The sequence below is a fragment of the Sphingomonas sp. P4_G2 genome (genome assembly GCF_056401155.1).
In genome coordinates, this window is the sequence record NZ_JBFUJY010000002.1 from 393,506 (window position 1) to 505,804 (window position 112,299).

110 protein-coding genes and 1 tRNA gene (2 of these 111 only partly in view) are annotated in these 112,299 nt (G+C 64.7%); 55 read left to right on the forward strand and 56 right to left on the reverse strand.

Features of this window, described 5'->3' with window-relative positions; translation table 11 throughout:
• Together AC1DRD_RS07355 and AC1DRD_RS07360 are read left to right on the forward strand one after the other, a co-directional pair.
• On the forward strand, positions 1-112 hold the 3' portion of the coding sequence (locus tag AC1DRD_RS07355; protein ID WP_478030089.1) for an RNA degradosome polyphosphate kinase. It extends 2,060 nt beyond the left edge of the window; the window shows 112 of its 2,172 coding nt (coding positions 2,061-2,172); its start codon lies off the left edge, out of view; the stop codon is at positions 110-112.
• 1 nt (position 113) lies between these two features.
• Positions 114-1,610 carry a Ppx/GppA phosphatase family protein gene (locus AC1DRD_RS07360; RefSeq protein ID WP_478030090.1) on the forward strand — a complete coding sequence of 499 codons (1,497 nt, stop codon included), beginning with the start codon at positions 114-116 and terminating at the stop codon, positions 1,608-1,610.
• Here the strand turns inward: AC1DRD_RS07360 and AC1DRD_RS07365 are convergent.
• Entirely contained in the window at positions 1,607-3,283 is a 1,677-nt protein-coding gene (locus AC1DRD_RS07365; RefSeq protein ID WP_478040884.1) for a hypothetical protein, read from the reverse strand. The two genes, AC1DRD_RS07360 and AC1DRD_RS07365, sit on opposite strands and share 4 nt — an antisense overlap.
• A 99-nt stretch (positions 3,284-3,382) precedes the next feature.
• Between AC1DRD_RS07365 and alaS the strand changes: the two genes are divergently transcribed.
• The gene (alaS, locus tag AC1DRD_RS07370; protein WP_478030092.1) at positions 3,383-6,028 is read left to right on the forward strand and encodes an alanine--tRNA ligase; all 2,646 of its coding nucleotides are present in this window, start codon (positions 3,383-3,385) and stop codon (positions 6,026-6,028) included.
• Entirely contained in the window at positions 6,028-6,471 is a 444-nt protein-coding gene (gene aac(6'), locus AC1DRD_RS07375; RefSeq protein WP_478030093.1) for an aminoglycoside 6'-N-acetyltransferase, read from the forward strand. The genes alaS and aac(6') overlap by 1 nt, the downstream gene beginning before the upstream one ends.
• On the opposite strand, the gene AC1DRD_RS07380 is transcribed toward aac(6'), so the two are convergent.
• Positions 6,466-8,223, reverse strand: coding sequence for a cation:proton antiporter domain-containing protein (locus AC1DRD_RS07380; RefSeq protein WP_478030094.1), 1,758 nt, complete (start codon positions 8,221-8,223; stop codon positions 6,466-6,468). The two genes, aac(6') and AC1DRD_RS07380, sit on opposite strands and share 6 nt — an antisense overlap.
• Positions 8,224-8,261: 38 nt before the next feature.
• Between AC1DRD_RS07380 and AC1DRD_RS07385 the strand changes: the two genes are divergently transcribed.
• Positions 8,262-9,461 carry an FAD-dependent oxidoreductase gene (locus tag AC1DRD_RS07385; RefSeq protein ID WP_478040885.1) on the forward strand — a complete coding sequence of 400 codons (1,200 nt, stop codon included), beginning with the start codon at positions 8,262-8,264 and terminating at the stop codon, positions 9,459-9,461.
• A gap of 32 nt (positions 9,462-9,493) precedes the next feature.
• Here AC1DRD_RS07385 and AC1DRD_RS07390 read toward each other — a convergent pair whose 3' ends face one another.
• Together AC1DRD_RS07390 and AC1DRD_RS07395 are read right to left on the reverse strand one after the other, a co-directional pair.
• Complete coding sequence (locus AC1DRD_RS07390) at positions 9,494-10,537, reverse strand: substrate-binding domain-containing protein (RefSeq protein WP_478040886.1); 1,044 nt, start codon at positions 10,535-10,537, stop codon at positions 9,494-9,496.
• 385 nt (positions 10,538-10,922) lie between these two features.
• Positions 10,923-12,143: an NADP-dependent isocitrate dehydrogenase gene (locus AC1DRD_RS07395; protein WP_478030098.1), complete on the reverse strand. Its 1,221-nt coding sequence runs from the start codon at positions 12,141-12,143 to the stop codon at positions 10,923-10,925.
• Between the two features lie 142 nt (positions 12,144-12,285).
• Between AC1DRD_RS07395 and AC1DRD_RS07400 the strand changes: the two genes are divergently transcribed.
• Together AC1DRD_RS07400 and pssA are read left to right on the forward strand one after the other, a co-directional pair.
• Positions 12,286-13,005 (forward strand): phosphatidylserine decarboxylase, encoded by a 720-nt coding sequence (locus AC1DRD_RS07400; protein WP_478040887.1) that lies wholly within the window; start codon positions 12,286-12,288, stop codon positions 13,003-13,005.
• A complete protein-coding gene (pssA, locus tag AC1DRD_RS07405; RefSeq protein ID WP_478040888.1) occupies positions 13,002-13,808 on the forward strand; it encodes a CDP-diacylglycerol--serine O-phosphatidyltransferase in 807 nt (268 codons plus the stop codon). The genes AC1DRD_RS07400 and pssA overlap by 4 nt, the downstream gene beginning before the upstream one ends.
• On the opposite strand, the gene AC1DRD_RS07410 is transcribed toward pssA, so the two are convergent.
• Positions 13,750-13,977, reverse strand: coding sequence for a hypothetical protein (locus AC1DRD_RS07410; RefSeq protein WP_478040889.1), 228 nt, complete (start codon positions 13,975-13,977; stop codon positions 13,750-13,752). The two genes, pssA and AC1DRD_RS07410, sit on opposite strands and share 59 nt — an antisense overlap.
• Before the next feature lie 347 nt (positions 13,978-14,324).
• Here AC1DRD_RS07410 and rpsB point away from each other — a divergent pair, with 347 nt between their 5' ends.
• From rpsB to AC1DRD_RS07480, 14 genes are all read left to right on the forward strand, one after another.
• Positions 14,325-15,182 (forward strand): 30S ribosomal protein S2, encoded by an 858-nt coding sequence (gene rpsB / locus AC1DRD_RS07415; RefSeq protein ID WP_478040890.1) that lies wholly within the window; start codon positions 14,325-14,327, stop codon positions 15,180-15,182.
• 87 nt (positions 15,183-15,269) lie between these two features.
• On the forward strand, positions 15,270-16,202 hold the full coding sequence (tsf, locus tag AC1DRD_RS07420; RefSeq protein ID WP_066819764.1) for a translation elongation factor Ts: 933 nt from the start codon (positions 15,270-15,272) through the stop codon (positions 16,200-16,202).
• 126 nt (positions 16,203-16,328) lie between these two features.
• Entirely contained in the window at positions 16,329-17,051 is a 723-nt protein-coding gene (pyrH, locus tag AC1DRD_RS07425; RefSeq protein ID WP_478030104.1) for a UMP kinase, read from the forward strand.
• Positions 17,052-17,054: 3 nt separating this feature from the next.
• Positions 17,055-17,612 carry a ribosome recycling factor gene (gene frr / locus AC1DRD_RS07430; protein ID WP_478030105.1) on the forward strand — a complete coding sequence of 186 codons (558 nt, stop codon included), beginning with the start codon at positions 17,055-17,057 and terminating at the stop codon, positions 17,610-17,612.
• Between the two features lie 20 nt (positions 17,613-17,632).
• Complete coding sequence (locus AC1DRD_RS07435) at positions 17,633-18,352, forward strand: isoprenyl transferase (RefSeq protein WP_478041207.1); 720 nt, start codon at positions 17,633-17,635, stop codon at positions 18,350-18,352.
• Positions 18,349-19,164, forward strand: a complete 816-nt coding sequence (locus AC1DRD_RS07440) for a phosphatidate cytidylyltransferase (protein WP_478040891.1) — start codon at positions 18,349-18,351, stop codon at positions 19,162-19,164. Before AC1DRD_RS07435 ends, AC1DRD_RS07440 begins: the two co-directional genes overlap by 4 nt.
• On the forward strand, positions 19,161-20,318 hold the full coding sequence (locus AC1DRD_RS07445; protein WP_478040892.1) for a 1-deoxy-D-xylulose-5-phosphate reductoisomerase: 1,158 nt from the start codon (positions 19,161-19,163) through the stop codon (positions 20,316-20,318). The genes AC1DRD_RS07440 and AC1DRD_RS07445 overlap by 4 nt, the downstream gene beginning before the upstream one ends.
• Positions 20,315-21,448 (forward strand): M50 family metallopeptidase, encoded by a 1,134-nt coding sequence (locus AC1DRD_RS07450; protein ID WP_478041208.1) that lies wholly within the window; start codon positions 20,315-20,317, stop codon positions 21,446-21,448. The genes AC1DRD_RS07445 and AC1DRD_RS07450 overlap by 4 nt, the downstream gene beginning before the upstream one ends.
• Positions 21,449-21,513: 65 nt before the next feature.
• Positions 21,514-24,318 (forward strand): outer membrane protein assembly factor BamA, encoded by a 2,805-nt coding sequence (gene bamA / locus AC1DRD_RS07455; RefSeq protein WP_478040893.1) that lies wholly within the window; start codon positions 21,514-21,516, stop codon positions 24,316-24,318.
• Positions 24,318-25,004 carry an OmpH family outer membrane protein gene (locus AC1DRD_RS07460; protein ID WP_478030109.1) on the forward strand — a complete coding sequence of 229 codons (687 nt, stop codon included), beginning with the start codon at positions 24,318-24,320 and terminating at the stop codon, positions 25,002-25,004. Before bamA ends, AC1DRD_RS07460 begins: the two co-directional genes overlap by 1 nt.
• Complete coding sequence (fabZ, locus tag AC1DRD_RS07465; protein ID WP_478030110.1) at positions 25,001-25,483, forward strand: 3-hydroxyacyl-ACP dehydratase FabZ; 483 nt, start codon at positions 25,001-25,003, stop codon at positions 25,481-25,483. The genes AC1DRD_RS07460 and fabZ overlap by 4 nt, the downstream gene beginning before the upstream one ends.
• Before the next feature lie 131 nt (positions 25,484-25,614).
• Positions 25,615-25,845, forward strand: coding sequence for a 50S ribosomal protein L31 (gene rpmE, locus AC1DRD_RS07470; protein ID WP_066806082.1), 231 nt, complete (start codon positions 25,615-25,617; stop codon positions 25,843-25,845).
• Positions 25,846-25,971: 126 nt separating this feature from the next.
• A complete protein-coding gene (locus AC1DRD_RS07475) occupies positions 25,972-26,307 on the forward strand; it encodes a PilZ domain-containing protein (RefSeq protein ID WP_478040894.1) in 336 nt (111 codons plus the stop codon).
• 91 nt (positions 26,308-26,398) lie between these two features.
• Positions 26,399-26,710, forward strand: coding sequence for a hypothetical protein (locus AC1DRD_RS07480; protein ID WP_478040895.1), 312 nt, complete (start codon positions 26,399-26,401; stop codon positions 26,708-26,710).
• On the opposite strand, the gene AC1DRD_RS07485 is transcribed toward AC1DRD_RS07480, so the two are convergent.
• A complete protein-coding gene (locus tag AC1DRD_RS07485; RefSeq protein ID WP_478040896.1) occupies positions 26,700-27,590 on the reverse strand; it encodes a LysR family transcriptional regulator in 891 nt (296 codons plus the stop codon). The two genes, AC1DRD_RS07480 and AC1DRD_RS07485, sit on opposite strands and share 11 nt — an antisense overlap.
• Before the next feature lie 103 nt (positions 27,591-27,693).
• Between AC1DRD_RS07485 and AC1DRD_RS07490 the strand changes: the two genes are divergently transcribed.
• On the forward strand, positions 27,694-28,578 hold the full coding sequence (locus AC1DRD_RS07490; RefSeq protein ID WP_478040897.1) for an SDR family oxidoreductase: 885 nt from the start codon (positions 27,694-27,696) through the stop codon (positions 28,576-28,578).
• A gap of 248 nt (positions 28,579-28,826) precedes the next feature.
• Here AC1DRD_RS07490 and AC1DRD_RS07495 read toward each other — a convergent pair whose 3' ends face one another.
• Entirely contained in the window at positions 28,827-29,675 is an 849-nt protein-coding gene (locus AC1DRD_RS07495) for an SDR family NAD(P)-dependent oxidoreductase (RefSeq protein ID WP_478040898.1), read from the reverse strand.
• Positions 29,676-29,736: 61 nt separating this feature from the next.
• Positions 29,737-30,654 carry an oxidoreductase gene (locus AC1DRD_RS07500; protein WP_478040899.1) on the reverse strand — a complete coding sequence of 306 codons (918 nt, stop codon included), beginning with the start codon at positions 30,652-30,654 and terminating at the stop codon, positions 29,737-29,739.
• A gap of 272 nt (positions 30,655-30,926) precedes the next feature.
• On the opposite strand from AC1DRD_RS07500, the gene AC1DRD_RS07505 reads away from it, so the two are divergent.
• Positions 30,927-31,505 (forward strand): TetR/AcrR family transcriptional regulator, encoded by a 579-nt coding sequence (locus tag AC1DRD_RS07505; protein ID WP_478030117.1) that lies wholly within the window; start codon positions 30,927-30,929, stop codon positions 31,503-31,505.
• Between the two features lie 238 nt (positions 31,506-31,743).
• On the opposite strand, the gene AC1DRD_RS07510 is transcribed toward AC1DRD_RS07505, so the two are convergent.
• The 5 genes from AC1DRD_RS07510 to AC1DRD_RS07530 all read right to left on the reverse strand — a co-directional run bounded on the left by AC1DRD_RS07510 (position 31,744) and on the right by AC1DRD_RS07530 (position 35,329).
• Positions 31,744-32,214, reverse strand: a complete 471-nt coding sequence (locus AC1DRD_RS07510; protein ID WP_478040900.1) for a DoxX family protein — start codon at positions 32,212-32,214, stop codon at positions 31,744-31,746.
• 87 nt (positions 32,215-32,301) lie between these two features.
• The gene (locus AC1DRD_RS07515) at positions 32,302-33,843 is read right to left on the reverse strand and encodes an amidase (protein ID WP_478040901.1); all 1,542 of its coding nucleotides are present in this window, start codon (positions 33,841-33,843) and stop codon (positions 32,302-32,304) included.
• Positions 33,844-34,055: 212 nt separating this feature from the next.
• Entirely contained in the window at positions 34,056-34,535 is a 480-nt protein-coding gene (locus AC1DRD_RS07520) for a hypothetical protein (RefSeq protein ID WP_478040902.1), read from the reverse strand.
• 108 nt (positions 34,536-34,643) lie between these two features.
• Entirely contained in the window at positions 34,644-35,120 is a 477-nt protein-coding gene (locus tag AC1DRD_RS07525) for a nuclear transport factor 2 family protein (RefSeq protein ID WP_478040903.1), read from the reverse strand.
• A gap of 119 nt (positions 35,121-35,239) precedes the next feature.
• Positions 35,240-35,329, reverse strand: a tRNA-Ser gene (locus AC1DRD_RS07530).
• Positions 35,330-35,422: 93 nt separating this feature from the next.
• Between AC1DRD_RS07530 and AC1DRD_RS07535 the strand changes: the two genes are divergently transcribed.
• The 10 genes from AC1DRD_RS07535 to mazG all read left to right on the forward strand — a co-directional run bounded on the left by AC1DRD_RS07535 (position 35,423) and on the right by mazG (position 44,835).
• On the forward strand, positions 35,423-36,475 hold the full coding sequence (locus tag AC1DRD_RS07535; protein ID WP_478041209.1) for a lytic murein transglycosylase: 1,053 nt from the start codon (positions 35,423-35,425) through the stop codon (positions 36,473-36,475).
• The gene (locus AC1DRD_RS07540) at positions 36,462-37,445 is read left to right on the forward strand and encodes a septal ring lytic transglycosylase RlpA family protein (protein ID WP_478040904.1); all 984 of its coding nucleotides are present in this window, start codon (positions 36,462-36,464) and stop codon (positions 37,443-37,445) included. The genes AC1DRD_RS07535 and AC1DRD_RS07540 overlap by 14 nt, the downstream gene beginning before the upstream one ends.
• A 54-nt stretch (positions 37,446-37,499) precedes the next feature.
• On the forward strand, positions 37,500-38,657 hold the full coding sequence (locus tag AC1DRD_RS07545; RefSeq protein WP_478041210.1) for a D-alanyl-D-alanine carboxypeptidase family protein: 1,158 nt from the start codon (positions 37,500-37,502) through the stop codon (positions 38,655-38,657).
• A 7-nt stretch (positions 38,658-38,664) separates the two neighbouring features.
• Entirely contained in the window at positions 38,665-39,294 is a 630-nt protein-coding gene (gene tmk, locus AC1DRD_RS07550) for a dTMP kinase (protein WP_478040905.1), read from the forward strand.
• Positions 39,291-40,253, forward strand: a complete 963-nt coding sequence (locus tag AC1DRD_RS07555) for a DNA polymerase III subunit delta' (protein WP_478040906.1) — start codon at positions 39,291-39,293, stop codon at positions 40,251-40,253. The genes tmk and AC1DRD_RS07555 overlap by 4 nt, the downstream gene beginning before the upstream one ends.
• 82 nt (positions 40,254-40,335) lie before the next feature.
• Positions 40,336-41,877: a methionine--tRNA ligase gene (metG, locus tag AC1DRD_RS07560; protein WP_478040907.1), complete on the forward strand. Its 1,542-nt coding sequence runs from the start codon at positions 40,336-40,338 to the stop codon at positions 41,875-41,877.
• Complete coding sequence (locus AC1DRD_RS07565) at positions 41,874-42,653, forward strand: TatD family hydrolase (RefSeq protein ID WP_478040908.1); 780 nt, start codon at positions 41,874-41,876, stop codon at positions 42,651-42,653. Before metG ends, AC1DRD_RS07565 begins: the two co-directional genes overlap by 4 nt.
• Positions 42,650-43,420 (forward strand): MBL fold metallo-hydrolase, encoded by a 771-nt coding sequence (locus AC1DRD_RS07570; RefSeq protein ID WP_478040909.1) that lies wholly within the window; start codon positions 42,650-42,652, stop codon positions 43,418-43,420. Before AC1DRD_RS07565 ends, AC1DRD_RS07570 begins: the two co-directional genes overlap by 4 nt.
• Positions 43,417-44,019 (forward strand): retropepsin-like aspartic protease family protein, encoded by a 603-nt coding sequence (locus AC1DRD_RS07575; RefSeq protein ID WP_478040910.1) that lies wholly within the window; start codon positions 43,417-43,419, stop codon positions 44,017-44,019. The genes AC1DRD_RS07570 and AC1DRD_RS07575 overlap by 4 nt, the downstream gene beginning before the upstream one ends.
• Before the next feature lie 60 nt (positions 44,020-44,079).
• The gene (gene mazG, locus AC1DRD_RS07580) at positions 44,080-44,835 is read left to right on the forward strand and encodes a nucleoside triphosphate pyrophosphohydrolase (RefSeq protein WP_478040911.1); all 756 of its coding nucleotides are present in this window, start codon (positions 44,080-44,082) and stop codon (positions 44,833-44,835) included.
• Here mazG and AC1DRD_RS07585 read toward each other — a convergent pair.
• The 8 genes from AC1DRD_RS07585 to dusB form a co-directional block, all read right to left on the reverse strand.
• Positions 44,828-45,745: an HNH endonuclease gene (locus AC1DRD_RS07585; protein ID WP_478040912.1), complete on the reverse strand. Its 918-nt coding sequence runs from the start codon at positions 45,743-45,745 to the stop codon at positions 44,828-44,830. The two genes, mazG and AC1DRD_RS07585, sit on opposite strands and share 8 nt — an antisense overlap.
• 4 nt (positions 45,746-45,749) lie before the next feature.
• On the reverse strand, positions 45,750-47,036 hold the full coding sequence (gene hflX, locus AC1DRD_RS07590; protein WP_478030133.1) for a GTPase HflX: 1,287 nt from the start codon (positions 47,034-47,036) through the stop codon (positions 45,750-45,752).
• The gene (gene hfq / locus AC1DRD_RS07595) at positions 47,033-47,590 is read right to left on the reverse strand and encodes an RNA chaperone Hfq (protein ID WP_478030134.1); all 558 of its coding nucleotides are present in this window, start codon (positions 47,588-47,590) and stop codon (positions 47,033-47,035) included. The genes hflX and hfq overlap by 4 nt, the downstream gene beginning before the upstream one ends.
• A 99-nt stretch (positions 47,591-47,689) precedes the next feature.
• The gene (gene ntrX, locus AC1DRD_RS07600; RefSeq protein ID WP_478040913.1) at positions 47,690-49,060 is read right to left on the reverse strand and encodes a nitrogen assimilation response regulator NtrX; all 1,371 of its coding nucleotides are present in this window, start codon (positions 49,058-49,060) and stop codon (positions 47,690-47,692) included.
• Complete coding sequence (locus AC1DRD_RS07605; RefSeq protein WP_478040914.1) at positions 49,057-51,312, reverse strand: sensor histidine kinase NtrY-like; 2,256 nt, start codon at positions 51,310-51,312, stop codon at positions 49,057-49,059. The genes ntrX and AC1DRD_RS07605 overlap by 4 nt, the downstream gene beginning before the upstream one ends.
• A 79-nt stretch (positions 51,313-51,391) precedes the next feature.
• The gene (gene ntrC, locus AC1DRD_RS07610) at positions 51,392-52,840 is read right to left on the reverse strand and encodes a nitrogen regulation protein NR(I) (RefSeq protein ID WP_478040915.1); all 1,449 of its coding nucleotides are present in this window, start codon (positions 52,838-52,840) and stop codon (positions 51,392-51,394) included.
• Complete coding sequence (locus AC1DRD_RS07615) at positions 52,837-53,901, reverse strand: two-component system sensor histidine kinase NtrB (protein WP_478040916.1); 1,065 nt, start codon at positions 53,899-53,901, stop codon at positions 52,837-52,839. Before AC1DRD_RS07615 ends, ntrC begins: the two co-directional genes overlap by 4 nt.
• Positions 53,870-54,868 (reverse strand): tRNA dihydrouridine synthase DusB, encoded by a 999-nt coding sequence (gene dusB / locus AC1DRD_RS07620; RefSeq protein WP_478040917.1) that lies wholly within the window; start codon positions 54,866-54,868, stop codon positions 53,870-53,872. Before dusB ends, AC1DRD_RS07615 begins: the two co-directional genes overlap by 32 nt.
• 78 nt (positions 54,869-54,946) lie before the next feature.
• Here dusB and AC1DRD_RS07625 point away from each other — a divergent pair, with 78 nt between their 5' ends.
• Genes AC1DRD_RS07625 through AC1DRD_RS07635 form a run of 3 tightly spaced genes read left to right on the forward strand, consistent with a single transcriptional unit; the run spans position 54,947 to position 57,148 of the window.
• Entirely contained in the window at positions 54,947-56,065 is a 1,119-nt protein-coding gene (locus tag AC1DRD_RS07625; protein ID WP_478040918.1) for a bifunctional 2-C-methyl-D-erythritol 4-phosphate cytidylyltransferase/2-C-methyl-D-erythritol 2,4-cyclodiphosphate synthase, read from the forward strand.
• Between the two features lie 10 nt (positions 56,066-56,075).
• Complete coding sequence (locus AC1DRD_RS07630; protein ID WP_478030141.1) at positions 56,076-56,621, forward strand: hypothetical protein; 546 nt, start codon at positions 56,076-56,078, stop codon at positions 56,619-56,621.
• Positions 56,618-57,148, forward strand: coding sequence for a CinA family protein (locus AC1DRD_RS07635; RefSeq protein ID WP_478030142.1), 531 nt, complete (start codon positions 56,618-56,620; stop codon positions 57,146-57,148). The genes AC1DRD_RS07630 and AC1DRD_RS07635 overlap by 4 nt, the downstream gene beginning before the upstream one ends.
• On the opposite strand, the gene AC1DRD_RS07640 is transcribed toward AC1DRD_RS07635, so the two are convergent.
• Both AC1DRD_RS07640 and lipA read right to left on the reverse strand, forming a co-directional pair.
• Positions 57,085-57,567 carry a type II toxin-antitoxin system RatA family toxin gene (locus tag AC1DRD_RS07640; protein ID WP_478030143.1) on the reverse strand — a complete coding sequence of 161 codons (483 nt, stop codon included), beginning with the start codon at positions 57,565-57,567 and terminating at the stop codon, positions 57,085-57,087. The two genes, AC1DRD_RS07635 and AC1DRD_RS07640, sit on opposite strands and share 64 nt — an antisense overlap.
• Positions 57,568-57,618: 51 nt before the next feature.
• Positions 57,619-58,569, reverse strand: a complete 951-nt coding sequence (lipA, locus tag AC1DRD_RS07645; RefSeq protein WP_478040919.1) for a lipoyl synthase — start codon at positions 58,567-58,569, stop codon at positions 57,619-57,621.
• A gap of 65 nt (positions 58,570-58,634) precedes the next feature.
• On the opposite strand from lipA, the gene AC1DRD_RS07650 reads away from it, so the two are divergent.
• A complete protein-coding gene (locus tag AC1DRD_RS07650) occupies positions 58,635-59,264 on the forward strand; it encodes a carbonic anhydrase (RefSeq protein WP_478040920.1) in 630 nt (209 codons plus the stop codon).
• 9 nt (positions 59,265-59,273) lie between these two features.
• Here AC1DRD_RS07650 and AC1DRD_RS07655 read toward each other — a convergent pair whose 3' ends face one another.
• The 6 genes from AC1DRD_RS07655 to aspS form a co-directional block, all read right to left on the reverse strand.
• On the reverse strand, positions 59,274-59,651 hold the full coding sequence (locus tag AC1DRD_RS07655; RefSeq protein WP_478040921.1) for a hypothetical protein: 378 nt from the start codon (positions 59,649-59,651) through the stop codon (positions 59,274-59,276).
• A 58-nt stretch (positions 59,652-59,709) separates the two neighbouring features.
• Positions 59,710-61,065: an FAD/NAD(P)-binding protein gene (locus AC1DRD_RS07660; protein WP_478040922.1), complete on the reverse strand. Its 1,356-nt coding sequence runs from the start codon at positions 61,063-61,065 to the stop codon at positions 59,710-59,712.
• A gap of 1 nt (position 61,066) precedes the next feature.
• Positions 61,067-61,354, reverse strand: coding sequence for a DUF6356 family protein (locus tag AC1DRD_RS07665; protein ID WP_478040923.1), 288 nt, complete (start codon positions 61,352-61,354; stop codon positions 61,067-61,069).
• A 23-nt stretch (positions 61,355-61,377) separates the two neighbouring features.
• Positions 61,378-62,151: a polyphosphate kinase 2 family protein gene (locus AC1DRD_RS07670; protein ID WP_478030148.1), complete on the reverse strand. Its 774-nt coding sequence runs from the start codon at positions 62,149-62,151 to the stop codon at positions 61,378-61,380.
• 43 nt (positions 62,152-62,194) lie between these two features.
• Entirely contained in the window at positions 62,195-62,800 is a 606-nt protein-coding gene (locus AC1DRD_RS07675; RefSeq protein WP_478040924.1) for an NAD(P)-dependent oxidoreductase, read from the reverse strand.
• Positions 62,801-62,889: 89 nt separating this feature from the next.
• On the reverse strand, positions 62,890-64,725 hold the full coding sequence (gene aspS / locus AC1DRD_RS07680) for an aspartate--tRNA ligase (RefSeq protein WP_478040925.1): 1,836 nt from the start codon (positions 64,723-64,725) through the stop codon (positions 62,890-62,892).
• Positions 64,726-64,896: 171 nt separating this feature from the next.
• On the opposite strand from aspS, the gene rnd reads away from it, so the two are divergent.
• Positions 64,897-66,072, forward strand: a complete 1,176-nt coding sequence (gene rnd, locus AC1DRD_RS07685) for a ribonuclease D (protein ID WP_478040926.1) — start codon at positions 64,897-64,899, stop codon at positions 66,070-66,072.
• The gene (locus AC1DRD_RS07690; protein ID WP_478040927.1) at positions 66,069-66,362 is read left to right on the forward strand and encodes an I78 family peptidase inhibitor; all 294 of its coding nucleotides are present in this window, start codon (positions 66,069-66,071) and stop codon (positions 66,360-66,362) included. Before rnd ends, AC1DRD_RS07690 begins: the two co-directional genes overlap by 4 nt.
• A gap of 246 nt (positions 66,363-66,608) precedes the next feature.
• Here AC1DRD_RS07690 and AC1DRD_RS07695 read toward each other — a convergent pair whose 3' ends face one another.
• On the reverse strand, positions 66,609-67,874 hold the full coding sequence (locus AC1DRD_RS07695; RefSeq protein ID WP_478040928.1) for a M24 family metallopeptidase: 1,266 nt from the start codon (positions 67,872-67,874) through the stop codon (positions 66,609-66,611).
• 75 nt (positions 67,875-67,949) lie between these two features.
• Between AC1DRD_RS07695 and AC1DRD_RS07700 the strand changes: the two genes are divergently transcribed.
• Positions 67,950-69,257, forward strand: a complete 1,308-nt coding sequence (locus tag AC1DRD_RS07700) for a dicarboxylate/amino acid:cation symporter (RefSeq protein ID WP_478030154.1) — start codon at positions 67,950-67,952, stop codon at positions 69,255-69,257.
• A 4-nt stretch (positions 69,258-69,261) separates the two neighbouring features.
• Here AC1DRD_RS07700 and AC1DRD_RS07705 read toward each other — a convergent pair whose 3' ends face one another.
• From AC1DRD_RS07705 to recA, 3 genes are all read right to left on the reverse strand, one after another.
• Entirely contained in the window at positions 69,262-69,888 is a 627-nt protein-coding gene (locus AC1DRD_RS07705; RefSeq protein ID WP_478040929.1) for a glutathione S-transferase family protein, read from the reverse strand.
• 31 nt (positions 69,889-69,919) lie between these two features.
• A complete protein-coding gene (locus tag AC1DRD_RS07710; protein ID WP_478040930.1) occupies positions 69,920-70,738 on the reverse strand; it encodes a class I SAM-dependent methyltransferase in 819 nt (272 codons plus the stop codon).
• Between the two features lie 252 nt (positions 70,739-70,990).
• The gene (recA, locus tag AC1DRD_RS07715; RefSeq protein WP_478030157.1) at positions 70,991-72,073 is read right to left on the reverse strand and encodes a recombinase RecA; all 1,083 of its coding nucleotides are present in this window, start codon (positions 72,071-72,073) and stop codon (positions 70,991-70,993) included.
• A 170-nt stretch (positions 72,074-72,243) separates the two neighbouring features.
• Here recA and AC1DRD_RS07720 point away from each other — a divergent pair, with 170 nt between their 5' ends.
• A complete protein-coding gene (locus AC1DRD_RS07720; protein ID WP_478040931.1) occupies positions 72,244-73,263 on the forward strand; it encodes an adenosine deaminase in 1,020 nt (339 codons plus the stop codon).
• A complete protein-coding gene (locus tag AC1DRD_RS07725) occupies positions 73,263-73,778 on the forward strand; it encodes a phosphoribosyltransferase (RefSeq protein ID WP_478030159.1) in 516 nt (171 codons plus the stop codon). Before AC1DRD_RS07720 ends, AC1DRD_RS07725 begins: the two co-directional genes overlap by 1 nt.
• Before the next feature lie 31 nt (positions 73,779-73,809).
• Here the strand turns inward: AC1DRD_RS07725 and AC1DRD_RS07730 are convergent, their stop codons facing one another.
• From AC1DRD_RS07730 to AC1DRD_RS07760, 7 genes are all read right to left on the reverse strand, one after another.
• Positions 73,810-74,154: a response regulator gene (locus tag AC1DRD_RS07730; RefSeq protein ID WP_478030160.1), complete on the reverse strand. Its 345-nt coding sequence runs from the start codon at positions 74,152-74,154 to the stop codon at positions 73,810-73,812.
• 8 nt (positions 74,155-74,162) lie between these two features.
• Positions 74,163-74,900, reverse strand: a complete 738-nt coding sequence (locus AC1DRD_RS07735) for a polysaccharide deacetylase family protein (protein ID WP_478040932.1) — start codon at positions 74,898-74,900, stop codon at positions 74,163-74,165.
• A complete protein-coding gene (locus tag AC1DRD_RS07740; RefSeq protein ID WP_478040933.1) occupies positions 74,897-77,299 on the reverse strand; it encodes a hybrid sensor histidine kinase/response regulator in 2,403 nt (800 codons plus the stop codon). The genes AC1DRD_RS07735 and AC1DRD_RS07740 overlap by 4 nt, the downstream gene beginning before the upstream one ends.
• 89 nt (positions 77,300-77,388) lie before the next feature.
• Positions 77,389-77,970, reverse strand: a complete 582-nt coding sequence (locus AC1DRD_RS07745; RefSeq protein ID WP_478030163.1) for an LptA/OstA family protein — start codon at positions 77,968-77,970, stop codon at positions 77,389-77,391.
• Between the two features lie 150 nt (positions 77,971-78,120).
• Positions 78,121-80,136: a M13 family metallopeptidase gene (locus tag AC1DRD_RS07750; protein ID WP_478040934.1), complete on the reverse strand. Its 2,016-nt coding sequence runs from the start codon at positions 80,134-80,136 to the stop codon at positions 78,121-78,123.
• A 118-nt stretch (positions 80,137-80,254) separates the two neighbouring features.
• A complete protein-coding gene (smpB, locus tag AC1DRD_RS07755) occupies positions 80,255-80,740 on the reverse strand; it encodes an SsrA-binding protein SmpB (protein ID WP_066806604.1) in 486 nt (161 codons plus the stop codon).
• A 41-nt stretch (positions 80,741-80,781) separates the two neighbouring features.
• The gene (locus tag AC1DRD_RS07760; RefSeq protein WP_478030165.1) at positions 80,782-81,408 is read right to left on the reverse strand and encodes a DUF805 domain-containing protein; all 627 of its coding nucleotides are present in this window, start codon (positions 81,406-81,408) and stop codon (positions 80,782-80,784) included.
• A 515-nt stretch (positions 81,409-81,923) separates the two neighbouring features.
• Between AC1DRD_RS07760 and AC1DRD_RS07765 the strand changes: the two genes are divergently transcribed.
• From AC1DRD_RS07765 to AC1DRD_RS07775, 3 genes are read left to right on the forward strand one after another with little or no spacing between them, the layout of a single operon-like run.
• Positions 81,924-84,329, forward strand: a complete 2,406-nt coding sequence (locus AC1DRD_RS07765) for a TonB-dependent receptor (RefSeq protein ID WP_478040935.1) — start codon at positions 81,924-81,926, stop codon at positions 84,327-84,329.
• Between the two features lie 8 nt (positions 84,330-84,337).
• Positions 84,338-85,744: an MFS transporter gene (locus AC1DRD_RS07770; RefSeq protein ID WP_478040936.1), complete on the forward strand. Its 1,407-nt coding sequence runs from the start codon at positions 84,338-84,340 to the stop codon at positions 85,742-85,744.
• Positions 85,745-85,772: 28 nt separating this feature from the next.
• Positions 85,773-86,705, forward strand: a complete 933-nt coding sequence (locus AC1DRD_RS07775; RefSeq protein ID WP_478040937.1) for a TauD/TfdA dioxygenase family protein — start codon at positions 85,773-85,775, stop codon at positions 86,703-86,705.
• An 88-nt stretch (positions 86,706-86,793) separates the two neighbouring features.
• Here the strand turns inward: AC1DRD_RS07775 and dapA are convergent, their stop codons facing one another.
• Complete coding sequence (dapA, locus tag AC1DRD_RS07780) at positions 86,794-87,675, reverse strand: 4-hydroxy-tetrahydrodipicolinate synthase (protein ID WP_478040938.1); 882 nt, start codon at positions 87,673-87,675, stop codon at positions 86,794-86,796.
• Between the two features lie 154 nt (positions 87,676-87,829).
• On the opposite strand from dapA, the gene AC1DRD_RS07785 reads away from it, so the two are divergent.
• The 4 genes from AC1DRD_RS07785 to AC1DRD_RS07800 all read left to right on the forward strand — a co-directional run bounded on the left by AC1DRD_RS07785 (position 87,830) and on the right by AC1DRD_RS07800 (position 91,687).
• Positions 87,830-89,749 carry a lytic transglycosylase domain-containing protein gene (locus AC1DRD_RS07785; protein WP_478040939.1) on the forward strand — a complete coding sequence of 640 codons (1,920 nt, stop codon included), beginning with the start codon at positions 87,830-87,832 and terminating at the stop codon, positions 89,747-89,749.
• A gap of 168 nt (positions 89,750-89,917) precedes the next feature.
• Positions 89,918-90,418, forward strand: coding sequence for a GreA/GreB family elongation factor (locus tag AC1DRD_RS07790; RefSeq protein ID WP_478040940.1), 501 nt, complete (start codon positions 89,918-89,920; stop codon positions 90,416-90,418).
• Between the two features lie 91 nt (positions 90,419-90,509).
• The gene (locus AC1DRD_RS07795) at positions 90,510-90,896 is read left to right on the forward strand and encodes a DoxX family protein (RefSeq protein WP_478040941.1); all 387 of its coding nucleotides are present in this window, start codon (positions 90,510-90,512) and stop codon (positions 90,894-90,896) included.
• A 59-nt stretch (positions 90,897-90,955) separates the two neighbouring features.
• On the forward strand, positions 90,956-91,687 hold the full coding sequence (locus AC1DRD_RS07800; RefSeq protein ID WP_478040942.1) for an NYN domain-containing protein: 732 nt from the start codon (positions 90,956-90,958) through the stop codon (positions 91,685-91,687).
• A 33-nt stretch (positions 91,688-91,720) separates the two neighbouring features.
• On the opposite strand, the gene recR is transcribed toward AC1DRD_RS07800, so the two are convergent.
• The gene (recR, locus tag AC1DRD_RS07805) at positions 91,721-92,317 is read right to left on the reverse strand and encodes a recombination mediator RecR (protein ID WP_066819698.1); all 597 of its coding nucleotides are present in this window, start codon (positions 92,315-92,317) and stop codon (positions 91,721-91,723) included.
• A 55-nt stretch (positions 92,318-92,372) separates the two neighbouring features.
• Here recR and fmt point away from each other — a divergent pair, with 55 nt between their 5' ends.
• Both fmt and truA read left to right on the forward strand, forming a co-directional pair.
• Positions 92,373-93,281, forward strand: a complete 909-nt coding sequence (gene fmt, locus AC1DRD_RS07810) for a methionyl-tRNA formyltransferase (protein WP_478040943.1) — start codon at positions 92,373-92,375, stop codon at positions 93,279-93,281.
• Positions 93,278-94,027 carry a tRNA pseudouridine(38-40) synthase TruA gene (gene truA, locus AC1DRD_RS07815; protein ID WP_478040944.1) on the forward strand — a complete coding sequence of 250 codons (750 nt, stop codon included), beginning with the start codon at positions 93,278-93,280 and terminating at the stop codon, positions 94,025-94,027. The genes fmt and truA overlap by 4 nt, the downstream gene beginning before the upstream one ends.
• On the opposite strand, the gene AC1DRD_RS07820 is transcribed toward truA, so the two are convergent.
• From AC1DRD_RS07820 to AC1DRD_RS07850, 7 genes are all read right to left on the reverse strand, one after another.
• Entirely contained in the window at positions 94,017-95,204 is a 1,188-nt protein-coding gene (locus tag AC1DRD_RS07820) for a class I SAM-dependent RNA methyltransferase (RefSeq protein ID WP_478040945.1), read from the reverse strand. The two genes, truA and AC1DRD_RS07820, sit on opposite strands and share 11 nt — an antisense overlap.
• Entirely contained in the window at positions 95,201-96,595 is a 1,395-nt protein-coding gene (locus AC1DRD_RS07825) for an NAD(P)H-hydrate dehydratase (RefSeq protein WP_478040946.1), read from the reverse strand. Before AC1DRD_RS07825 ends, AC1DRD_RS07820 begins: the two co-directional genes overlap by 4 nt.
• Positions 96,592-97,023: a hypothetical protein gene (locus tag AC1DRD_RS07830; RefSeq protein WP_478040947.1), complete on the reverse strand. Its 432-nt coding sequence runs from the start codon at positions 97,021-97,023 to the stop codon at positions 96,592-96,594. Before AC1DRD_RS07830 ends, AC1DRD_RS07825 begins: the two co-directional genes overlap by 4 nt.
• Positions 97,004-98,725 carry a dihydroxy-acid dehydratase gene (ilvD, locus tag AC1DRD_RS07835; protein ID WP_478040948.1) on the reverse strand — a complete coding sequence of 574 codons (1,722 nt, stop codon included), beginning with the start codon at positions 98,723-98,725 and terminating at the stop codon, positions 97,004-97,006. The genes AC1DRD_RS07830 and ilvD overlap by 20 nt, the downstream gene beginning before the upstream one ends.
• Before the next feature lie 249 nt (positions 98,726-98,974).
• Complete coding sequence (locus AC1DRD_RS07840; protein WP_478040949.1) at positions 98,975-99,895, reverse strand: 4-(cytidine 5'-diphospho)-2-C-methyl-D-erythritol kinase; 921 nt, start codon at positions 99,893-99,895, stop codon at positions 98,975-98,977.
• Positions 99,892-101,361: a tetratricopeptide repeat protein gene (locus AC1DRD_RS07845; protein ID WP_478040950.1), complete on the reverse strand. Its 1,470-nt coding sequence runs from the start codon at positions 101,359-101,361 to the stop codon at positions 99,892-99,894. Before AC1DRD_RS07845 ends, AC1DRD_RS07840 begins: the two co-directional genes overlap by 4 nt.
• 118 nt (positions 101,362-101,479) lie before the next feature.
• A complete protein-coding gene (locus AC1DRD_RS07850) occupies positions 101,480-103,138 on the reverse strand; it encodes an electron transfer flavoprotein-ubiquinone oxidoreductase (RefSeq protein WP_478040951.1) in 1,659 nt (552 codons plus the stop codon).
• A 120-nt stretch (positions 103,139-103,258) separates the two neighbouring features.
• Between AC1DRD_RS07850 and AC1DRD_RS07855 the strand changes: the two genes are divergently transcribed.
• The 3 genes from AC1DRD_RS07855 to moaB all read left to right on the forward strand — a co-directional run bounded on the left by AC1DRD_RS07855 (position 103,259) and on the right by moaB (position 106,590).
• Entirely contained in the window at positions 103,259-103,993 is a 735-nt protein-coding gene (locus AC1DRD_RS07855) for a uracil-DNA glycosylase (RefSeq protein WP_478040952.1), read from the forward strand.
• Entirely contained in the window at positions 103,990-105,726 is a 1,737-nt protein-coding gene (locus tag AC1DRD_RS07860) for a lytic transglycosylase domain-containing protein (RefSeq protein ID WP_478040953.1), read from the forward strand. The genes AC1DRD_RS07855 and AC1DRD_RS07860 overlap by 4 nt, the downstream gene beginning before the upstream one ends.
• Before the next feature lie 336 nt (positions 105,727-106,062).
• Positions 106,063-106,590, forward strand: a complete 528-nt coding sequence (gene moaB, locus AC1DRD_RS07865) for a molybdenum cofactor biosynthesis protein B (protein WP_478040954.1) — start codon at positions 106,063-106,065, stop codon at positions 106,588-106,590.
• Here moaB and AC1DRD_RS07870 read toward each other — a convergent pair whose 3' ends face one another.
• Both AC1DRD_RS07870 and AC1DRD_RS07875 read right to left on the reverse strand, forming a co-directional pair.
• Positions 106,591-107,091 carry a YbjN domain-containing protein gene (locus tag AC1DRD_RS07870; RefSeq protein ID WP_478030192.1) on the reverse strand — a complete coding sequence of 167 codons (501 nt, stop codon included), beginning with the start codon at positions 107,089-107,091 and terminating at the stop codon, positions 106,591-106,593. It lies immediately after the preceding gene.
• Between the two features lie 60 nt (positions 107,092-107,151).
• Positions 107,152-107,493 carry a VOC family protein gene (locus AC1DRD_RS07875; RefSeq protein WP_478030194.1) on the reverse strand — a complete coding sequence of 114 codons (342 nt, stop codon included), beginning with the start codon at positions 107,491-107,493 and terminating at the stop codon, positions 107,152-107,154.
• Between the two features lie 53 nt (positions 107,494-107,546).
• On the opposite strand from AC1DRD_RS07875, the gene AC1DRD_RS07880 reads away from it, so the two are divergent.
• The gene (locus AC1DRD_RS07880) at positions 107,547-108,617 is read left to right on the forward strand and encodes a PA0069 family radical SAM protein (protein WP_478040955.1); all 1,071 of its coding nucleotides are present in this window, start codon (positions 107,547-107,549) and stop codon (positions 108,615-108,617) included.
• A 175-nt stretch (positions 108,618-108,792) separates the two neighbouring features.
• On the opposite strand, the gene rutA is transcribed toward AC1DRD_RS07880, so the two are convergent.
• The 5 genes from rutA to AC1DRD_RS07905 form a co-directional block, all read right to left on the reverse strand.
• Positions 108,793-109,854, reverse strand: a complete 1,062-nt coding sequence (rutA, locus tag AC1DRD_RS07885) for a pyrimidine utilization protein A (RefSeq protein ID WP_478040956.1) — start codon at positions 109,852-109,854, stop codon at positions 108,793-108,795.
• Positions 109,855-109,865: 11 nt separating this feature from the next.
• On the reverse strand, positions 109,866-110,663 hold the full coding sequence (gene rutD / locus AC1DRD_RS07890; protein WP_478040957.1) for a pyrimidine utilization protein D: 798 nt from the start codon (positions 110,661-110,663) through the stop codon (positions 109,866-109,868).
• 154 nt (positions 110,664-110,817) lie between these two features.
• Positions 110,818-111,201 carry a pyrimidine utilization protein C gene (gene rutC / locus AC1DRD_RS07895; protein ID WP_478030199.1) on the reverse strand — a complete coding sequence of 128 codons (384 nt, stop codon included), beginning with the start codon at positions 111,199-111,201 and terminating at the stop codon, positions 110,818-110,820.
• A 4-nt stretch (positions 111,202-111,205) separates the two neighbouring features.
• Positions 111,206-111,937, reverse strand: coding sequence for a pyrimidine utilization protein B (gene rutB, locus AC1DRD_RS07900; RefSeq protein WP_478030201.1), 732 nt, complete (start codon positions 111,935-111,937; stop codon positions 111,206-111,208).
• Positions 111,938-112,097: 160 nt separating this feature from the next.
• Positions 112,098-112,299: the 3' portion of a nuclear transport factor 2 family protein gene (locus AC1DRD_RS07905; protein WP_478030202.1), read on the reverse strand. It continues 182 nt past the right edge of the window; 202 of the gene's 384 nt are visible here — the last part of the coding sequence; its start codon lies beyond the right edge, outside the window; it ends in the stop codon at positions 112,098-112,100.

The window sequence follows — 112,299 nt, forward strand, 5'->3', positions numbered from 1 at the left end:
GCGGCCGTTCAATCTCCATCGCTACTTCATGACCAATCCGTCGCTATCGGGCCGCGGTGCCGCGCTCGAGGGCGGGGCAGTTCCGAAACTCTCGCTGACGCGACGGCGTTAGCGTGGCCACCCTTCTGTTCCGCAAGCCGAGGTCCGAATCGGCGGCGTCGCCGCCCCGCACGGGCATCATCGACATCGGGTCGAACTCTATCCGTCTGGTCGTCTATCAGGGGCCGCCACGGCTGCCCGCACCATTGTTCAACGAGAAAGTCATGGCGGGGCTGGGGCGGGGGCTCGGGGAAACCGGGCAATTGGCTCCGCAGGGCTTGGAGCTCGCGATCGAAGCGCTCGAACGTTTTTCTGCGCTGGCCCGTGAGATGGAAGTCGAAAGCCTGAGGACGGTGGCCACCGCCGCCGTGCGCGACGCTTCCAACGGACACATCCTGCTCGATGCCGCGGCGCGGATCGGGCTTCCGGTCGAATTGCTGTCGGGCGAACAGGAAGCCACCGCGGCCGGGATGGGCGTGCTGTCCGCCATTCCCGACGCTGATGGGATCGTCGGCGACCTTGGAGGCGGCAGCCTGGAACTTGTGCGCGTCAAGAAAGGCGAAATTCGCGATCGCGTATCATTCCCCCTCGGCGTGCTGCGCATCGCGGCGCTCCGTGCCAAGGGCAAGGGAATGATCGATCGCCGCGTCGCCAAGCTGGTCGATCAGGCCGGTTGGTCGGGCAAGGGCAAGGGTCTGCCGCTCTATCTGGTCGGCGGGTCATGGCGTAGCCTCGCGCGGCTCGACATGAACCTGCGGCGTTATCCGCTGCCCGTCATCCAGCATTATGCCATGTCGCCCGCGACGATCGGCCGGCTGGTGCGCAGCGTCAGCCACAGCGGCAAGGGAACGCTCAAAGCCGTACCGGGGATCTCGTCGCAGCGCGCGCCGATGCTTAACGACGCGGCGGCGCTACTCGCCGCGCTGCTTCGCCACCTCAAGAGCGATCGCACGATCGTCTCCAGCTTCGGGCTGCGCGAAGGATTGCTCTACGAAGCGCTCGATGCCGAAACGCGCCTGCAGGATCCGCTGATCGTCGCCACGCGCGAGGAGGGGAGGCGGCTCGGCCGTTTCCCCGAACATGGCGACTTGCTCGACCGCTGGATCTCGCCGTTGTTTCAGGATGCGCCGGCGATGGAGCGGTTGCGCCGCGCCGCCTGCCTGCTTGCCGATGTCGGCTGGCACGCCAATCCCGAATTCCGCGCCGAACGCGGTGTCGAGATCGCGCTCCACGGTAATTGGGTGGCGGTCGATGGGCGCGGCCGCGCGCTGATCGCGCAGGCGCTATGGACGTCGCTAGGCGGCGGCGCCGGCACGCCCGAACCGCTCAATGTGCTAGCGCCGGTGCAAGACCTCAGGCGCGCCGCGCAATGGGGATTGGCGATGCGCCTGGGACAGCGCCTGTCGGGCGGTGTTGCCGGACCGTTGGAGCGTTCGAAACTGGGCGAGGACGGCTCGGCGCTGATCTTGCATCTCGCGCCGGACGATATCGCGCTTTACGGCGAGGCGGTGCAGAAGCGCCACGCGGCGCTTGCCGCCATCTGCGACCGCACGCCGCTGCTGACGAGCTAGGCCAGCGCGGGCGCTAATTGCGCCTTATCGCCTCGCCAATCGCGCAGCGCCGCCGCCCGATCGGCCGCCGCCGCATCCTTCATGCCCAGCGCCTCCTCGGCGTCTGCGCGAATGGACAGCGCGACCGGATCGTTCGATCGCCGCGCCAGGACGCGCGATGCCTGTTTGAGGGCCGCGCGCGGCTTGCCTTGCGCGAGCAACGCGGCGGCGTAGCTGCGGCGCACCGGGTACCACCAGGCCGGCGGATCGCTCAGCGTCTTCATCAATCGCGCTTCGTCGAGCTTGGCGGCGGCGAGATAGGCGCGTGCCGCCACATCGGGCCGCTTGTCGATCATCGCCGCGCGGCCATCGAGCACGAGCTGCGCGATCCGCACGAGTTGCCGGGATTGATAGGCCAGATCGTCCGGCTTGGCGGGAAGCGGCGGCAAGCTGATCTTGGCGCGTTCGGCGCGCACGCCCGCGGCATTGCCCAGTCGGGCCTGCGCTTCGCCGCGCGCATAAAGCCAATATTGCCGGACATAGGCTTGTTTCTCGCCGGGATCGGCCAGGGCCAGCACCTTGGCCGGGTCGGCGAAGCGGCCTTCGGCGAAATAGGCGGTGCCGACTCCCATCTGGAGGAACAGATTGCCGGGATCGGGCAGGTTGGCGGTCGCCGCGATCAGCGGATCGCTCAGCGCGAGCGCCGCTTTGCCGTCGCCCGAGATCAGCGCGCCGCCGACTCCGTACTGCACGTTATGGCCGTGATAGGGGAGCATCCAGACCTGGCCGGGCTTGATCAGTCCTGCGATCCGCGCGTCGCTTTGGCCGAGGTCGACCGCGGTGACGTTCACGTCGGCGGCATCCTGATAGCGGCCGACCCAATAGAAAGTGTGCGATGGCATGTGGATCAGATGACTCGACGCCGGCGCCAGCCTGCCAAGCTTGTCGGCATAGGGTTCCGCACGCTTGGGGAAACCGCTCATCTCGGTGGCATGGATGTAGAAGTGGATCGCGGGCGTGTAGTCCGGGCTGCGCCTGAGCACGCCCTCGAGCAGCGCCACGGCACGCGGCAGATTGGCGGTGCCGCTGGTCAGTGCCGTCGGGATCATCCACGCATCGGCCGCGATCGTCGCGATCTCGTCGTCCTGCGGATACCGCAAAGTCAGCGCATCCATCGCTTTCGCGAAGGCGAGGTCTCCCGCGCCCTTGCCGCCGCCTTCCACATAGCGAAGCTTGAGCGCGGCGATCAGATCGCGCTCGCGCTGCGGCGATTGCGGCGTCAGCAGCTTCTCGGCCGTAAGCACCTTGGCGAGCGCTGCTTTCTGTTGCTCGGCGCCGATCGGGAAATTGATCGTCGGCCCGTCGCTCCACGCAGCCCCCCATTCGCACATCGCGCACTTCGGATCGAGCTTGGCCGCCTCCGCAAAGGCGGCGCTGGCCGCGCCGTGCGCGAAGGCATGGGCAAGCTGCATGCCGTTGTCGAAGAATGCCTGCGCGCGCGTATTGGCGGTAGAGATCGGGAAACCGCCCTTGCCGTACCCGGGATAGAGTTGAGGGGTCGCGCCGACCGGCAACTCGTCTCCACAAATCGGGATGCTGGCGAGCAAGTCGGCGGCGCTCGGCCGCATCGTCGCTTCGCCAACGGATGCCGGGATCAGCGCGAGCAGCGGTAAGGCCAGGAGCGAGAGGCGCATCGTCCATTTCCCCAATCGGAACGCCTGCGCATGATATCCCCGTTCTCGTCCGCACACCATCGGCTTGAGTAGCGCACGAGGCTCGCCTAAGTCGCGGCCATGACCTCGACCAACGACATCCGCCGCAGCTTTCTCGACTACTTCGCCGCCAACGGCCATACCGCCGTGCAATCGGCGCCATTGGTGCCGCAGAACGACCCGACGCTGATGTTCGTCAATGCAGGCATGGTGCCATTCAAGAATGTCTTCACCGGCCTGGAATCGCGGCCTTATTCGACCGCGACGTCGAGCCAGAAATGCGTCCGCGCCGGCGGCAAGCACAACGATCTCGACAATGTCGGCTATACCGCGCGCCACCACACCTTTTTCGAGATGCTCGGCAATTTCTCGTTCGGCGATTATTTCAAGGAGCGCGCGATCACGCTCGCCTGGGGGCTGCTGACGAAGGAATGGGGAATCGATCCCGACCGGCTGACCGTCACCGTCTATCATACCGACGATGAGGCGTTCGATCTGTGGAAGAAGATCGCCGGCCTGCCCGAGGAGCGGATCATCCGGATCGCGACCAAGGACAATTTCTGGGCGATGGGCGACAACGGCCCGTGCGGTCCGTGTTCGGAAATCTTCTTCGACCATGGCGACCATATTCCCGGCGGCCCGCCGGGATCGCCGGACGAGGATGGCGATCGCTTCGTCGAGATCTGGAATTTGGTGTTCATGCAGTTCGAGCAGGAAGCCAATGAGATCGTCGGCAATCTGCCCAAGCCGTCGATCGACACCGGCATGGGACTCGAGCGCGTCGCCGCGGTGCTGCAGGGCGTGCACGACAATTACGACACCGACACGTTCAAGGCACTGATCGCCGCGTCCGAGGCGCTGACCCACACCAAAGCGGTCGGTGAGCAGATGGCGAGCCATCGCGTGATCGCTGATCATTTGCGCTCGTCGGGTTTCCTGGTCGCCGACGGCGTGCTGCCGGCCAATGAAGGTCGCGGCTATGTCCTCCGCCGCATCATGCGCCGCGCGATGCGGCATGCGCATCTGCTTGGGGCGAAGGATCCGCTGATGCACCGGCTGGTGCCGGCGCTGGTTGCCGAGATGGGCGCCGCTTATCCCGAACTGGTCCGGGCCCAGCCGCTGATCGAAGCGACGCTGCAGCAGGAAGAAAAGCAATTCCGGCGGACGCTCGACAAGGGGCTCAAGCTGCTCGACGAAGCGACCGCCGGGATGACGACGGGCTCGACCTTGTCGGGCGAGACCGCGTTCAAGCTCTACGACACGTTCGGCTTCCCCTACGACCTGACCGAGGACGCTCTCCGCGCGCAGGGCCTGCAGGTCGACCGCGAAGCCTTCGACGCCGCGATGGCCGAGCAGAAGCGCGCCGCGCGTGCCGCCTGGAAGGGGTCGGGCGAAAAGGCGTCGGATGAGCTCTGGTACGATCTCGTCGAGGAAAAGGGCGGCACCGAGTTCATCGGCTACACGTCGGAGGAAGGCGAGGGCGAGGTCGTCGCCTTGATCAAGGACGGGGCGCGCGTCGACAAGGCCGTTGCCGGCGACGACGTCGACATCGTGCTCAACCAGACGCCGTTCTACGCTGAAAGCGGCGGTCAGGTCGGCGATGCCGGGATCGCGACCAACGACAAGGGGCTGAAGGGCCGCGTGTTCGACACGCAGAAGCATCTCGGTCGGCTCTGGGCGCATCGCACCAAGGTCGAAGCGGGTGAAATCGCGATCGGCGATGCCATCCACCTTGTGGTCGACGGCGAGCGCCGCAACGCGATCCGCGCCAACCATTCGGCGACCCATTTGCTTCACGCGGCGTTGCGCGAGCGGCTCGGCACGCATGTCGCGCAAAAGGGATCGCTGGTCGCGCCCGAACGCCTGCGCTTCGATTTCTCGCAACCGACCGCGATCGATCCGGCGCGGCTGGCCGAGGTCGAGGCCGATGTGAATGCCTATATCCGCCAGAACGACGCCGTCTCGACGCGCTTGATGACTCCTGAAGAGGCGATCGAGGAGGGCGCGATGGCGCTGTTCGGTGAGAAATATGGCGACGAGGTCCGCGTCGTGTCGATGGGCCGCGACGGGCAGAAGATCTACAGCCTCGAATTGTGCGGCGGCACGCATGTCAATGCGACCGGCGATATCGGGCTGTTCAAGCTGGTGAGCGAGGGCGCGGTGTCGTCGGGCGTTCGCCGCGTCGAGGCGCTGACCGGCGAAGCGGCGCGCGCCTATCTCGCCAGCCGCGACGAAAAGCTGCGTGAGACGGCCGCCGTGCTCAAGGCCACACCCGATGAAGTGCCGGCACGTGTCGCGGCGCTGGTCGAGGACCGTCGTCGGCTGGAGCGCGAATTGGCCGATGCGAAGAAGGCGCTGGCGCTGGGCGGCGGGGGCGGCGCTGCCCCGGCTGGGCCCGAACAGGTGAACGGCATCAACTTTGTTGGCCAGGTGGTCGAGGGGTTGGAGGCCAAGGGGCTACGCGGCGCGGTCGACGAGACCAAGGCGCGGATCGGATCTGGCGTGGCCGTGCTGGTCGCGGTCAATGACGGCCGCGCCTCGATCGCGGTCGGCGTGACCGACGACCTGACCGGCCGCTTCAACGCGGTCGATCTGCTGCGCAAGGCGGTCGAGGTGCTGGGCGGCCAGGGCGGCGGCGGCCGTCCCGACATGGCGCAGGGCGGCGGCCCCGACGGCAGCAAGGGTGAAGAGGCTGTCGCGGCGATCCGGGCGGCGCTGGCTGGCTGATGCTGCGGATCGAGCCCGTTTCGGCGGAGGCGCTGGCGGGCTGGGTTCCGTTGCGCGTCGCTTTATGGCCTGATGAGGAGGCCCTCGACAAGCAGGCAGCCGAATGGCTGGCGGCCGCCGATCCGGAGCAGTTCAACATCGTCGCGCGTAGCGATGACGGTGCCGTGATCGGGTTCGCCGAAGCGACGCTGCGCCATGATTATGTCAACGGCACCTCAACCTCGCCAGTGGTGTTCCTCGAAGGCATTTTCGTCGCGCCGGATCACCGCAAGCGGGGCGTCGCCGCGGCCCTGGTTGAGGCAGTGGCCGATTGGGGCCGCGCCAAAGGCTGCACCGAATTCGCCTCGGATGCGCTGATCGACAATCTCGACAGCCACGCCTTCCACCGCGCGATCGGTTTTGCCGAGCAGGAGCGGGTGGTGTGCTTCAGCAAGCCGTTATGAGGGGTCGGGCCTCCTGACGCGCCGCAGCCGCGGCTCGCGATCGAGCCCAGCTTCTTCCTTGATCGACTTGCGCAATTCGTCGCGCTTTTCGTGGATCGAGGCGATCACGGGGCCCATTGCGACGCCCAGTTCGACCAGCACCGCCTCTGACAATTGCAACGAGCTCTCGAGCGTTTCGGGCACGGCGTCGGTGACGCCCGCCCGATACAGCTCCGCGGCATGGGACGCATCGCGAGCGCGGGCGACGATCGTCAGGCCGGGAACCCATCCGCGCACGCGCTTGGTCAATCGCGCCGTCAGCACCGGATCGTCCATCGTCAGCACCAGCGCCTTGGCACGGCCGAGATTGAGGCGATCGACCAGCTCGCCGCGCGATACGTCGCCGAACAGCACGGTATAGCCTTCGTGCCGGGCCGCATTGACCGCATCGATGTCGGCCTCGACCGCGATATAGGGTTGGTTATGCTCGCGCAGCATGTCGGCGACCATCCGGCCGACGCGCCCGAAGCCGATCACCACCGTGCCTGGTCCTTCTTCGGCCAGCTGGAGGTCGGGCGCGAGGCGCTCGCGCGCTTCCAGACGGCGTGATACCAGGCGGCCGATCTCGGCAAGCGCCGGCGTGATCGTCAGCCCGAGCGCGGTAACCGTCTGCCAGAAGGCCGCATCCTGTGGTGCGATGAGCCCGGCACCGGCGGCCGTGCCGAGCACGATCAACGTCGTCTCGGATGGGCTCGACATCAGGAGGCTGGTTTCGGCGGCGACGCCGTTGCGCGCCTTGGACAGTTTGAGCAAAGCGAAGGTGACGATCGACTTGGCCGCGACCACGCCGAGCAAGGCCAGCACGAAATCGCCCCAATGATCGATCAGCGTGTCGAGGCTCAGGCTCATCCCGACAGTGATCAGGAACACGCCGAGGGCAAGCCCCTTGAACGGCGCGGTAATGACCTCGACTTCGTTATGATATTCGGTTTCGGCGATCAGCACGCCCGCCAGCAGCGCCCCGACGATCGGCGACAGGCCGGCGGCGGTGGTGGCGAGGCTCGCGACGATCACGACCAAGAGCGAGATCGCCAGGAAGAGCTCGGGGCTCTTGGTCCGTGCGGCCTGGGCGAACAGCCGCGGCAGCACGAACCGGCCAAACAGGAAAATCGCTGCGATCGCCACAGCACCCCAGGCCAGGACGCTGACAATGTCTCCGCCGCGCCCGCCCATCGCGCCCAGGCCGAAGATGATCGGCACCAGCGCCAGATCCTCGAACAACAACATCGCGAAGGCGATTCGACCCACCGGACTGGTCGTCCCTGCGATCGGCAGCACCAGCGCCGTCGACGACAGCGCCAACGCCAGGCCAAGGCCCAGACCCGCTCCCCAGGGATTTCCGGTGACTAGCAACGCCACGCCGATCACCGCGGCACAGCCCAGCAATTCGGCGGCGCCAATCCCGAACACCGCGCCGCGCATCGCCCAGAGCCTTTTCAGCGAGAGCTCGAGCCCGATCGAGAACAGCAACAACGTGATGCCGAACTCCGCGAACGGCTCGATCGCATGCGGGTCGGAGATGGTGATGTGATAGAGCCACGGCTGCTGTCCGACCAACGCGCCCAGGCCAGCGGGACCGACCAGCATGCCGACCAGGATGAAGCCGATCACCGGACTGACCTTGAACCGCGCGAACGCCGGGATCACGATGCCTGCGGCACCGAGAATCACCAGCGCGTCGCTGAACCCTTTATTGTCGAGACCAATTGCCATGCCGGCATCAAAGCAGGCCGAAGGGAGTTTGTCAGGTCATGACTGAAACAGATATCTGCATCATCGGCGGCGGACCGGCGGGAATGGTGGCCGGATTGCTGTTCGCGCGCGCCGGGCTCAAGACGATCGTGCTCGAAAAGCACAAGGACTTCCTGCGCGATTTTCGCGGCGACACCGTCCATCCATCGACCTTGCGAATTTTCAGCGAACTCGGCCTGCTCGACGAATTGCTGGAACGCCCCCATCAGAAGATCGAACGGCTGAGTGCGCGCATCGCCGATCGCGACATGCAGATCGTCGACCTGACGCATCTCCACGTTCCGGCGCCCTATGTCGCGCTGATGCCGCAATGGGACTTCCTCGATTTCGTCGCCGATGCCGCACGCCGTTATCCGACCTTTGAATTGCGCCAGAGTTGCGAAGGCGCCGAATTGATCGAGCAGGATGGACAGGTTCGCGGCGTCAGGACGCACGATGGCGAGGAAATCCGCGCGCGTCTCACCATTGCCGCCGACGGCCGCGATTCGCGGCATCGCGACGGATTGCCCACCACCGTGATCGGCGCGCCGATGGACGTATTCTGGTTTCGCATCCCCAAGGTGGCCCAGCCCGAGAACGCGACGATGGGCGTGTTCGACACCGGCACGTTGTTCGTGCTGATCGACCGCGGCGATTATTATCAATGCGCCTTCGTGTTCGCTAAGGGCGGCGCGGAAAAAATCCGGGGCGAGGGGCTGGATGCCTTTCGCGCCCGCGTCCGCGCGGTCGGCCCCGAAACGGCGACGATTGATGAGGGCGTGTCGAGTTGGGACGACGTCAAGCTGCTCACCGTCACCGTCGACCGCCTGGAGAAATGGGATCGTCCGGGCTTGCTGGTGATCGGCGATGCTGCCCACGCAATGTCACCGATCGGTGGCGTCGGCATCAACCTGGCGGTGCAGGACGCGGTCGCCACCGCGAACATCCTGGCCGGGCCGATGTCGGCAGGCGACGATCCCAACCCGCTGCTCCACAAGGTGCATGACCGTCGCATCCGCGCGGTCAAACTGACCCAGGGAATGCAGCGAATGGTGCAAGACACGATCATCGCGCCATTGCTCGCCAGCACCGAACCGCTCGAGGGGCCGCCGCTGGCGGCGAAGCTGCTCGATCGCATCCCGCTGTTGCGGCGCATTCCCGCGCAGATCATCGGCATGGGCTTCCGCCCCGAGCACGTTCGGTCGCCCGAGGCAAAGTAGCAGGGGACAACTCGCCCCGCCGGTCGCCCGCCTCAAAACAGCTGCGACGAATCCAGCACGTACTGCTCCTTGATCGCATTGGCGGAGCGCTTGCGGCCGCTTTCAGACATCGCGATCAGGCCATGTTTGGCGAGCGGGCCGTTGGGGTCCCACATCGACGCGTACGTGTCGAGGAAGGCCTGGAGCTCTGGTTTTGGCTTCAGATGCTTCTTCTTGACGTAGAGGTACAGCGTCCGGACGCCGGGGTATTTGCCGCTGGCGATGTCGGCATAGTCGGGGGTGACACCGTCGATCGGCACGCCGCGCAACCGGCTCGCATTCTGTTCGAGGTAGGAATAGCCGAACAGGCCAAGCGCGTTCGGATTGCTTTCCAGGCCCTTGACGATGAGACTGTCGTTCTCGCCTTGCACCACGTACGGGCCGTCGCCGCGGATCTGGCGGCACATGCGATCGAAGTCGGCCGGGTCGCCCGAGGTCTGCATCGCCTTAGCGGTCGGCACTGCCTCGAAACAGCCCGGTTGGAGAAGCAGTTCGACGAACGCGTCGCGCGTGCCGCTGGTCGTGGGTGGGCCCAGCACCTGGATCGGGATCGCCGGGAGCTTCGGATCAACGTCCTTCCAGGTCTTGGCGGTGTTCGGCTTGCCCATCGGATTTGCCGCCAGCGCGAGATAGATTTGTTTGCGGCTCAGCTGGATCTTGGGTCCCTGGTTCGATTCGGCGAGCGCCAGGCCATCGAGGCCGATCGCGACCTCGATGATGTCTCCCACGCCGTTCTTCTGGCAGCGCTCGAATTCGACGCGCTTCATCCGGCGCGAGGCGTCGGCGATATCGAAGGAAACGGGTCCCGCGCTTTCGCAGAAACGCATGATCCCGGCCTGGGTCCCGGTCGATTCAACGACGGGCGCCTTCCGTCCGCTCTTCGCCTGAACAAAGGCGTCCGACACGGCCTTGGTGAAGGGATAGACCGTCGAGGATCCCGCTGACCGGATTGGATCGGACTCGCTGCCGCAGGACGCCAGGCCGAGGGCTGGAAAGGCCGCGAAGGCCAATACACCAAGTCGACCACGCATCGTCATTCCCCCATCCAGCTACCTGTATGACAGGTAACGCGATCCCGTTGCCCGCGTTCTGCGCCTTGGGCGTGACCGCTGTGTGACAGGATTTGTGGGGTGTGCGTCGCCAGGGGAGCCTCCCGGCGAGCGAAATAGTCGGGATATAAACCCTCTCCACCTTGCGGGCGCATCAGGTCGGTCATGCCCCGGCATGACCTAAACAGCGCGGGGCGCTGTTTACCTGATGCGGGAGGGGCCCGCTCGGCGGAGCCGAGTGGGAGGATAAGGGGGCGAGCCAAAGGCTCGCGCGGCGCTGAAGCGCCGCTCCCCTCATCCAAGCTGCGCTAGGCGGCACGCCGCCAAGCTTCGCTATCCTTCTCCCACAAGGGGAGAAGGATTGGGCGTCACCTCACGCCCAGGTCGCCATCCGCGTTTCGAGGTTCTCGCGGACCGCTTCGAAGAACTGTTCGGTGGTCATCCACGCCTGATCCGGGCCGATCAGCAGCGCCAGGTCCTTGGTCATCTTGCCGCTCTCGACGGTCTCGATGCAGACCTTTTCCAGTTCCTCGGCGAAGCGCGTCACGTCGGGCGTGCCGTCGAACTTGCCACGATATTTGAGCCCGCCGGTCCAGGCGAAGATCGAGGCGATCGGGTTGGTCGAGGTCGCCTTACCCTGCTGGTGCTGGCGATAGTGGCGCGTGACGGTGCCGTGCGCGGCCTCGGCCTCGACGGTCTTGCCGTCGGGCGAGAGCAGGACCGAAGTCATCAGGCCGAGCGAGCCGAAGCCCTGCGCGACCTGGTCCGACTGGACGTCACCGTCATAATTCTTGCAGGCCCAGACGAACTCGCCCGACCATTTGAGCGCGCTGGCGACCATGTCGTCGATCAGGCGATGCTCGTAAGTGATGTTCGCTTCCTTGAACTTGTCGGCGAACTCGGCCTCGAACACTTCCTGGAACAGGTCCTTGAAGCGGCCGTCATAGGCCTTGAGGATGGTGTTCTTGGTCGACAGATACACCGGCCATTTCAGGTTGAGGCCATAATGCATCGAGGCGCGCGCGAAATCGCGGATCGAATCGTCGAGATTGTACATGCCCATCGCGACGCCCGACGAGGGGAATTGGAACACTTCCTCCTCGATCTTGTCGCCATTGTCGCCGACCCAGGTCATGGTCAGCTTGCCGGGGCCGGGGACGCGGAAGTCGGTCGCGCGATACTGATCGCCGAACGCATGACGGCCGACCACGATGGGCTTGGTCCAGCCGGGGATCAGGCGCGGCACGTTCGAGATCACGATCGGCTCGCGGAACACGACGCCGCCCAGGATATTGCGGATCGTGCCGTTGGGCGACTTCCACATCTTCTTGAGGCTGAATTCCTCGACGCGCTGCTCGTCGGGAGTGATCGTCGCGCACTTCACGCCGACGCCGTATTTCTGGATCGCCTTGGCGCTGTCGACGGTGACCTTGTCGTCGGTCGCGTCACGATGCTCGATGCCGAGATCGTAATAATCGAGGTCGATGTCGAGATAGGGCTTGATCAGGCGCTCGCGAATCCATTCCCAGATGATCCGCGTCATTTCGTCGCCGTCGATCTCCACGACGGGCGTCTTCACCTTGATCTTCGCCATATCCGCTTTCCTGATGGGGTTTGGTCGGGCCTCTAGGGTGAAGCGGGGAGGAGGGTCAAGCGCCGTACCCTTGCGCCGCCCAGGGAGCCTGACGTGCTTCCCGCGCATTGTACCGCACAAGCAACACGGTTAGACGGCGCGCATGCCTTCACTCGATCCGCCGGAAATCGGCACGACCACCGTCAAGTGGCGCTTTCCGGCAATGCACCCGGAAGGGCGCCGCTATGTCATCATCGCCGCCGTTGCGACATTGCTGTCGTTGGTCATCTGGAAAGTCCTGTTCTGGCCGCTCGCGTTCCTGACGCTGGGCGTGGCCGCCTTCTTTCGCGACCCGATCCGCGTCACGCCGCGCGATGACAATCTGGTGATCGCGCCGGCCGACGGGCTGGTGACGATGATCCAGCCGGTGGTGCCGCCCGCCGAGCTCGATATCCTGGGTACCGCGCCGCTGATCCGCGTCTCGATCTTCATGAGCGTGTTCGACGTCCATGTGAACCGCACGCCGATCCAGGGGATCATCCGCCGCGTCGTCTATATCTCGGGCAAGTTCCTCAACGCCGACCTCGACAAGGCGAGCGAAGAGAATGAGCGCCAGCACCTCGTCGTCGAGGGCAAGGACGGCCGGTTAATCGGCTTCACCCAGATCGCCGGCCTCGTCGCGCGCCGGATCGTCGCCTTCGTCAAGGAAGGCGATATGGTCGCGCCCGGCCAGCGCATCGGACTGATCCGGTTCGGCAGCCGGGTCGATGTGTTTCTGCCCGCCGACACTGCCTGCCAGGTGATCCTCGGTCAGCGCACCATCGCGGGCGAGACGATCATCGGCCGGATCGGTGGCGAGACGATGAGCGGCGTGACCCAGTGAAACCGTCGCGCCCGCGACGGCTGAGACGGCCGGCCACGGGCCTGCCGCTCAGGACGATCACGCCCAACGCGCTGACCGCGTTGGCGCTAAGTTCGGGGCTGACGGGCGTGCGCTTCGCGATTGCCGGCGACTGGCAGATGGCGGTGGTGATGATCCTCGCCGCCAGCGTGCTCGACGGCGTTGACGGGCAGGTCGCACGGATGCTGCGCGGGACGAGCCGGTTCGGCGCCGAGCTCGACTCGCTCAGCGACGCCATCTCGTTCGGGGTAGCGCCGGCGCTGATCCTCTATCTCTGGTCGCTAACCGACGCGCCGCGCTTCGGCTGGATCTGCGCCTTGCTGTTCGCGGTGTTCTGCGCGTTGCGGCTGGCGCGGTTCAACGCCCAGATCGATGCCACCGAACAGCCGCGCAAGGCTGCCGGCTATCTGACCGGTATTCCCGCGCCTGCGGGAGCGATCGGCGCGATGCTGCCGCTCTATTTGTGGTTCATCACTGGCGAGCAGTGGCTGCGTTCACCTTGGCTGGTGGCGCCGTGGATGGCCTTTATCGCGTTCCTGATGATCTCAAGCATCGCGACTTATGGCTGGTCTTCGCTCAGGCTGAGGCGCAACATCCGCTTTGAGGCGTTGGCCGTGATCGTCGCGATCGGGGCGGCGTTGATTTCTGCCCCATGGCCGACATTGGTTGGGCTCTGCCTGGTCTATCTCGCGCTGATCCCGTTCAGCGCGCGCAATTATGCCCGAATCAGGCGGCAGCGCGCCAATATGTCGGCTGCGCCGAAACCGACCGCACCGTTATCCTGATCGTCGTCGCCGCGTGACGCGGCGGCAGTGGCGGAATGATCGATCCACGACCCTTGCCGGCCAGCGCGGCCTGGATGCTGGGCAATGCCGGGACGACGGTCGAATAAATGGTCGCGCCCGCCGCGACCAGCGCACCGGCGAACATCAGGATAGCAACGAGCGTGAACATTGCGACTTCCCCTTTGGGCGGATCGCGATCCGTGCCGAACCAACCGTCGGGCGATTCAGATGTTCCGCGTCCTGTTGATGATCGCTGTATGTTCTGTTGATGTTCTGTTCGTCAAGTGAAAAATCGGAACATAGCGTGAATACAACTGTGCGGGCCGACCCAAGTCCGGCGAGCGTGCGCCTGAGCCGCTTGCCTTTGGCCGGACTTTGGACTAGGGGCCGCGCCTCAAACCCGCATGGGAAGCATCATAACCCGGTGCCGGATCTGCCTCCGCCATGATTGGCGAGGGGACTTACAGGATTTTCGGTCCCCGCTTCCCAGAGGAACAACCGGAAGGAGTTATCCCTATGGCGGCACCTGTCGTCACCATGCAGCAATTGCTCGAAACGGGCGCACATTTCGGCCACCAGACCCACCGCTGGAACCCGAAGATGAAGCCGTATCTGTTCGGCGACCGTAACGGCGTCCACATCATCGATCTGTCGCAAACCGTGCCGCTGTTCGCGCGTGCGCTCGAATTCGTCAGCTCGTCGGTCGCGTCGGGCGGCAAGGTCCTGTTCGTCGGCACCAAGCGCCAGGCGCAAGAGCCGATCGCCGACGCCGCACGCCGCGCTGGCCAGCATTTCGTCAACCACCGCTGGCTGGGCGGCATGCTCACCAACTGGAAGACGATTTCCAACTCGATCAAGCGCCTCAAGAGCCTCGAAGAGCAGCTTTCGGGCGACACGCACGGCCTGACCAAGAAGGAAGTGCTCCAGCTCACGCGTGAGAAGGACAAGCTCGAACTCTCGCTCGGCGGCATCCGCGACATGGGCGGCGTTCCCGACGTGATGTTCGTGATCGACGCCAACAAGGAAGAGCTGGCGATCAAGGAAGCCAACACGCTGGGTATCCCGGTCGTGGCGATCCTCGATTCGAACGTTTCGCCCGACGGCATCGCGTTCCCGGTTCCGGCGAACGATGACGCCGCTCGCGCGATTCGTCTCTATTGCGAAGCGATCGCCATCGCCGCGACTCGTGGCGGCCAGCAGCGTCAGGCCAATGCCGGTGTCGACCTGGGTGCCCAGGTCGAAGCGCCGGTCGAGGAAGCGCTGACCGTCGAACCGGCCCCGGCCGAGGAAGCCCTCAACGCCGAGCCGGTCGTCGCCGACGCGGCGCAGCAAGCCGACTTGGCCGCCGAGGGCGAGCGTCAGATCGACGCCTGAGCCGTCGCCTAACCGTCATGCGGGCGGGGTAGGGCGACAACGCCCCGCCTCGCCCGCAACTACATTCTGACTAGAAGGATCGAAGACATGGCCGACATCACGGCAGCAATGGTCAAGGACCTGCGCGAGAAGAGCGGCGCGGGCATGATGGACTGCAAGAAGGCGCTTGGCGAAGCCGGCGGCGACATGGACGCCGCGCTGGACTGGCTGCGCACCAAAGGCCTCGCGGCCGCCGCCAAGAAATCGAGCCGCACCGCGGCCGAAGGTCTGGTCGGTGTCGAGGTTTCGGGCACCAAGGGTGCCGCGGTCGAAGTCAATTCGGAAACCGACTTCGTCGCCAAGAACGATCAGTTCCAGACCTTCGTCCGCGACGTGACCTCGGTCGCGCTCGAACTGGGCGATGACATCGCGACGATCAAGGCGGCATCTTTGGGCGGCAAGACCGTCGAGGAAGTGCTGACCAACAATATCGCGACGATCGGCGAGAATCAGACGCTGCGCCGCGCCAAGAAGCTCGAAGTGTCGAAGGGCGCGGTCGTGCCTTACGTTCACAACGCGCAGGCGCCGGGCCTTGGCAAGATCGGCGTGCTCGTCGCGCTCGAGAGCGAGGCTCCGGCCGACAAGCTCGAAGCGCTCGGCAAGCAGCTGGCGATGCACATCGCGGCGGCCTTCCCGCTGGCGCTCAACGAGGAAGACCTCGACCCGGCCGTGATCGAGCGCGAGCGCGCGATCGCCCAGGAAAAGGCGTCGGAAAGCGGCAAGCCGGCCGAGATCGTCGCCAAGATGGTCGACGGCGCGATCGCCAAGTATCGCAAGGAGAATGCCCTGGTCAGCCAGCTGTTCGTGATGGACGGCAAGACCAAGATCTCCGACGTGGTCGCCGCGGCCGCCAAGGAAGCCGGTTCGCCGATCGCGCTGAAGGACTATGTCCGTTTCCAGCTCGGCGAAGGCATCGAGAAGGAAGAATCGGACTTCGCGGCGGAAGTCGCGGCGGCGTCGGGCGTGCCCCAGCCGGCCTGATTCGACGTCTCGACGGAAGAAGGGGCCGCGTCGTGAGGCGCGGCCCTTTTTCGTATCCGCTAACCGCTTGGCTTCGGAGCGCAGCGCTCCTAAGGTCCGCGCCACTTCACGACCCCGAAGGTGTAGATGTCCAGCCCCGCCTATAAACGCATCCTCCTGAAACTCTCGGGCGAGGTCCTGATGGGTGAGGGGGGCCTGGCGATCGATCCAGAGGTGACCGCGCGCGTCGCCGGCGAGATCAAGGACGCCAAGGACGCGGGGCACGAATTGTGTGTCGTGGTCGGCGGGGGCAATATCTTCCGCGGCCTGTCGGCCGCAGCGAAGGGCATCGAGCGGGCGACCGCGGATTATATGGGCATGCTGGCGACGGTGATGAACGCGCTGGCGGTGCAGAACGCGCTCGAGCAGGTCGGCGTCGATACGCGGGTGCAGTCGGCGATCCCGATGCAGTCGGTGTGCGAGCCGTTCATTCGCCGCCGCGCGATGCGCCACCTGGAAAAAGGACGAGTGGTGATCTTCGCCGCCGGCGTCGGCTCGCCATTCTTCACGACCGACAGCGGTGCTGCGTTGCGCGCCGCCGAAATGAATTGCGACGCGCTGTTCAAGGGCACGTCGGTCGACGGCGTCTACAATGCCGATCCCAAGAAGGATCCGGCGGCAAAGCGTTACGAAACCGTGAGTTACGACACGGTGCTCGCGGACAATCTCAAAGTCATGGACGCAAGCGCGATCGCCTTGTGCCGCGACAACAACATTCCGATCGTGGTGTTCAACATCCGCGAGCCGGGCAATCTCGCCTCGGTGTTGCGCGGAGAGGGTGTCTCGACGGTGGTACAGAAGGAAGGATGACACATGGCCGCCTATGACAAGGCCGATATCGAACGCCGCATGGCGGGTGCGGTCGAAGCGCTGAAGCACGATCTCGGCGGGTTGCGCACCGGCCGGGCGTCGACCGCGTTGCTCGATCCGGTGACGGTCGAGGTGTACGGATCGAATATGCCGCTCAACCAGGTCGCAACCGTCTCGGCGCCCGAGCCGCGGATGCTGTCGGTCCAGGTGTGGGACAAATCGAACATCGGTCCGGTCGAAAAAGCGATCCGGTCGGCTGGTCTGGGGCTGAACCCGATCAACGACGGCAATACGCTGCGCCTGCCGATCCCTGATCTGACCGAGGAACGCCGCAAGGAACTCGCCAAGCTGGCCGGTCAATATGCCGAAAAGGCGCGGATTGCGGCGCGCAACGTTCGTCGCGACGGAATGGATTCGCTCAAGACCGATGAGAAGAAGGGCGTCTATTCGGAAGACGAGCGCAAGCGGCATGAGAACGACGTGCAGAAGGTGACCGACAGCACGATCGCCGACATCGACGCGGTGGCCACGGCCAAGGAAAAGGAAATCCTGAGCCAGTGACGCCGGTGGCCGTCACCGATATGGCGCCGGCCGCTTCCAGCGCGGTGCTGCCGCGCCATGTCGCCATCATCATGGACGGCAATGGGCGCTGGGCGAAGAAGCGCCATTTGCCGCGTATCGCGGGGCATCGCCAGGGCGTCGAGGCGGTCCGCAAGGTCACCCGCGCCGCTCGCGCGATGGGGATCGAGGCGATGACGCTCTATGCCTTCTCGTCGGAGAACTGGCGCCGCCCCGAGGAAGAAGTCGGCGATCTGATGGGATTGCTGCGGCATTTCATCCGCAGCGATCTCGACGAGCTTGTCCGCGAGAATGTGCGGCTGAGGGTGATCGGCGATTATCGCCGCTTCTCCCCCGATCTGGTCGCGATGATCGACGACGCGACCGGACGTACTACGGCGAACACCGGCCCGTTGCTGGCGATCGCGCTCAATTACGGATCGCAGGCCGAACTAGCCGGTGTTGCCCAGGAACTCGCGCGTCGTGTCCGCGACGGCGCCATGGCGATCGAGGAGATCGATACCCAGGCGATCGAAAGCCTGCTCGACACGCACGATCTGCCGCCGCTCGATTTGTTGATCCGCACTTCGGGCGAGCAGCGGCTGTCGAACTTCCTGCTATGGCAGGCGGCCTATGCCGAATTGCTGTTCGTCGACACGCTGTGGCCCGATTTCGATGCGGAAACGTTGAGCGAGGCGATTGCCGCTTTCGGGCGGCGCCAACGTCGTTTCGGAGGCCTGTGAGCGACCGTCGCACGCGCTCGTCGAAGCGCCCTCCCGAATTGCTGATCCGCGCGGCGGTGGGCCTGGGCCTGATGGCGCTGGCGCTGGCCGCGGTGGTGCTTGGCGGATGGATATTCTGGCTGGTCGTCGCGGCGATGGCGATGGTCATGATCGCCGAATGGGCGGATTTGGCCGGCGCCACGGCTCGCGACAAGCGCGGCGCGATGCTGACCCTGGTTGTCCCGCTGACCGTGATGTCGCCCGCCACCTGGGGGCCGGGCTGGTTCGCGTTAGGAATCGTCGGCGCGGCGGCCGTGTTCGTCGCCGCGGTGTTCAAGCCGCGCGCGCTTGGGCTCGGCATTATCTATGTCGGCGTGCCGGTCCTGGCCTTGCTGGTCATTCGCGAAAACCCTGAGTTCGGGCTGATCTACACCTTGTGGACGCTGGCTTTGGTCTGGATGTGCGACATTGGAGCCTATTTCGCGGGCAAACATATCGGCGGGCCGAAGCTCGCGCCGACGATCAGCCCTAACAAGACCTGGGCCGGCCTGATCGGCGGCATCGCACTGGCGACCGCATTCGGGTGGCTCCTCCATTGGCAATACGGCCTCGCGGTGCGGTTGACGCTGGCGACTCCCTTCCTGGCGTTGCTCGCCCAAGGCGGCGACCTATTCGAAAGCTGGCTCAAACGCCGAGCCGGAAGGAAGGATAGCGGGGCGTTGTTCCCCGGCCATGGCGGCGTGCTCGACCGGCTCGACGGGCTGGTGCCGGTAGCGCCGGTCGCCGCGTTCCTGATCGTCATCGTTCCTCTACTCTACGTCTGGCGCCCGTGAAGACCGTTACCATTCTAGGTGCGACCGGGTCGGTCGGCACATCGACGCTCGACCTGATCGAGCGTGAGCCCGATCGTTTCAGCGTGCGGGCACTGACCGCCAATTGCGACGTCGAGCGCCTTGCAGCGGCAGCGCGGCGAACGCGCGCCGAATTGGCGGTGGTCGCCGATGAGAGCTGCCTGCCGGCGCTGCGCGATGCGTTGCGCGGCACCGACACCAGCGTCACAGGCGGCGCGCAAGCGGTGTGCGATGCGGCACGGTCGGGGGCCGACCTCACCGTCGGGGCGATCGTCGGCTGCGCCGGGCTGCGCCCAGTGATGGCGGCGGTGGAACAGGGCGGCACGATCGTGATCGCCAACAAGGAACCGTTGGTTTCGGCGGGAGAATTGGTGGTCGACGCCGCACGGCGTTTCGGTGCGACGCTGCTGCCCGCCGATTCCGAGCACAATGCGATCTTTCAATGTTTCGATCGGGCCCAGGCGAAACACGTCCGCCGCATCATCCTGACCGCCAGCGGAGGGCCATTTCGCGATTGGAGCCTGGAGCGCATGCGCGACGTCACGCCGCAACAAGCGGTAGCGCATCCCAATTGGACGATGGGCGCCAAGATTTCGGTCGATTCGGCGACGATGATGAACAAGGGTCTCGAACTGATCGAGGCGGCACGGCTGTTTCCGGTCGATCCGGACCGTATCGAGATCATCGTGCATCGCCAGTCGCTGGTCCATTCGCTGGTCGAATATACCGACGGATCGGTGCTCGCGCAGCTCGGGCCGGCCGATATGCGCACGCCGATCGCTTATTGCCTCGCCTGGCCCGAACGGATGGCGACGCCGATGGCGCCGCTCGACCTGGTCGCGGTCGGCAGGCTCGATTTCGAAGCGCCCGACGACCGGCGTTTTCCTGCGCTGGCGCTGGCGCGGCGCGCGCTGACCGCGGGCGGTGCACGCCCGGCGATCCTCAACGCCGCCAACGAGATCGCGGTGGCGGCTTTTCTGGCCGGGAAAATCGGGTTCCTCGAAATTGCCGCAATCGTCGCCGATACGCTCGACGGCTACGACCCGCCCGCGCCCGAGACACTGGACGACGTACTGGCTATAGATGATGAAGCGCGTACCATCGCGGGCGAGCGAGTAGAGGATTGCGTTACCTGATGCAGAGTCCCGGCCTGATCCTGTACATTGTCGGCTTCGCGCTGTTGCTGGGGCCGCTCGTCTTCTTTCACGAGCTTGGTCATTACCTCGCCGCTCGGCTGTTCGGCATCAAGTCGGAAGTCTTCTCGATCGGATTTGGCCCGGAGATCACCGGCTGGACCGACAGAAGCGGGACCCGCTGGAAGCTGAGCTGGATTCCGCTCGGGGGCTATGTTCGCTTCGCCGGCGACATGAACCCCGCCAGCCAACCGGACCCCGCCTGGCTGGCGCTACCGCCCGCGGAACGCGCCCGTACCTTCCAGGCCAAGCCCTTGTGGCAGCGCGCGGTCGTCGTGCTGGCCGGTCCGGTGACCAATTTCTTCCTCGCTTTGCTGATCCTGATGGGATTCGCGCTGGCCTATGGCGACAATCGCACGCCTTCGACCGTGGCCGGTGTGGAAGCGGGCAGTGCCGCCGCCGCCGCGGGCTTGAAGGCGGGGGACAAAATCACTGCGTTGGGTGGACGCGCGGTCGAGACTTTCGAGGACTTGGCCTATTACGTCCAGCTTCGCGCCGGCGAGCGGGTCAGAATCGATTTCGATCGCAACGGCGTCGCGATGGCGAGCGACACGGTGATCGGCAAGCGACACGTCAAGGACAAGTTCGGCAACGAAGGCGATATCGGGATGCTGGGGGTTCGCGCCACCCAGCCTGTGTTCGTGCGAGTCGGCGCGCTGCAGGCACCGGGTGTCGCTGCCAGGGAGCTTTGGGCGCTGGTCAGGCAGACCGGCCAGGGCCTTGGCCAGCTGATCTCCGGCCGCCGTCCGATTAAGGACATGTCAGGCGTCGTCGGCATGGTGAAATTCTCCGGCGAGCAGCTCAGCATGGGCTGGCCGGACTTCATCTGGCTGGTCGCGATCATCTCCATTAATTTGGGGTTCATCAATCTCTTGCCAGTCCCCATGCTCGACGGAGGGCATTTGCTGTTCTACGCGATCGAGGCTGTGCGGCGGCGTCCGGTGACGCCGGCGATCCAGGAATGGGCTTTTCGCGGCGGGCTGGCGGCGATCCTGTGCTTGTTCCTGGTCGTGACGTTCAACGATCTGGGCAAGGTGGGCTTGTGGCAGCATCTCGCCGGGTTGATCGGCTGAAGCGGTTAGGGCAGGGCGGGCGCGCCCGTAAATCACGCGACGGCAATGTCTCCGGCTGGGGTGGAATGGTGAAAGTTATCAATACGTCGAAGTTCGGAACGCGCGCCGTGACGGTGTTGCTCGCGGGAACAATGCTCTCGGGGGTCCCGGTGGCAGCTGCCGCCCAGACCGCCGCTGCGCCCGCCGCTCCCACACCCGCCGCTGCGGCACCGCAGACTGCTCCTGCCACGCCGCAGACCGCGCCCGCTGCGCCGACGTCGCCGGCTGTGGCGCCGCAGCGCGTCATCCGCTCTCTCCGCGTCGAGGGCTCGCAACGGATCGAGCCGGAAACGGTGCTGTCCTACACCAAGCTGCGCGTCGGCCAGGCCTATACCAACGAAACGCTCGATCAGGCGCTGCGCGACCTGCTCGCCAGCGATCTGTTTGCCGACGTGTCGATCGCCGGTGTCGAAACCGGCGAGATCGCGATCCGCATTCGCGAGAATCCGATCATCAACCGCGTGATCCTGGAGGGTAACAAGACTCTCAAGTCGGACAAGATCACCAAGGAAATCAAGCTCGCCCCGCGCCAGATCTTCACCCGCACCGCGGTGCGTCAGGACGTCGCGCGGATCGTCGAGCTCTATCGTCGCCAGGGCCGCTTCGCCGCGCGGATCGAGCCCAAGATGGTCAGCCTGGACCAGAACCGCGTCGACGTCGTGTTCGAGATCGATGAGGGACCCAAGAGCAAGGTCCGCGCGATCAACATCATCGGCAACAACGTCTTCTCCGATGGCAAACTGCGCGAGCAGATGGTCACCAAACAGGCGCGGCTGACCCGCTTCATGTCGTCCAACACCTCATACGACCAGGATCGCCTGGCCTATGACCAGCAGAAACTGCGCCAATTCTACCTGACCCAGGGTTACGCCGATTTCCGCGTGACCTCGGCGGTGGCCGAGCTGACCCCGGACAAGAAGAACTTCATCATCACTTATGTGGTGGAAGAAGGTCCGCGCTATAAGTTCGGCAACGTCACGGTCGACAGCGATATCCGCGATTTCGACGACAACAAGCTGGCCACAGGCCTGGGGATCAACAAGGGCGATTGGTACAATGCCAAGCGCGTCGAGGATTCGGTCGACCGGCTGAACGAGACCGCCGGGCTGTTCGGCTATGCGTTCACCGACGTGAACCCGGAGTTCAACCGCGACCCCGACAAGCTGACCATGTCGATCAACTTCCACATCGCGGAAGCCAAAAGATCGTACATCGAAAAGATCGACATTACCGGCAACCGCAATACCCAGGACAAGGTGGTGCGCCGCGAAATCCGCCTGGCGGAAGGCGATGCGTTCAACAGTTTCCAGGTCAAGCGCTCGCAGGATCGCATCAACAGCCTGGGCTTCTTCCAGGACAAGTTCGAAATCAAGCAGGAGCAGGGTTCTGCTCCCGACCGCGTCGTGCTCAACGCGAATGTCGAGGAAAAGGCGACCGGCGAATTGTCGCTGTCGGCGGGCTATTCGAGCCTCGAGCGGTTCATCATCCAGGCCGGAATCACGCAACGCAATTTCCGCGGCAAGGGCCAGGAACTGCGCGCCAATGTCGATTATTCGGTCTATTCGAAGTCGGTCTCGCTGGGCTTTACCGAGCCGTATCTGTTCAACAAGAACGTCGCCGTCGGCGTCGACCTCTTCCGCCGCGACTATAACTCGTTCAACTATCTCGGCGACCAGCGTCAGACGACCTATTCGCAGGTTTCGACCGGCTTCCAGGTGCGTACCGGCGTGCCGATCACCGAATATTGGTCGCTGTCGGCGCGCTACGGCCTGACCTATGATGAAGTCGGACTCGACAAGTCGACTTATTATTCGGACACGAACGCGGACGGTATTCCGGATACCTGCGATCCGCTCAAGGCGGGGCGTTATTTGTGCGACGCGATCGGCAACCGCTTGTCGTCCGTTCTCGGCTATTCATTGGTCTATGACAGTCTCAACAGCCGTCTGAGGCCGACCGCGGGCAAGCGCCTGGTGCTGAGCCAGGACTTCGCTGGGCTCGGCGGCGACGTGCGCTATGTCCGGTCGCGCATCGAAGCGTCGAAATACGTGAACCTCGGCCATAACTGGATTTTCTCGATCAGTGGCGAAGCCGGCTACATCGCCAGCCTGGAAAAGAGCCGTGGCGCCGGTATCGACAAGGTGCGCATCACCGATCGTTTCTATCTCGGCGAGCCGCAGATCCGTGGGTTCGACATTCGCGGCGTCGGTCCGCGTGTCCGTCGTATCAATTACCTCAATACGACCGACGCGAACGGCGTCGTCACCGCCCAGACACTTGATCCCGACAAGAAGAATTATATCGACGACGCCTTGGGTGGTCGGGCCTATTATCTCGTGCGGTTCGAGCTTCAGCCTCCGCTTTCGGGCGGCGTGCGCGAGCTGGGGCTTCGTCCGTCGATCTTCCTCGACGTGGGCGCCGTCTGGGGCGTAACCAAGCCGCAGCTGACGACATTCCCGTCCCATGTCGATGCCAGTGGGAAAACAATCTACGACCCGATCGTTACACCGGTGCGCAACGGCTCGGGCCAGTTGCTCTATAGCTACACCGATTCCACCGGCACACCCGTGTCGACGACCTGCGCGACCGGTATTCCCGATGCGAGCGGCAATTGCGTCGGCGGCACCGCCAACAACGCACTGACCACCTCGGCCGGACCGTTCCTCGAGCAGTTCCTCGGCGACACGCCGCGGCCGCGCGTCTCGATCGGCTTCGGGGTCAATTGGAATTCGCCCTTCGGGCCACTTCGCATCGACATCGCCAAGGCGCTTCTGCACTCGCCTGGCGACGATACAAAACTCATCACATTCAACGTAGGGACCCAATTCTGATGAATAGCATGACCAAATATCTCGGCATCGGCGCAGTGGCGCTGACGACCGGCCTGGCGCTGGCGCCCGCCGCGTCGGCGCAGTCCGTCGCCGTCGCCGACCCGCAGACCGCGATCCTGAAGACGGCGGCGTTCACCAATGCGATCGGCCAGATCAAGACCACCTACAAGACCGGGCTCGATCAGGCCGAAGCGATCCGCAAGGAGCTCGCGCCGCTGGAGCAGGCGTTCGACGCCAACAAGGATGGCCAGCTCGACGAATCCGAGCTCGCCAAGCTGCGCGCCTCGCCCAATTTCGCCTCGATCCAGCAGAAGGAACAGCAGGCTTCGACGGCGGAAATGCCTGCCCTGCGCGCCCGCGCTTACGCGATCGAACAGATCTCGGCCAAGTTCCAGCAGGCCTATGCCACGGTCAAGACGACCAAGCGCGTCAGTCTGGTGATCCGTCCGGAAGCGGCGCTCGATTTCGACGCCAATGCCGACATCACCGACGACATCACCGCCGAGCTCAACAAACTGGTGACCACGGTCAGCATCACCCCGCCGGCCAATTGGCAGCCGGGCGGCAACCCCGCGGGTGCCCCGGCGGCGCCGCGCGGCAATCCGCCAGCGGGCGTCCCTGGTGGCGCGCTGCCGCCGGCACCGACGCCCGCACCGTCGACCGGCAAGAAGCCGTCCGGACGGTGAGCGAAGAGGCGACGGCAGCCGCTTCCATCGGTCCGCTCGATATCGGGCGGGTGATGGCGGCGCTGCCGCACCGTTACCCGATGCTATTGGTCGACCGTGTCGAGGAATTGATCCTCGACCGGTCGATCGCGGCGATCAAGGCGGTGACGATCAACGAAAGCTTCTTCCAGGGTCATTTCCCTGGACGTCCGATCATGCCCGGCGTGCTGATCGTCGAGGCGCTGGCGCAAGCGGCCGGCGTGCTGGCGGTCGAGAGTCTGGGCCTCGCGGGCTCGGGCAAGCTGGTCTATTTCATGGCGATCGACGAAGCCAAGTTCCGCAAGCCGGTTGAACCCGGCGTGCTGCTTCGGCTGGAAGTCGATTTCGTTCAGAAGCGCTCGTCGGTGTGTAAATTTGCGGGCCGGGCGCTGATTGATGGGCAATTGGCCGCGCAGGCGAACTTCACCGCGATGATCGCCGATCCACCAGCGGCGGCCTGACGCACCGGCCCCATGCGCCGCATATTATTGAGGGCATTTTCCGAGATAGTTGCGTCGCGCGGCACCCTCTGCTAGGCGCCGCGGCTTCGCTGCCGGTCGGAAACCGGCGGCTTTCAAAAGGATTTCGCGACGTGAAGAAAGACGCTCATCCCGATTACCACATGATCAAGGTCCAGATGACCGACGGCACCGTGTACGAAACGCGCTCCACCTGGGGCAAGGAAGGCGACACGATGACGCTCGAAATCGATCCCTTGTCGCACCCGGCCTGGACCGGCGGCCGCGGCCAGATGCTCGATGCGGGCGGTCAGGTGGCGCGCTTCAACAAGCGTTTCGGCGGGCTCTCGCTCACGAAGAAGTAAGCCGCGCCGCTTCGGCGGCTGCGTGACGTTCGACGCCGCGTTCCCTGCTGGGAGCGCGGCGTTCGCGTGTCGGGAGGGGGGCGTCCTTAACGCTGTCTTAGGCATCGCGTGCCTAGACTTTCCGTCATGGAAGCCAGGCAGATCAATATTTCGGCGGAATTCGAACCTGCGGTGATGAACCGCCGGCGGTCGCCGCGCGCACCCGTGTCGCTGGACGCCAAGCTGGGCAGGAGTGGGCTCGACCGGACATTGTGCCGCGTGACCGATTTGTCGCCCGAAGGCGCGCGCATCTCGACCTATTCGGCGCTCAAGAAGGACAGCGTGATCTGGCTGACTCTGCCCGGTGCCGGACAGATCGCGGCGACGGTCCGCTGGGCCGACGATTTCCAGGCGGGTTGCCTGTTCCACTGCACATTGCCCGACCATCTGTACGAAGCGCTGGTCGAGGTGGGCGCCGCCTGATCCGAAGGGCTGGGCCATCAAAAAGTAACCACGATGCGTTCTTGGTTAATGGAAGACGCTGAGAAATCTGATAAGTCGCTGAGATAATATCATGCGTCGCAAACCAGGCACCTCGCTCTACCATCCTCCCGCCCGCAAACCGACGGTGATGCGCCGCTATGGCGCGTTCGCCGGGATCGGGCTGCTGGTCGGAGCGGTAGCGGGACTCGGCCTGACCCAGATGCCCGTCGGCCAGGTCGCCGCCGTCACCTCAGCCGCCGACAAAGACTGTGTCCAGCTGCGCCGAGCCGATAGCGCGAAGCGCTGCGATGCGCGGCAATCGGCCAATCATTGCGCGCCCAAGCCGCGCTGCGATCAGGACCGCGGCGCTGATGAGCCGCGTCAACACACCGCTAATCGATAAACGCCGCCAACTCGTCGGGCGAGCCGCTGGGGAACGCCTTTTTCAGATACGCCAGGAACGCGGACACGCGCCCGCTTAATAGCCGGGCCGACGGATATAGCGCCCACAAGCTGGTCTCGGGCTCGTCGACATCGGCCCATGCCACCAGCCGGCCGGCCGCCAGGTCATGGCTCACCAGCGAAAGCGGCAGGCGGCCAGCACCGACGCCTTGTCGAACCGCGTCGCGGACCATCACCATCGACGAGAGCGACAGGATGGGATCGATCGCGATCGTCGACTGTCCGCTCGTCGTGATCACGTTCCAACAGCCCGTTAGATCGGCCGATCCACGCACGACGGCGCGAACCGCAGAACCGTCAATCGGCCGAACGAGCGCGGGTGCTGCCACGACGACCAGCCGGTCATGCAGGAAAGCCCGGCCGATCAGGCTCTCATCGGGTCGTGGGTTGACCCGTATGACCAGATCATAGCCTTCCTCGATCATGTCGACTGCGCGGTCCTCGGGTGTGACTTCCAGCCGCACCTGTGGATATTCGAGCACAAAGCCGGCGGCGAGCCTGCCCATCGCGATTTGCGAGAAGAGCGAAGGGGCGCTGATCCGCAGCCGGCCCCGGGGCGTGTCACCGCCCGCCGCTATCGCCGCCGCCGTCTCGTCGAGCTCGGTAAGCAGCCGCGCGGTCCGTTCGTGCAGCGCTCGTCCTTCTTCGGTGAGCTTGAGATCGCGCCCGCCGCGCTCGAACAACCGCACCCCCAGGCTGGCCTCCAATTCCGACACCCGTCGGGACAGGGTCGCCTTGGGGCGTAGCGCCGCCCGCGCGGCGCGTCCGAACCCGCCATGCCTGGCGACTAGGTTGAAATCGGCGAGCGCGAGAAGGTCCATGTGTTCCATCTACGAGACGGCGTGTCCAGATATAGCGTCTATTAGCTCAAGTGTGGATCACTAATTTCAGGGGCGTCAATCACGACATCTCAGGAGACACATCATGACCATTCTCGTTATCGGCGCGACCGGCCGCGTCGGGCGCCATGTCGTCGATCAACTCGTCCACCGTGGCATCGCCGTGCGCGTGCTCACCCGCGATCCGTCGAAGGCGGATGTCCCCGCCGGGGTGGAGGTCGTGCAGGGCGACCTGCTCGATATCGACGCGCTGCGCGAGGCCTTCACCGGCGTCGATGCATTTTTCCTGCTCAACGCGGTGACCGGCGATGAATTCACCCAGGCGCTCATCGCGCTCAACATCGCGCGCGAGATGGGTGTCGATCGACTCGTCTATCTGTCGGTGATCCATGCCGATCGGTTCGTGAACGTGCCGCACTTCGCGGTGAAATTCGGTGCCGAGCGGATGATCGAACAAATGGGCTTCAGCGCCACGATCCTGCGCCCGTCCTACTTCATCGACAATGAGCATATGAGCAAGGACGTCATTGTCGGCCACGGCGTCTATCCCATGCCGATCGGCGGCAAGGGTCTCGCCATGGTCGATGCGCGCGACATCGCAGAAGTCGCGGCGATCGAGCTTATCCGTCGTGCGCAGGCACCGGATAAGCTGCCGGTTGAGACGATCAATCTTGTCGGCCCCGACACGCTGACGGGTTCGGACGTGGCCGCCATCTGGTCGGACCTCCTCGGTCGCCCGATCGTCTATGGTGGCGATGACCCCAGCGCGTTCGAGCAGAATCTGGCGAGCTTCATGCCGAAATGGGCAGCCTATGAGATGCGCCTGATGGCCGAGCGCTTTGTCAGCGACGGCATGATCCCGGAAGCGGGTGACGTCGAGCGTCTTACCCGGTTGCTGGGTCGCCCGCTTCATTCCTATCGCGACTTCGCCGCGGCGCTCGCCGCCTCGGAAAAGGCAGCGATGGTCTGAGGCGTCGTTGAAGACGATCGGCGGGGCTGCTCTTGGAGAGCGGCCCCGTTGCGATCGAAACCTGCGCTGACGGGCCACGCTCGATGATGGTGAGCACTATGAAATCGTTATAACCGTCTGACGATTATATGGATACTCCGTGTTATGCGGCTATCGGCGGGTTTCGGCGCCTTTGGGGCTTAACGACGGCCATCTCGCTTTTTTGGTCGGCGCCTGCATTCCCCTCTATCCTCCGCGCGCCCATCGCATCAAAGGTCAAGGGCTTGTTTCCTGGGCTGGCCCTGGGCCGCGTTCGAAGCATCTTCCCAGGATTCCCAGGCGGCAAGACGCTCAGCATAGGCCGCGCGCGCCACTGGTAGCCCTTCGGTGCCAAGGAAGAAGCGCAGCGGCGGCTGTTCCGAATCCACCACCTTGAAAAGGGACGTCGAGGTCGCGGCAGGATCGCCGAAATTCGTGGTTGCTCCGCCGGCAAACACTTGTGCCCGCGTCTCCGCATAGGCTTCAATGCCCGTGGCGAGCCTCAGCGAGGATTGGCTCGAAAAGTCTGTCGCGTACGGACCGGGCTCCAGGAGCGTGACTTTGATGCCGAACTGCGCGACTTCCTTCGAAAGGCTCTCGTGGAGCGCTTCGAACGCCCACTTGGAGGCGTGATAGAAGCCTGTGATCGGCCCGGCATAGACCCCCGCGACGCTCGAGACGCCGATGATATGGCCGCCCTGCTGTGCACGCAGAAGCGGAAGGGCTGCCTGGATGACAGCGAGAGGGCCAAAGAGGTTGGTATCGAACTCGGCGCGAACCTCGGCCTCGCTCGCTTCCTCGATCGCGCCGACGAGCGCATAGCCGGCATTGTTCAAGACGATATCCAAACGGCCGAAATGCGCGTGAGCCTTTGCGATGACATCGGCAACCTGGTCGCGGTTAGTCACGTCCAGCGCCAGAAGCAGGACGGCGTCGCCGAACTCATCGGCGAGGGGCGCGATGTCGGCCAGCGATCGCGCGGTAGCAACGACCTTGTCACCCCGCTTGAGAGCGTCTTCAGCCCAGATGCGGCCAAATCCGCGTGAGGCGCCCGTAATGAACCAGACTTTCTCCGACATATGATCACCGTTTCCGTTTGAAGAGTAAGACGCGCGGCGCAATCCCACACCATGAGCAAAATCAGACCGCCGGGAGGCCGGGATCGATTTCCGTCATCGTCACCGAGACCTCCCACAGCCGCTTCGCGAGCGCTGGATCTTCGGCATGCGGCGCGCGCTTTGCTTCGCCGGCGACACCGCGAATTCCGCCAAAGCCGGTGGGACCGTAATATCCACCGGGCTTCACCTTGCCGGTCGCGGCCAGAAGCGCCGGCCACGCACCCTTGTCAGCGCTGTTGAGTAGCAGGCCGACGATCGGGCCTGCGATCTGGGCAAGTCCCATGTGACGACCAAGGCTCGTTGCGGCGATGCCCGGGTGGACGCCGATCGCAGTGACGGGCGACTTCGCCGCGCGCAGGCGACGATCCAGTTCGAAGAAGAACAGCGCACTCGCCAGCTTGCTGGCGCCGTAGCGTTCGGTCTTGATGTAGTTCTTGTCGGCGTTGAGGTCGCCCCAATCGATCCTGGCTTTCAGGTGCGAGATGCTCGACGTTACGACCACGCGCGATTCCGGCGTCTGCGCGAGCTTGGGCACCAGCAGATTGGTCAGCGCGAAGACACCGAGATGGTTGACGCCGAATTGCAATTCGAACCCCTGCTTGGTCCGCATCAACGGGGGATTCATGACGCCGGCATTGTTGATCAGGCTGTCGAGGCGCGGTTCTTTTCCAGCGATTTCGACTGCCGCTCGCACGGAGTCCAGATCGCCAAGATCGAGCGGCAGCCATGCCAGGTCGCTGGCGGGCGCGACCTTTCGGATCCGGGCGATCGCGTCTTCCCCCTTTGCTTGATCGCGGCAGCCAAGCAGAACACGTGCGCGCCGGGCGGCGAGGACACGCGCGATCTCGAAACCGACGCCGGCATTGGCGCCCGTAACGATGAAGGTCTTGCCGGACTGGTCCGGAACGTCGGTTTCGGTGAAGCCCTTAGATTTCGGCATGGTGGTTTCTTTCAAATGAAGGTGCAGATGGCTGCTTGGGGGTTCGATGGGTCGACCGTCCCGCAAGCCAGCTCTTCGTCGTATGCCCACAGCCCACGGGATCGGTCACGAATGGAGCGCACCTGGCCGCTTGCGGTGATACGTTTGCATGAAACGGTCGGTTCGATGGCCGGCCTCTGAACATCGGTCATTGTTTTGGCTGCACCCATGGATTAAGTGGAAAGCTGATCCGTTTATATATATTCGGAATAGCGTTCCGTTTATCAAGGCCTATGTCAGAAAAATTTTCACCCCGCGCACGAAAGCTGCGCACCGATGGTCTCCGCAATCGCGATCTGCTGCTCGAAGCGGCCAAGGCGGCGTTCGCGGAGATGGGCGTTGATGTACCGCCAGGCGATGTAGCGAAGCGCGCGGGTGTCGGCATCGGTACGCTCTATCGCCATTTCCCGACCCGAGATGCTCTCGTGGCAGGGGTTTATGCACGCGAAGTCGAACAACTGAGCGAGGCAGCCATTACGTTGCTCGAAAAGCATCCGGCCGATGAGGCTTTGGCGCTGTGGCTGGATCGGGTGATCGACTATGTGGCGGCAAAGCGAGTGATCGCCGACATATTGCGGGCCGATACACAAGGCGCACAACTCCACGGCAGCTCGGAGGCCACCTTGTCCGAAGCACTGCGTCGTCTGGTAGATGGGGCGCGGGCGGCGGGTACGATCCGCGCGGAAATCTGTTTTGAGGACGTTGCCCGTATGATGGCCGGCATCTGCAGCGGCAGCGATCAGCCAGATTGGGAAGGCAGCGCGCGGCGTCTGCTTGGCGTGATGATGGCGGGGCTGCAGGCAACGCCTTAGCCCTAATGCGCTGACAACGTTGCGGATCACCGTTTTAGAAACGACCAGACAGTCATCGTCCTGGCAGCAATGACGTTATATTCGACAGGAAAGCGGGAGTCGGCGTGCGCGTCGCCGTCCAGCCCTCCACATTCCTGCTGTTGAACAGAGGCGAACCGGCCTTTGGCGGATATTGGCCTCGCGAGCGAGGCGGCGGCGAAGCCTAGCGGAAGGAGCGCCGAGAATTCACCATGAGCAATCAGGCCCGGGCAGCGGCAAAGCGTCGGCGCCGCAACCATGCCATCGCCCAACGCGGATCCGGTGACCGGAGCGCCGCGAAGGAACCGTCGCCCGCTACCGCCTGAATGCCAAGAAGCGCCAGCCAGACGAGCGGCAGTTCGGCTCCAGCCTTGGTGAAAAAGAAGCCATTGCGTGTCATCCAAAAGTGAGCCGCGCCGAGCATCATCGGCATGGCATAGCCGGCGACATATCTGGTCAGGACGCCCGGGATCAGCAGCAGGGCGCCGGCAAGCTCTGCCGAAAGGACATAGGCAGGAACGAAGGACGGATATCCCGCCTTGAGCAGATTTCCCCACCAGGCATCGAGCCCGCCGGGCAAAATCGCGAACTTCCAATAGAGATGCGCAATAAAGAGTGACCCCAGGAGCAGTCGGAGCAGTAATGCCGCTCTGCCGGAGGCCGACGCGCCTCGCGCTGGTGCATTCCCCATGTTCCGCTCCCCGGCCGCGCATCCCCGCAGTCGCCAGATAGCGCTGTTGGACGACTATCCGCAACGCGTGGTGCGAGGCCAGATTGGCTAACTCGTTCGCAAGTTGGGTGGGCGCCTTCGCCATAAGGGCTCAGCCGCCTCGTATGCCGCGCCGAACTGTAACGACGTCATTTCCTGGTGGTTCGGAGCGATGATCTGGAGGCCGATCGGCAGGCCGGTGCGGCTGAACCCTGCCGGAACCGCCAGCGACGGCGTCCCCGCGAGCGTGACGAGACAGACGCCTTTCATCCATTCGTGATAGGTGCGCATCTGCTTGCCGGCGATTTCGGTCGGCCATGGCTGGGCGATGTCGAACGGAAAAAGCTGCGCGGTCGGCGCCACCAGCACGTCGAACTGCTCGAACAAGCGGCCGAACGCCGCGCTCCAGCCGGCGCGCACCGCCGAGGCTGCCTGGATATCGCTCGGGCTCAACCGGCTGGCGAGGTCGAGCTCGAACAGGGCCTGCGTATTGAGCTGCGCGCGTTTCGCCGGGTCGCGCGCAATATCGGCCAAGGGCGCTGCCGACTGCCAGGCCCTGAGCGTCACGAACGCCTGCCATGCCCTTTCGATGTCGAAGGCGGGCAGAGCTTCGCCAATGGTGCAGCCGATTGCCGCGAATCGACCCAGCGATGCGCGGCAAACCGCCAGAACTTCGGGTTCGGACGTGATGGCGCCGCCGAAATCGCCGAGCCAGCCGACGCGTTTCCCGCGGAGGTCGGCCTGCAGCGAGCCTGCGAACCGGGCGCCGCTGCTCTCCATCGACAGCGGCGCGCGCGGGTCATAGCCGGCCTGGACCGAGAGCAGCATCGCCAGATCGGATACCGTCCGCGCCATCGGCCCGGCGACGCCCATGGACGGCAGCCATGCGTCGGGGCCGTCCAGCGGCACCCGACCAAAGCTCGTCCGGAACCCGCACACATTGTTCCAGCCAGCGGGATTGCGCAGGCTGCCGCCATAATCGGATCCGTCGGCCAGCGGCAGCATCCGCAGAGCGAGCGCCACGGCGGCGCCACCGCTGCTGCCACCCGCGGAACGCGAAGGGTCGTAGGCGTTGTGCGTCGGGCCGAACACGCGGTTATAGGTATGCGAGCCCAAGCCGAATTCGGGCGCGTTGGTCTTGCCGATGAAGATGACCCCGGCAGCGCGAAGTCGCTCGGTCGGCAAATTGTCCCGTGTCGCGATCCGATCTCGGAACAGCGGCGAACCGCCGGCCGTGAACCGAAAACCCTTTAAGGACGCGAGGTCTTTGACGGCGTGGGGCAAACCGCATAGCAGCCCGACCGTCGCCCCGCTCGCCAGTTCGGCGTCCCTGACCCGCGCTGCGCGCAGCAGTTCTTCGGGCTCGCCCATCGACACGACGGCGTTGAACCTGCCGTTCGACAGGTCGATCTGGCGGAGGCAGGCTTGCATGACCTCGACACACGATACTTGCCTGGTTCGGATAAGCTTCAGGAGTGCCCGCGCCTCGAGCCCCATCAGTTCGGATGTTTGCGTGGCAGCTGCGGAACCGCCCGCGGCGGCCAAGGCGAACCCGCTTGCCGCCCAGCCGAGAACGGTCCGGCGGTCCGGAGTCGTGATCGATGATGACATTTCAGCCCCCGCCGGTTCCCATCCAGAATATAGCAGACCATGAAAATGGCAGCTTGCGCCATCTCTAAGTTCGACGTTCTTCGCGCCCGGTTGTCCGCGCGCCACTCGGTCAACGTAAAACGGCTTCTATCCGAATAGCTTCCGGCCATTCATCCGCCCTTCGCATCGGGCGTTGAAACGGGCTTATGGTGGAGGCTCGCCGGCGAGGGCGGTTACTGCCTGTCGAATACCAGCAGCTGCGCGAAAGCCTGACCCTTTCTGTTGGTGCCCTTGTCGGTGATGGTTAGCACCTTTCCGTCCCGCGAGACCGTCCGCACGGCAACGCCAACCGTTTTGCCGCCCCGTTTTTCCTCTGACCTGACGGTCCAGGCGTCGATGCGCACGGCGGTCAGCGTGTCGTAGCTTGCCGAGCCGAGCATCGGATAATCGTTCCCGTCATAGGCGTAGGCGTAGCTGACCTGCATCTTCTCGCCTTTGGCATCGACGCCCGTCCAGGTGACGGCAACCCCTTCCGGCGTGGCCTGATATGTCCGGACCTGGCTCTGCCATCCCGGACCGGGGGTGAATTGTGACTTCGCCACGTTCAGCCGCCACGTCCCCAGGACCGGATCGTCGGCGGACGCCGCGTGCGCCGACGACAGCGATAGCCCGACAATGAATCCGACGATGATCGCTAGAAGACGTTTGCTCACGGTGTTTCTCCTCCAAGCCAGCGACTGATTGCAGGGGGGGGCGGATGCCCTATCGGGCTATTGTGGGTATTCTTTCCAAGAGCCAAAGTGCCGTGAAGTTCGCACCGTTCACCGGCTCGCATCCAGCACCGGAGGCGGCCCAAAGAAACCCGTAACGCGACGGATAAGGCCGTCTGGTGCGAGCTCGTAGAAATCCATCCCCTGCGTCGGCCTCTTGCCGTTGGGTTCGAGCAGCAACCAGGTTACGCGCATGGTGCGGTGATGGATTTGCGGAGCGCTGCACCGAAACCTCGCGCCTGGATACTGCCGCTGAAACCTCCCGATTTCGTCGCTCAAGGCGGCGCGGCCGGTGACATAGGTCGGCGTAGGATCGCTATAAACGCCGTCGCGGGCAAATACTCGCCTCAGCAGGATGTCTCGTTTCGTGCGGTCTGTTGTGTTCCACGCCGCACAATGGCCCGCAACCGCCGCGGCTGGCGTCAGACGCGATGCGGAACCGGTATCCTTTATTGCTGCCGCCATCGTTACTGGGGCCATGGCGGCCAGCAAGATTGTGCGCGGAATGGCCCTTGGCCCTATCGACATCGCTGGCGCTCCCCAAAACCAGGCGGGATGCTACCAGAGATTGCGGGAAGCCGCATCCAAACATGGGTACAGTTGGCGCGGGCGCCTAGGCACGGCTTCTGGACATCAAACTGTGGCGCTGGCGGAGAGGGTGGGATTCGAACCCACGGTGGGCGTTAACCCACGGCGGTTTTCAAGACCGCTGCCTTAAACCACTCGGCCACCTCTCCGCGCGAGCAGCGCTTTGCGCAAGGGCGGCGATTTGTGCAAGTCGTGCGACGATGGGATTTCACCTTTGCGGCGCGCTGTGGCACGGTCTGCCGATGCGCGGACGGGGTATGATGGGGCGAATGGCGGCGGCGATCACGCTGGCCGCCGGGTTGTGGCTGGCGACAGGGTCGGCGAACGCACAGGACGATGCGGCGTTTCAGGCCTATCTGCAAAGCGTGCGCGGCCGCGCGATTGCCCAGGGAGTGAAGCCGTCGAGCGTCGATTCGGTATTGGCCGGGCTCACTTTCAATCAACGCGTGATCGATCTCGACCATGCCCAGCCGGGAGGCAATCCGGCCAACCCGACCAACAGCGCATCGCCGCCCTTCGCACCCTATTTGCGCAGCCATGTCGATGCCGCCCGAATCGGGCAGGGCAGGGCGAAGTACCTCGCCGAACGGGCACATCTGCGCAGCATCGAGACCCAAACCGGGGTTCCCGAATCGATCATGGTCGCGATCTGGGGACATGAGACCAATTACGGTCGGATCATGGGCAATTTCGACCTGCCGCGGGCCTTGGCGACCTTGGCCTATGATGGCCGCCGCCGCTCGCTGTTCGAAGGCGAATTGATCGCCTCGATGAGGATGGTCGATCGCGGCGTCGCGCGCAGCCAACTTATCGGCAGCTGGGCGGGTGCGATGGGCGGGCCGCAATTCCTGCCGTCGGTCTATCTGCGCATGGCGCGCGATGGCGACGGCGATGGCCGCGCCGACATCTGGAACAGCGACGCCGATACGCTCGCCTCGATCGGCAATTATTTCTACAATGCCGGCTGGCGACGCGGGCAGCCTTGGGGCCTTGCCGTCTCGGTACCGGCGACCTTCGATCGCTCGGGTGTCACCAACAAGCTGATCTCGCCGCGCTGCCCCAAAGTGTTCGCTCGACAAAGCGGCTGGCGATCGATCGCCGAATGGCGGGCGCTGGGAATCGTGCCGCAATCCAAGGCATGGCCGGCGGCCAACGTGCAGGCGACGCTGATCGAGCCGGACGGACCAGGCAAAACGGCCTATCTGCTGACCGGCAATTACCGGGTCATCCTCGATTACAATTGTTCGAATTTTTATGCGTTGAGCGTGGGGCTGCTGGCGGATGCGGTTGAATAAAGGGGCGTTCGGGACCGGACTTGGGGCATGCCTGGTCCTGATGGGGTGCGTGGGGAGCGGTGGGTCTGGCGACGGACCGCGCCTGCCCGATCCGGCCTATGGCAATGTGCCGCAGGGCGGTTATCCACAGACCTATCCACCATCTGTTCCACAAGCGGCGGCGCAGCCGACACCGCTCTCCGCCGACGAAGCCGATGCCGGGCCGCCATCATCGGATGGCCCCCGTGCCACGTCGGGACGCGGCGAGTCGCGCTACGATGAAGTCGGCTATGCCACCTGGTACGGCGACGAGCTGGCCGGCGGGCGCACAGCATCGGGCGTTCCGTTCGATCCCAAGGGCTTCACCGCGGCGCATCGCACGTTGCCGCTCGGTTCCTATGCCGAAGTGACCGCGCTCGACACGGGGCGCACGATCCTGGTCCAGATCAACGATCGCGGGCCGCGCCAGAGCAATTTGCTGATCGATCTCTCACAAGGTGCGGCGCGGACGCTGGGCATTACCGGACGTGAGGCTGTACGCATCCGCGCGGTCACTGCCAGCCCGTCCGACCTCGCAGCGCTGCGCGCGGGCGAGCCCGGGGTGCCGCGGCTGGATACGCCGCCGTCGTTGCTCTCCGGGCTCCGCCAGCGGCTGACTGGCGCTCCGGCTCCCGTCGCTGGGCCACCGAAGATCCAGCCGCGCCCACCGCTTGTCCGTATCCCACCCGAACCCCAAGCGGCCAAGCCGCCGGTCAGGAAGCCGATTCCGGCCGCCCCGATCGCCGGTGGATTCTACGTTCAGGTGGCAGCCTTTTCGAGCCAACCGCGCGCCGCCGCGCTCGCCAGGAGCCTGGGCGGACAGATCATGCCCGCCGGCCAGCTATGGCGCGTGCGGATGGGCCCCTATGCGACGAAAAATCAGGCCAGCGAGGCACGTGACGCGGCAGCGGCGCGGGGCTATGGCGATGCTCGTGTGGTCCGCCAGGACTGATCTTACCCCTGCTTTAGCGTACGGACTGTTGTCACCATGACCTTTATGCCCAAGATGATCCACCTGAGCGCTGCCTCCGCTCTGGTCCTGGCCGCCATGCCGGCCACTGCCGCCGCGCCGACCTTCGATACCCCGGCGCCCGTCGCCTATATGGTCGACCTGTCGTCCGACGCGGTGCTCTACGCCAAGGACATCGATCACCGCATGCCGCCGGCGTCGCTGGCGAAGATGATGACGGTCTATGTCGTGTTCGACATGCTCAAAAAGGGGCAGCTCAAGGCCGACCAGCAATTCACGATGAGCCCGGAAACCTGGAAGAAGTGGCACAGCCAGGGATCGACCATGTTCCTGAAAGCCGATGAGAGCGTCAGCGTCGACAATCTGCTCAAGGGCATCGTCACCTTGTCGGGCAACGACGCCTGCGTCGTGCTGGCGGAAGGTGTCTCCGGCACCGAACCGGCGTTTACCGACCGGATGAACGAAGCGGCGAAGAAGCTCGGCCTGACCAACAGCCATTTCGGCACGTCGAACGGCTGGCCGGACAATGGCGTGACCTATGTGACGGCGCGCGACCTCGCCAAGCTGGCCGAGGCGACGATCCGCGACTTCCCGGATCTCTACAAACGCTATTACGCATTGCCGAATTTCACCTGGGGCACCCAGATGAACGGCTCGGCGATCGATCAGGCCAATCGCGATCCGTTGCTCGGCATCGTTGCCGGCGCCGACGGGCTGAAGACCGGGCATACCGAGGAAGCCGGCTACAGCTTCGTCGGGTCGGCGATCCAGAACGGCCGTCGCCTGGTGATGGTGGTCGCCGGGTTCACCGGCTTCAACCAGCGCAAGGAAGAATCGGTCAAGTTCATGAACTGGGGCTTCCGCGCCTGGCAATCGCATCCGATCGTCGCCAAGGGCAAGCAGATCGCCACTGCCGAGGTCCAACTGGGATCGTCGAGCAGCGTCGGGCTAGTCGCAGCGGACAATCTGGCGATGACCGTGCCCTCGGGCACCACGCCCAATACCAATGCCAAGGTCGTCTATGACGGTCCGCTCAAGGCGCCGATCAAGGCGGGCGACCATGTCGCCGACCTGATCGTGACCTCACCCGGCATGCCCGATCAGCGCTTCCCGCTGGTCGCCGACAAGGATGTCGGCCAGGCTGGATTCTTCGGTCGCGCCTGGACCGGCCTGATGCAGTTGTTCGGCGGCTGACGCACACATGGCGCGCGGCAAGTTCCTCTCGATCGAGGGCGGCGAGGGCGCGGGCAAGTCGACCCAGGTCCGCCGCCTCGCCGACGAACTGCGCGCGCGAGGCCTCGACGTCATCGTCACGCGCGAGCCGGGCGGCAGCGAAGGCGGGGAAGCGATCCGCGAGTTGCTGATGCAGGGCGAGGTCAAGCGCTGGAGCTCACATACCGAGGCGTTGCTGTTCGCAGCGGCGCGCGCCGACCATGTCGAAAAGGTAATCCAGCCGGCGCTCGGTATCGGCACCTGGGTGATCAGCGATCGCTTCATCGATTCGTCGCGCGCTTATCAGGGCGTGGCAGGCGGCATCGACGATGCGGCGGTGCTCGCGCTCCATGCCTTCGGATCGCGCGGACTATTGCCCGATCGCACGCTGGTGCTCGAGGTTCCGCCGGAGATCGGTGCGGAGCGCGCCGCGGCGCGCGACGGGGCGGCAGCCGATCGCTTCGCCGCGCGCGAACGGGCTTTCCACGACGATGTCGCGGCGGCGTTCCGGCGCTTCGCGGCGGCAGAACCAGATCGCGTGCGCTTGATCGACGCGGGGGGCGACGTGGACACGGTAGCGGCCGACGTGATCGAGGCGATCGCCGACCTGCTGCCATGACGCCACTCTATGGTAACCTTGCGGCGCGGCAGGCTTTTTCCGCCGCGATCGATAGCGGATCGCTGCATCACGGCTGGATCTTCGCCGGTCCCGAAGGGGTCGGCAAAGCAAGGTTCGCGATGCTCGCCGCGCGCCGGCTTCTGGCTGGACCTGGGCAGCCGGACGATTTCGAGATTCCGCCCGGCGACCGCACGCAGCAACTGATCGATGCCGGATCGCATCCCGATCTCAAGCTGCTGCAACGATTGCCACGCGACGAGAAGAAGCCGGAACAGGGATTGGCGCGGTCGATCCGCGTCGACCAGGTCCGCGAACTCGACCATTTTCTCGGCGTGAAGGCGACCTATTCGGACCGTCGCGTGGTGGTGATCGATACCGCCGACGATCTCGAACGGCCCGGCGCATCGAACGCCTTGCTCAAGAATCTCGAGGAACCGCCCGCCGGTACGGTGTTCCTGCTGGTAAGCCACGCGCCGGGTCGCTTGCTGCCGACGATCCGCTCGCGCTGCCGAATGCTTCGGTTTGAGGCGCTAGACGATGCGGAAATGCGTGCCGCGCTGGTCGATGCCGGTGTCGCGTCGAACGAGATCGACGAGCTGATTCGGGTGGGGCAGGGGTCGCCGGCACGCGCTTTGGCGATGGCCGGCCTCGACATTTCCGGGCTGGACAAGGCGCTGGAGGAGCTGGCGCAGGGGGACGCCAGTAATGCCGTCCGCGCCGAACTTGCTCGCGCGCTGTCGCTCAAGGCGGCGCAGGAACGTTATGAAGCGTTTCTCGAGCGGGCTCCGAGCTTCATCGCAGCGGCGGCCCGTACGCGCTCGGGTGAAGCGCTGCGGACCGCGCTCGATGCGCACGATGCGGCACGCAATCTTTCGGCAAGTGCGCTTGGTCTCTCACTGGACGCGCAAGGGACGGTGTTCGAGATGGCCGGACTCGTCGCTCGGCTGGCGACGCGCTGAGGCTCTCAAGCCTTCTTCTTGGGGGAGAAGGTTTAGGGGAGGGAGGTTCCATCCGCGCGGGACCTGCACTAGAGGGCAGGGCATGGCCGAACCCTATTATATCACGACCGCAATCAGCTATCCCAATGGCCGCCCGCATATCGGCCATGCTTATGAAGCGATCGCCGCCGATGCGATCGCGCGCTATCATCGCCAGGCAGGGCGCGATGTGCGCTTCCAGACCGGTACCGACGAGCACGGGCTCAAGATGGTCCAGACCGCGCGCGACCGCGGCGTCGAAACGCGGGCACTCGCCGACGAAATGTCAGGATATTTCAAGGCGATGGATGATCGCCTTAACATCTCTTATGATCGCTTCATTCGGACCGTCGAAGCCGATCATCACGCCGCCAGCCGGGCGATCTGGGAAGCCATGGCGGCCGCCGGCGATCTGTATCTCGATCGCTATGAGGGCTGGTATTCGGTCCGCGACGAGGCTTTCTATGACGAAAAGGAATTGGTCGAGGGAGAAGGGGGCGAAAAGCTGTCACCCCAGGGCACGCCGGTCGAATGGACCGCGGAGGAGACCTGGTTCTTCCGGCTGAGCAAATATCAGCAACCTTTGCTCGACCTCTATACGGCCAATCCGAACTTCATCCAGCCCGATGCCCGGCGCAACGAGATGATCGCGTTCGTTTCGGGCGGATTGTCCGATTTGTCGGTATCGCGCACCAGCTTCGACTGGGGCGTCAAGGTGCCGGGCAGCGACGGCCATGTCATGTACGTCTGGGTCGACGCGCTGACCAATTATCTGACCGGCATCGGCTACCCGGATCTCGACGGCCCGTTGGGTAAATACTGGCCCGCCGATCTGCATCTGATCGGCAAGGATATCGTGCGATTCCATACCATTTACTGGCCGGCTTTCCTGATGAGCGCGAACATCGCTTTGCCCAAACAGGTATTCGGCCACGGCTTCCTGCTCAATCGCGGGGAGAAGATGTCGAAGAGCGTCGGCAACGTCACCGACCCTATAGAGCTCGCCGACCGGTTCGGGGTCGATCCGTTGCGCTATTTCCTGTTGCGAGAAGTCAGCTTCGGCCAGGACGGCAGCTATTCGGAAGAAGCGATCGTCACGCGCTGCAACGCCGACCTCGCCAATAATCTCGGCAATCTCGCGCAACGCGGCCTGTCGATCATCGCCAAGAATTGCGACGGACGCGTGCCCGAACCGGGCAATGCGACAGCGGCCGAGGAAGCGCTGGTCGAGAGCGTGAAAGCGGCCGAGGCCGGCATGCACGCCGCGATGGGCGAGTTGGCGATCCATACCGCGCTGGAGGCGATCTGGTCGGCCGCGCGCGACGCCAACCAATATTTCGCCGATCAGGCGCCGTGGAGCGTGCGCAAGACCGATCCCGCGCGCGCCGATACGATCCTTTACTATGCCGCAGAGGCCGTGCGGCGGATCGCGATCATGGCGCGCTGGGCGATCCCGGAAAGCGCTGACAAATTGCTCGATCTGCTGGGGCAGGGCGCGGACCTCCGCAATTTCGACGCGCTCAATCGGCCGATCGAGGCGGGGACCGCCCTGCCGGCACCGAGCGGCGTGTTCCCGCGGCTCGAAATGGCGGTGGACGCGGCATGAGACTCGCCGACAGCCATTGCCACCTCAATTACAAGGGCCTGGCCGAGCACCAGGGCGACGTCCTGCAGCGTGCGCGCGACAGCGGCGTCGTGGCGATGCTCAACATCTCGACGCGCGAGCGCGAATGGGATGACGTCATCGCCGTCGCCGAGCGCGAGCCTGACGTCTGGGCAACGATCGGCGTCCACCCGCATGAGGCCGACCAGCACCCCGATGTCGACACCGCCAAGCTGATCGAGCGGGCGGCGCATCCGCGCGTCGTCGGGATCGGCGAGAGCGGCCTCGATTATTATTATGACCATTCGGATCGCGAGCGGCAGCGCGCCAGCTTCCGCTCGCATATCGCCGCGTGCCGCGAAACCCAATTGCCGCTGGTCGTCCATACCCGCGACGCCGAGGACGATACCGCGCGGATCCTGGCCGAGGAAATGGAGCAGGGGGCTTATCGCGGCGTCATCCATTGCTTTACCGCGAGCGGCGATTTTGCCGACAAGGCCTTGGAACTCGGCTTTTATATCTCCATTTCGGGGATCGTGACGTTCAAGAATGCCAGGGATCTGCAGGAGACGGCGGCGCGGCTGCCGCGCGAGCGCTTGCTGATCGAAACCGACGCGCCGTTCCTCGCCCCCGTGCCGCATCGCGGCAAGACCGGCGAGCCCGCTTTTGTCGCCGATACCTGTCGCTTCCTGGCGCAATTGCGCGGCGAGGACCCCGACGAGCTGGCCGATGCAACGCGCGCCAATTTCCACCGTCTGTTTGCCAAGACGCTGGCGTGAAGGTCCGGGTCCTCGGTTCGGGCACGTCGTCGGGGGTGCCGCGGATCGGCAATGACTGGGGTGCGTGCGATCCCACCGAGCCCAGGAATCGCCGCCGCCGCGTATCTATTTTGGTCGAGACCGCGACGACGTGCATCCTGGTCGATACCGGGCCCGATTTGCGCGAGCAATTGCTGTCGGCGAACGTCGATCGCGTCGATGCGGTCATCTGGACACACGATCATGCCGACCACACGCACGGCATCGACGATCTGCGTCAGTTGTTCCACGCCGCCGGGCGGCCGGTGCGCGGGCTCGCGCGGCCAGCGACGGGCGCGGTACTGACCGAGCGCTTCGGCTATGTCTTTGCCGGGCGCGATGGCTATCCGGCGACCGTGACGCTCGAGCCGTTGCCCGATCGGCTGATCATCGGCGACGTAGCGATCACGGTCACCGATCAGCCGCACGGTTCCATCCACTCGGCCGGATTGCGCTTCGACGCGGATGGCGGCGCGATCGGATATGCCACCGATTTCAATGTCATGACCGACGGCATGCGCAGCCTGTATCAAAATCTCGATCTCTGGATCGTCGACGCATTGCGACGTCATCCGCACCCGAGCCATCCCCATCTGGCCGAAGCGCTCGCCTGGATCGAGGAGCTTCGCCCGAAACGGGCCGCGCTGACACATCTCGATCAATCGATGGACTATGCGACCTTGCTCGCCGAACTCCCGAACGGCGTCGAACCAGCGTATGACGGGCTCGAAGTCGAGGTGGCGCGATGAACGATACGACCGGGAACGTGATTTTCTACGTGCTGCTGCTCGTGCTGCCGCTATCGGCGCTGTTCGCGCGCCGCATGCCCCTGAGCCGCGTTGCCGTCATGACGCTCGCCTGGATCGGAATCTTCGCGACCGGCCTGGTCGTGGTGGCGATCGTCAATCAGAACCAATGGCTGATCTCCGGCACGCGCGCGCTATTCTACGGACCCGATCAGTCGGTGGTCGGCAGCGAGGTCCGCATTCCGATGGCCGATGACGGCCATTTCTGGGCACGCGCCACGATCAACGGTGTCGAGCGCGTCATGCTGGTCGATAGCGGCGCGACGGTGACCGCGCTGTCCACGACGACCGCCGCGAGTGCCAAGATCGATCTCGATGGCATGGCGGCGCCGGCGGTCGTGTCGACCGCCAACGGAACGGTGACCGGCAAATCGGCAACGATCGCGTCGCTCAAGGTCGGCGGCATCACTGCGACCGACTTGCCGACGATCGTCGCGCCCGAATTCGGCGATCAGGACGTGCTTGGGATGAATTTCCTGTCGCGGCTCAAATCCTGGCGGGTTGAGGGGAAGACGCTGATCCTCACCCCAAACCCCAAGTGAGTTTTACATAATGTATATTATCAATCTTGCCGATGGCCGAGCGGGGGGCTCCCCCTTCGCATGAGTAGCGTCGATATCGAGCGTCTGGTGGCGATCATGGCGCGGCTGCGCGATCCGGTGAGCGGCTGCGAATGGGATAATGTCCAGACCTTCGCGACGATCGCGCCGTACACGATCGAGGAAGCCTATGAAGTCGCCGACGCGATCGAACGTGCCGACATGGCCGATCTCAAGGACGAACTCGGCGACTTGTTGCTTCAGGTCGTGTTCCACGCGCGCATGGCCGAGGAAGCCGGCGATTTCGCGCTCAACGATGTCGTCGCGGCGATCTGCGACAAGATGGAGCGCCGGCATCCGCATATCTTTGGCGACGCGGCCGAGGGTGGCCATTACCTGTGGGAACATATCAAGGCCGCGGAGCGGGGGGCCAAGGGCGCCGAAAGCGCGCTCGACGGCGTCGCGATCGGCCTCCCCGCCCTTCTGCGTGCAGAAAAGCTCCAGAAGCGCGCCGCGCGCACCGGTTTCGACTGGCCGGATGCGAGTGGCCCGCGGGCGAAGATCGCCGAGGAACTCGCCGAAGTCGAAACCGCCACCAGCGACGCCGAGCGCGAGGAAGAGGTCGGCGACCTGCTGTTCGCGGTGGTCAATTGGGCGCGCAAGCTCAACATCGATCCGGAAGCAGCGTTGCGGGCCGCCAACGCCAAATTCGAACGCCGTTTCAAAGCGATGGAAGCCGCCGACGAGAGTTTCGCTTCGCTCGATTTGGACAGCAAAGAACGCCTCTGGATCAGCGTTAAAAGCGCGGAATTCAGCTGACACCCCCGAAGATGTCGCGGTGCCGGGCCACATATTCTTGGCTCGGATGAAGCGATCGATCCGAAGGGAGTCGGATCGACTCGCCCGCCGGGGGAAAAAGTTGCTTCAGCTCGGAGGGCACTTTGTTGTCCGAAACCAGGAGCCGATAGTTTTCATCGAGGCTGATCAAATGGCGATCGAATAGCCAATGAGCAGTGGCCGACAGCGCTATGCCATTTTGGACGGTGTCCGGTCCGCCGTGCGCAACTGGCCAGATATGAGCAGCCTGCGCTTCCGCACGCCCTCCCCCATTTACAATTCTCAGACGCGTGACCGCGCACCTGTTGTCGTAGGCATCGAGCACCTGCCGACGAAAACTCGCATCGCGAATTTTCCGATTGATCAGCATTGCTTCGATGCGCCGTTCGGTCGGCGGCTCGCTTAGCTGCCGGGCGGTCTCGTAATCGATTTCCGTGGCATCGAGACCAAGCTTGATGCGGTTTGCAAGACTGAGCGTGTCAGACAGCCCCTGATCCACGATCTCCACAAAGTCCCTTGCCTGCAACTCCCGAACCGACCCGCCCCTTAATGTACGGCCGGCATCCGAGGGCCGATCCAAGTCACGCAAGAATTGCTCGGCAAATCTGCCAGTTGGGTTGCGGTAGGGAATTGGGCGATCGAACTTTAGATATTGTGATATCCGTGCGTAGAAGTGCTTAGGGTCCGAGGGGTCGGGATCAATTCGATCTACAAACCCAACGCCGGTATAGCTCATGCTACCGCCTGCCGCGCGCGTTTCTCGATATACGATCCAATCGCCGACCAATTGCTCCGCGATCTCCTTATACCGGCCACGGTTGGGAAAATGATAGCGACTCGATATTTCGTCGTCGTAGCGCGAATTACCGCTGACCTCGAAGACGCCCTTCACCGATCTATCTCTGGCCGAACCGCTCAAAATCGCGCGGCGCCATTCGCACGTCGTAGGTCGCGCGATCGCCTTCGAGCTCCTGTCCCAACACTTCGCCATGTTGATGCAGCCAGGCAGCGCTCGATCCATCGGCGGCATCGAGCGTGATCGAGTATCGGCGATGCCCGGCGGTCAGCCGAGCGGCGACCTTGAGCTTCAGTTCCTCGACCCCTTCCCCGCTCATTGCCGAGATCGCGACCACGTCATCGCGCCGGCTGGCCTCGAGCAGCGCGTCCTCGCGTTGATCGCCGTCGAGCAGGTCGATCTTGTTCCATGCCTCGAACCGCGGCGTCGTGTCGGCGACGCCGATCTCGCGCAGCACGTCCTCGACATCGGCGCGCTGCGCTTCGGTATCGGGATGCGCGATATCGCGGACATGGATCAGCAGGTCGGCCGAGACCACTTCCTCCAAGGTCGCCTTGAACGCCGCGACGAGCTGGGTCGGCAGTTCGGAGACGAATCCCACCGTGTCCGACAGGATCGCCTTGTCGATTCCCGGTAACTGGATCTGGCGCAGTGTCGGATCGAGCGTCGCGAACAGCAGGTTTTCCGCCATGACGTCAGCACCGGTCAATCGATTGAAAAGTGTCGATTTTCCAGCATTGGTATAGCCGACCAGTGCGATCACCGGCCAGGGCGCGCGCTGGCGCCGATCGCGATGCAGTCCGCGCGTACGGCTGACCTGGTCGAGTTCCTTGCGCAGCCGCGCCATGCGGTCGCGGATCAAGCGGCGGTCGGCTTCGATCTGGGTTTCGCCTGGGCCACCGAGAAAGCCGAAGCCGCCGCGCTGACGTTCAAGGTGAGTCCAACTGCGCACCAGCCGGCCCGCCTGATAATCGAGATGCGCTAGCTCGACCTGCAATCGCCCCTCGGCGGTCGCCGCACGTTCGCCGAATATCTCGAGGATTAGCCCGGTGCGGTCGATCACCTTGCACTCGAGCGCGGTTTCCAGGTTACGCTGCTGCACCGGCGTCAGGCCGGCGTCGAACACGACGAGCTGCGCGTCTTCCATCCGGACCTGCGCGGCGAGTTGCTCGACCTGGCCTGAGCCGATCAGCGTCGCGGGCTTGGGCTGGCGGACGCGATAGGCGATCTTTTCCGCCACCTCGACGCCGATCGCGGCGGCAAGCCCCGCCGTCTCCGCGAGCCGGGCGTCGGCATCGCGGCTGGCATTGCCCTGGTCGGGCAACACGACGATCGCCCGTGCACCGCGGGCGAACTCGTCGCGATCGCGTTCAAATCCTGTGGTCAATCCTCGTCAGAACCGTTTGATTCTTCAGCAAGATTCAGCGGACGCGCCGGCTGAATCGTCGACACGGCATGTTTGTAGACCAATTGCGCCATGCCTTCGCGCTCGAGCAGCATGCAGAACAGGTCGAACGCCGCGATATGTCCCTGAAGCATGACGCCATTGACCAGGAACATGGTCACGCTGTCTTCCGACTTGCGCACCGCGTTGAGGAAGATCTCCTGCAGCAGCGGCGATTTCTTCGAATCCGAGCTGATGGCGTCGGTGATCGCCGCGATGTCGATCGGGTTGGACGGCATGATCGTCGAGATGGCGTGTTTGTAGATCAGCTGCGATTGGCCGTCGCGGCGCAGCAGAACGGAGAAATTGTCGAACCAGGTGACGATGCCCTGGAGCTTCACGCCCTTGACCAGGAACATGGTCACCGGCGTCTTCGATTTGCGAAGAGCGTTCAGGAACAGGTCCTGGAGCGAGGTCTGTTTGTCGGCCATATGGCGATCCTTGGTCTTGGCGGGCCTTGACCCGCATGGCGCCGTTCTCTGGCGTCTGAAACGCATGCCCACGCGGCACGCGCGATCCGTTATATAGGTGAGGCCCGGCCTCTGCGTCCAGCGTGCTTACGATGCTCCCAGGGGACACATCACATTGCACCGACCCTATTCGTCGCGGCTGTCGGTGATTCCCAGCAGCTTGAGCTTGCGGTGCAGCGCCGACCGCTCCATCCCGATGAAGGTCGCGGTGCGCGAAATATTGCCCGAAAAACGCCGGATCTGGACCTTGAGATATTCGCGTTCGAACGTCTCGCGCGCTTCGCGCAACGGCGCCCCCATCATCGCCGAGGCACCGGCCCCCTCGCCCGCGCCGCCCAGCACATCGGCCGGCAACAAATCGACGTCGATCCGCCCGATGCGATCTCCCGGAGCCAGGATGATCGTCCGTTCGACCACGTTCCGAAGCTGGCGGACATTGCCCGGCCATTCATAGCTTTGCAGCGCCACCATGGCGTCATCGGCGACTTCTGGCGTTGGCACGCGGCGTTCGGCGGCATAATGCGCGACGAAATGGTCGACCAGCGCAGGAATGTCCTCTCGGCGATCGGCCAAAGGCGGGATCGTGACCGGCACGACATTGAGCCGGTAATAGAGGTCCTCGCGAAACCGGCCTTCGGCGATTTCGCCCTGGAGGTCGCGTGCGGTCGCCGAGACGACGCGGACGTCGACCTTGACCGTGCGCGTGCCGCCGACCCGGGTGAAGCTCTGATCGGTCAGCACGCGCAGGATCCGGCCCTGCGTCGCGATCGGCATGTCGGCGATCTCGTCGAGGAACAAGGTCCCGCCATGGGCCTGTTCGAGCAGGCCGGTGCGTACCAGGTCGCCCGCTTCCTCGACGCCGAACAATTCCTCTTCGACCCGCTCAGGGATCATCCGCGCCGCGCTGACGACGATGAACGGCCCTTGGGTACGCTGGCTCCAGCTGTGCAGCAGGCGCGCGGCGACTTCCTTGCCGACTCCGGCCGATCCCATGATCAGTACGCGGCTGCCGGTGCCCGCGACACGCTTGAGCGTCGCGCGAACCGCGTTGATCGCGGTCGAGGTGCCGGTAAGATCGGTGTCGCGCCCGGTCGCCGCGCGCAAGGACGCGACTTCCTGGCGCAATTGCTCGGTTTCGGTGGCGCGGCCGACCATCAGCAGCAAGCGATCGGCGTTGAACGGCTTTTCGATGAAATCGACCGCGCCGCGCCGGATCGCGGCGACCGCAGTGTCGATATTGCCATGGCCGGAAATGACGAGCACCGGGATCGAGGCGTCCCGCCGCTTGATTTCCTCGAGCAATTCGAGTCCGTCGAGCCGCGATCCCTGCAGCCAGACGTCGAGCAATACCAGACTCGGCCGGCGCGTGGCGATCGCTTCCAGCGCGGCGTCGCTGTCGGCGGCGGCGCGCGTCTCATAGCCTTCGTCCTGCAGGACGCCGGCTACGAGTTCGCGAATGTCTTGCTCGTCGTCGACGACGAGGATGTCCAGGCTCATGATTTTTGTCCGGTACGGGTAAGCATCGCCAGCGCGCCTTCGCCCTTGCTGGTTTCCGCGGGGTCACGATTGTCTTCGAGCAGGGCGTCGAGTTGGAGGGTGTCGAACACGATCGTCACGACCGTCCCGCCGCCAGGGCGGTCGGCAAAGGCGATCGTGCCGCAATGTTCCTCGATGATCTTCTTGACGATCGCCAGGCCCAGGCCGGTGCCGCGCGCGCGCGTCGTCATATAGGGTTCGACGATGCGATCGCGCTCGAGCGGCAGTCCGATGCCGTTATCGCTGATCGTCGCGGTCATCAGACGCTCGCCATGATCGAGCGTGACGTTGATCTCGCCGGGCGGCGCATCCTCGCCGCGCGCCTCGATCGCCTCGACCGCATTCTTGATGATGTTGGTCAGCGCTTGGCCGATCTGGCGGCGATCGCAGACCAAAGGTGCGGCCTCCGGCGTATCGAGCCGGAAAGTGATATCGGAATGCGCGACTTCGTGCAGGAACACCGCCTGCCGCGTGAGGTCGATCAGCGATTCGGGGTGGAAGACCGGCTTGGGCATGCGCGCGAAGGACGAGAATTCGTCGACCATCCGACGCAGATCGCCGACCTGGCGCACGATCGTGTCGGTCAGCTGGGCGAACACGCCGTCCTTCTCGTCGATCGTCTTGCCATAGCGACGTTGCAGGCGCTCGGCGGCGAGCTGGATCGGGGTCAGCGGGTTCTTGATCTCATGCGCGATACGCCGCGCGACGTCGGACCATGCGGCGCGGCGCTGATCGAGCAATTGCTGCGTGATGTCGTCGAACGTCAGGACGCGGCCGTCCTCATCGGCGGTGATGCGCACCGCCAGCGTCCGCGGCTCGCCGCCCGTGGTCAATTGCACGATCGACTCGCGCGGGCCGCCCTCCAGCAACTCGGCGAGCTCGGGCGCGACGGCGACCAGTTGCGCGCCGACCGCCTCAGCTTCGTCGAGTTTCAGCTGGGCGACCGCGGAGGCGTTGAGCAGCCGGATCGTTCCGCCGCCATCGACCGAGATCACGCCGGCCGAGACGCCCGACATCACCGCCTCGATCAACGCGCGCCGGCTTTCAAGCGCCCCCGTCTGTTCCTGCAGTCTGAAGGTCATGCGGTTGAACGCATTGGCCAATGTGGCGACCTCGTCATCGGTGCGTGGATCGGGAACACGCGCAGTAAGGTCGCCATCGGCGACCCGCCGCGCGGCCGCCACCATTTCGCCAACCGGGCGGACCAGACGATCGGCGACGACCAACGCGATCCACACCGCGATCCCGACGATCAACAGTGCGACGATGAACAAGGCCGCGTTGAATTGCAGCTGTAGCGCACGGGCGCGCGCCTGAAGCGCCCGGAAATCGGCGACAACATCGTCGAACCGCTGCAATTGCCGGTTGGCCCCGCCCCCTTCGGTCACTCGGCCAGCGTAGAGCAATAGGCCGTCGACGCCCGGCACTGGCGCAACGACGCGGATACGATCGCCCTGGACGGTGACGACGCTGCGTTTGTCGCGCTGGACTGACGCTACCGCTACCGGGTCGATCTGCTTTTCGACACTGCCATATTCATCGACTCTGGTTAGGAACTGAATCTGGTTGTTGGCCTCGACCCGGAATAGCGCACCTTCGGACAATTGTCGGTTATAGAGTTGTAATGTTAGATAGTTGGTTAGTGTGTAACCATAAGGATCACGCTTACTGACGACGTTCTGCGGCGTTGCGGTGCGCAGCCATTCGGGGGTCCAATGCGCGGCGATATCATCGGCCGCCTGCAGCGCGTTGGCGTTCCAGTTGGAGAGTGATTGCTCGTAAGATTCCTGCGCCAATGTGGTGGCGTTCTTGAGCACGTTGCTGACGCGGTCGGACAGCCAGAACTCGACGCCATATTGGAACATCACCGAGGCGAAGATAACCGCGAGCACCGTCGGCACGGTGGCGATGGTTGAGAACAATGCGACCAGCCGGACGTGGAGCCGCCCTTCCCCGCCCGTGCCGGATTTCGCCACGCGGCTCTTCGCGATGCGGCGGCCGAGCAGCATGATCAATGCGACGCAGGGGCCGAGATTGACCACCAGCAACAAGGCAACGAGCGGCGGTGTCAGCAAGCGTTGCGGTGCGGCGCCGGCGCGCACGACGAAATAGGTGGCGACGGCGACCGCGATCGCCAGCACGAGCACGGTCAGCTCGAAAGCTGGGGTAATTCGGGGACGCCCGTCCCAGAAACGCCGGGGCGCGGCCGTCATGCTCTCGCCACTCATCGTTGCAGGAATACAACGGTTGCGTGGCAAGGAAAACACATATTTGACGTCAAACCGTCGTGGATCAGCCCCCGTCCGCCGTGCCGCCCGGATCTATGCCGAGCGTGTCGAGGCGTTTGCGCAGCGTATTGCGGTTGATCCCCATCGCGCGCGCCGCCCGCAATTGGTTGCCGCCATGGCGCGCCAGCATCGCCTCGATCAGCGGCCGTTCGACTTCGGCGATAATACGCTCATAGATCGTGCCGTCGTCGAGTTCGCGCGGATCTTCGCGCGCTATACGATCGAGGCGCGCTCGCACCGCTGAATCGAGATCGAGGGCGCCGACCGGTATTGCGGCCGAGGGCATGCCGATCACGCTGCCCAATTCGCCTGCGCCGATCACCTCATCGCGACTCAGTACCGCCAGTCGCCGCATGATGTTTTCGAGCTCGCGGACATTGCCGGGCCAGTCATGTGCCTCGAGTGCGACGATCGCCGCCTCGTCGAGGCGCTTGCGCGGAAGGCCGTTCTCGGCGGCGCGGTCGAGGAAGTGACGCGCGAGCAGCGCAATGTCCTGACGCCGTTCGCGCAAGGCAGGAAGAGTAACCGGTACGACATTGAGACGATAGAATAAATCTTCGCGAAATTGCCCCGACTGGACCAGCGCGTTGAGGTCGCGGTTGGTCGCGGCGACAATCCGCACGTCGGCCCTGATCGTCCGCGCACCACCCACCGTGGTGAACTCGCCCGATTGCAGCACCCGCAACAGCCGCGTTTGCGCCTCGAGCGGCATGTCGCCGATCTCGTCGAGGAACAATGTGCCCCCGGCGGCCTGCTCGAACCGACCGGCCGATCGCGCCTGCGCGCCGGTAAAGGCACCGCGTTCGTGGCCGAACAATTCCGCCTCGATCAGCTCGCGCGGGATTGCTGCCATGTTGATCGCCAGGAACGGCGCATGCGCGCGCGGACCGAGATCGTGGATGGCGCGCGCGACCAGTTCCTTGCCGGTCCCCGATTCGCCCGAGATCAGCACGGTCAGGTCGTTCGAGATCACCCGCGCGATGACGCGATAGACGTCCTGCATCGCCGGGGAGCGACCGATCAACGGCAGCGCGCGATCGGCGTCTTCCAGCGCTTCGGCGGTGCCGCCACCCTGGCGAGCGAGGGCACCATCCACCGCGCGGGTCAGATCGTCCAGATCGAACGGCTTGGGCAGATAGTCATAAGCGCCGACCTCGGTCGCGCGCACCGCGGTCGTCAGCGTATTCTGCGCCGATAGCACGATCACGGGCAGCTGCGGATAGGCCTGGACTAACCCCGCCACCATATCGAGGCCATTGCCGTCGGGCAGGACGACGTCGCTCACCACGACATCGGGCATCGCGGCGCGCAATTCGCGGTTGAACTCGGCCAGGCTCGCAGTCGTGGTGACGCGGTGTCCGGCACGGCGCAGCGCGTGCGCGACCACGGTGCGGATCGCCGAATCGTCGTCGAGCACCAGGATATTGCCCGATCGGCTCCCCGGTCGACTCATTGCGCGCGCGCCAGCAGGATACGGAAGATGGTCATTTCAGGCGCCCCTTCGCGCGAATATTGCACGACGCCGCCCATATCGCGCACCAATTTGTCGACCAACGCGAGGCCGAGCCCCTGCCCTTCGGGCTTGCTCGACACGAACGGACTGAACAAATGGTCGGCGATGTCGGCGGGCGCGCCGGGGCCATTGTCGATCACGCATAATTCGATCGGCAGACCGCGGCGCGGCCGGCCGGGACCGGCATCGACCGCCAGGCCGTGGCGATAAGCGGTTGAGATCAGGATGCGCGGCTTCTTGACGTCATCGAGCGCTTCTGCCGCGTTTTTCAACAGGTTGATGACAATCTGCAGCAGCGCGTCATTATCGGCGAGGACCGGCGGTAGCGACGGATCAAAGCTCTCCTCGATGGTGATCTCGCGCGCGAAACCGGTCTGGGCGACGCGCCGGGCATGATCGAGCAGTGGGTAGATGTTGGTCGGCTGCGGATTGACTTGGCGCCCCGTGAAATCCTGCATCTTGTCGATCAATGCGGCGATGCGGTCGACCTCGGTGGTGATCAACGTGGTGAGTTCGGCACCGGCGCCTTCGGCCGCAAGCAATTGCGCCGCACCGCGGATCCCGGAGAGCGGATTCTTGATCTCGTGGCCGAGCATCGCCGCCGCGCCGATTACCGCGCGCGCACCACTACGTTCGGCGGATTGGCCGACCTTGCGCGTGCCGCTGGTGGCGTGGAGCGCGATCGCGCGCCATCCGTCATGGTCCGCCACCGGTGTCTCGTAATAATCGACGCGCAGCCGGCCGGTGCGGTCGGTGCCGATATCGAAGTCGAACGCCGACACCGCGCGCCCGTCTCCCGCGCCGGGCGGTGGCGTCAAGACATCGCCAAGCGGCAGGCCGCGCATGGCGCGTTCGGATTGGTTGAGCAGCAACTCGCATTCGCCATTGGCATTGCGCACCAGTCCCTCGGGATCGACCACGAGGATGGCGATCGGCAATCCGGCGAAAAGCTCGGCGAAATTGGGCGAGTCAGGCAGCGGCGCGGGCTCGCCAGGGCGCATAGAAATCGGCCAGCATCGCCTTGACGCGATTGGCGTCAGGTTCCTGGTTCACCTTGTTACGGAACTCGGCCGAGCCGGGCAGGCCCTTGGTGTACCAGCCGATATGCTTGCGCATCATGTTGACGCCGGTTTCGGTGCCATAATGGTCGAGCATATCGTCATAATGCCCTGCGATGACATTATATTGTTCGTCGATCGAAGGCTCGGCGACTGCCCGGCCCTGTTGCAGGTACGCCATCACCTGCGCCAGCAGCCATGGTTTGCCGTAGGACCCGCGGCCGATCATCACGCCATCCGCGCCCGATAGCTCCAGCGCCTTCACCGCGTCTTCCGACGAACAGATGTCACCGTTGACGATCACCGGCACGTTCACCGCCTGCTTGACCGAGCGAACGAACCCCCAATCGGCCTCGCCCTTGTACATCTGGTTGCGCGTGCGACCATGGACGGTGACCATCTGCACGCCGAGATCCTCGGCGATCCGCGCGAGTTCGGGGGCATTGAGGCTGGCATGATCCCAGCCCATCCGCATCTTGAGCGTGACGGGAACCTTGACCGCCTTGACGCACGCCGCGACGATCGCGCTGGCGAGCTTGAGGTCGCGCATCAGCGCCGACCCGGCATCGCCATTGGTCACCTTGCGGACCGGGCAGCCCATATTGATGTCGACGATCGCCGCGCCCTTGTCTTCGGCGAGCTTGGCCGCCTCGCCCATCTCGAACGGCGTGCAGCCGACCAGCTGCATCGAGACCGGCTCCTCGATCGCATCCCACATCGCCTTTTGGATGGACTGGCGGGTTTCGCGGATCGCGGCCTGGCTGGCGATCATCTCGGTGACATTGAGCCCCGAGCCGAAGCGCCGCACGAGCCGACGGAACGGCAGATCGCTCACGCCCGTCATGGGTGCGAGGATCACCGGGGTCTCGATCCGGACGGGACCGACCTGGATGGGCGCGAGCTTGGTCATGTGCTTAAAAATCGGGCAGCGCATAGCTCGGCGCGATGGCGCTGGCAAGGTCGCGCGGGCTGCGCTAGGCGCGCGGCCATGTCTGCCGAAACCATTGCCCTGATCGTTGCCGCCGGAAAAGGCGAGCGGATCGGCGGCGATACGCCCAAACAATTCCTGCTGCTGGCCGGCCTGCCGCTGGTCGAGCATAGCCGGCGTGCGCTGGCCGCGCATCCGGGGATCGCCCGCGTCGTCACGGTCGTCGCGGCCGGCAACGAGCCATTCGTCGAGGGACAGACGGTCATCGGCGGCGCGACACGGCGCGAGTCGGTGTTGAACGGGCTGGAGGCGATCGGCGCCGCGAAACGCGTGTTGATCCACGATGCTGCGCGTCCGATCGTGCCCGCCGCGGTGATCGACCGGCTGCTGACGGCGTTGGATGACGCCAAGGGCGCGGTCCCTACTCTTCCCGTCGCCGACACGATTGCGGGCAAAGGCGATTGTCTCGGCGACACCGTCGATCGTTCGGCGCTGGTTCGCGTGCAGACGCCGCAGGCGTTCGACTACGCCGCCATCCTGGCCGCACATCGCGCCTGGCCGGTCGGCGAGGAAGCGACCGACGACGCGCAGATATTGCGCCGAGCGGGTCATAACGTCGCGATGATCGGTGGCGACCCCCTGCTCGACAAGATCACCTATCCCGGCGACATCGCGCTCGCCGAGGCCCGGTTGGGAGCCACTATGCGCGTCAGGACCGCGACCGGATACGACGTCCACCGCCTCGTCGCAGGCGAGCGTTTGTGGCTGGGCGGCGTGCTGATCCCGCACGACAAAGGTCTGTCGGGGCATAGCGACGCCGATGTCGCGCTCCACGCGATCACCGATGCCGTGCTGGGCACGATCGCCGCGGGCGATATCGGCCAGCATTTCCCGCCGAGCGATCCGCAGTGGAAAGGCGCCGAATCGGGGCAATTCCTCGAACACGCCGCGTCGCTGGTGGCGGCCAAGGGCGGCATGATCGATTTCGTCGATCTGACGATCATTTGCGAGGCCCCGAAGATCGGCCCATATCGTGACGCGATCCGCGATCGCGTCGCGGCGCTGTTGCGGGTGTCGCGCGAGCAGATTAGCGTCAAGGCGACGACGACCGAGCGGCTGGGGTTCACCGGCCGTGGCGAGGGGATTGCCGCACAGGCGGTGGTGACCATCAGGATCTAAGGGACAGGCAATGAAGATGTTGACGGGCGCGGCTATCGCGCTGTGGATGGGCATGACGGCGACGACCGCGCAGGCGACGGCCGAGGCGGCGCAGCCCTGCCTGACCGAGGCGGAGGCGCAATCACTGATCACCGCGGTGCTGCCGGACGTGTTCCAGCAGCTCGGCCGGACCTGCAGCACTGTACTGCCCGAGAACGCGACGCTGCGTGGCGGCCTGCCCCCGCTTGTCGCGCGCTACCAGGCGCCGGCGGATCTCGCCTGGCCGCAAGCGATGGCCGCGTTTGGCAAGATCGGGGGCAAGGATATGGCAGGGATCGATCCCAAATTGCTTCGTCCGATGATGGGGCCGATGATCGGAGGCGCGATTGCCCAGGACATCAAACCGCGGGATTGCCCGACGATCGACCGCGCGATTAACCTGATGTCGCCGCTGCCGCCCGCCAATACCGCCGGTCTGATCGTGCTGTTGGCGTCGGTCGCCGGCGGCAAGGATAAGAAGGACAGCCCGTTCTCGATCTGCCCGGCTGCTGCGGCGCCGGCAGCGATCCGCCCGTGAGCATCGACACCGTCCTGCCCGTCGAGCTCGTTACCCTGGCGCGCAAGGTCGTCGAGGCCAACAAGGCGCTCGGCCGCAAATTTGCGCTCGCGGAGAGCTGCACCGGGGGGTTGGTCGCCGCTGCGATCACCGAGATTCCCGGGTCGTCGGAAGTTCTGCTCGGCGGGTTCGTGACCTATTCGAACGAGTCGAAGGTGGATATGCTCCGCGTCAGCCATGACGTGCTCGACACGTTCGGCGCGGTGTCGATCGCGACCGCCTGGTCGATGGCGCAGGGCGCGCTGGAAGCGACCGACGCCGATCTCGCCGTGGCGATTACCGGCATTGCCGGGCCTGGCGGTGGCAGCGAGAAGAAACCGGTCGGCACCGTGGTGTTCGCGCGCGCCGAGCGCGACGCCGATCCGTCGGATGTCGTCGCCGACCGCAAGGATTTCGGCGATCTCGGCCGCGGCGGAGTCAGGCTTCAGGCGGCGCTGGTCGCGCTCGAATTGCTGATGCCGCGCGGATCGGACGTGCCCGCACCGTAGAGCTGGGCGGCGCGCATCTCGAACGCGCTGGTCATCCGGGTTAGCGCCGACGCGAAGACCTGCCCCGCGAGCATCTCGAACACCCGGTTCCTGAAGGCGAAGTCGACCGAGAAATCGACCTCACAGCCACCCGGCGCGGCGCGAAAATGCCAGTCGTTGCTGAGATATTTGAGCGGACCGTCGATATAATCGACATGGATCGTGGTCGGCCGCTCCTTCTTCACCTTCGACGTGAAGGTCTCGCGTAGCCCTTTGAACCCGACAATCAGGTCTGCGACCATCTCGGTCGGCGTATCGCTACGCAACCTGACCGCGCTGACCCAGGGCAGGAACTCCGCATAGCGACCGACATCGGCCACCAGGTCGAACATCTGTTCGGGTGTATAGGGAAGGAAGCGGGTTTCAGTGTGCCGCGGCATTAGCCTTATCCGTCATGCCAGCGTAAGCTGGCATCTTGAGCGGTGTCGGTCTCAATCGCCTGATACCCCAGCTTTCGCTGGGGCGACGGATGAGAGTTTCGCGTCGCGGTTCGCCTTCATCTTCGCGAAATCGTCGCCGGCATGGTAGCTCGACCGCGTCAGTGGCGACGAGGCGACCAGCAGAAACCCTTTGGCACGCGCGATCGCGGCATAAGCGTCGAACGCCTGGGGCGTGACGAAATCCATCACCTTGGTGTGGCGCGGCGTCGGCTGGAGATATTGCCCCATGGTCAGGAAATCGACATCGGCCGAGCGCATGTCGTCCATCACCTGGTGAACCTCGAGCCGCTCCTCGCCCAGTCCGAGCATGACGCCCGACTTGGTGAAGATCGACGGATCGAGCTTCTTGACCGACTCGAGCAGGCGCAACGACGCATAATAACGCGCGCCAGGGCGTATCGTCGGGTAGAGCCGCGGCACGGTTTCGAGATTATGATTGTAGACGTCCGGGCGTGCCGCGACGATCGCCTCGACCGCCGCTTCATGCTTGTTGCGGAAATCGGGCGTCAGGATCTCGATCGTCGTAGTCGGATTGGCCTTGCGGATCGCCTCGATCACCCGGACGAACTGTTTGGCGCCGCCATCGGGAAGGTCGTCGCGGTCGACCGAAGTCACCACGATATGCTGCAACCCCATCTGTGCCGCCGCATCGGCGACGTTTTGCGGCTCCATCGGGTCGACGGCGCGCGGCATGCCGGTCTTGACGTTGCAAAAGGCGCAGGCGCGCGTGCACGTATCGCCCAGGATCATCACCGTGGCGTGCTTCTTCGACCAGCACTCGCCGATATTGGGACAGGCCGCTTCCTCGCACACCGTCGTCAGGCTCTTCGCGCGCATCAGCGCACGCGTCTCGGCGAAACCGGCCGAAGTCGGCGCCTTGACGCGGATCCAGTCGGGCTTGCGCTGGCGCGGCTCGCGCGCGACGGAGGTGATCTCGTTCATAACCGCGCAGATAGCGATGCCGGCGCGCGCTTGCCACCCCCTCGTCATCTTGGCAAAGGCCGCGCATGGCCGACTTCGCAGACCTCATCACCGGATATCGTCGTTTTCGCGAGAATGGCTGGTCCCGCCAGCACGAGCGCTGGGCCCAATTGCGCGAGGCACAGAGCCCGCGCGTGATGGTCATTGCCTGTTCGGATAGCCGAGTCGATCCGGCGCAGATTTTCGATGCCTCGCCCGGGGAAATCTTTTCGGTCCGCAACATCGCCAACCTCGTCCCACCGTTCGAGCTCGGCGGCGGGCGCCATGGCGTGTCGGCCGCGCTCGAATTCGCGGTGACCCAATTGGAAGTCGAGGAAGTCGTCGTGCTCGGCCACGGCTCATGCGGCGGCGTCGCCGCGGCGTTGTCGAAGGCATTTGCGGGCGCTCCTCCCGGAGCAGGCGGCTTTATCGACCATTGGGTCGACATGCTGGATGAGGCGCGCGACCGCATCGTCGCGGAATACGGCACCGGACCCGAGGCGATCCGTGCGCTCGAGCTGGAAACGGTGCGAGTATCGCTGCGCAACCTGCGGACTTTCCCGTGTATTCCCGAGCGCGAGGCGGCAGGCACGCTCAAGCTGCGCGGCGCCTATTTTGCGATCGCCGACGGCGTGCTCCACGTCATGGACGACGAGGGCAGCTTCGCACCCGCCTGACGATCAAGGTCAGCCCGCGGCGGCATTTCCGATCGCAATACCTTGCCGGTAGTGATCCCAGTTGCGCTCCGCAGACTGGATCGCGACGACGAATGTTATCGCGAGCCCGATCAGTGACACGCTGACCGTCCATTGGCGGCTCGCCTGATCGAGCAAGTCACGACGAAACAAGCGCACGCCCTCGACGAAAGTCGAGATGACCATGAGCCCCCAGAATATCGCAACGACGGTGAGGAACATCCGCACCGTCAAGCCGGCCGCGAAGAATTTCAGCCCGACGGCGCCGAGTAGGATTGATAGCGGGATTGCGACCCCGAGGCCGTATTGAGACGAGGCAAGCCAGATAGCCAATGCCCAGAAACCGATGGCGAAAAGAATTCGTCCCACGCTTTGCCCTTTCTCGCCAAGGGCTTAATTGCGCGCAGTTAATAAGGAGTGAGGGTCGTCAGAGCCCTTCCCAGCCGACCCATTGCGCGTTGGACAGGCGCCGCGCGAGGTTCCAGGTCTGCTGCCGGATGTCAGGCACCGCGACGATTTCCCAGAAGGCGCCGCGCGTCATCGGCCCAAGCGCATAGAGCCAGTCGTTGCTGGTGCCGTCGGCGGCAATCGTTTGCGCGCGCGAATCGACGTCGAGCCCGAGATGCGCGGGATCGGGTCTGATCACGCCGCGCTGCTGCAACGTCGCGAGCAACGGCTCGGTCGTGCGGGTCAGATCGCCTTGCGGGCCGGTGCAGTTGATGATGCGCTGCGCGGTCAGCGTTTCGGGCGAGTCGCTGCCGCGGCGACGCCAGCTCACGTCGATGCCGCCGGCATCCTCGACCGCCGAGATCGTCTTGCCGGCAACGATCTCCAGTTGCCCGCGCGCCTGCATCGCGGCCAGGCGATCGGCGACGCTCGGCGCCAGGCGGTGGCGGTGCACGTCCCACCAGGGACGAAGGTGGCGGAGGAAACGCGCACGATCGGCATCGCTGCCATTCGCCCACATCGCCTGAGTATAAGGGCGCAACTCGTCGACCGCATTGCGCCATCCGATCGCATCGCCGCGCTCGCGGACCCTGCGGACCAGGTCGGACGGCGGCGCGACCGGACGCTCGGCGAGCTTGGGGACCATCGGGCCGGGCGAATCGTGGCGATGCGGCACCAGCCCGCGCCGTGACAGCGCGACGATCCGTCCCTTGAACCCACTTGAGTCGAGCAGCAGCGCGATGTCGACCATCGTCAGCCCGGTACCGATCAACAGCACCGTGTCGTCGTCGCTGAGCCCGAGCGGCACGCTGCGATCCCAGGGATCGCTCTTGTAGCGCTCGTCCGACAGGCCGGCTCCGGCAAAGCCAGGCGGATCGTGCGGCGGCAGGTTGCCTACCGCGAGCACCGCTGTGTCGGCGGCGATCGTCGCGCCATCGGCCAGCGAAACGCGCGCGCCGTCGCCCGATCGCACCACATCGGTGACATCGCCGTGCACGACCTTCAGGCGGTCGCCGCCACTGGCCAGCGCCCTTGCCAGCAGGTCACGCAAATAGGTCCCATAAGTGACGCGCTGGACGAAGGTCGCGCCAGCGTCGCCCTCGCCATTCTCGGCGAGCCAGCGGACGAAATGATCGGGATCGTCGGGCAGCGCGCTCATATTGGCGGCGCGCACGTTGAGTACATGGTCGGGATAGGCCGCACCGTAAGCCAGCCCCTCCCCCGGCACGGGCGCGCGTTCGATCAGCGTTGCGCTGGGACCGTCGTGGCGCAGCAGGTTGATCGCCTGCAATGTGCCCGAAAAGCCCGCGCCGACAATGGCGACGTGGCGGATCATGTCAGATCTCGTATTCGAGCTGCCAATCGGGCTCGGTAAAGGCCGGCGGCCGTTGCTGATAAGCGGGCTGACGCGACTTCATGCGCCCATAGAGCGCCTTGACGGTGTTACTCGCGGTGCGGGTGAACAGCGCCGGCACGATCCCATGGATCAGGCAGGCGCACCCGCCTCCGATCATCCGGAGGCCGAAGCTGAACGCGGTCGCGGCATGCTCGGGATAGGATTCGCCGATGCTGCGGGGGTGGCTCAGGAAGATGCGGTCGAACATGCGCCATGGTAACGCCGACATGCCGCCGCGTGAACCGGGTGATTTCAGATCCCCAAAGCCTTGCGCGCCAGCTTCTCAAGTTCCGGGTCGAGCGGTGGCGGGTCCATCGGGACGTGCGCTTCCAGCCGGTCGGCAATGGCGTCGAGCGCGGCGATGCGTGCCGATTGCTTGTCATTGCCGTCGATCGCGATCCACGGTGCCCAGCGCGTGTCGGTGCGGCGGAACATCTCCGCCATCGCGTCGAGATAGTCGTCTCGCTTGTCGCGGTTGCGATAGTCCTCGGCGCCGGTCTTCCAGCGCTTCCAGGGATGTTCGAGCCGCGCCTTCAGCCGCTCGTCCTGTTCCTCCTGCGTCACATGGACGAACAGTTTGACGATCGTGGTGCCCGAATCGGATTGCTGCGCCTCGAACTCGTTGATCTCGTCATAGCCGCGGCGCCATTGCGCCTCGGTCGCGAAATTCTCGACCCGCTCGACCAGCACGCGGCCATACCAGGAGCGGTCAAACACGCCGATATTGCCGTCTCCGGGCAGGCGTCGCCAGAAACGCCAAAGGAAGTGGCGCGCCAGCTCCTCCGCGGTCGGTGCCTTGGTCGGCCAGACCTGGAAATTGCGCGGGTCCCATTCGGCGGTCAGGCGCTGGATGATCCCGCCTTTGCCCGCCGCGTCCCAGCCTTCGAGCAGCACGACCGCGCGGCGCTTGTGCAGGATGTGCGCGACCTGAATATGCGCCAGTCGCTTCTGCACCTTGGCGAGATCGTCGGCATAGTCGCCGGCATATTTCTCGCCTTTCTCGAAATCCTTGAGATCGATCGTCATGCGGCCGTTCTAGCCCCGCCGAACCGCCTCCGTCGAGCGGCGTTCAGGATGCGACGGCGAAACGCTCACGATGATGCCGGGGCCTCTCGATCTCGTCGGCCATGGCGATCGCATAATCGACGAAGCTGATAAAGCTGTTGCCGTCCTTGTCGGTCAGCAGGTCGTCCTTGCCGGTGCGATACGTCCCCGTCCGCGGGCCAGTGTCGAACACCATGGCAGGTGAGAGAAACGTCCAATCGGGACCGGCGCTGGCCTTGAGCGCATCGAGGAACGCGATCCCCGCCCCCGCCTCGGCACGATAAGCGTCGGGAAAATGGGGCGAGTCGAACAAGCGCTTGCCGTCGCCGGTCTTCAGGCCGGCCGCGCCGCCCACGACGAGGAAGCGCGGAACGCCCGACGCCGTGACGGCGGCGATCAGCGCCTGCGCGTCGGTATCGGCGAAGCGCATCGCGCTGACGACGGCATCCTGGCCCCGCAACGCGGTGGTCAACGCCGCCGAATCGCTCGCGTCGAGCGCCAGCGGCGTGACATGATCGGCGGCCGGACCCGGTTTCCGCGAGATCGCCAAGACGTCATGGCCACGCCGCGCGAGTTCGGCGGCGATCTCCGACCCCGCCCTGCCCGTCGCTCCCAATATTGCGATCTTCATCGTCCGATCTCCGTCTATCCGGGCACGACCCTAGGAGAGGGACGCCGGCGCGGAAAGCGGATGATCGGAAACGCTGGGTTGTCGCGCGCTCAGCCCGCAGCCGGATCCACCGCCTCGGTGACCGGCGAAGCCTTGGAGGCGCTCGGCTGGTCGACCAGGCGGATATTGAGTTCGCGCAACTGCTTCGCGGTGGCGAAGTTGGGCGCGCCCATCATCAGATCCTCGGCCTTTTGCGTCATCGGGAAAACGATGACTTCGCGGATATTGGGCTCGTCGGCCAGCAGCATGACGATGCGGTCGACGCCCGGCGCCGACCCGCCGTGCGGCGGCGCGCCGAACTTGAAGGCGTTGATCATGCCGGCGAAATTGGTGTCGACATCCTGCTGGGTGTAGCCGGCGATCTCGAACGCCTTGTACATGATCTCGGGCCGGTGGTTCCGGATCGCGCCCGACGACAGTTCCACGCCGTTGCAGACGATGTCGTACTGGAACGCCAGGATATCGAGCGGATCCTTGGTTTCCAGCGCCTCCAACTCACCCTGCGGCATCGAGAACGGGTTGTGGCTGAAATCGACCTTCTTGGCGTCCGCGTCATATTCGAACATCGGGAAGTCGACGATCCAGCAGAATTCGAACCTTTTGTCGTCGATCAGCTCCAGCTGCTCAGCAACGCGGGTGCGCGCCAGGCCGGCGAGCTTGGCCGCCTGCGCTTCCTTGCCGGCGGCGAAGAACACGCCGTCGTCGGGGCCGAGCCCCAACGCCTCGGCGATCTTCACCATGCCTTCCTCACCATGATTATTGGCGATCGGCCCGCCGAATACGCCGCCCTTGCGTGTCGCATAGCCGAGACCGGCAAAGCCTTCCGACTGTGCCCAGCTGTTCATGTCATCGAAGAATTTGCGGCTCTTTTCCGCCGTACCGGGCGCCGGAATGGCGCGGACGACGTCGCCCGCCTCGACGATCGAAGCGAAGCGGCCGAAGCCCGAACCCCTGAACAGCTCGGACACGTCGGTGATCAGGATCGGGTTGCGCAAATCGGGCTTGTCGTTGCCGTATTTCAGCATCGATTCCTTGTACGGAATGCGCTTGAACGGCAGCGGGCTGACGGTGCGGCCCTTGCCCTGCCAGTTGGCGAATTCTTCGAACACGCCGTGCAGCACCGGCTCGATTGCGGCGAACACGTCGTCCTGGGTGACGTAGCTCATCTCGAAATCGAGCTGGTAGAATTCACCCGGGCTGCGGTCGGCGCGCGCGTCCTCGTCGCGGAAACACGGCGCGATCTGGAAATAGCGGTCGAAGCCGGCGACCATCAGCAATTGCTTGAACATCTGCGGCGCCTGGGGAAGCGCGTAGAACTTGCCCGGATGGACGCGGCTCGGCACCAGATAGTCGCGTGCGCCTTCCGGGCTCGACGCGGTCAGGATCGGCGTCTGGAACTCGGTGAAGCCCTGATCGATCATTCGGCGGCGTAGGCTCGAAATCACGTTCGAGCGCAGCACGATGTTGTTGTGGAGCCGCTCGCGACGCAGATCGAGGAAACGATAGCGAAGGCGGATGTCCTCGGGATAGTCGGCCTCGCCGGCGACCGGCATCGGCAGTTCAGCGGCAGCCGACTGGACCGTCACGGCGCGGGCGAACACTTCGATCTCGCCGGTCGCCAGGTTCGGATTGGCGGTACCCTCGGCGCGCGCCTTGACCACGCCGTCGATCGTCACGACCGATTCCGCGCGCAGACCTTCCAGGATCGGCAAGGCCGGCGAATCGCTGTCGGCGACGACCTGGGTAATGCCGTAATGGTCGCGCAGATCGACGAACAGCACGCCGCCATGGTCGCGCTTGCGATGCACCCAGCCCGACAGGCGGACGTCCTGGCCGACATTGGCGGCAGTCAGTGCGGCGCAATTGTGCGTACGATAGGCGTGCATGGCGTAATCTCTGACTACGTCGCCCCAGCGAAAGCTGGGGTCTCAGGCCACGAGCGAAACGGGTGTGGCACGAGATCCCAGCGTTCGCTGGGATGACGGTTGATGGAAAGCCGCGCGCATTCCCTTCACACAGGCCTTTGTCAAGCGCGCGAGCCTCGCTATGGGGTCAAGATGCATATCCATGGCCTGATCGAGGATAACGCCGCCCTCGCCAATCTCTGCGCGCGAATCTCTCAATCGAACTTCGTCTGCGTCGACACCGAGTTCATGCGCGAAAGCACGTTCTGGCCGGAGCTTTGCCTGATCCAGATCGCCGACGCCAACGAGGCGGCGGCGATCGATCCGATGACTCCGGGCATCGACCTCAAGCCCCTGCTCGACCTGCTGGTCGACAATGAGGACGTGCTCAAGGTGTTCCATGCCGGCGGGCAGGACATCGAGATCATCTACAATCTCACTGCCAAGACGCCGCACCCGCTGTTCGATACGCAGATCGCGGCGATGGCGCTCGGGCAAGGCGAGCAGATCGGCTATTCCAACCTGGTCGACAGCTGGCTGGGGATTCAGGTCGACAAGGGCGCGCGGTTCACCGACTGGGGGCGCCGCCCGCTCGAGGAACGCCAGATCGTCTATGCGATCGCTGACGTGACGCATCTCGCGGAAATATTCCCCCGCATGCTCGACAAGCTGCGCAAGACCGGCCGCGGCGCCTGGCTCGACCAGGAAATGGAGCGGCTGGCGGACCCGGCCAATTATGCCAACGATCCCGACCTCGCGTGGAAGCGCGTGCGCATTGCCGGGCGCAAACCCGACGTGCTTGGCCGGCTGAAGTCGCTGGCGCGCTGGCGCGAGATGGAAGCGCGGGGCAAGAACTTGCCGCGCGGTCGCATCGTCAAGGATGAGACGCTCGCCGACCTCGCCAGCCATCCGCCGCGCAAACAGGCCGATCTGGCACGCGTGCGCGGGCTATCCGCTACCTGGGCGGGCAACGATATCGGCGCGCGGCTGATGGCGGCGCTCGACGATGCCAAGCCGATGACCAATGACGAAATGCCGCCGCGCGACGACCGCAAGCCCGGCCTCGGCAAGGAAGGATCGCTGGTCGCCGATCTGCTCAAATTGCTGCTCAAGATCCGCTCGCGCGATATCGATGTCGCATCCCGGCTGCTCGCGCGGTCGGAGGAACTGGAAGCGCTGGCAGCCGGGCAACGCGACGGGCTGTCGATCCTGACCGGCTGGCGCTTCGATCAGTTCGGCCGCGATGCGCTCGACCTGGTCGAAGGCCGGTTGGCGTTCGCGGTCAAGAACGGCAAGCTTCGCATGACCCGGACGGAGGATGCGCAATGAAGAAGAGCCTGATCGTCGCTTTTGCCCTCACCATGTTTGCGGTGGCTGCGTGCGCGCCGGTCGCACCGCTGCCCGGCGTGCCGACTGGCGAATGTTCGGCCAAGGGTCTTGGAAATCTGGTCGGGCACATCGCTACACCCTCGTTAGTCAACCGCGCCAAGCGGCGGTCGGGCGCATCGGTTACACGCGTGCTGCGACCGGGCCAAATGGTGACGATGGAATATCTGAACGGTCGTCTCAACGTCAATGTCGACGAGAAGAACCGGGTAAAGAGTTTCAGCTGCGGCTGAGTTTGCCCTCTCCCGCTTGCGGGTGCGCCGGGTCGGTCATGCCCCCGGCATGACCTGAACAGCGCGGGGCGCTGTTCACCCGGTGCAGGTTGGGTGAGGGTCTTCTTTCTTCTTCCAGGCGGTTGGAGCCAAAAAAGAAGAAAGAAGACCCTCACCTTCCCACCGCTTCGCGGCGGGCCCCTCCCTCTCCCGCAAGCGGGCGAGGGAATTAAGGTCGCGAGCAGGTGGCTGCCGCCGCCCGTATGACTACCGGAACGGCATGTCGATCGAGACAGGCGGCTCGCTGAACCATTTCGGCCCGGTGTCGGTCATGTGGAAGCAATCCTCCAGCCGCACGCCGAACTTGCCCGGGATGTAGATGCCAGGTTCGTTGGAGAAGCACATGCCCGGCGCGAGCGGGGTCGTTTCGCCGCGCACCAGATTGACCGGCTCGTGTCCGTCGAGCCCGATGCCGTGCCCGGTGCGGTGCGAACAGCCGGGAAGCTTGTAGCCCGGGCCATAGCCGAAACTCTCATAGAGCTTGCGGATCGCGACATCGACACTGCCCGCCGGCACGCCGAGCCGCGCTGCGGCGAGCGCGGTCTGCTGGCCCTGATGGACCTGGTTCCAGACCAGGCGCTGCTCCTTACTGACCGCCCCGTAGACGAAGGTGCGCGAGACGTCGGATTGATAGCCCTGCACGGTACAGCCGCAATCCATCAACACGATCTGGCCGGCATCGACCTTGTGCACCGCTTGCGTGCCATGCGGATAGGCCGCGGCCTCGCCGATCAGCACCAGGCTGAACTCCGGGCTGCCGCCCAGCTTGCGCGTCGCGGCGTCCATGATCGCGCCGATATCACGCCCGGTCATGCCCTTTTCGACCCGCTTATGGGTCCAGCGATAGGCCGCGATCGTCACATCGGTGGCGAGCTGCATCAGCGCGAGTTCGGCCGGCGTCTTGATCATGCGGCAGCCGCGCACGACCGGGTTGGCCGAGACGATCTTCGCGCCGGGCATAGCGTGCGCGAGCATGTCGGGGATGAAGAAGCGAACGGTTTCCTCGATTCCAACCGGGCGCGCGGCGAGCTTGCGATCCTTGAGCAAACCGGCGACGACCTTGAGCGGATCCTCGTCCTCCTGCCACACCCGCACCTCGGCGGGGATGGCAAGTGTCTCGCGCATCCGCGGTTCCTCGAAATAGGGCGAGATGATGCATGGCTCGCCCTCGACCGGCAGCACGGCGAGCAAGGCGCGCTCGCTGCGACCCCAGCGGATGCCAGTGAAATAGAGCAAGGACGATCCCGGCTCGATCAATACCGCGCCGATGCCGTGTTGCTTCATCAGCGCCTGTGCGCGGTCGAGCCGGCGGCGGCGCTCGTCGGCGCCAATCGCGACCGCGCCCATCGTCATGTCCTGCAACTCGGACAGATCGGGCTCGGCGGCACGGGCCGCGCCAGAGACGAACAAGGGAGCGGCGGCAGCAGCAGCGAGTACCGCGCGGCGGCCGGGTAAAAAGTGGGAATTGGGCATGGCTGTAACGATAGGGTTCTTGACCGCGGCCTCGCAATCCCCTTTCCCTGCGTCACCAAAATGGGGAGAGTTATTTTGGCCAAGCGCCTGACGACCTACATCTTGATCGCCTTGGTGCTGGGCCTGATTGTGGGCTGGGTCACGAATGCTGCCTTCGGCGGCAGTCATCCCACGCCCGATCAAGCCGCCACGCTGGCGACCATCGCCAAATGGCTGGGCCTGATCACCACGATCTTCCTCAAGCTGATCAAGATGATCATCGCGCCGTTGGTGTTCGGCACCCTGGTGGTCGGGATCGCGCATATGGGCGACACTGGAGCGCTAGGCCGGGTGGGGTTGAAATCGCTCGGCTGGTTCGTCTGCGCTAGCCTGTTGTCGCTCACCCTTGGCTTGGTCCTCGTCCACATCCTCCAGCCGGGTGCCGGGCTCAACATGCCGCTGCCGGCGATCAACGCCGCAACCGACATCGACAAGAGCAAGTTCGACCCGATCCAGATCATCGGCCACATCTTTCCCAGCTCGATCGTCGATGCCATGGCGCAGAACGACATCCTTCAGATCGTGATCTTCTCGGTGTTCTTCGGCGTCGCGATCACTGCGGTCGGCGAGCGCGCCGCGCCGCTGGTCAAGGCGGCCGAGGCGCTGACCAAGGTCATGCTGCAGATCACCGATTATGTGATGCGCCTCGCACCCCTCGCGGTGTTCGCGGCGGTGGCAAATGCGCTGGTCGAGCGTGGGCCGGAAGTGATCGGCAAGCTCGGCTATTTCATGCTGTGCGTCTATATCGGCCTGGCATTGCTCTGGATCATGCTGGGCCTGCTCGCCTGGCTGTTCGTCGGACGCCGTTCGGTGTCGCTGTTCCGTTATATCCGCGAGCCGGTGCTGGTCGCGTTCTCCGCAGCGTCTTCCGAGGCCGCCTTCCCGCGCACGCTGGAGGCACTCGACCGGTTTGGCGTGCCGTCACGGATTTCGAGCTTCGTGTTGCCGCTGGGCTATTCGTTCAATCTCGACGGCTCGATGATGTACATGACCTTCGCCTCGCTGTTCATCGCGCAGGCCTATGGCATCCAGCTCGATCTCGGTACGCAAATCTTCATGCTGTTGACGTTGATGATCACGTCGAAGGGGATTGCCGGCGTCCCGCGCGCCAGCCTTGTGGTCATCGCCGCGACGCTGAATCAGTTCAAACTGCCCGAGGCAGGGATATTGCTCGTGCTCGCGGTCGATCACTTCCTCGACATGGGACGGTCGGCGACCAACGTCGTCGGCAACGCGATCGCGGCAAGCGTGGTGGCGCGTTGGGAAGGCGCGCTCGATCCCGAAAAGCCCGCCGAGATCGAGCCACCGCACGCGCCCAGCCACGGGCTGAGCGGCGAGCGTTAAGCACTCAGGCGTAGGCGTAAGGACCGCCCTTTTCGAGCGCCACCTGATAGGCCGGGCGCGCATGCACCTTGTCGAGCCAGGCGATCGTCGCGGGGCGTGATGGGCCAAGTCCTGCCCGGCTTCGTGCCGCTTCGAGCGGAAAACTCATCATGATGTCGGCGGCGGTCATCTCGTCGCCGGCGAACCAGGGCCGTTGCGCCAATTCGCTTTCGACATAATCGAGATGGACGTCGATCATCGGCTGGATACGCTTCGCCGCGGTCTTGCCCATCACCGGAATGCGGTTTACCACGAGCATCACCAGCAACGGCGGCATCATCGATCCTTCGGCATAGTGCAGGAACTGGCGATAGCGCAGCACGTCGTCGCGATGCGCGGGCGGCCCCAGCCGACCATCGCCTTTCTCGACCAGATATTCGCAGATCGCCCCGGTCTCGACGACCATCCGACCGTCATCCTCGAGCACGGGCGACTTGCCGAGCGGGTGAACCTTGCGCAGCGCCGGCGGCGCGAGCATCGTCTTCGCGTCGCGCTGATAATATTTGATCTCATAAGGTAGCCCGAGTTCCTCGAGCATCCATAGGATGCGCTGCGACCGCGAATTGTTGAGATGATGGACGATCAGCGTCACGATGTTCCTCCCGGCCTTATTTATGAAATTCTCAGACGGGCCGGCACGACCATATCCAAGCCGAGGCGGGGAAATCCACCGTGTCGTTGCGGAGGCGCGTCGCCAGCGCATCGCGCAACCGCTCGCGACCGGCTTCCCGAGCCGCGTCATCGAGCCCGCGAAGCTGAGCTGCCGCGGGTCCGATCCGGCTGAAAAAGGCGAGCGCCTCGTCGACTGCGTGGCCCCCCTCGCCTGCCCGATACGAATAATCGACCGGCTGCGCATCGCCGGTCCAACCGCTCGCTTGCAGAATGGCGCGGACACGATCGGCGTCCGAGAAGGCGAAGGGCCCCGGCGATGTTCCGGGTTTTTGCGGCGCCGCGCCGGTCACCGCAGTCGCGGTCTCGATCGCCCATGGATTGTGCGTCACGTCGCGAAAGCAGGAGAAGACCAGATGCGCGTCGGCCGTTACCGCACACCGCAGCCTGGCGAAGGCGGCAATTGGATCATCGAAGAACATCACGCCATGCCGCGAGAACAGAAGGTCGGCGGTGATGTCGCCCAACTCGCTTGCGTCTCCGACCTCGAAGCGGAGGTTGGGATAAGCTGCTCCTCGCCCCCGCGCTGTCTCGACGAGGTTCCGCGAAAGATCGATCCCGAGCACCGTTAGAGCGAGGCGAGCAGCCGCCAGCGCGATCGCCGTACCGCCAGCGCCGCACCCTATATCGACCGCAGTGCCGGTCTCCGGCGCAGCGTCGAGAATCGCTGCGTTCAGATGGGGCGATAAATTGGCGAAGCTCAGATCGGTGCGGCGCCATTCGTCCGCCCAGGTATCGCCGACCCGCCCCGCCCAATCATACGCCAATGTCATTCGACTCTCCCGTTTTGATCCCCACCTGCCGCAGCGATGGATCATCCGCGGCGCTCTATGCACCGCAACAGTGGAGAGCCCAACAATATCGGCAAGCGGAAGCCCAAATATGAAAGGCCCGCCAACGTGGGCGGGCCTTTCCGGGAGTTGCGGCGGAGGGGGGAATCGCCGCTGGGGGTTGTGCCGGTAACGAAACAACTGCGAGTTGGTTGCATTGCAGCAAATTTTTTCCGCGCTGCCTCGAAAGTCGTATCAGAGTTCGTCGTCGCCGCTGTCGTCGTCCAGGCCGCCGACCATCATCTCTTCGGCAACTTCTGCCGTACGATTGCGGATGGCGCGTTCGAGCCGCTCGGCGACGTCGGGGTTTTCCTTGAGGTAATTCTTCGAGTTCTCGCGGCCCTGGCCGATGCGGATCGAGTCGTAGCTGAACCAAGCACCCGACTTCTCGACCAGCCCGGCCTTGACGCCGAGATCGAGGATTTCGCCGATCTTGGAAATGCCCTCGCCGTACATGATGTCGAATTCGACCTGCTTGAACGGTGGCGCGACCTTGTTCTTGACGACCTTCACCCGGGTGGTGTTGCCGACGATATCGTCGCGATCCTTGATCTGGCCGGTGCGGCGGATGTCGAGGCGGACCGAGGCGTAGAATTTGAGCGCGTTGCCGCCCGTCGTCGTCTCCGGATTGCCGTACATCACGCCAATCTTCATGCGCAGCTGGTTGATGAAGATCACCATGCAGCGCGAGCGGCTGATCGATCCGGTCAGCTTGCGCAGCGACTGCGACATCAAGCGGGCCTGCAAGCCAACATGGCTGTCGCCCATCTCACCCTCGATTTCGGCGCGCGGCACCAACGCTGCGACCGAGTCGACCACCAGCACGTCGATCGCGTTCGATCGCACCAGCGTATCGACGATCTCGAGCGCCTGCTCTCCGGTATCGGGCTGCGACACGATCAACTCGTCGATATTGACGCCCAGTTTCTTGGCATAGACAGGGTCGAGCGCGTGCTCGGCATCGACGAACGCCGCCGTCCCGCCGCCACGCTGGGCTTCGGCGATGACATGAAGCGCGAGCGTCGTCTTGCCCGAGCTTTCCGGTCCGTACACTTCGATCACGCGGCCGCGCGGCAAGCCGCCGACGCCGAGCGCGATGTCGAGGCCCAAGCTGCCGGTCGAGATCGATTCGACCTGCATCGTCTCTTTGGATCCCAGCCGCATCGCCGAGCCCTTGCCGAACGCGCGATCGATCTGAGCCAGCGCAGCTTCGAGTGCTTTTTGCCGGTCGGTATTTTGCGATGCCATGCCGTCGATAACTTTCAGAGAAGCTGCCATTGATAAGGCCTCCGCGCTAGCCGGGTTAGCACCGGCGTTCAATCGTGTTGGAGAGCATGTATCGTATTTGTTCTCATGGAACAATAGTGGAACATGAACTTTTTTCGCACCGAAACGGCGCTTTCCCGATATTTCTTGCCCGAGCCCCTGCCCCGCTTCATGGTTTGCTTATGCAGAGCGACCTCGACGCCTTTATCACCGGCCTGCCCAAGGCCGAGCTCCACCTTCACATAGAGGGCAGCCTGGAGCCCGAGCTGATGTTCTCCTTGGCAGAGCGCAACCAGGTCGAGATTCCGTTCAAATCGATCGAAGAAGTGCGCGCCGCCTACAGCTTTTCCAACCTGCAGGACTTTCTCGACATCTATTATGCCGGCGCCAACGTGCTCCGCACCGAAGCGGATTTCCGCGATCTCGCCCTCGCCTATTTTGATCGCGCGGCGGCGGACGGCGTGGTCCATGCCGAAATCTTCTTCGACCCCCAGACGCACACCGATCGCGGCATCCCCTTTGGCACCGTGATCGAGGGACTGCTCGCGGGAATGGCGGAGGCGGAGGCAAGACATGGCCTGACGTCGAAACTGATCCTCTGCTTCCTACGCCACTTGAGCGAGGAGGCGGCGTTCGAAACGCTTGGCCAGGCCGAACCCTGGCTCGATCGCATTGCCGGGGTCGGACTCGATTCGTCGGAAGTCGGCCATCCGCCCGAAAAGTTCGCGCGGGTGTTCGCGGCGGCGCGCGAAAAGGGCCTTAAGCTGGTCGCCCATGCCGGCGAGGAAGGCCCGCCCGATTACGTCCATCAGGCACTCGACCTGCTCGCGATCGACCGGCTCGACCATGGCAATCGCAGCCTGGAAGATCCCGTGCTGACCGCCCGGCTGGCGCGGACCGGGATGACGCTGACCGTCTGTCCATTATCCAACGTCAAATTGTGCAACGTCGCCTCGATGGACGCCCATCCGATCGACCGGATGCTCGACCTCGGGCTGCGCGCGACGATAAATTCGGACGATCCCGCCTATTTCGGCGGCTATATCGGCGAGAATTATCGCCAAGCGGCGGCGGCGCGCGGGCTTGGCAAGGATCAACTCGTCACCCTCGCGCGTAATTCGTTCCTCGGGTCGTTCCTGAGTGATGACGATGTCGCTCGCCACACCACCGCGCTCGACGCCTATGTAGCGGAGCACAGCTGATGCCGACCTTCACGCCGATCCCGCACGATGCGTTCGAAGCGCAAGTGAAGGTGCTTGCCGCCGACATCATCGACAGCGGCTGGACGCCGAGCTTCATCATCGGGATCGGGCGTGGCGGGCTGGCGCCGGCAGTCTATCTCAGCCACGCGACTGGCCTGCCGATGTTGTCGGTCGACCATTCGTCGCGCGTCGAGGATTTTTCCGACGCGCCGCTGATCAAACTGGCGGCGCGCACCCGCGACGGCGAGCGGCTGCTGTTCGTCGATGATATCAACGATACGGGCGCGACGATCGGCAAATTGCGCGCCGCATTGGCCACCGCGGGCGCAGCGCGCGACCATGTCCGCTTCGCGACCCTGCTCGACAACAAACGGTCGCGCGAACAAGTCGATTATCGTGCCGAGGTGATCGACCGTGACGAGCGCAAGGACTGGTTCGTCTTCCCCTGGGAAGCGGTCGCACCGCAGGCCTCGCTCGATGCCGATGCGGCGGAAGTGCCCGACCGGATCGCCTGATCGACGATCGTCGACAGCGCGACCGCCGCGGTCAGAGTTCCGCGAGCGCCTTGGCGACGTTTTCCATCGTGTAAGGCTTCACTAGCCGCGGGCGAGCGGCATGGGCCGGCGTGTCTTCCCCACCGCCGGTCGACAGGACGAAGGGAATGTTGCGCGCCGCCAGCGCGTCGGCAACTGGCCAGCTTTTCTCGCCGCCCGACAGATTGATGTCCAGGATCGCCGCATCGGGACGTTCGGCGTCGATCACGGCAAGCGCGGCCGTCACACTGTCGCACGTTGCGATATGCGTCTTGTTCAATGCCTCGAGGAAATCCTCGAGCATCATGGCGATCAGGGGTTCGTCCTCGACGATAAGGATACGCTGCGGCGATGCCATGACTCGCCTTAGTCTCCGCCGCTGCCGGACGCCATGCCCGGCGCACCATGATGGAGCAATTCGCCCACTGAGACCGCGCGATAGCCTCGCTCGCGTAGTCCGGCCAGGATCAGCGGCAGCGCGTCCCGCGCGGTCCCTCGCGATTGGTACATTGCGTGGACCAGGATGATCGAACCTGGCTTGACCTGACCCAGCACGCGATCGGCATAGGCGCGGGGGTCGTGCGCGCTGTCGGGATCGGCGATGTCCCAGGTAACCATGCGATATCCCGTCTGCTCGACCGCCATCGGCAGTCCCGTGAGCTTCTTGCCGAAAGGCGGGCGGAAAAGGGTCGGCCGGGCGCCTTCGGCGCGCAATAGCGCGTCGGTCTTGCGGATCTCTTCGACATAGCCGCCGGGGAAAAATCCCCACATGCGACTGTGGCTATAGCTATGGTTGCCCACTTCCTGCCCGGCCGCCAGCAGCCGCCGGGCCTCGCCCGGATGCCTGACCATCTCTTCGCCGATCAGGAAGAAGGTGGCATGCGCATCATAGGGTTTGAGCGTGTTCAGGATATAGGTCACGCCGTCCGGCGTGGGGCCGTCGTCAAAGGTCAACGCGACCAGCTTCTCGTGCGTATCGACGTGGCAGATCGGCGTGCCGACCAACTGAAAGCACAATGCCCGGCTGATCCGAAACAGGCCGATGGCGATGACGAGAATGATTATCACCGCCACCGCGGCGACGATCACGCGACGTCGGGTCATTGCTCGACCACGGACGAGGTCAGCATGTCGCGCGCCGCTTCGGCGAGTTGCTGCACTGAAAAGGGCTTGGGCAGGAACGCTACGTTGTCGAGGTCGATCGACTTTCGCAGCTGTTCCTCGGCATAGCCCGACATGAACAAGATCGGCAGATCGGGATAGCGCTCGCGGGCGTGGCGCACCATCGTCGGGCCGTCCATCGACGGCATCACGACGTCAGAAATAAGCAGATCCGGCTTTTCACCTCGCGCCAGCAATTCGAGCGCCGCTTCGCCATTCTCGGCGGTCAGCACGGTATAGCCCTGCCGCGTCAGCGCGCGCTCGGCGACTGCCCGGACCATATCTTCATCCTCGACCAGCAGGATCAAGCCGGTTCCCCACAGATCGACCGGCTTTTCCTTGGCGGCGACCTTGGCGATCTTGGGCGCCTCGGCGGCGTGGACGGGAAAATAGATCGAGAAGGTCGCGCCCTGGCCCGGTTTGGAATCGGCGAAGATATAGCCGCCCGACTGTTTGACGATGCCATAGACGGTCGACAGACCCAGCCCGGTTCCCTTGCCGATTTCCTTGGTGGTGAAGAACGGCTCGAAGATCTTGCCGAGGATTTCGGGTGGGATGCCGGTGCCGGTGTCGCTCATCTCCAGCGCCGAATAATCGGCGATTGGCAGGATGTCGGATCCCATCTTGCGGACCTCCGCCGCGCTGACCGCCCGGGAAGTAATGGTCAGCGTTCCGCCGCCATTGGGATCCTTGGACAGCATCGCATCGCGCGCATTGACCGCCAGATTGACGACGACCTGCTCGAGTTGTCCGGGGTCGGCGCGCACCGCCCCCAGGTTGCGTCCGTGCCGCACTTCGAGCTTCACCGTCTCGCCGAGCAGGCGCTTGAGCAATTGCGATACTTCCGAGATCACATCGGGCAGCTGCAGCACTTGCGGCCGCAACGTCTGCTGGCGCGAAAAGGCCAGCAATTGGCGCGTCAGGCTGGCTGCCCGGTTGGAGTTCGCCTTGATCTGCTGAATGTCGTCATAATCGCTGTCGCCGGGCGAATGGCGCATCAGCATCAGGTCGCAATGGCCGATGATCGCGGTCAGGATATTGTTGAAATCGTGCGCGACGCCACCGGCGAGCTGGCCGACGGCCTGCATCTTGGTCGCCTGCGCGACTTCGCGCTTGAGCCGGGTCTCTTCGCCATTATCCTTGAGGCTCAGCAGCACGGCGGCATCGCCCAGCCCGCGCGCGCCGGCGATGGTCAGCGCGACCGGTTCGTCGGGATGGTCCTTCAGGCGGATCGCCATGTCCATCGAATGGGTCGCGCCATTGGCGAAGCGGCGGATCGCATCGGCCACCGCGGCCTTGTCCTCACGCACCACCAGGTCGCCGGGATAAAGCGGCGGCTGCGCCTGATCCACTTGTGCCGCGCGGACGAACGGATCGTTCATCTGGACGAAGCGCCCGTCGCGATCGACCAAGGCGAGCCCGACCGGAAGCAGCGAGATCAGGCTTTTGACATGCGCCGCAGCCGATCCGCCGATCGCCGGCTGGCCATGCTCCTCCTCGTCGAGCAACACGACCAGGATCGGCGCATCCTCTCCGTCGAGGAACGGGATCTGCAGGATGCGGAGCGGGGCGCCGCGCGGGCCCTCGCGCTCGAATCGCACCTGGCCTTTGTCGTCGGCGATCAGGAAGCGCGCGAAGTCGCGGCCGACGACGACGCTTTCCTCGTGCCCCATTGACCGCTCGCGCAGCACGCGATTGGCGGCGAGCAGGCGGCCATCGGGCGCGATCAACGCGGCCATGATACCGGCCGCGGCCAGCCGGTCGCCGCTAGGCCCGGCGATGATCGATTGCACATTGGTGGCGAGATCGAGCCCCCGCGCCTCATGAAAGCGCCAGACCAGCATGTCCTCGCCCTCGCCCGCGCGCTCGATCGCCACCGCGAGCGGCGCGCCGCGCGTGGTGATGCGGTCGAGCTCGGCCGACCCGTCGCGCCAGGCGATGCGCCCCGCCGCCGCCAGCTCGCCCGGGCCATTGTCGTCGAGCGGCAGGCCCGGAGGCGTCGGATAGCCGGCAAAGCGCGCGCGATAGCGCTCATTGGCGCAAATGAGCCGCCCAGCCCGGTCGGTCACGGCGATCGCATCGTCGCTTGCCGCCGCGAGCGCGCGCGCCACGCTCCAGTCGGTTTCGCCGGGTATGTCGGACGCCGCCGGCGCGAACCGCGACCAGACGATAACGGCGCCGACCAGCAACAGCATGGCGGCCGCGAATCCCCCTGCAATGGCGAAATTGTGGAGAGTCATCAGCGCGATCAGCGCCGCCCCCGCACCGCACGTCGCCGCGACGATCAGCGCTTGGCGCTGACCGGGGGCGCGTGCATCGTTTGGAACAGGTCGGGAAGCCATCAGCCCCTTGTGGCGCGGTGGCTAGGCAGGTCAAGCATCGTCGGGAATCCCCGACCCGCGCCGGCGCCTCTCCGCCGCATCAGCCGATGCTATTTCTTGTCAGGGGTGCTCGGGCTGGCGGTGCTAGGCGTCGCGGGAGCGTCGGTATTGCGCTTGGGAACCGAGAAGACGCCGGTCACCCGGCCGCCCGACTTGCTCGTGCCGACCTTCCCGCCGGAATCGAGCGACGCGCCGTTATTGTTGAGATTGATCACCAGCCGTCCGCCGCGAACCACGTTGGCGCCGCGATTCAGCACGACATTGCCGATCATCGTGATGATGCGCTTGTTGAGATCGTAGATCGCATAGGAGCCCGAGGCTTTCTCCCCGGGCCGGGTCACGACGACATTGCCCGACGCGCGGATCTGCGAGATTTCCGGCGGCGCACCGCTCGAGCTCATGAGGCTCGAGGAATAAAGTACTTCGGCCCGGTCGGACGTTACCGTCATCGCTCCCTGGCGGGCGCGGACGTTGCCCTGCGCCAGCGCGCGCTGCACCTTGTCCTGGATTTCGAGATGGTCGGCATCGACGCTCAGCGTCTCGTTTCCGCCCGACTGGAACGCCGAAACGCGCGCGCCGAGCAAGGTCGCGGCGCAAGCGAGAAGGATGAACGTGGTACGCGGATGAGCCATGATTTTGCCTACAACAAGGTTTCGCGCGTTGAAAGCACCCAACCACGCCAAAAAATACCATTGAACTCCTGGCGATGAACCAAGGCTGATGAACCAACACCGCCGGCGGGATATCCGCCGGCGGCGCCATCGATCATCTACGCCAAAAAACTACCAGATGCGGACGCGGTCGGCCGGGGCGAGATACAGTTTCTGCCCAGACTGGACTTTGAACGCGGCGTACCACGGGTCCATGTTGCGGACGATGCTGGCGCGCGCTTCCGACGGCGCATGCGGATCGGTGCGCAGGCGCTTGAGCAATTCGGGCTCGCGATAGCTGCGCCGCCACACCTGCGCCCAGCCGAGATAGAAGCGCTCGTCGCCCGAATAGCCGTCGATCATCGGCGCGGGCTTGCCGCCCAGCGCCTTGTGATAAGCGTCATAGGCAACGGTAAGGCCGGCGAGATCGGCGACATTCTCGCCCAGGGTCAGCTTGCCCTGGACATGCTGGCCGGGCAGCGGCTCGTATTTGTCATATTCCGCCGCCAGCGCGTCGGTGCGCGTCTTGAACGCCGCGACATCGGCGGGCGTCCACCAGTCGGTGAGCTGGCCGCTCTTGTCATATTTGGCGCCCTGATCATCGAAATGGTGGCTCATTTCGTGTCCGATCACCGCGCCGATCCCGCCATAATTGACCGCCGGGTCGGCATTGGGATCGAAGAACGGCGGCTGCAGGATCGCGGCGGGAAAGACGATCTCGACCATGCCGAAATTGGCATAAGCGTTCACTTCCATCGGGGTCATGCCCCATTCCCAGCGCTGGAGCGGCTTGCCGAGATGGGCGATATTGTCCTTGCGGCCCCATTCGTTGGCGCGCCATTCGTTACCGAAGGCATCGCCCTTCACGATCTTGAGCGAGCCATAATCGCGCCATTGCGACGGATAGCCGATCTTGGGTCGGAACGCTGCCAGCTTGGCATGCGCCTTGATTTTGGTCTCGGCCGACATCCAGTCGAGCTTGTCGATCCGCGCGTTCATCGCGGCGATGATGTTCTTGACCAGCTGGTCGGCAGCCGCCTTGGTCGCGGGCGGGAAATATTGCTGGACGTACAATTTCGAGACGTCGTCCTCGATCGCGTTGGTGGTGAATTCCACCCCGCGCTTCCAGCGCGCTTGCTGCTCGGGAGTGCCCGACAGCGTCTTGCCGTAGAAGTTGAAATTCTCCTCGTCGAACGCCTTGGGCAGGACATCGGCGTAATTGTCCAGGCTGCGGACGATCAGTTGATCCTGCAGTACCGTCATCGGCGCCTCGGCGACCAGCTTGACGATCCCGGTGATCGCAGAGGGCTGCGCCACCAGCAACGTATCGACCGGGGCCCCGATCCCCTTGAAATAAGTCGGGAAGTCGAAGCCCGGCGCCTTCGCCTGCAGGTCGGCGACCGACAATTTGTTGTAGCGCTTGTTGGCATCGCGGCTATCGATCCGCGACCAGCTGACCGCGGCGATCTGCGTCTCCAGATCGACGATCGCCTTGGCCCGGGCGTCGGCATTGGCTTCGCCCGCCAGAGTCAGCATCTTGGCGATATGCGCCTGATATCCCGCCTTGGCGTCGGCGAATTTGGGGTCGCTGTAATAATCGCGGTCGGGCAATCCCAACCCGCCCTGACGCAAGCCCAGGATATAGGTTTCGGGCGCCTTGTCGTCCTGGCCGACGCCGGCGCTGAACGGTCCACCAACCCCGCCCATCGCGGCTTCGGCCAGCAATGTCGCATAGCCAGACTTGTCGGTCGACTTGATGCGATCGAGCCACGGCTTGATCGGCGTCAGCCCCTTCGCCTCGATCGATCCGGTATCGAGGAAAGTCGCATAGGCGGTGCCGATCTTCGAATTCGGATCCGTCGCGGCTTTTTCGAGGATCCCCTTGGTCCGCGATTCGGACAGATCGGCGAGCAGGTTGAACGCGCCGTAATTGGACTTGTCCGACGGGATCGGCGTGGTCTTCGCCCAGGAGCCGTTGGCGTAATTGTAGAAGCTGTCGCCCGGCGCGACCGACTTGTCCATGCCGGCTTCATCCATGCCGAAGGTGCCGAAGGTGGGCTTGCCGGAGGACGCGGCCACGGTCTGCTGGGTGAACGCCGCGGCGCCGAGCGCCGTCGCCGCAAGAAGTGCGAACGCGAAGGGTTTCATCTGGGGAGGGTCCTTTCCGAAGCGGAGGAGCGGACGTTCGCGTGACAGACCGGAGCCGTCATGTTCCCCCTTATTGATGGTGCGTGTTCTACCCCGGTGACACGCCTAGTCAATCGCGTCAGCCGTGGTCCCGCATGATGCGTCCGGCGTCGCGTTTCCACTCGCGTTCCTTGATATGCTCGCGCTTGTCATGGGCTTTGCGGCCCTTGGCCAGGGCCAGTTCGACCTTGGCGCGGCCGCGCGCGTTGAAATAGACCGTGAGCGGCACTAGCGTCATGCCGTCGCGCGCCACCGCGCCATGCAGCTTGTTGATCTCGCGTGCATTGAGCAGCAATTTGCGCGGCCGCTTGGGCTCGTGGTTGAAGCGGTTGCCGTGGCTGAATTCGGGGATGTTCGAATTGACCAGCCAGACGCCGCCGTCCGCCAACACTTCGGCATAGCTTTCGGCGATCGACCCTTCGCCGGAGCGCAGGCTCTTCACTTCGGTCCCGGTCAGCGCGATCCCCGCCTCGAACGTCTGCTCGATGGCATAGTCGAACCGCGCGCGCCGGTTCTCGGCGACGATCTTCTGCTTGTCGAACGTGAGGGGCTTGGGACGGGCCATGGGCCGGGCGATGTAAGCGCCCGCGTGCCGGAAGGGAAGCTTTAGTGGAAGGGCGGCTTCAGCGGATCGTCGCCGAAGCGGTTGGGGCCGACCGTTCCCGGCAGGACCAGGAACACGATCATCATCACCAGGATCGCGAAACCGAGGATGTTGACCAGCGACATCAGGGTCATCGACTGCATCGCCTGCTGGAATGCCGGATTGTTGAAGTCCGGCGGGCTGCCGGGTTTCGCCGCGGACATCGACGCCATCATCGAAAAATAACGGGGAAAGAACGACGCCATGAAGATCGGCGAGACGATCTGCATCGCGTAATAAGGCGCCGACCACCAACCCGAGCGGTCGCTGTCATGCAGCCGACGCACAACCGCCGCGCCCGACAGAACGAAGAACAGCACGGCGCTCACGACGGTCATCGTGATCATGTTCTGCATCATCGGCATCATCAGCTGAATCATCGCCTGCGGGTCGTTGTCGAACCGATGCGGATCGCCCTGCATCATTGGCATCATCTGGTCGAACCACGACGTCATCAGCGGAATCATCGCGATCGCCATGACGACGAACTGGACGATGTAGACGATCAGGATCCACAGCCAGAAGGGCTGACGGTTTTCCCTGCCCTGGAAATCGACGATGCCGGTCAGATGCCTGGTCAGCAGGTTCATGGCGAATACCCCCTCGCTATGTCGGCTCAGCCTAACGCCGGCGAGCAGGATTGAAAGTCTTTGTCCTCGCCTGGCGGTTTTCGCGGTTCATTCTGCGCCGGCTCCGACCGCCAAACCCCAGCTTTAGCACCGACTAGCGCATCTACATTGACCGTTTTATATCCTATCAAGATGATGGGAATAACGGATCGAGAGGGAAATGGTCGTCCCTCTGGCGAACGCCACCGACAGGCCCGCGGCTTTTGATGGGATGCAGCTTGCTCCGCGTAACCAACGGCTAAAGCGCGATGCAGGGCTGCGTGACGCCCGGCTTCGTTGTCCCCGAGTGAAGGGAATGAAACGATGCGATGTCATGATTCCAATTGTCCGATCGGCTGATCGACTGCTCCTGATCGCCTGACGACTACGCCGACCGGCAGCGCCGGCGGCGCACGCCCGAATTCCATCGAACGCACGTGCCCTGCGAGGGCGCGGCCGGAGGCGATTGCCTGCGGCAAAGGGGACCCCTTCGCCTGATGACCAAGTATCTATTCCTGACGTCTCTCAGCCTGACGACGCTGGCGTCCGCTCTTCCGGCGACTGCCTTCGCCGACGATAAGGTGGCGCCGCCAGCCGCGACCAGCGCCGTCCCCAACGCCGTCGCCGATACCGATGCCGATCCTGAAGGTGGCGGCGACATCGTCGTTACCGCGCGGCGCCGGGCGGAAAGCGCACAGGACGTGCCGATCGCGCTCAGCGTGGTCGACGACAAGGCGCTTGCCGCGACCGGCAATTATTCGCTGGCGCAGATCCAGCAACTTGTGCCCAGCCTCCAGGTCTTCAGCTTCAACCCGCGCAACACCAACGTGAACATCCGCGGCCTGGGCTCGAACGTCGCGCTGACCAATGATGGGCTGGAGAACGGCGTCGGCATCTATATCGACAATGTCTATTACGGTCGCGTCGGCCAGTCGCAATTCGACCTGGTCGACCTGCAGCAGGTCGAAGTGCTGCGCGGCCCTCAGGGTACGCTATTCGGCAAAAACACGACAGCGGGTGCGATCAACATCACCACGCGCGCGCCGAGCTTCGATCCCGAACTGTCGGCCGAGGCGTCGCTGGGCGACTATGGCTATCGCCAGTTTCGCGCCTCCGCCTCAGGCGCGCTGATCGGCGATGTCGTCGCCGCCCGGCTGAGCATCGCCGACACCAGGCGCGATGGCTTCCTGACCAACGTCCATGACGGCAGCGATTCGGCCAATTATTATAATTTCAGCCTGCGCGGGCAGCTGCTGATCAAGCAGAGCGACCGCCTTTCGATCAAGCTGATCGGCGATTATTCGCACCAGAAACAGCACCATGTGCTCCAGGTGCTGTCGGGCTTCTTCGGGACCTATGACGACGGTACGCCGATCGCCAACAATTTCCTCAATCGCACCAGCCGGGCCGGCTACACGCCCCTGCCCTTCACGCCCTTTGCGCGGCTCGGCGATTCCGACAGTCCCTACCAGGCCAACATGAAGAGCTATGGCGCGTCGGGACAGATCGACTGGGACCTCGGCGCCGCCGCTTTGACCTCGATTACCGCCTATCGCTGGTGGGATTGGGATCCGGCCAACGATGGCGACGCCACTGGTTTGCCCGTCGTGACAAAGTCGCAGCAAGCTAATCACCAGCGCCAGTTCAGCCAGGAAGTGCGGCTGGCGTCGAAGGGTGACAATCGCATCGATTACGTCATCGGCGCTTACTATTTCTGGCAAATCATCAGAGGAAATGGCGCGGTCGCTTATGGGTCGGCCGCGCCGAATTGGTACCTCCCGACCACCGCCGCAGCGGTCGCCAATGCCGCGCTAAACGGCTTTGAGGCGGATTCGACCTCGACCCCGACGACCCACAGCGCCGCCGTGTTCGGCCAGGCGACGTGGAACGCGACCAGCCGCCTCAAGCTGACGCTGGGGTTGCGCTATACGCACGAGAAGAAAGAGGGTGCGTATAACCAGTTCTGGGTCGCGGGCACCGATCCCTCGACCCTGTCTCCGGCGGCCGGCGCCGCGGTGATCGCGATCCGCAACCAGTTCAACCCGGTCACCTCCTATTCGACCAGTTTCACCGACGACAGCGTCTCGCTGCTGGCCAATCTGTCGTACAAGATTGCGCCCGACGCGCTGATCTATGCGACCTATTCGAGGGGATCGAAGTCCGGCGGCCTCAACCTCACGTCGCTGCCGGCCGGCGTCACTCCCGATGTGCGGCCCGAGCGGGTCAATGCCTATGAAGTCGGGCTGAAAGCGCAAGCGCTCGACAAGCGGCTGACCGCGAACCTTGCCGCATTCTGGACCGACATATCCGATTACCAGACCGCGATCACCGAACAGGCGCCGGGCGGCCTCACCTATCGCCAATATATCTCCAACATCCCCAGCGTCCGATCGCGCGGTGCCGAAGCCGATCTCAGCTTCGCACCAACCCGCCTGGTCAGCCTCAATGCCTCGGCTTCCTATACCGACGCGGTCTATATCGATTACCCCAACGCACCGCAGGCGCCCGAGCGGCTCGACCTGGGATCGATCCAGGACCTCAGCGGCAAGCCGCTCGCCGGCGTTCCCAAGTTCACCTACACGCTGGGCGCCGATATTGCCCAACCGGTCGGCCGTATCGCCGGCCAGGCTATCCAGTTCTACGGCCATGCCGATTTCGCACATCGTTCGTCACTGAACACGTCGTCGACCAATTCGCGCTATGCCCAGGTGCCCGGTTATGGCGTGCTCAACGCGCGGATCGGCGTGCGGCCGGAAAGCGGCCGCTGGGACCTCTCGGTCTGGGCCCGAAATCTCACCAATACGAAATATTTTCAGACGCTTGCTGCCGCCAACACCGGCGTGATCACCGCGTTGCTCGGTGATCCGCGGACGGTCGGCGCCACGCTCCGCATCAAATTGTGAGGTGAACCATGGCTAGCCTGTTCCCGCCCCGACCGTTGTCCTTCACCGCCCCGACCGACGACGGCGCGGGGCCCGACCGCCCGACCGCATGGCGCCTGATGGCCCTGTCGGCAGTCGCGGTACCGGTCGCGGCGGCCGGACTGCCGCTCGCGGTCTATCTGCCGCCAATATACGTCCAGGACCACGGTCTGTCGCTCGGTGCGATCGGCCTGATCTTCCTGATCGGCCGGTTGTGGGACGCGCTGCTCGATCCGCTGGTCGGCACGCTGAGCGATCGCACGCGCACCCGCTTCGGCAGACGGCGCCCCTGGATCGCCGGGGGTGGCCTGCTATTCGCGCTGGCGGCGGCGTTCCTGTTCTTTCCGCAGGGTCAAGTCTCGGTGGCCTATCTCGCGGCGACGTTGTTCGTCTTCTATCTCGGCTGGACCGCGATCCAGATACCGCTGCTCGCCTGGTCGGGCGAGATTTCGGGCCGCTATCACGAGCGCACGCGGATCGCGACGTTCCAGACGGTGGTGACCGCGTCGGCGCTGTTGCTGACCCTGATTTTACCAACGATCGCCGACCAATGGCAGCCGGGGGACGGCAAGCTGAAACTCGCGCTGATGGGCGGATTGGTGCTGGCGACGATCCTGCCCGGTCTCGCGCTTACCCTGACCGCTTTCCCCGAGCAGCCGCTGCCTGAATCTCCAGCACGCCGCCGTCCGATCGGCCAGGCGATCCGCACCGTGCTCGCCGACCCGTTGCTGCTGCGCGTGCTCGGCTCCGATTTCGCGGTGACGCTCGGCCAGAACATCCGCGCCTCGCTGATCGTCTTCTATGTCAGCTTCTTCATGCACCGGCCCGATTGGGCGGCGGGTCTGTTCCTGTTCCAGTTCGTTTTCGGAATCCTGGCCGGGCCGATCTGGCTCAGGATCGGCTACCGCCTGGGCAAGCACCGCACCGCGGTCACCGGCGAGATCGTTCAGGTCATCGTCAATCTGGGCCTGCTGCTGGTAACGCCGGACCGCTTCGGCTTGCTGCTCGCATTGACCCTGGCGCAGGGCCTAGCCCAAGGTTCGGGCAATCTGATGCTTCGCGCGATCGTCGCCGACGTCGCCGACAAGCACAGACTCGATCATGGCGAGGACCGTACCGGGCTCTATTTCTCGGTGTTCAGCCTGGCCGGCAAGGCGGCCACCGCGGTCGCGGTCGGGATCGCCCTGCCGCTCGTGTCCTGGCTTGGCTTCGACCCCAAGGCGGTCAACAGCCCCGCCACGTTGCAGGGGCTCGCCATCGTTTTCGCGATCGGTCCCGCCATCGCCCACGCCTTTTCCGCCTGGCTCGTCAGCGGCTTTCCGCTCGACGAGGCGGCGCATGCCGAAGTCCGCCGCGCGCTGGACGCCCAGGGGGCAGCCCTCGCCCCTGCCGAATGACCCCCATCAACCCCGAAGGAGACGTGCCATGACCAATCTTACCCATGAATTCGTGAATGCGCGGGACGCCGACGCCCTGCTCGACATCGTGCCGGTCGCGGGCCGGATCGGCGCCGAAATCCGCGGCGTGAAGCTGTCCGGCCAGCTCGATCAGGTCGCCATCGCCGCGATCCGTGCCGCGCTGGTGCGCCACAAAGTGATCTTTTTTCGCGACCAGGATCATCTCGACGATGCGGCGCAAGAAGCGTTCGCGGAGAAATTCGGCAAGCCGATCGCGCACCCCACCGTGCCGGTTGTCGACGGCAGCAAATATCTGCTCGAGCTCGATTCGAAGGAAGGCTATGCGGCGTCCAGCTGGCATACCGACGTGACGTTCGTCGATGCCTATCCCGAAGCATCGATATTGCGCGCGATCACCATTCCCGAAGCCGGCGGCGACACGCTCTGGGCCAATGGCGTCACCGCCTATCAGGAATTGCCCGAGAGCCTGCGCACGCTGGTCGACGGCCTCTGGGCACTGCACACCAATCTGTACGATTATGCCGGGACGTTCGGCGAGGCCGACCGCAAGCGGGTCGAGGAGCACCGCAAGGTGTTCGCATCGACCGTCTATGAAACCGAGCACCCCGTTGTCCGCGTTCATCCGGAATCGGGCGAGCGCGCGTTGTTGCTCGGCCATTTCGTCAAGCAGTTCGTCGGGCTGAACGCGGCGGATTCGCAACGGCTGTTCTCGATCCTGCAGGACCACATCACCAAGCCCGAGAATACCGTGCGCTGGCGCTGGAAGCCGAACGACGTGGCGATCTGGGACAATCGCGCGACCCAGCACCGCGCGATCGCCGATTTCGGGCCGCAGCGCCGCACGCTGCGCCGCGCGACTGTCGCCGGCGACGTGCCGGTGGCGATCGACGGCAGCCGCAGCAGGGTGATCAAACCCGAACTGGTCGCCGTCGCCGCCTGATCGACTTGGCTGGGGTAGCGGCCGCTGCCCCATCCTGGCGCCGCGTCCGTGTCACGCCGGACGCGGCGTCGAAATCATCGTTGCCGGTTCACAGCCCCGCCGTCGCCATCGCCGCGTCGACCGCGGCGCGGCTCGCGTCGTTAGCCTCGGTCATCGGCAGGCGGAGATGCATCGGCCAATTCGGCTTTATCTTGCCGAGCGCGTATTTGACTGGCCCCGGCGAGGCGTCGGTGAACATCGCAACGTGCAACGGGTAAAGGCGATCGTGGAGCGCCAGCGCTTTGACATGATCGCCCGCGGCCCAAGCGGCCTGGAATTCGGCGCACAAGCGCGGCGCTACGTTCGCGGTGACCGAGATGCAGCCGACTCCGCCCATCGCGTTGAACGCCAGCCCGGTTTCGTCATTGCCCGACAATTGGACGAAATCCGGGCCGCAGCCCAGCCGCTGCTCGGTCACCCGGCCGAGGCTGCCGGTCGCGTCCTTCACGCCGATAAAGACCTCGGGGAACGCCTTGACGATCCGCGCCATCGTCGCCGGCTGGATGTCGGTGACAGTGCGCCCCGGCACATTATACAGCACGATCGGCAGCGGCGTTTCGCGCGCGATTGCCTCGAAGTGGCGGAAAATGCCTTCCTGGCTCGGTCGGTTGTAATAAGGCGGCACCATCAAAGCGGCATCGGCGCCCGCTGCCTTGGCGGCATGGACATTGGCGATCGCGACGCGGGTATCGTTCGACCCGGCGCCAGCCAGCACGGGCACGCGGCGGTTGGTCTGTTCGGCGCAAACGCGAACCGCATAGAAATGCTCGTCGGCAGTCAAGGTAGCGGCCTCACCGGTCGTCCCGACCGGTACCAATCCGGCCGATCCTTCGGTGATTTGCCACTCGACGAGTTCGCGATACGCGTCCTCTACGAAGGCGCCATCCGCCGCGAAAGGCGTGACCAGTGCGGGGATCGATCCCGAAAACATGCTTAAACGCTCCCGCGTGGCGGCGATCCGCCGTTTTTTCGTTGTTTTATATCCTGACAGATAGGGCGCGAGAGCATATCCTGTCCACATGCTTGCGTCGTGGTTCAAAAGCGGGGTTGCCGCCGCCGCCCTTTCGGGGATGGCGGCGACGGGTATGGCGTTCCAGGATCAGCTCGAATGGGCCAAGTCCAAATTGATGGGCGCGCCGAGCGCCGACCCCAGATCGGTCAGCGCCTTATCGGCCGCGATCACCGAATGGCGGTCACTCAGGCAGACCAATAGCGCCCCGTTCGAAAGCTATGCCCGTTTCCTGCTCGCGCATCCGGGATGGCCGGGCGATGTAGCGATGCGACGTGCCGCCGAAACGTCGCTGGCCATGCCGGGCTGGTCGCCATCGACCGCGGTCGCCTTCTTCCGGCGGTATCCGCCGCAAACCGGAACGTCCTGGGTCCGCTTTGCGGAGGCACTGACCGCCACGGGCTCGATGGACGACGCGCGGACGGCCGCACGCAATGCCTGGGCTCAGGGCAGTCTGACGCCAACCGACGAGAGCAAGGTGCTGACGACCTGGCCTGACGCGCTGCTCCCCAAGGACCAGGATGTGCGGATGGACCAGTTGCTGTGGCAGGGCCAGACCGCCGCCGCGGCGCGCCAGCTCGCGCTCACCGGCGCCGCGCGGCGTCCGCTGTTCGCGGCGCGACTCGCGCTGCGCACCAATGCGCCCGATGCCGGCACTGCCGACGCGATCGGCGCCGGCGATCCGGGCTATCTGGCGGACAAGGCGATCTGGCTGACCAATTCGGGCGCCGCCGGATCGGCGCGCGCGCTGCTGGCTCGACCGCACAATTTCTCCAGCAAACCGCTCGATGTCGACCGCTGGTTCGACCTGCTGCTGCGCAACGCCCGGGCTGCGGTCGACGCCGGCGACTATTCGACCGCATACAATATCGCGAGCCAGGTCGATGACGCCTATCCCACCGGTACCGACATCGCACTTCGCCCCCTGGCCGAGCGCGACCCGTACACCGATCTCGTCTGGCTCGCCGGGCAGACCGCGCTCAAGCGGCTGGGCCGTCCATCCGACGCGATCGGCATGTTCGTCCGCTATACCGGCGGCTCGCGGTCGACCGCGCTCAAGGCGAAGGGCTTCTACTGGGCGGGGCGGGCCGCTCAAGCCGCCCGGCAAAGCGATGAAGCGACTCGCAACCTCACCGCGGCGGCACGCTATGGCGATCAATTCTACGGCCAGCTGGCAGCCGAGCGCCTCAGTCAGCCTTTATTGGCGCCGGCCGAGCCGACGCCGCCGCCAATCCCGCCCGCAGAGCGCTCGGCCTTCTACAATAACGAGGTGGTCCGCGCGGCGCAGTTCCTCGGCACGGTCGGCGCGCATGAGGATCAGAGCCTGTTCCTGCGCCAGATCGCCAACCTCGCAAGCACCGTCGACGACCATGTGCTGGCCGACGAATTGGCCCGGACGCTGGGGCGGCCCGATCTATCGGTGATGGTCGGCCGCAGCGCGCTGTTGAACGGCGTCACCGATTACACCCGTTCGGGATTCCCGACGGTCAATATTCCGGCGTCGTCGGCATCGAGCTGGACGATGGCGCATGCGATCATGCGCCAGGAGAGCCAGTTCGACCGCTCGCTGATCAGCCGCGCCGGCGCGCGCGGAATGATGCAGTTGATGAACGGCACCGCGCGTGAGCAGGCGGGCAAGCTCGGCCTTGCATGGGATCAGGGCATGCTGCTCAGCAGCACCGACTATAACATCCAGCTCGGCACCGCCTATTTCCAGCGGCTCTACAATCAATATGGCAGCTATCCGCTGGCGATCGCCGCCTATAATGCCGGCGCCGGCAACGTGAACAAATGGCTGGCGGCGAACGGCGACCCGCGTACCGGTACGGTCGACTGGATCGACTGGATCGAGGCTATCCCATTCGACGAGACCAAGCGTTACGTCCAGCACGTGCTGGAGAATGCGGTGGTTTATGACCTGATCAATCCGCAGCGCGCGCTATCGACCGGCAATGCGCGGTTGAGCTGGTATATCGGCAACAAGCGGCCGGGCTGACGACCTGCCCGTCACCCCCGCGAAACTCCCTCCGTCACCCCAGCGAAAGCTGGGGTCTCAGGCGAAGGCGCGATACGGCTTGAGACCCCAGCTTTCGCTGGGGTGACGGGCAGGCTGGGGTGACGGAAGGAGTTTCGCCCGGGCGACGGATGGGGCTATCGAGGCGCGGTGAACGACCGACCCAATTACATCACTCCAGCCGGCTTCGCCGCGCTACGCGCCGAATATGAACAACTGTTCGCCGAGGAGCGCCCGAAACTCGTCGAGACGATCGCCTGGGCGGCCGGCAATGGCGATCGCTCGGAGAATGGCGACTATATCTACGGCCGCAAACGGCTGCGCGAAATCGATCGCCGGCTGGGCTGGCTGTCGAAGCGGATGAAAGCGGCGAAGGTGGTCGATCCGGCGCAACAGCCCGATACCAGCCGTGCGTGGTTCGGCTGCACGATCACCGTCGCCGACGAGGAAGACAACCGACGCGTCCTGACCCTGGTCGGCGACGATGAGACCGACGCCGGCAAGGGCCTGATCGGCTGGAGCGCTCCACTTGCCCGCGCCTTGCGGGGAGCTGCGGTCGGCGACCTGCGCCGCGTGACCTTGCCTGCGGGCGAAAAGGAATATGAAGTGATGGCGGTCAACTATCCCTCCGCCGATGCGACCAAAAAATAGGGGCAAAACGTAACGGACCGTTTCTTTCGCGTGGCTGGTCGGTGATCGTGATAGGCTCTAGATCGATCGCGTAACGAACAGGAGGTCATCCATGCCCATTCCCGCCAGCTGGGCGCCGCGACTGCTGTCGCTGCTCCGCATTGTCGTCGCGCTCGGTTTCATCGAACACGGCACGTCCAAATTCTTCGCCTTCCCGCCCTTCCCGATGCCGCTCACCCCGCTGCTGTACGTCGCAGGTGCATTGGAGTTGGTCGGCGGCGCGCTGATCCTGCTCGGCCTATTCACGCGGCCGGTCGCCTTCATTCTGTCGGGGCAGATGGCCGTCGCCTATTTCATGTTCCACGCGCCCAAGGACTTTTTCCCCGCCAGTAACGGTGGAGAGGCGGCGATGCTCTATGCCTTCGTTTTCCTGTACCTGGCCGCGGCAGGAGCGGGGCCCTGGAGTCTTGACGCGCTCCGCACTCAACCGCGCGCATAACAAGCGCCTGGAAGCGGGCGCGATTGCGCAACGCGCGCCGCGCCCGCTATCACTAGGCCATGACCGACGAGACTCATGGCCGCAACATCGCCCTGCTGATCGACGCCGACAACGCGTCCGCCGGCACGCTCGACCCGGTGCTGACGATCCTGGCCGAACTCGGCACGGTCAATATCCGCCGGGTTTACGGCAATTGGTCCAAGCCCGCACTCAAGGGCTGGCGCGATCAGACGGTCCGCTACGGGATCGAGCCGCAGCAGCAATTCGACCTGACCAAGGGCAAGAACGCGACCGACATGAAGATGACGATCGACGCGATGGACCTGCTCTATCGCGGGCGTGTCCACGGGTTCGGCATCATGTCGTCGGATTCGGACTTCATGCCGCTGGCGATGCGGATCCGGCAGGACGGCCTGCCGGTTTACGGGTTCGGCACGTCGAAGACGCCCGAGGCGTTCCGCCAGGCCTGCACCCGATACATCGACGTCACCGCGCTCCGCCAGGCCCCTGCCCCGGAGACCATCCACGCCAGCCACGCTGCCGCCGGCAATGGCAAGGCCGAGGTGGACCCGGAACTGCTCAAGCTGCTGGTCGATGCCTATGACGCCGTGAAGCGCGACGAGCGCGGTTTCGTCAATCTGTCCGAGCTTGGCGAGCGTGCCGGCAACCGTTCGAGCTTCGACGCGCGCAATTATGGCTATAAGCGCCTGTCCGACCTCATCGAGGCAGTGCCCAATTTTCAGACCGAGCGCCGCGACGGCGGCCGCATCTATGTCAAGCGCGTGCGTTAGCAGCGCATTCCAGCTTCATCCGCGAGATCAGGATCAACCCACCGGCCGACGCGCGCGCATCGCCTGGGCGAGCGTACCCTCGTCGAGATAGTCGAGCTCGCCACCGACCGGCAGGCCGTGCGCTAGCTGCGTAAGCCGGACCGGAAACCGCTCGATCCGCTCGGCGATGTAATGCGCGGTTGTCTGCCCCTCGAGCGTGGCGTTCATCGCCAGCACCACTTCGTCGATCCCGCCCGCTTCGACCCGGCCGACCAGGTTGGCGATTGCCAGATCCTCCGGCCGCACGCCGTCGAGCGCCGATAGCCGTCCGCCCAACACGTGATAGCGCCCCGGGAACAGCCGCGAGCGTTCGAGCGCCCAGAGATCGGCGACTTCCTCGACCACGCATAAAGACCGCTGGTCGCGGCGCGGATCGGCGCACACCGCGCACGGATCGCTGGTATCGACATTGCCACAAGTCGAACAGGTGGCGAGCTTCTGGTCCACCGCCTCCAGCGCGGCGAGCAACGGCCCCAATGCCGCCTCGCGCTTCTTGAGCAGATGGAGCACCGCGCGGCGCGCCGAGCGGGGCCCGAGTCCGGGGAGCCGGGCCAGCGCTTGAGTCAGCGCTTCGATTTCCTGCGATGCCATGGGGAACAAATAGGGGGTTGCGTGCCCCCCTGCCAAGGGGCGAAAGGCGTGGCCCATGCGGATCGTCTTCATGGGAACTCCCGATTTCGCCGTTCCGGTGCTCGATGCACTGATCGACGCGGGTCACGACGTCGTGGCGGCATACAGCCAACCGCCGCGCGCCGGCGGGCGGCGGGGCAAGGCGCTGACCCCCTCCCCGGTCCAGGCGCGTGCCGAGACGCTGGGGATCGAGGTGCGCACGCCGCTGTCTTTTCGGAAGGAACCGGGCGCGACCGAGGCTTTCGCGGCACTGGCAGCCGATGTCGCGGTGGTGGCGGCCTATGGGCTGATCCTGCCACAAGCTTTGCTCGACGCGCCGCGATTCGGCTGCCTCAACGTCCACGGTTCGCTGCTGCCTCGCTGGCGTGGCGCCGCGCCGATCCAGCGCGCGATCCTGGCGGGTGATGCCGAGACTGGCGTTGGGATCATGCAGATGGAGGCGGGACTCGATACTGGGCCAGTGCTGCTCGAGGAGCGTACGCCGATCGATGGCAAGACGTCAGGTATCCTTTCCGCGGAATTGGCGGCAATGGGCGCGCGGTTGATGGTGCGCGTGCTCGACGATCCCGCCGCTTTTCCACCCCGGCCGCAGCCCGAGGACGGCGTCACCTATGCGTCAAAGATCGACAAGGCCGAGGCGCGGATCGACTTCACCCGCTCCGCCGTCGAGGTCGAACGCCAGGTCCGCGCGTTCAACCCTGCACCCGGCGCCTATTTCGAGTATGCCGGCGAGCGCATCAAGGTGCTCAGCGCCGCCGTCATGGAGCTGTCGGGTGCGCCGGGTGAAGTCCTCGACGGCCAGCTGACCATCGCCTGCGGCAAAGGCACGATCCGTCCGCTCGCGGTGCAGCGCGCCGGACGTGGGGTCATGACGTCAAACGAACTTTTGCGCGGCTTTTCCATCGACATAGGCACGCGCCTGTGACGCGGTTCGCGCTTGCGGTTGAATATGATGGACGCCCGTTCATGGGCTGGCAGCGACAGGACCACGGACCCAGCGTACAAGCCGCGATCGAGCGCGCGGCCAAGGACATCCTCCAGGAAGATGTGACCGCTCACGCCGCCGGCCGCACCGATGCCGGCGTTCATGCGCTGGGCATGCGCGCGCACCTTGACGTCACGCGGGCGATCACGCCGTTCCGCTTGATGGAGGCGCTCAATGCGCGCCTCAGGCCCGATCCGGTGGCGATCCTCGATTGCGCAATCGTGCCCGACGATTGGCATGCACGGTTCTCGTGCCTCGCCCGCCATTACGAATATCGCATCATCTGCCGCCGCGCGCCGCTGACCTGGGAAAAGGGCCTGGCATGGCGCGTACCGCAGGACCTCGATTCCGACGTGATGCATGATGCCGCACAGATACTGGTCGGCCGACACGACTTCACCACGTTCCGATCGGCGCATTGTCAGTCGGACAGCCCGGTCAAGACGCTCGACCGCCTTGACGTCATCCGCAATGGCGAGCGGATCAGCATATTCGCCTCGGCGCGGTCATTCCTGCATCATCAGGTGCGATCGATGGTCGGGTGTCTGGAACTGGTCGGCCAGGGCAAATGGTCGAAAGGCGACCTGAAGGCCGCGTTGGAAGCGGCCGATCGCGCGGCTCTGGGGTTCAACGCACCGCCCGATGGCCTCTATTTCCTGCGCGCCGACTATCCGCCTAGCGGCTGAATCGCGCCGCAAGCTCGACATGGGTCGACCAGCGGAATTGGCCGACCGGCTGTACCCAGTCGAGGCGGTAACCACCTTCGCAAATTATCTGAGCATCGCGTGCGAAACTACTGGGATTGCATGACACATAGGCGATTACGGGAGTCGTTGCTAGTGCCAGCCCGGCCGCCTGGTCACGCGCCCCTGCACGCGGCGGATCGAGTACTACGGCACCAAATCGTCCGAGTTCCTCGACCGTCAGCGGGCGGCGGTAGAGATCGCGATGGTCGGCGAACACCTGCCGTCCCGCACGCCCGGCGGCGGCCTTCAACGACATTATGGCGTCACGCCCTGCTTCGGCGGCATAGACCCGCGCCGGCGCCAGCGAGAGCGCGAAGGTGCCGAGCCCGGCGAACAGGTCCGCGATCGTGCCTGCCTGCCCCACGGCCTCGCGCACTGCGGCAATCAGCGCCGCTTCGCCGTCGCGCGTCGCCTGGAGGAAGCTGCCCGGTGGGAACGGCACGGCGACCCCGCCCAAGGTGATGGTGACAGGATCGGGCTCCCACCGCGTCTCGGGACCCATACCGTCATCGGTCGCGAAGCGGGCGACTTTGTGCTGCTGGCAGAAGGCGATAATCGCTTCCGCGGCTTCGAGCCCGTCGAAGCTCGCGCCGATCAGCAATTCCACGCCCTGATCGCATGACGTCATCTGAATATCGGCCCGGCGGCGTTTCAATCTCAGCCGCGCCAGCAGCTTGCACAACGGTGCCACCAAGGCGAACAATTCCGGCGCAAGTATATGACATTCCTGGATATCGACGATCGCATGACTGCCCGCCTCGGCAAACCCCAATCTTATCCGCCCGCCCTTTGCCTCGGCGTGGAGCGAGGCCCGGCGCCGCGCATTGGGCGGCGACACGATCGGTGCGCGGATGTCGGTTTCCAACTCGTGCGCGGCGAGCGCCCCCGCGATGCGGTCGGTGATGAACGCCGCATAGCTCGCATCGTCGAGATGCTGGAGCTGACACCCACCACAGGTCGGGAAGTGACGGCAAGGCGGTATCTGGTGATGCGGGCCTCGCGTGACCGAGCCATCGGCGTTGAGCACGTCGCCGGGCGCCGCCAGCGCTGCATGACGCCCATCCGCCGTGACGCCCTCGCCACGCGCGGCGACGCGGATGATCGTGTCGACAGTCATCGCAGACACTCCGCGATCGCGCGGGGAAGGCATGGGATCAGATCGTCGGCGGCAAAAGCCGGCCCCGCGAGCTGGGCGGCGCGGCCGTGAAGCCATACGGCCGCCTCAGCCGCTGCGAGTGGCGCCACGCCTCCGGCCAGACGCGCGCCGAGCAGGCCGGCGAGCACGTCGCCGGTGCCTGCCGTCGACAACCAGGACGATCCGCCGGCATAGACCCGCACATCGCCTTGAGGCGTCGCAATGACCGTGTCCGCCCCCTTGTGCACGATGACCGCTCCGGCATCAGCCGCGGCCGCGAGTGTACGATCGATCTTGCTCCCCTTCCCCTCACCAAACATCCGGTCGAACTCGCCGCTATGCGGAGTCAGGCAGGTCGGCGCGGCGCGACTGCGCAGCCGGCCGACATCGCGCCCGATCAGGCTCAGCGCGTCACCATCGAGCACCAGCGGACGCGCCGAGGCGATCGCCGCGTCCAGCCTCTCCCTCACATCTTCTTCCCGACCTAACCCAGGGCCGATCACCACCGCCCCCGTGCGTTCGTCTCCGAGCAGCTTGTCGAACTCCGTTATCGGCCGATGGACGATGGCATTCGGTCCGTGGCGGTCATCTTCGCCGACCCAGACGACATAGCCGGCGCCGCCATGCAGCGCCGCGTTCGACGCGAGCCTGGCTGCACCAGGCATGTGCCCTTCCAGCACCGCAACGAGGCCGCGAGTATATTTGTGACTGTGCGGCCCGGGCTCGCTAAGTCGAGGCATCGCTACCGTCCGCCAGATCGTGGCGATCGGGATACCGATATCATCGAGCAGGAGCTGGCCGCAGCGGTCGAGGCCGTCGCCGAGCAGATGTGCGGGCTTGAGCGCACCCAGCGCAAGCGTGACCGTCGCGCCGGCCGCCCCTAAGTCGCGGCCAAAATCCGTGTCCATGCCCGAGGGCAGATCGATCGCAAGGGTGAAGTGGGCCGCGGTCACCAGTCGCTGCAATTGGCCGACGACGTCGGGCGCCAGCGGACGAGTCAGGCCCGTTCCGAACAATCCATCGACAAGGATTGGCCTTGCCGGCGCGTCGGCAAGGCCGATAACCGCGCCGCTCCATTTGGCGCGCATCGCGGCGGCAGCGCCTTCCTTAGCCTGTCCAAGCGCGGCAACCATGACGTCATGCCCACTCTCGTGTAGCAGGCGCGCGGCGACCCAGGCATCGCCGCCATTATTGCCTGGACCAGCTAGCACCAGCACCGGCCGTCCCATCGCAAAGCGCGCCGCCTCGCGCGCCACGGCTGCCCCTGCGCGCTCCATCAATTCAGCTTGTGGAACCCCGCCGGCGAACACCGCTTCTTCCGCCGCACGCATCACAGCGGCGGAGACGATGGGCTGACCTTCAATCGGAATCATTTGGCGCTATTAGCGCCCTTGCCCTTCATCGTCGCGGGCAAACGGAAGCGGTCGCCGCCGATCGCCACTTCGATCTGGTGATCGGCGATGATGGTGACCTTGGCCGCCTCGGCACCGTCGGCCGCGACGACGCCGCGCCCGTCCTTGACCACCAACAGGCGGCGGAACCCGCCATCGGGCTTATGCACGGTCAGGATCAGCCCCTCGGTCGATTGCACGCGATCAAGCGTGCATTGGCGCGAGAAAGCGGCATTGCCGGCGGGTGCGCAGACGATGCGACCATCGTCCTCGGCATCCGCACTCGCCTGGGCGAGGGCATTGTCGAATTCGCTATTGCCGTTGCCGGCCGACGATCGCGGGTCGGCCGAACAGGCAGTGAGAATCAGGATCGACCCTATCGCGAGCGCGCTAGATATCCGCGTAAACATGAGTTTCGGCCGCCGCTCCAGGATGGGTCACGGCGCCCTTATAGGCAGGGCCGACATTCTGCGCATAGCGCCACAAAGCGCCCGACCCATAATCGGACACCCGCGCTTTCCACGCCTTACTGCGCTCGGTCAGCACATCTTCCGCGACGTCGAGATCGATCGTACCCACCTCGGCGTCGATGCGGATCATGTCGCCGTCCTCGACCAGCGCGATCGGGCCGCACTCGGCGGCCTCAGGCCCGACATGGCCGATGCAGAAGCCGCGGGTCGCGCCCGAAAAGCGCCCGTCAGTGATCAGCGCGACTTTCTCGCCCATGCCCTGGCCGTATAGAGCCGCGGTGGTCGATAGCATCTCGCGCATGCCCGGGCCGCCCTTGGGGCCCTCGTAACGGATGACGATGACCTCGCCTTCGTTGATCTGGCGCGCCTCGACCGCGGCGAAACACTCTTCCTCGCAATCGAACACCCGCGCGGGACCGGCGAATTGCAGGTGATGGAGACCGGCGACCTTCACGATCGCGCCATCGGGCGCCAAGGTGCCGCGCAGGCCGACAACGCCGCCGGTCGGGGTGATCGGCGTCTTTGCGTCATAAATGACCTTCTGGTCGGGGTTCCAGGTGACCTGATCGATATTCTCGCCCAAGGTCTTGCCGGTCACCGTCAGGCAATCGCCATGCAGGAAGCCTTCGGTCAGCAAGGTCTTCATCAGCATATAGACCCCGCCGGCATCGTACATGTCGCGCGCGACATATTGCCCGCCGGGCTGGAGGTCGGCGCAATAAGGCGTGGTCTTGAAGATCTCGGCGACGTCGAAGAGGTCGAACTCGATCCCCGCTTCATGCGCCATCGCCGGCAGATGGAGCGCGCCATTGGTCGATCCGCCGGTCGCCGCGACGATCCGAGCGGCGTTCTCGAACGCCTGCCGGGTGCAGATGTCGCGCGGGCGGATATTCTTCGCCAGCAACTCCATCACCTGGGCGCCCGCCGACACCGCGATCTGTTCGCGCGTCGTGTAAGGAGCCGGCACCATATTGCTGTTGGGCAAGGATAATCCAATCGCCTCACCGACGCACGCCATGGTGTTGGCGGTATATTGTCCACCGCACGCGCCGTGCCCGGGACAAGCGACGCGTTCGAGCTCGTGCACTTCGGAAAGCGGGCAATTGCCGGCGGCGTAGCGGCCGACCACCTCGAACACATCCTTCACCGTGACGTCACGGTCGTGAAAGCGCCCGGGCAGGATCGATCCGCCATAGACGAAGATCGACGGGATATTGAGGCGTAGCATCGCCATCATCATCCCCGGCAGCGACTTGTCGCACCCGGCAAAGCCGACCAGCGCGTCATAGCAATGGCCGCGCACCGACAGTTCGACCGAATCGGCGATGACCTCGCGGCTGACCAAAGACGCCTTCATCCCCTGGTGCCCCATGGCGATGCCGTCGGTCACGGTGATCGTATTGAACCGCCGCGGCATGCCCCCGCCCTGCTCCACCCCGCGCCGCGCGGCATCGGCCTGCGCGTCGAGCGTGGTGTTGCACGGTGCCGAATCGTTGCCGGCGGAGGCGAGCGCGACAAACGGACGCGCGATCTCCTCCTCGGTCAGGCCCATGGCGTAATAATAGCTGCGGTGCGGGGCGCGCTCCGGACCGACCGAGACATGGCGGCTGGGGAGTTTCGATTTGTCGAATGTGTGGGTCATGGCGCGACGCCTATGTCGCGAGAAGGTCCGTTTGCGCAAGACTATTGCTGAGAAAGGTGTGGCGGGGAGCGGCCGAAGCCGCTCCCACGACCGATGACGTCCGGTTTTGTGGCCGGAGACCATGCGCGGGCGCGGCGTGGAGACGGACCTGCGTAGCTGTCACCCAGCAAGTTGGGGGCCAGTTGAGGACTCGCGCGGCTGACGATGGTTAAGCGCGGTTCGGCGGTCCCGCCCTGGTACGCAAATCTGTCACGCGAGTGTCGATTCGAGACACCACCAACCGGGTTGGGCGCTCCTGATCGCCTGCGCGGCGGTGGTGCGCGAGGTCTCGCTATCGAAGAGAGCGAAGCAGGTGGCGCCAGAGCCGGACATGCGGGCAAGCGCGGCGCCGGTTTGCGCGTGCAACAGGTCGACCACCGCGCCGATAACGGGCGCGACCTCGCGCGCTGGAGCCTCGAGATCGTTACGGCCTTCCATCGCAACGCCAAGCCACCCCGACATGCCGGGCTCGTCCCGGCATCCACCGTGCAACAAACCCTCAGGGTCGGGGGTGTGCGGCACGGTGGACCCCTGCACAAGGTCGGGGTGACGATGGACAAGAGGGCCGCGATCGACGCCGTCCCAGCCACGGAACACCGCACCGGTCGAGACGGCGACCCCGGGATTCACCAGCAACACGGGAATGCCCGACAACTCGTCGATTAGCTCAAGCCGCTCGCCCCGCCCGCCTCCGATCGCGCTCTTGCCGAGCAGGCAGGCGGGAACGTCCGAACCAAGGGCCAACGCGACCCCTGCCAGTCCGGCTGGATCGATCCCCTTCAGCCGCGCCAGCGCTCGCAGCGTGGCGGCAGCATCGGCCGACCCCCCGCCGATCCCCGACGCTACGGGCAAATGCTTGTCGAGGGTAATCGCGAGCGGGGGCAGCGGGCCGTGCACGGCCGCGAAAGCATCGCGCGCGGCGAGCACAAGATTGCCGCTCTCATCGGCGAGGGCAGGGCCAAACGGGCCGGTCAGCGCGAAGCCGTCGCGATCGGCCTCTTCGATCGACACGCTGTCGCCGTCGCGCAGGAACGCGAACAATGTCTCGATCTCGTGATAGCCATCGGCGCGCCGGGCGCGAACGTGGAGGGCGAGATTGATCTTGGCCGGCGCCGCTTCGACGACGTTCACGAGCGTTTCGTGGCCGGGCCGTTGAGGATCTTGGCGTCGAGCCGCGCCGTCGCGTCGGGTGTTGCCACCACGCGCGCCGCTTTCCAGGCGTAACGGGCCTCGTACCGGCGCCCGACCGCCCAATAGACGTCGCCGAGATGCTCAGCGATCTCGGCATCGGCTGGGGCTGCTGCCCCGGCCGATTCGAGCAACGGCAGCGCGCGGTCGGCCTCGCCGCGCCGGAAATAGGCCCAGCCGAGCGAATCGGCGATGGCCGGCTGGTTCGGCGCCAGGGCATTAGCCTTTTCGAGCATCGCCAGCGCGCGCACCGCGTCACCGCCATGCTCGATCAGCGAATAACCGTAATAATTGAGCGCGACCGCCTGATCGGGGCCCAACGCCACCGCCCGTTCAAGCGCGGCTCGGGCCAATTCCCAGCGGCCGGCCTTGTCGTACGCCGATCCGATCTGCAGCCAGACCGACCAGCCGGCGTCGTCACCCAACCGGTCGCGCGCCTTTTCATACGCCACCGCAGCCTCGAGCGGACGGTTAGCGATCAGCAGCATGTTGCCGAAATGCTCGGCGCTATCGGCATCGCCGTCGGGGGCCTCTGCGAGCGCCTTGGCGGTGGCGATTGCCCCCGCCATGTCGCCCTTGGCGCGCAGCACCTCGACGCGGATCGACTGGGCGAGCGCGCGATAGGCCGTGCCCGGCGCGATCTCGCCCAACACGGTCAGCGCGCGGTCGTGCGCGCCCTGGCGTTCGAGCGCGGCGGCAAGCAACAAGCGGGCGCGGCCGTCATCGGGATCGAGGATCAGCGCCGAGCGCGCCAGCGTGATCGCGATCGGGGTCGTGCCAGGGTCGGTCAGATCGGCGGCAAGGCGCGTGTAGAGCCGCGCGATACCGATCATCGGCGTCGCCTTGACGGCACGAAGGTGACTTCGCACGGTCGCCACCTCGGGATCCGGGCCGCTGAGCAGATCGGCTGCGAGCGCGTCATTGCCCTGCCCCATCAGCAATTCCGCTGCCGAATAGCGTAAATCCAGGCCGCCGCTGCTGCCGCGCAATTCCGCCGACAGCGCCTTGGCGGCACCCGGAATATCATTCCGCGCGATCAGGATCAGCGCACGCTGTTCGAGCAGGATATGGTTGATCGCGCCGGTGCGCCCGGTCGCCGCGAGTCCCGCGGTCGGATCGCCGCCGCGGCCGAATTCATGCCAGGCGCGGACCGCGGGCACGAAGAAATCGAACGGCGTCTTGTCGAGCGACGCCAATGCCTTGTCGACGGCGGCCGGACTGCCGCTCTTCACCGCGTCGGCGAGCAGCAGCAGCTTGGCATCGTTCGGCGCGTCGGTGCCCAAGGCCGCCACGGCGCGACGCGCGAGCGCCAGGTCGCCCGCCGCCATCGCCTGGCGAAACGCGCGGTTGGCGACGGTCGGATCGCCGGGAGCATTGGTCAGCGCAATGCCATATTGCTGGGCCGCCACGCCGACATTGCCGTTCGCCGCCGCAATCCGCGCGCGGCCGAACGCGCCATAATCGTCGGCCTGCGCGCTCGCCGGAACGAACGCTGCCGTCAGCGCGACGCAGGCGACAAAAATGGGCTTACATATTGGGATAGTTCGGTCCTCCGCCGCCCTCCGGCACCACCCAAACGATATTCTGGGTCGGGTCCTTGATGTCGCACGTCTTGCAGTGAACGCAATTCTGCGCGTTGATCACGAAGCGCGGATTGCCTTCTTCCTGCCCGACGATCTCGTAAACGCCTGCCGGGCAATAACGCTGCGCCGGTTCGTCATACATCGGTAAATCATAGTCGACCGGGATGTCCGGGTCCCTGAGGGTCAGGTGGACCGGCTGATCCTCCTCGTGATTGGTGTTCGACAGGAACACCGAGGACAGGCGGTCGAAGGTCAGCACGCCGTCGGGCTTTGGATAATCGATCGGCTTAACCAGATCCTTGCGCCACAGGGTCGTGTGATCGGCATGGTGCTTCATCGTATAGGGCATTTTGATGCCCCAGCTTTCGAGCCACATGTTGATGCCCGACAGGATCGTGCCGAGGAATTCGCCATATTTCTCGACGAGCGGCAGGACGTTGCGGACGACCGAGAGCTCCTTCTTCACCCAACTGGCATCATAGGCGTCAGGATAGGCGGTCAGCTCGTCACCCTCGCGTCCCGCCTGGACCGCCTCGAACGCGGCCTCGGCGGCCATCATCCCGGTCTTCATCGCGGTATGCGTGCCCTTGATCCGCGGCACGTTGAGAAAACCGGCGGAGTCGCCGATCAACGCCGCGCCCGGCATCACCAGCTTGGGTACCGACTGAAAGCCGCCGTCGCTGATCGCCCGCGCGCCGTAGGACACGCGCTTGGCGCCCTTGAGGATCTCGGCGATCGCTGGATGCGTCTTCCAGCGCTGGAGTTCGTGGAACGGCGAGAGATACGGATTCGAATAATTGAGCCAGGTGACGAAGCCCAGTGCGACCTGCCCGTTCGCCTGGTGATAGAGAAAACCGCCCCCGTCCGATCCGCTCTCGCTGAGCGGCCAGCCCTGCGAGTGGATCACGCGGCCGGGGACATGGTTCTCGGGATCGATATCCCACAATTCCTTGATGCCGAGACCATAGACCTGCGGCTCGCAATCGGCGCGCAAATCGAAACGGTCGACCAATTGACGAGTCAGATGCCCGCGCGCGCCTTCTGAAAAGAACGTGTATTTGGCGTGGAGTTCGAGCCCCGGCTGGTAATCGGGCTTGTGCGAGCCGTCGCGCGCGACGCCCATATCGCCGGTGGCGACGCCCTTCACTTTGCCGTCGTCACTGTAAAGGATTTCGGCCGCGGCGAAACCGGGGAAGATTTCAACGCCGAGTTCTTCGGCCTGCCCCGCCAACCAGCGGCACAGATTGCCCAGGCTACCGGTATAGGTACCCTTGTTGTGCATGAAGCCCGGCGAGATGAACTCGGGCAGCTTGAAGCGGCGCTTTTTCGTCAGCACCCAATGCTGGTTGTCGGTGACCGGCGTCTCGGCCATCGGGCAGCCCTTGTCGCGCCAATCGGGGATCAGCTCGTCGAGACTTCGTGGGTCGACCACGGCGCCCGACAGGATGTGCGCGCCAACCTCGGAGCCCTTTTCGAGCACGCAGACCGAAATCTCCGCGTTCTTTTCGGCCGCGAGCTGTTTCAGGCGGATTGCCGCCGACAGGCCTGCCGGCCCGGCGCCGACGATCACCACGTCGTACGGCATCGACTCGCGTTCGCTCATCCCTTTTCCTCCCTTGGGACCTTTTTGAGACCAGTCATCGTAAGACGACAACGGTCTGTCGGCGAATGCGGTGCCAACGAATTGACCCCGCGGTCAAGCTGGGACTCTATGTAGATAGCTATGGGGGCTGACCAGAATCACGATTGGCGGGCAAGTATCGCCAGTGCGCTCGAATGGTGGCGCGACGCGGGAGTCGATTGCGAGATCGACGATTTGCCGCGCGACTGGCTTGCGCGCGCGCCCGCTCCATCCGTCGTCGAGCGGCTGCCCGGGCAAGTCGCGGAAGCCGTTGTCGCGCCGCCCACGCTTCCGGCGACTTTGGACGAATTCATCGCCTGGCGGCTCGGCCCCGCGGCGCCCGAAGCGGGCTGGCCGGGCCAGGCGCTCGGCACGCAAGGCGACATCGCCAGCGGGCTGATGATCGTCGTCGATATGCCCGACCGAGAGGATGATGCCGCCGGCTCATTGCTGTCGGGCAATGCCGGTGTGCTGTTCGACCGCATGCTCGCCGCGATCGGCCGCGACCGGCAGTCGATCTATCTCGCGGCACTCGCGGTAAAGCGTCCTCCGGCCGGCCGGGTGAGCGAGGAAATGGGCCAGAAACTCGAAGCGCTGATCCGCCACCATCTCTCGCTGGCGCGCCCGAAACGGGTGCTGGCGCTCGGTAATGCGGCGAGCCGTGCCATCACGGGGCTGGATGTCGCCCATGCCCGTGGAAGTTTACGTCAGGTTAACCTTGATGGCGGGACAAGTGAGATAGTGGTAAGCTTCCATCCTCGTTTCCTGCTGGAGAAGCCTGTCGCCAAAGCCGATGCCTGGAAGGACCTCAGAGTGTTGATGGGGGGATTTGAGTGAAAATCGCGCGTTTTCTCGTCGCTTCGGCGCTGGTGTTTGCCCCTGTGGTGCCCGCTGCCGCCGCTGGCAATCCGCCTTCATCCGTAGTGATGGCGCGCGGCATTCCCGCCCAACTCGATTCCGACCAACGCACCGGATATGCTGCGGTGTTCAAGGCGATCCACGAAAAGCGCTGGGACGATGCCCAGTTGCAGCTGACCGCGATGAAGCCGGGTCCGCTCCATTCGATCGCGCTTGCCGAACTCTATACCGCCAAGGGCTCGCCCAAGGCCGAGAATGATCCGCTGCTCGCGGTGATCACCGCCGCGCCCGAACTGCCCGAGGCGCCGAGCATCGCCCGTATCCTGGCCGCGCGCGGCGTGGTCGCCCCGACGCTTCCCTATCAGCAGCGCCTGATCTGGGCCAATGGCGCTTCGACTCGCGGCCGCGCCAAAGCGACCAAATACGACCTCGCCGCGGCCGAGCTCGCGCTCAAGATGCAGCCGCTGATCAAGAGTGATGACGGCCCCGGGGCACAGGCACTGCTCGAATCGACGACCGGCCTCACGCCCGACGCCCAAATCGAGTGGCAGCAGCGTGTCGCCTGGATCTATTATCTTCAGGGCGACGACACCAATGCCAGGATGATGGCAACCAAGGCGCGCGTCGGCGCCGGCGACTGGGCAGTCCAGGGCGAATGGGTCGGCGGACTCGCCGCCTGGCGCCAGGGCGATTGCACCGAGGCGGCGCGCGCTTTCATCAACGTCGCGGCACGGGCGAGCGATGTCGAACTCCGTGCGGCCGGGCTCTATTGGGCAGCGCGCGCCGACATGAAGTGCGGCCGGCCGCAATTGGTCGAGGCACGGCTCAAGAACGCCGCCCAGCTCGATGAGACCTTTTACGGCATGCTCGCGCGCCAACAGCTAGGCATCAAGGAAAAGCCCCCGGTTCCGGACGAGCTGATGCTCGCCGATTGGGCCAAATTGCAGAACCGTCCCAATGTCCGCGTCGCCGCCGCTCTGGTCGAGATCGGCGAGACTGGCTTGGCCGATGATGTGCTCAAGCAGCAGGCGAAGATCGGCCCCAAGGACGAATATGCCTCGCTGGTGCGCCTGACCGAGACGCTCAATCTGCCCGAAACGGTGATGTGGCTCGGCAATAATTGCCCCGAGGGAACCAAGGCGCCGACGATCGCCCGCTTCCCCGCGCCGAAATGGGCGCCAGCCGGCGGCTGGACCGTCGACAAGGCGCTGGTCTACGCCCACGCGCTCCAGGAATCGCGCTTCCGCAAGGATGTGATCAGCCCGGCGGGCGCCTATGGCCTGATGCAGATCATGCCCGCCGCCGCGGTCGACTATGCCCGCGAACGCGGCATCACCGTCGATCGCGGCGCGCTGTCGCTGCCCTCGGTCAACATGGCGGTCGGGCAGCGCACGCTCGAGCGGTTGCGCGACCAGAGCTTCACCGGCGGCTATCTGCCCAAGGTGATCGCCGCTTATAACGCAGGCCCGGTGCCGGTCATGGAATGGAACGGCATCGTCAAGGATGGCGGCGACCCCCTGCTCTACATCGAATCGATCCCTTATTGGGAAACGCGCGGCTACGTCACCACGGTGCTGCGCAATTACTGGATGTACGAGGGCAAGGACGGCCGGCTGAAATCGCCGAGCCGCGAGGCGCTGGCGCAGGGCATGTGGCCGAAATTCCCGGGCCTGTCCGGGCCGAGCGCGGTCAGGCTGACGTCCAGCCGGTAACTATCGCGTTCTAGAGCAGAGTGCGTGATTTCTGAATCACGCACTCTGCTCTAGTTATTTGTTGTCGCATCGCTTTTTGCGGAAAACCGGTACCCACTTTTCCGCGCGATGCTCTAAGCGCCGCGGGACCGGTCGAGTCCTCTCCCCGGCGAAAGAGCATCCGCACGTCGACGACGGCGATCTTCAGCTTCGGGCATAAATCCGCCCCGTTACCCCAGCGAAAGCTGGGGTCTCATGGTTACGAAGCGATCGCGCCGTCGCTTGAGATCCCAGCTTTCGCTGGGATGACGGTTTGGGGTTAGGTATCAGCGAATCAACGCGGAACGGGAGCGGCGAGTGCCGATTGATGAAAACCGGGACTTCGTACCAGTCAGGATCGCGGTCCTGACCGTTTCCGACACGCGCGGACCTGCTGACGACAAATCGGGCGACACGTTGGTCGAGCGGCTGACAAGCGCTGGCCATGTCCTCGCCGCTCGCACGATCGAGCGGGACGATCTCGACACGATCGTCGAGCGCCTCGCTCAGTGGATCCAGGATCCCGAAATCGACGTCATCCTCACCACCGGGGGCACCGGCGTGACCGGTCGCGACGTCACGCCCGAGGCAGTCGAAGCCGTCGCGGAAAAGATGATCCCCGGCTTCGGCGAACTGTTCCGTTGGCTGAGCTATCAGACGATCGGAACCTCGACGATCCAGTCGCGCGCCTGCGCCTGCGTGGCGGGCGGCACGTACATCTTCGCCCTGCCCGGCTCGACCGGCGCGGTGAAGGACGGCTGGGACCTGATCCTCAGGGACCAACTCGACAGCCGTTTCCTTCCGTGCAACTTCGTCGAACTGATGCCGCGGTTGACGGAGCGATAGCTATTTCGCCGCGGTCGGCGCCGCCGCCTTGCGACGCTCGGCGACGAACTTGACCAACTCGGCGTCGGTCGAGCCGTACCAGGCGACGTAATCCTTGAAATTGTCGTAGGTCATTTTGCCGATGGTGGAGATGTAGGCGTATTCGGACAGATCGCCGTCCGAATCGATCGCGACCTTCAGGAAACGGTGATTGGCGTTCCATTCGTTCGCCATTTCGGTGGAGAAGAACGGCTCCTTCTTGAACCAGCTGTAGAAATCAAACGAATCGCAGCCGACCTTGTTCTTGCAACCGTAAAACAGAACCTGAAAATCGTTTCCGCCGATCGCGCTCTGGATATACGGGTCGCCGTCCTTGCCGACCTTGATCTCCGCTCTGTACCCCGCCTCGCGCAACAACGCGGCGACGCCATCAACGCTGCTCACGTCGACGATCCGATCTGCTGCCAAGGCCGGCGCCGACACGGCCATGGCGGCAGCGACAGCCAAAATCTTGCCCCACATGTCAATTCCCCCTTTTGCGTGCCGCGATCCTAAGGCCCGCTCTGCTGGCCGCAAGACCGTTCAGTGCGAATCCGCCTGCATCGCGGCCAATTCGTTGCCGTTGGGATCGCGAAAGTGGAAACGGCGGCCGCCTGGAAAAGCGAAGATCGGCTGGGTGATCGTTCCGCCCGCCGCCTTCACCGCGTCCTCGGTCGCTTCGAGATCGTCGACCTGGATCACCGCCAGGGGCGCCGCGGTCCAGTCGGCGCGGTCGCCTTGCAGCCCGAGATCGGTCTGGCCGCTCATGGTCGCCGCATAGGTCGGACCGAAATCGGTGAAATCCCAGCCGAACGCGGCGGCGAAGAACGCCTTGGTGCTCGCGACGTCCTGGACCGGCAGTTCGACATAATTGAGTTTCGCCATCTCATCTCTCCATTGTTCTTGATATGTTCTACATCGCGGCGTAGACTGGGGCAATGGCAAAAGCCCGTCCGGTCCGCGGCGCGACGGTCAATCGCGAAAGTAGCCGCTTCAGCCTGCCGGAGCGTCTCGCCGATGGCGATTGGCTCGACGCGCTGGAGGAGGTGGACGGCGCCCTACCCCCCTTGCGGACCAGCGTCACGGTCGAGACCCCGCGCACGATCATCACCCGCAACCAGTCGCCCGACATAGGATTCGACCGCTCGATCAACCCGTATCGCGGCTGCGAGCATGGCTGCATCTATTGTTTCGCGCGGCCGACCCATGCCTATCTCGATTTGTCGCCGGGGCTCGACTTCGAATCCAGGCTGTTCGCCAAGCCGACCGCACCCGAACTGCTCCGCGCCGAACTGATGAAGCCTGGCTATAGCTGCCGGCCGATCGCGTTCGGCACCAATACCGATCCCTATCAGCCGATCGAGGCGGAGTGGAAGATCACACGCGGCTGTATCGAGGTGCTGGCGGAGACCGATCATCCCCTCACCATCACCACCAAGTCCGATCGCGTGGTGCGCGACATCGATCTGCTCGCGGCCATGGCGGCGAAGGGACTGGCGGCGGTCGCGCTGTCGGTGACGTCGCTCGACGCCAAGGTCGCGCGCACCGTCGAGCCGCGCGCGCCGCATCCCGAGCGCCGGCTGACCGCAGTGCGGCGGCTGGCCGATGCCGGCATCCCGACGATCGTGTCGATCGCGCCGGTCATCCCGGCGATCACCGATCACGAGATCGAGCATATCGTCGAACGCGCGGCCGAAAGCGGCGCGCGGACGATCAACTATCTGCCGGTTCGCCTGCCGTTCGAAGTCGCGCCGTTGTTCCGCGCCTGGCTCGACGCGCATTTTCCGGACCGTGCGGGCAAGGTGATGGCGATCATCAACTCGCTGCGCGACGGCCGCGACAATGACCCCAATTTCTTTACCCGGATGCGCGGATCGGGTCCCTGGGCGGACCTGCTGCGCACGCGATTCCATATCGCGATGAAGAAGCATGGGTTGAACCGGGAACGGCCTAGCGTGCGGACCGACCTGTTCCATCCGCCGCGGGGGCCGCAGGGGGAGTTGTTCTAATCGCCAATTATGATTTCCCCTCCCTGCAAGGGAAGGGATTAAGGGGTGGGTTTAGCGTCGGGCGAGGCTCGATGCCTCGTCCGGCGCTGTTTTGGCGGGAAGTTGAGTCTTTTGGGCGCGCAGACGCGCGCACCCACCCCCGGCCCCTCCCTTGCAGGGAGGGGAGTTCTACGAACTACCGTTGCCGACTCTTCATCAGCGGCTGGATCTTGTTCCCGAAATCCTCGACGCCCTGGACGAAGTCGTCGAAGGTCAACAACACGCCGCCGGTATTGGGCACCTCGGCCATTTCGTCGAGCATCCGCGCGATGCTGGCATGGCTGCCGACCAAGGTCCCCATGTTGATATTGACCGCACCCTCGGGTGCGGCGAGCTGGCGGACGTTGGTGGTCGTATTGTGCTTGTCTGCCGCGCCCTGATCCATCAGCCAGCGGATGGCGTCGATATCGACGCCATCATTGTACGACTTCCACTTCGCCATCGCTTCCTCGTCGGTGTCGGCGGCGATGATCATCACCAGCACAAATACCGACACGTCGCGCCCGGTCTTGGCGGTGGCGGCCGCCAGCCGGTCGTTATTGGAAGCAAACGCGGTCGGCGTATTGACGCCCTTGCCGAGACAAAAGGCATAATCCGCCCATTTGGCCGAGAAGGCGAGGCCCTCGTCCGATGAGCCGGCGCAGATGATCTTCATGTCGCCGTCGGGCTTGGGCCGGACAAGGCAATCGTCCATCTGGTAATACTCGCCCTTGAAGTCGCTCCGCCCGGTTTGCCATAGCTCGCGCAGGATGTGAGCATATTCATCGAGCATCTTGTATCGGTTACGAAAATGCTCGTCCCCCGGCCACAACCCCATCTGGCTGTACTCGGGCCGCTGCCAGCCGGTGATCAGGTTGAGCCCGAACCGCCCATGGCTGATTGAATCGATCGTGTTGCACATCCGCGCGGCGAAGGCGGGTGGAATGACGAGCGTCGGGCAGGTCGCGTAGATCTTGATCTTCTCGGTGACGGCGGCGAGCCCAGCCATCAGCGTGAAGCTCTCCAGCCCATATTCCCAGAATTCGGTCTTGCCGCCGAACCCGCGCAGCTTGATCATCGACAGCAGGAAATCGAGCCCGTGCTTTTCGGCCGATTGCGCGATCGTCTTGTTGAGGTCGAACGACGGCATGTATTGCGGCGCGTTCTCGCTGATCAGCCAGCCATTGTTGTTGATGGGCACGAAAACGCCGACCTGCATCGCATTCACTCCTATTGGGGCATCACGCCCGTCATCCAGTCGACCACGAACCCGTTGAAATTGTCCGCATCGGTGACGTTGACCGCGTGGCCGCCATAAGCTGGCCGACCGATCCCCGACTTGGCGATTCCCATCGCCAGCGCCTCACCCGCGCGCGGCGGCACCAGCATGTCGTCCTGACTGGCGATCACCAGCGTCCGCGTCGCGATCTCGCCCAGCCGGTCGGCGATATGGAACGATCCGAGCGCGAGGATGCGCTTTTCCATCGTGTCCGTGCCGGGAAAGGTCTCCATCTGGTGCGGCAGCTCGGCGTCGATGTCTTCGTCGTGGCTCGACACCCAATCCGGGGGGTAGAGAAAGATCGGCTGGGCACGCAGATACGCCCTGGGGCCGGCCAACCGCAGCAACGCGAGCCGAATCTCGAAGCAGCGCAGGAAATGCGGATCCGGGCTGGCCCAGCCATTGACCACGACGAGGCGATCGAGCCGCTCCGGCGCCTTGAGCGCGAGCGCGAGGCTGGCGACACCCCCCGCGGCGTGGCCGATCAAATGGGTGCGATCGAGGCCCAGCGCGTCCATCAGCATCAGGATATCGTCGGCAAAATCGTCGACCGACACCCGCGCCGGCAAGGCGCGGTCGCTGCGTCCGGTGCCGCGATGGTCATAGGCGATGACCCGGAAATGCTCGGCCAGCGCGGGGATATTGGGTGCCCAATAGCTCGCCGACCCGCCCAGGCCAGAAGACAGGATCACCGGCGGGGCGTCGGGCGCGCCGTGTTCCTCATAATAGAGGCCTGCCGCTTCCGGCATCAGCGCCCTGCTCCCGTCACCCCAGCGAACGACCACTCCGTCACCCCAGCGAAAGCTGGGGTCTTGTTGTTACGGCGCGCTCGCGCCGCCGCTTGAGATCCCAGCTTGCGCTGGGATGACGGAAGAAGCTGGGATGACGGGTTGGGTCCGGGCATCAGACGATATGCGCCACGCTGGCGATCTCTACCAGGCAATCGGGCTTCACCAGCTCCGCCTTGATGCAGTAGCGCGCCGGCTTGTTACCTGGAAAATACTCGGCATAAACTTGGTTGAAGACCGGATAATCGTCCAGGTCCTTCAGAAAGATGTGGTTCATCGCGATATCGGACATCGACGCACCGGCCGCCTCGAGCGTCACCTTGATCACCTCGAGCACATGCCGCGTCTGCTCCGCGGCGTCACCGACATGGAGCACAATGCCGCCCTCGCCCAACGCGAGCACGCCAGAGACGTAGACGACGTTCCCCGCCTTGGCGCCGGCCGAATAGGGCGCGATCGGGGTCGGGAATTGCTGCGGGTTGATGGGCTCGAACGCCATGACGTCAGTCCTTGCTATCTGATTGAGGAAGCTGGCCAAAACTGCCGCAGAAATCGGCTGTCGTCGAAACCCAGCCGAAGAATTTCTCGACGTTATAGACGGTAGCCTCCTGCATCATCGGCGGGCCGAGATGGTGCGTCGCGTCCTCCAGCATCACGCCGAAATATTCGAGATGGAAGCCGTCGCGCAGCGTGCTTTCGACGCAGACATTGGTGGCGATGCCGACGAACACGATGTTGCGAATGCCGCGCGCACGCAGCGTCGAATCGAGCTGCGAATTGAAGAAGGCGGAATAGCGCGTTTTGTGGAGCGTGATATCGCCCGGCTGCGGCTTGAGCGCGTCGACCAGGTCGTAATCCCAGCCGCCACGCGCCAGCAGTTGGCCGGAAAGCTCCGGCCGGGCGCGCATCGTCTTCAAGGCATTGGACTTGTGCCAATTGGGCGAACCCGGACCGCCGGCTTCCTGGTACTCGGCGTCCCAGCCATTCTGCAGGAACACCACCTGGACGCCCGCTTTGCGCGCAGTGTCGAGCACGGTAGCAATCTTACCGATCACCCCCGCCGCGCCCGAAATGTCGAACCCGGCGAGATCGACATAGCCGCCCTCGCTCGCATAAGCGTTCTGCATGTCGATCACGACGACCGCGGTTTCGTGCGGGGCGAGGCGCAACGCCTCGGGCCGGGCCGCCAGCGTCACGCCATTCTCACCGACAGAGCCGGTCGTCACCATGTCCATTCAGCGCAGCCTGCCGCCGCGCGGGACGAAAGGCAAGCCGACAGGCAAAGTACCGGTTCGCGACACGCGTCCGACATGCGCCACGGCGATTTCGGGCCGGCTGGACCGTACAATGAGGCGACGCGAAGCAACATCGTCACGCGGACGCGCGGCAAAAGCGTTAGCCGGTAGCTCCTGCCGGATTATCGATGTCCGTCGGATAGGTGCCGTGCCCTTCGCGTACCAGTCCCGCATCGAAAACCAGTACCTCGGAGACGCTGACGCCTTTCTGGTTGATGTATTGGATCACCAGCGTGTTAATGCCCGCGAACACAGCTTCGATGGTAAAGTGCAAATCGGGAATGCGACGGAGCCCCTCCTCC

Bases quoted from the DNA above. Each gene is read 5' to 3' on its own strand.
- AC1DRD_RS07730 (WP_478030160.1), bottom strand. From the start codon at position 74,154: ATGGCATCGCCGCAGCGTATCCTTATCGTCGAGGACGAACCCCTGATC.
- AC1DRD_RS07565 (WP_478040908.1), top strand. From the start codon at position 41,874: ATGAGACTCGCCGACAGCCATTGCCACCTCAATTACAAGGGCCTGGCC.
- AC1DRD_RS07785 (WP_478040939.1), top strand. From the start codon at position 87,830: ATGGCGTTCCAGGATCAGCTCGAATGGGCCAAGTCCAAATTGATGGGC.
- AC1DRD_RS07575 (WP_478040910.1), top strand. From the start codon at position 43,417: ATGAACGATACGACCGGGAACGTGATTTTCTACGTGCTGCTGCTCGTG.
- AC1DRD_RS07515 (WP_478040901.1), bottom strand. From the start codon at position 33,843: ATGTCATCATCGATCACGACTCCGGACCGCCGGACCGTTCTCGGCTGG.
- AC1DRD_RS07825 (WP_478040946.1), bottom strand. From the start codon at position 96,595: ATGATTCCGATTGAAGGTCAGCCCATCGTCTCCGCCGCTGTGATGCGT.
- fmt (WP_478040943.1), top strand. From the start codon at position 92,373: ATGCGGATCGTCTTCATGGGAACTCCCGATTTCGCCGTTCCGGTGCTC.
- metG (WP_478040907.1), top strand. From the start codon at position 40,336: ATGGCCGAACCCTATTATATCACGACCGCAATCAGCTATCCCAATGGC.
- AC1DRD_RS07395 (WP_478030098.1), bottom strand. From the start codon at position 12,143: ATGGCGAAGATCAAGGTGAAGACGCCCGTCGTGGAGATCGACGGCGAC.
- pyrH (WP_478030104.1), top strand. From the start codon at position 16,329: ATGTCCAGCCCCGCCTATAAACGCATCCTCCTGAAACTCTCGGGCGAG.
- AC1DRD_RS07660 (WP_478040922.1), bottom strand. From the start codon at position 61,065: ATGATCCGCCACGTCGCCATTGTCGGCGCGGGCTTTTCGGGCACATTG.
- AC1DRD_RS07855 (WP_478040952.1), top strand. From the start codon at position 103,259: ATGGGGGCTGACCAGAATCACGATTGGCGGGCAAGTATCGCCAGTGCG.
- rutA (WP_478040956.1), bottom strand. From the start codon at position 109,854: ATGCAGGTCGGCGTTTTCGTGCCCATCAACAACAATGGCTGGCTGATC.
- hfq (WP_478030134.1), bottom strand. From the start codon at position 47,590: ATGCGTTTCAGACGCCAGAGAACGGCGCCATGCGGGTCAAGGCCCGCC.
- rpsB (WP_478040890.1), top strand. From the start codon at position 14,325: ATGGCGGCACCTGTCGTCACCATGCAGCAATTGCTCGAAACGGGCGCA.
- AC1DRD_RS07880 (WP_478040955.1), top strand. From the start codon at position 107,547: ATGGCAAAAGCCCGTCCGGTCCGCGGCGCGACGGTCAATCGCGAAAGT.
- AC1DRD_RS07820 (WP_478040945.1), bottom strand. From the start codon at position 95,204: ATGACTGTCGACACGATCATCCGCGTCGCCGCGCGTGGCGAGGGCGTC.
- AC1DRD_RS07875 (WP_478030194.1), bottom strand. From the start codon at position 107,493: ATGGCGAAACTCAATTATGTCGAACTGCCGGTCCAGGACGTCGCGAGC.
- rutD (WP_478040957.1), bottom strand. From the start codon at position 110,663: ATGCCGGAAGCGGCAGGCCTCTATTATGAGGAACACGGCGCGCCCGAC.
- AC1DRD_RS07365 (WP_478040884.1), bottom strand. From the start codon at position 3,283: ATGCGCCTCTCGCTCCTGGCCTTACCGCTGCTCGCGCTGATCCCGGCA.
- dapA (WP_478040938.1), bottom strand. From the start codon at position 87,675: ATGTTTTCGGGATCGATCCCCGCACTGGTCACGCCTTTCGCGGCGGAT.
- bamA (WP_478040893.1), top strand. From the start codon at position 21,514: ATGGTGAAAGTTATCAATACGTCGAAGTTCGGAACGCGCGCCGTGACG.
- AC1DRD_RS07720 (WP_478040931.1), top strand. From the start codon at position 72,244: ATGCAGAGCGACCTCGACGCCTTTATCACCGGCCTGCCCAAGGCCGAG.
- AC1DRD_RS07505 (WP_478030117.1), top strand. From the start codon at position 30,927: ATGTCAGAAAAATTTTCACCCCGCGCACGAAAGCTGCGCACCGATGGT.
- frr (WP_478030105.1), top strand. From the start codon at position 17,055: ATGGCCGCCTATGACAAGGCCGATATCGAACGCCGCATGGCGGGTGCG.
- AC1DRD_RS07630 (WP_478030141.1), top strand. From the start codon at position 56,076: ATGAAGATGTTGACGGGCGCGGCTATCGCGCTGTGGATGGGCATGACG.
- AC1DRD_RS07435 (WP_478041207.1), top strand. From the start codon at position 17,633: ATGGCGCCGGCCGCTTCCAGCGCGGTGCTGCCGCGCCATGTCGCCATC.
- alaS (WP_478030092.1), top strand. From the start codon at position 3,383: ATGACCTCGACCAACGACATCCGCCGCAGCTTTCTCGACTACTTCGCC.
- AC1DRD_RS07625 (WP_478040918.1), top strand. From the start codon at position 54,947: ATGTCTGCCGAAACCATTGCCCTGATCGTTGCCGCCGGAAAAGGCGAG.
- AC1DRD_RS07490 (WP_478040897.1), top strand. From the start codon at position 27,694: ATGACCATTCTCGTTATCGGCGCGACCGGCCGCGTCGGGCGCCATGTC.
- AC1DRD_RS07800 (WP_478040942.1), top strand. From the start codon at position 90,956: ATGACCGACGAGACTCATGGCCGCAACATCGCCCTGCTGATCGACGCC.
- AC1DRD_RS07760 (WP_478030165.1), bottom strand. From the start codon at position 81,408: ATGAACCTGCTGACCAGGCATCTGACCGGCATCGTCGATTTCCAGGGC.
- AC1DRD_RS07640 (WP_478030143.1), bottom strand. From the start codon at position 57,567: ATGCCGCGGCACACTGAAACCCGCTTCCTTCCCTATACACCCGAACAG.
- AC1DRD_RS07775 (WP_478040937.1), top strand. From the start codon at position 85,773: ATGACCAATCTTACCCATGAATTCGTGAATGCGCGGGACGCCGACGCC.
- lipA (WP_478040919.1), bottom strand. From the start codon at position 58,569: ATGAACGAGATCACCTCCGTCGCGCGCGAGCCGCGCCAGCGCAAGCCC.
- recA (WP_478030157.1), bottom strand. From the start codon at position 72,073: ATGGCAGCTTCTCTGAAAGTTATCGACGGCATGGCATCGCAAAATACC.
- AC1DRD_RS07650 (WP_478040920.1), top strand. From the start codon at position 58,635: ATGGCCGACTTCGCAGACCTCATCACCGGATATCGTCGTTTTCGCGAG.
- AC1DRD_RS07540 (WP_478040904.1), top strand. From the start codon at position 36,462: ATGCGGTTGAATAAAGGGGCGTTCGGGACCGGACTTGGGGCATGCCTG.
- AC1DRD_RS07510 (WP_478040900.1), bottom strand. From the start codon at position 32,214: ATGGGGAATGCACCAGCGCGAGGCGCGTCGGCCTCCGGCAGAGCGGCA.
- AC1DRD_RS07480 (WP_478040895.1), top strand. From the start codon at position 26,399: ATGCGTCGCAAACCAGGCACCTCGCTCTACCATCCTCCCGCCCGCAAA.
- AC1DRD_RS07690 (WP_478040927.1), top strand. From the start codon at position 66,069: ATGAAGAAGAGCCTGATCGTCGCTTTTGCCCTCACCATGTTTGCGGTG.
- AC1DRD_RS07545 (WP_478041210.1), top strand. From the start codon at position 37,500: ATGATCCACCTGAGCGCTGCCTCCGCTCTGGTCCTGGCCGCCATGCCG.
- AC1DRD_RS07740 (WP_478040933.1), bottom strand. From the start codon at position 77,299: ATGGCTTCCCGACCTGTTCCAAACGATGCACGCGCCCCCGGTCAGCGC.
- AC1DRD_RS07500 (WP_478040899.1), bottom strand. From the start codon at position 30,654: ATGCCGAAATCTAAGGGCTTCACCGAAACCGACGTTCCGGACCAGTCC.
- ilvD (WP_478040948.1), bottom strand. From the start codon at position 98,725: ATGACCCACACATTCGACAAATCGAAACTCCCCAGCCGCCATGTCTCG.
- ntrX (WP_478040913.1), bottom strand. From the start codon at position 49,060: ATGAGCCTGGACATCCTCGTCGTCGACGACGAGCAAGACATTCGCGAA.
- tmk (WP_478040905.1), top strand. From the start codon at position 38,665: ATGGCGCGCGGCAAGTTCCTCTCGATCGAGGGCGGCGAGGGCGCGGGC.
- AC1DRD_RS07460 (WP_478030109.1), top strand. From the start codon at position 24,318: ATGAATAGCATGACCAAATATCTCGGCATCGGCGCAGTGGCGCTGACG.
- rnd (WP_478040926.1), top strand. From the start codon at position 64,897: ATGCATATCCATGGCCTGATCGAGGATAACGCCGCCCTCGCCAATCTC.
- AC1DRD_RS07665 (WP_478040923.1), bottom strand. From the start codon at position 61,354: ATGTCGGCGTTACCATGGCGCATGTTCGACCGCATCTTCCTGAGCCAC.
- AC1DRD_RS07400 (WP_478040887.1), top strand. From the start codon at position 12,286: ATGCCTTCACTCGATCCGCCGGAAATCGGCACGACCACCGTCAAGTGG.
- recR (WP_066819698.1), bottom strand. From the start codon at position 92,317: ATGGCATCGCAGGAAATCGAAGCGCTGACTCAAGCGCTGGCCCGGCTC.
- AC1DRD_RS07750 (WP_478040934.1), bottom strand. From the start codon at position 80,136: ATGAAACCCTTCGCGTTCGCACTTCTTGCGGCGACGGCGCTCGGCGCC.
- AC1DRD_RS07850 (WP_478040951.1), bottom strand. From the start codon at position 103,138: ATGAGCGAACGCGAGTCGATGCCGTACGACGTGGTGATCGTCGGCGCC.
- rutC (WP_478030199.1), bottom strand. From the start codon at position 111,201: ATGGCGTTCGAGCCCATCAACCCGCAGCAATTCCCGACCCCGATCGCG.
- dusB (WP_478040917.1), bottom strand. From the start codon at position 54,868: ATGACCAAGCTCGCGCCCATCCAGGTCGGTCCCGTCCGGATCGAGACC.
- AC1DRD_RS07385 (WP_478040885.1), top strand. From the start codon at position 8,262: ATGACTGAAACAGATATCTGCATCATCGGCGGCGGACCGGCGGGAATG.
- AC1DRD_RS07410 (WP_478040889.1), bottom strand. From the start codon at position 13,977: ATGTTCACGCTCGTTGCTATCCTGATGTTCGCCGGTGCGCTGGTCGCG.
- rutB (WP_478030201.1), bottom strand. From the start codon at position 111,937: ATGGACATGGTGACGACCGGCTCTGTCGGTGAGAATGGCGTGACGCTG.
- AC1DRD_RS07475 (WP_478040894.1), top strand. From the start codon at position 25,972: ATGGAAGCCAGGCAGATCAATATTTCGGCGGAATTCGAACCTGCGGTG.
- ntrC (WP_478040915.1), bottom strand. From the start codon at position 52,840: ATGAGTCGACCGGGGAGCCGATCGGGCAATATCCTGGTGCTCGACGAC.
- AC1DRD_RS07555 (WP_478040906.1), top strand. From the start codon at position 39,291: ATGACGCCACTCTATGGTAACCTTGCGGCGCGGCAGGCTTTTTCCGCC.
- AC1DRD_RS07870 (WP_478030192.1), bottom strand. From the start codon at position 107,091: ATGTGGGGCAAGATTTTGGCTGTCGCTGCCGCCATGGCCGTGTCGGCG.
- AC1DRD_RS07695 (WP_478040928.1), bottom strand. From the start codon at position 67,874: ATGCCCAATTCCCACTTTTTACCCGGCCGCCGCGCGGTACTCGCTGCT.
- AC1DRD_RS07495 (WP_478040898.1), bottom strand. From the start codon at position 29,675: ATGTCGGAGAAAGTCTGGTTCATTACGGGCGCCTCACGCGGATTTGGC.
- AC1DRD_RS07485 (WP_478040896.1), bottom strand. From the start codon at position 27,590: ATGGACCTTCTCGCGCTCGCCGATTTCAACCTAGTCGCCAGGCATGGC.
- AC1DRD_RS07795 (WP_478040941.1), top strand. From the start codon at position 90,510: ATGCCCATTCCCGCCAGCTGGGCGCCGCGACTGCTGTCGCTGCTCCGC.
- AC1DRD_RS07735 (WP_478040932.1), bottom strand. From the start codon at position 74,900: ATGACCCGACGTCGCGTGATCGTCGCCGCGGTGGCGGTGATAATCATT.
- AC1DRD_RS07525 (WP_478040903.1), bottom strand. From the start codon at position 35,120: ATGTCGATAGGGCCAAGGGCCATTCCGCGCACAATCTTGCTGGCCGCC.
- AC1DRD_RS07770 (WP_478040936.1), top strand. From the start codon at position 84,338: ATGGCTAGCCTGTTCCCGCCCCGACCGTTGTCCTTCACCGCCCCGACC.
- aspS (WP_478040925.1), bottom strand. From the start codon at position 64,725: ATGCACGCCTATCGTACGCACAATTGCGCCGCACTGACTGCCGCCAAT.
- smpB (WP_066806604.1), bottom strand. From the start codon at position 80,740: ATGGCCCGTCCCAAGCCCCTCACGTTCGACAAGCAGAAGATCGTCGCC.
- AC1DRD_RS07710 (WP_478040930.1), bottom strand. From the start codon at position 70,738: ATGACATTGGCGTATGATTGGGCGGGGCGGGTCGGCGATACCTGGGCG.
- AC1DRD_RS07670 (WP_478030148.1), bottom strand. From the start codon at position 62,151: ATGACGATCGATCTCAAGGATTTCGAGAAAGGCGAGAAATATGCCGGC.
- tsf (WP_066819764.1), top strand. From the start codon at position 15,270: ATGGCCGACATCACGGCAGCAATGGTCAAGGACCTGCGCGAGAAGAGC.
- AC1DRD_RS07390 (WP_478040886.1), bottom strand. From the start codon at position 10,537: ATGACGATGCGTGGTCGACTTGGTGTATTGGCCTTCGCGGCCTTTCCA.
- AC1DRD_RS07675 (WP_478040924.1), bottom strand. From the start codon at position 62,800: ATGAAGATCGCAATATTGGGAGCGACGGGCAGGGCGGGGTCGGAGATC.
- AC1DRD_RS07745 (WP_478030163.1), bottom strand. From the start codon at position 77,970: ATGGCTCATCCGCGTACCACGTTCATCCTTCTCGCTTGCGCCGCGACC.
- AC1DRD_RS07725 (WP_478030159.1), top strand. From the start codon at position 73,263: ATGCCGACCTTCACGCCGATCCCGCACGATGCGTTCGAAGCGCAAGTG.
- mazG (WP_478040911.1), top strand. From the start codon at position 44,080: ATGAGTAGCGTCGATATCGAGCGTCTGGTGGCGATCATGGCGCGGCTG.
- AC1DRD_RS07535 (WP_478041209.1), top strand. From the start codon at position 35,423: ATGCGCGGACGGGGTATGATGGGGCGAATGGCGGCGGCGATCACGCTG.
- AC1DRD_RS07380 (WP_478030094.1), bottom strand. From the start codon at position 8,223: ATGGCAATTGGTCTCGACAATAAAGGGTTCAGCGACGCGCTGGTGATT.
- AC1DRD_RS07605 (WP_478040914.1), bottom strand. From the start codon at position 51,312: ATGACGGCCGCGCCCCGGCGTTTCTGGGACGGGCGTCCCCGAATTACC.
- AC1DRD_RS07830 (WP_478040947.1), bottom strand. From the start codon at position 97,023: ATGTTTACGCGGATATCTAGCGCGCTCGCGATAGGGTCGATCCTGATT.
- AC1DRD_RS07765 (WP_478040935.1), top strand. From the start codon at position 81,924: ATGACCAAGTATCTATTCCTGACGTCTCTCAGCCTGACGACGCTGGCG.
- AC1DRD_RS07615 (WP_478040916.1), bottom strand. From the start codon at position 53,901: ATGCGCCCTGGCGAGCCCGCGCCGCTGCCTGACTCGCCCAATTTCGCC.